At 73.3% G+C, this 112,826-nt stretch carries 99 protein-coding genes, 4 pseudogenes and 1 riboswitch (1 of these 104 running past the window's edge); of the genes and pseudogenes, 50 read left to right on the top strand and 53 right to left on the bottom strand.

Features of this window, described 5'->3' with window-relative positions; genetic code table 11:
- Window positions 1-1,038, bottom strand: partial view of a DUF5931 domain-containing protein gene (locus ABZ340_RS13400; RefSeq protein ID WP_358781890.1) — the 5' portion only. Its footprint begins 255 nt before the window's first position; the window shows 1,038 of its 1,293 coding nt (coding positions 1-1,038); its start codon is at window positions 1,036-1,038; the stop codon falls past the left edge of the window.
- 60 nt (window positions 1,039-1,098) lie between these two features.
- A complete protein-coding gene (locus ABZ340_RS13395; protein WP_358781915.1) occupies window positions 1,099-1,917 on the bottom strand; it encodes a lysophospholipid acyltransferase family protein in 819 nt (272 codons plus the stop codon).
- A 218-nt stretch (window positions 1,918-2,135) separates the two neighbouring features.
- Here ABZ340_RS13395 and ABZ340_RS13390 point away from each other — a divergent pair, with 218 nt between their 5' ends.
- Window positions 2,136-2,939 (top strand): alpha/beta fold hydrolase, encoded by an 804-nt coding sequence (locus ABZ340_RS13390; protein ID WP_358781889.1) that lies wholly within the window; start codon window positions 2,136-2,138, stop codon window positions 2,937-2,939.
- Complete coding sequence (locus ABZ340_RS13385; RefSeq protein ID WP_358781888.1) at window positions 2,932-3,543, top strand: hypothetical protein; 612 nt, start codon at window positions 2,932-2,934, stop codon at window positions 3,541-3,543. The genes ABZ340_RS13390 and ABZ340_RS13385 overlap by 8 nt, the downstream gene beginning before the upstream one ends.
- 249 nt (window positions 3,544-3,792) lie before the next feature.
- On the opposite strand, the gene ABZ340_RS13380 is transcribed toward ABZ340_RS13385, so the two are convergent.
- From ABZ340_RS13380 to ABZ340_RS13355, 6 genes are all read right to left on the bottom strand, one after another.
- Entirely contained in the window at window positions 3,793-4,551 is a 759-nt protein-coding gene (locus ABZ340_RS13380) for an endonuclease/exonuclease/phosphatase family protein (protein ID WP_358781887.1), read from the bottom strand.
- Between the two features lie 118 nt (window positions 4,552-4,669).
- Window positions 4,670-5,623 carry an ROK family glucokinase gene (locus ABZ340_RS13375; protein ID WP_358781886.1) on the bottom strand — a complete coding sequence of 318 codons (954 nt, stop codon included), beginning with the start codon at window positions 5,621-5,623 and terminating at the stop codon, window positions 4,670-4,672.
- Window positions 5,624-5,748: 125 nt separating this feature from the next.
- Window positions 5,749-6,294, bottom strand: coding sequence for a DUF5304 domain-containing protein (locus tag ABZ340_RS13370; RefSeq protein WP_358781885.1), 546 nt, complete (start codon window positions 6,292-6,294; stop codon window positions 5,749-5,751).
- Window positions 6,295-6,423: 129 nt separating this feature from the next.
- A complete protein-coding gene (locus ABZ340_RS13365; RefSeq protein WP_358781884.1) occupies window positions 6,424-7,596 on the bottom strand; it encodes an ArsA-related P-loop ATPase in 1,173 nt (390 codons plus the stop codon).
- 44 nt (window positions 7,597-7,640) lie between these two features.
- Window positions 7,641-8,084, bottom strand: a complete 444-nt coding sequence (locus ABZ340_RS13360) for an SRPBCC family protein (protein WP_358781883.1) — start codon at window positions 8,082-8,084, stop codon at window positions 7,641-7,643.
- 177 nt (window positions 8,085-8,261) lie between these two features.
- A complete protein-coding gene (locus ABZ340_RS13355; RefSeq protein ID WP_358781882.1) occupies window positions 8,262-9,059 on the bottom strand; it encodes a metallophosphoesterase in 798 nt (265 codons plus the stop codon).
- 309 nt (window positions 9,060-9,368) lie between these two features.
- Between ABZ340_RS13355 and ABZ340_RS13350 the strand changes: the two genes are divergently transcribed.
- The gene (locus tag ABZ340_RS13350; protein ID WP_358781881.1) at window positions 9,369-11,165 is read left to right on the top strand and encodes an AMP-binding protein; all 1,797 of its coding nucleotides are present in this window, start codon (window positions 9,369-9,371) and stop codon (window positions 11,163-11,165) included.
- A gap of 147 nt (window positions 11,166-11,312) precedes the next feature.
- Here ABZ340_RS13350 and ABZ340_RS13345 read toward each other — a convergent pair whose 3' ends face one another.
- Window positions 11,313-12,455, bottom strand: a complete 1,143-nt coding sequence (locus ABZ340_RS13345) for a glycosyltransferase family 4 protein (protein WP_358781880.1) — start codon at window positions 12,453-12,455, stop codon at window positions 11,313-11,315.
- A 118-nt stretch (window positions 12,456-12,573) separates the two neighbouring features.
- Between ABZ340_RS13345 and ABZ340_RS13340 the strand changes: the two genes are divergently transcribed.
- Complete coding sequence (locus tag ABZ340_RS13340; RefSeq protein ID WP_358781879.1) at window positions 12,574-13,809, top strand: glycosyltransferase family 87 protein; 1,236 nt, start codon at window positions 12,574-12,576, stop codon at window positions 13,807-13,809.
- On the opposite strand, the gene ABZ340_RS13335 is transcribed toward ABZ340_RS13340, so the two are convergent.
- A complete protein-coding gene (locus tag ABZ340_RS13335) occupies window positions 13,770-15,092 on the bottom strand; it encodes an MATE family efflux transporter (protein ID WP_358781878.1) in 1,323 nt (440 codons plus the stop codon). The two genes, ABZ340_RS13340 and ABZ340_RS13335, sit on opposite strands and share 40 nt — an antisense overlap.
- Before the next feature lie 141 nt (window positions 15,093-15,233).
- On the opposite strand from ABZ340_RS13335, the gene ABZ340_RS13330 reads away from it, so the two are divergent.
- Window positions 15,234-15,776: a PadR family transcriptional regulator gene (locus ABZ340_RS13330; protein WP_358781877.1), complete on the top strand. Its 543-nt coding sequence runs from the start codon at window positions 15,234-15,236 to the stop codon at window positions 15,774-15,776.
- Here the strand turns inward: ABZ340_RS13330 and ABZ340_RS13325 are convergent.
- From ABZ340_RS13325 to ABZ340_RS13305, 5 genes are all read right to left on the bottom strand, one after another.
- Window positions 15,752-16,942, bottom strand: a complete 1,191-nt coding sequence (locus ABZ340_RS13325; RefSeq protein WP_358781876.1) for a hypothetical protein — start codon at window positions 16,940-16,942, stop codon at window positions 15,752-15,754. The genes ABZ340_RS13330 and ABZ340_RS13325 overlap by 25 nt on opposite strands.
- Window positions 16,943-16,986: 44 nt before the next feature.
- Complete coding sequence (locus ABZ340_RS13320; protein WP_358781875.1) at window positions 16,987-18,012, bottom strand: NlpC/P60 family protein; 1,026 nt, start codon at window positions 18,010-18,012, stop codon at window positions 16,987-16,989.
- Window positions 18,013-18,225: 213 nt separating this feature from the next.
- Window positions 18,226-19,272 carry an NlpC/P60 family protein gene (locus tag ABZ340_RS13315; protein ID WP_358781874.1) on the bottom strand — a complete coding sequence of 349 codons (1,047 nt, stop codon included), beginning with the start codon at window positions 19,270-19,272 and terminating at the stop codon, window positions 18,226-18,228.
- Between the two features lie 209 nt (window positions 19,273-19,481).
- Complete coding sequence (locus ABZ340_RS13310; protein ID WP_358781873.1) at window positions 19,482-20,825, bottom strand: NYN domain-containing protein; 1,344 nt, start codon at window positions 20,823-20,825, stop codon at window positions 19,482-19,484.
- 68 nt (window positions 20,826-20,893) lie between these two features.
- The gene (locus ABZ340_RS13305) at window positions 20,894-21,133 is read right to left on the bottom strand and encodes a hypothetical protein (protein WP_358781872.1); all 240 of its coding nucleotides are present in this window, start codon (window positions 21,131-21,133) and stop codon (window positions 20,894-20,896) included.
- 156 nt (window positions 21,134-21,289) lie between these two features.
- Here ABZ340_RS13305 and ABZ340_RS13300 point away from each other — a divergent pair, with 156 nt between their 5' ends.
- The 8 genes and pseudogenes from ABZ340_RS13300 (at window position 21,290) to ABZ340_RS13265 (ending at window position 27,686) form a co-directional block, all read left to right on the top strand.
- On the top strand, window positions 21,290-22,069 hold the full coding sequence (locus ABZ340_RS13300; RefSeq protein ID WP_358781871.1) for a rhomboid family intramembrane serine protease: 780 nt from the start codon (window positions 21,290-21,292) through the stop codon (window positions 22,067-22,069).
- Window positions 22,066-22,347, top strand: coding sequence for an Lrp/AsnC ligand binding domain-containing protein (locus ABZ340_RS13295; RefSeq protein WP_189413504.1), 282 nt, complete (start codon window positions 22,066-22,068; stop codon window positions 22,345-22,347). The genes ABZ340_RS13300 and ABZ340_RS13295 overlap by 4 nt, the downstream gene beginning before the upstream one ends.
- A gap of 98 nt (window positions 22,348-22,445) precedes the next feature.
- Window positions 22,446-22,598: pseudogene (locus ABZ340_RS13290) on the top strand (small secreted hydrophilic protein); the annotation flags it as partial.
- A 114-nt stretch (window positions 22,599-22,712) separates the two neighbouring features.
- A pseudogene (locus ABZ340_RS13285) lies at window positions 22,713-22,883 on the top strand (small secreted hydrophilic protein); the annotation flags it as partial.
- A complete protein-coding gene (locus ABZ340_RS13280) occupies window positions 22,801-24,306 on the top strand; it encodes an ATP-binding protein (protein ID WP_358781870.1) in 1,506 nt (501 codons plus the stop codon). The pseudogene ABZ340_RS13285 and the gene ABZ340_RS13280, both read left to right, overlap by 83 nt.
- Window positions 24,303-24,968 (top strand): response regulator transcription factor, encoded by a 666-nt coding sequence (locus ABZ340_RS13275; protein ID WP_358781869.1) that lies wholly within the window; start codon window positions 24,303-24,305, stop codon window positions 24,966-24,968. Before ABZ340_RS13280 ends, ABZ340_RS13275 begins: the two co-directional genes overlap by 4 nt.
- A 57-nt stretch (window positions 24,969-25,025) precedes the next feature.
- The gene (locus ABZ340_RS13270; RefSeq protein ID WP_358781868.1) at window positions 25,026-26,441 is read left to right on the top strand and encodes an SLC13 family permease; all 1,416 of its coding nucleotides are present in this window, start codon (window positions 25,026-25,028) and stop codon (window positions 26,439-26,441) included.
- Between the two features lie 33 nt (window positions 26,442-26,474).
- Window positions 26,475-27,686: a glycerate kinase gene (locus tag ABZ340_RS13265; RefSeq protein WP_358781867.1), complete on the top strand. Its 1,212-nt coding sequence runs from the start codon at window positions 26,475-26,477 to the stop codon at window positions 27,684-27,686.
- On the opposite strand, the gene ABZ340_RS13260 is transcribed toward ABZ340_RS13265, so the two are convergent.
- From ABZ340_RS13260 to ABZ340_RS13235, 6 genes are all read right to left on the bottom strand, one after another.
- Window positions 27,632-29,008, bottom strand: a complete 1,377-nt coding sequence (locus ABZ340_RS13260) for an aminotransferase class V-fold PLP-dependent enzyme (protein ID WP_358781866.1) — start codon at window positions 29,006-29,008, stop codon at window positions 27,632-27,634. The genes ABZ340_RS13265 and ABZ340_RS13260 overlap by 55 nt on opposite strands.
- Window positions 29,009-29,202: 194 nt before the next feature.
- A riboswitch (SAM riboswitch) is annotated at window positions 29,203-29,319 on the bottom strand.
- 79 nt (window positions 29,320-29,398) lie between these two features.
- Window positions 29,399-30,463, bottom strand: coding sequence for an anthranilate phosphoribosyltransferase (gene trpD / locus ABZ340_RS13255; protein WP_358781865.1), 1,065 nt, complete (start codon window positions 30,461-30,463; stop codon window positions 29,399-29,401).
- Window positions 30,464-30,593: 130 nt separating this feature from the next.
- Window positions 30,594-32,231 (bottom strand): cytochrome bc complex cytochrome b subunit, encoded by a 1,638-nt coding sequence (locus ABZ340_RS13250; RefSeq protein ID WP_358781864.1) that lies wholly within the window; start codon window positions 32,229-32,231, stop codon window positions 30,594-30,596.
- Window positions 32,228-33,280, bottom strand: a complete 1,053-nt coding sequence (locus ABZ340_RS13245; protein WP_358781863.1) for a Rieske 2Fe-2S domain-containing protein — start codon at window positions 33,278-33,280, stop codon at window positions 32,228-32,230. Before ABZ340_RS13245 ends, ABZ340_RS13250 begins: the two co-directional genes overlap by 4 nt.
- Entirely contained in the window at window positions 33,277-34,086 is an 810-nt protein-coding gene (locus ABZ340_RS13240; protein WP_358781862.1) for a c-type cytochrome, read from the bottom strand. Before ABZ340_RS13240 ends, ABZ340_RS13245 begins: the two co-directional genes overlap by 4 nt.
- A 65-nt stretch (window positions 34,087-34,151) precedes the next feature.
- Window positions 34,152-34,772 (bottom strand): heme-copper oxidase subunit III, encoded by a 621-nt coding sequence (locus ABZ340_RS13235; RefSeq protein WP_358781861.1) that lies wholly within the window; start codon window positions 34,770-34,772, stop codon window positions 34,152-34,154.
- A gap of 189 nt (window positions 34,773-34,961) precedes the next feature.
- Between ABZ340_RS13235 and ABZ340_RS13230 the strand changes: the two genes are divergently transcribed.
- Window positions 34,962-35,363 carry a hypothetical protein gene (locus ABZ340_RS13230; RefSeq protein ID WP_358781860.1) on the top strand — a complete coding sequence of 134 codons (402 nt, stop codon included), beginning with the start codon at window positions 34,962-34,964 and terminating at the stop codon, window positions 35,361-35,363.
- Between the two features lie 13 nt (window positions 35,364-35,376).
- Here ABZ340_RS13230 and ABZ340_RS13225 read toward each other — a convergent pair whose 3' ends face one another.
- From ABZ340_RS13225 to coxB, 4 genes are all read right to left on the bottom strand, one after another.
- The gene (locus tag ABZ340_RS13225; protein WP_358781859.1) at window positions 35,377-36,651 is read right to left on the bottom strand and encodes an Ig-like domain-containing protein; all 1,275 of its coding nucleotides are present in this window, start codon (window positions 36,649-36,651) and stop codon (window positions 35,377-35,379) included.
- A 131-nt stretch (window positions 36,652-36,782) separates the two neighbouring features.
- Window positions 36,783-37,181 carry a cytochrome c oxidase subunit 4 gene (locus ABZ340_RS13220; RefSeq protein WP_358781858.1) on the bottom strand — a complete coding sequence of 133 codons (399 nt, stop codon included), beginning with the start codon at window positions 37,179-37,181 and terminating at the stop codon, window positions 36,783-36,785.
- The gene (gene ctaD / locus ABZ340_RS13215) at window positions 37,178-38,914 is read right to left on the bottom strand and encodes a cytochrome c oxidase subunit I (protein ID WP_358781857.1); all 1,737 of its coding nucleotides are present in this window, start codon (window positions 38,912-38,914) and stop codon (window positions 37,178-37,180) included. Before ctaD ends, ABZ340_RS13220 begins: the two co-directional genes overlap by 4 nt.
- The gene (gene coxB / locus ABZ340_RS13210) at window positions 38,911-39,870 is read right to left on the bottom strand and encodes a cytochrome c oxidase subunit II (RefSeq protein ID WP_358781856.1); all 960 of its coding nucleotides are present in this window, start codon (window positions 39,868-39,870) and stop codon (window positions 38,911-38,913) included. Before coxB ends, ctaD begins: the two co-directional genes overlap by 4 nt.
- 235 nt (window positions 39,871-40,105) lie before the next feature.
- Between coxB and ABZ340_RS13205 the strand changes: the two genes are divergently transcribed.
- Window positions 40,106-41,488, top strand: coding sequence for an aminotransferase class V-fold PLP-dependent enzyme (locus ABZ340_RS13205; RefSeq protein WP_358781855.1), 1,383 nt, complete (start codon window positions 40,106-40,108; stop codon window positions 41,486-41,488).
- Between the two features lie 24 nt (window positions 41,489-41,512).
- Here the strand turns inward: ABZ340_RS13205 and ABZ340_RS13200 are convergent, their stop codons facing one another.
- Entirely contained in the window at window positions 41,513-42,487 is a 975-nt protein-coding gene (locus ABZ340_RS13200; protein WP_358781854.1) for a carbohydrate kinase family protein, read from the bottom strand.
- Between the two features lie 133 nt (window positions 42,488-42,620).
- Between ABZ340_RS13200 and ABZ340_RS13195 the strand changes: the two genes are divergently transcribed.
- Together ABZ340_RS13195 and ABZ340_RS13190 are read left to right on the top strand one after the other, a co-directional pair.
- Window positions 42,621-42,842: a hypothetical protein gene (locus ABZ340_RS13195; protein WP_358781853.1), complete on the top strand. Its 222-nt coding sequence runs from the start codon at window positions 42,621-42,623 to the stop codon at window positions 42,840-42,842.
- Between the two features lie 162 nt (window positions 42,843-43,004).
- Complete coding sequence (locus ABZ340_RS13190) at window positions 43,005-44,561, top strand: hypothetical protein (protein WP_358781852.1); 1,557 nt, start codon at window positions 43,005-43,007, stop codon at window positions 44,559-44,561.
- 140 nt (window positions 44,562-44,701) lie between these two features.
- Here ABZ340_RS13190 and ABZ340_RS13185 read toward each other — a convergent pair whose 3' ends face one another.
- Window positions 44,702-45,058, bottom strand: a complete 357-nt coding sequence (locus ABZ340_RS13185; protein ID WP_028422454.1) for an iron-sulfur cluster assembly accessory protein — start codon at window positions 45,056-45,058, stop codon at window positions 44,702-44,704.
- 349 nt (window positions 45,059-45,407) lie between these two features.
- On the opposite strand from ABZ340_RS13185, the gene nadA reads away from it, so the two are divergent.
- Window positions 45,408-46,592, top strand: coding sequence for a quinolinate synthase NadA (nadA, locus tag ABZ340_RS13180; RefSeq protein ID WP_358781851.1), 1,185 nt, complete (start codon window positions 45,408-45,410; stop codon window positions 46,590-46,592).
- A gap of 332 nt (window positions 46,593-46,924) precedes the next feature.
- On the opposite strand, the pseudogene ABZ340_RS13175 reads toward nadA, so the two are convergent.
- The 5 genes and pseudogenes from ABZ340_RS13175 to ABZ340_RS13155 all read right to left on the bottom strand — a co-directional run.
- Window positions 46,925-47,302, bottom strand: a pseudogene (locus ABZ340_RS13175) (SMI1/KNR4 family protein); the annotation flags it as partial.
- A 160-nt stretch (window positions 47,303-47,462) separates the two neighbouring features.
- Window positions 47,463-47,885: a hypothetical protein gene (locus ABZ340_RS13170; RefSeq protein WP_358781850.1), complete on the bottom strand. Its 423-nt coding sequence runs from the start codon at window positions 47,883-47,885 to the stop codon at window positions 47,463-47,465.
- 430 nt (window positions 47,886-48,315) lie between these two features.
- Window positions 48,316-49,146, bottom strand: a complete 831-nt coding sequence (locus tag ABZ340_RS13165) for a hypothetical protein (protein WP_358781849.1) — start codon at window positions 49,144-49,146, stop codon at window positions 48,316-48,318.
- 155 nt (window positions 49,147-49,301) lie between these two features.
- Window positions 49,302-49,697, bottom strand: a pseudogene (locus ABZ340_RS13160) (hypothetical protein); the annotation flags it as partial.
- Window positions 49,698-49,887: 190 nt separating this feature from the next.
- Window positions 49,888-50,187 carry a hypothetical protein gene (locus ABZ340_RS13155; RefSeq protein WP_358781848.1) on the bottom strand — a complete coding sequence of 100 codons (300 nt, stop codon included), beginning with the start codon at window positions 50,185-50,187 and terminating at the stop codon, window positions 49,888-49,890.
- A gap of 156 nt (window positions 50,188-50,343) precedes the next feature.
- On the opposite strand from ABZ340_RS13155, the gene ABZ340_RS13150 reads away from it, so the two are divergent.
- Together ABZ340_RS13150 and ABZ340_RS13145 are read left to right on the top strand one after the other, a co-directional pair.
- Entirely contained in the window at window positions 50,344-51,189 is an 846-nt protein-coding gene (locus ABZ340_RS13150) for a helix-turn-helix transcriptional regulator (RefSeq protein WP_358781847.1), read from the top strand.
- Complete coding sequence (locus tag ABZ340_RS13145) at window positions 51,168-51,365, top strand: DUF397 domain-containing protein (RefSeq protein WP_358781846.1); 198 nt, start codon at window positions 51,168-51,170, stop codon at window positions 51,363-51,365. The genes ABZ340_RS13150 and ABZ340_RS13145 overlap by 22 nt, the downstream gene beginning before the upstream one ends.
- Before the next feature lie 79 nt (window positions 51,366-51,444).
- Here ABZ340_RS13145 and ABZ340_RS13140 read toward each other — a convergent pair whose 3' ends face one another.
- The 5 genes from ABZ340_RS13140 to ABZ340_RS13120 form a co-directional block, all read right to left on the bottom strand.
- On the bottom strand, window positions 51,445-54,564 hold the full coding sequence (locus ABZ340_RS13140) for an efflux RND transporter permease subunit (protein ID WP_358781845.1): 3,120 nt from the start codon (window positions 54,562-54,564) through the stop codon (window positions 51,445-51,447).
- 174 nt (window positions 54,565-54,738) lie between these two features.
- The gene (locus tag ABZ340_RS13135; protein ID WP_358781844.1) at window positions 54,739-55,425 is read right to left on the bottom strand and encodes a response regulator transcription factor; all 687 of its coding nucleotides are present in this window, start codon (window positions 55,423-55,425) and stop codon (window positions 54,739-54,741) included.
- 3 nt (window positions 55,426-55,428) lie between these two features.
- The gene (locus ABZ340_RS13130) at window positions 55,429-56,730 is read right to left on the bottom strand and encodes a histidine kinase (RefSeq protein WP_358781843.1); all 1,302 of its coding nucleotides are present in this window, start codon (window positions 56,728-56,730) and stop codon (window positions 55,429-55,431) included.
- Window positions 56,731-57,034: 304 nt separating this feature from the next.
- Complete coding sequence (locus ABZ340_RS13125; RefSeq protein WP_358781842.1) at window positions 57,035-57,316, bottom strand: hypothetical protein; 282 nt, start codon at window positions 57,314-57,316, stop codon at window positions 57,035-57,037.
- Between the two features lie 40 nt (window positions 57,317-57,356).
- Complete coding sequence (locus ABZ340_RS13120; RefSeq protein WP_358781841.1) at window positions 57,357-58,142, bottom strand: PspA/IM30 family protein; 786 nt, start codon at window positions 58,140-58,142, stop codon at window positions 57,357-57,359.
- Between the two features lie 286 nt (window positions 58,143-58,428).
- Between ABZ340_RS13120 and ABZ340_RS13115 the strand changes: the two genes are divergently transcribed.
- The 3 genes from ABZ340_RS13115 to ABZ340_RS13105 all read left to right on the top strand — a co-directional run bounded on the left by ABZ340_RS13115 (window position 58,429) and on the right by ABZ340_RS13105 (window position 61,101).
- Complete coding sequence (locus tag ABZ340_RS13115) at window positions 58,429-59,058, top strand: DUF3043 domain-containing protein (protein ID WP_358781840.1); 630 nt, start codon at window positions 58,429-58,431, stop codon at window positions 59,056-59,058.
- Between the two features lie 83 nt (window positions 59,059-59,141).
- Window positions 59,142-59,879, top strand: coding sequence for a methyltransferase domain-containing protein (locus ABZ340_RS13110; protein WP_358781914.1), 738 nt, complete (start codon window positions 59,142-59,144; stop codon window positions 59,877-59,879).
- Between the two features lie 127 nt (window positions 59,880-60,006).
- Entirely contained in the window at window positions 60,007-61,101 is a 1,095-nt protein-coding gene (locus tag ABZ340_RS13105) for a trypsin-like peptidase domain-containing protein (RefSeq protein WP_358781839.1), read from the top strand.
- Window positions 61,102-61,149: 48 nt separating this feature from the next.
- Here the strand turns inward: ABZ340_RS13105 and ABZ340_RS13100 are convergent, their stop codons facing one another.
- Window positions 61,150-61,362, bottom strand: coding sequence for a hypothetical protein (locus ABZ340_RS13100; protein ID WP_358781838.1), 213 nt, complete (start codon window positions 61,360-61,362; stop codon window positions 61,150-61,152).
- A 221-nt stretch (window positions 61,363-61,583) separates the two neighbouring features.
- Here ABZ340_RS13100 and ABZ340_RS13095 point away from each other — a divergent pair, with 221 nt between their 5' ends.
- Entirely contained in the window at window positions 61,584-62,783 is a 1,200-nt protein-coding gene (locus ABZ340_RS13095; RefSeq protein ID WP_358781837.1) for a bifunctional adenosylcobinamide kinase/adenosylcobinamide-phosphate guanylyltransferase, read from the top strand.
- Here the strand turns inward: ABZ340_RS13095 and ABZ340_RS13090 are convergent.
- On the bottom strand, window positions 62,772-63,854 hold the full coding sequence (locus tag ABZ340_RS13090) for a class I SAM-dependent methyltransferase (protein ID WP_358781836.1): 1,083 nt from the start codon (window positions 63,852-63,854) through the stop codon (window positions 62,772-62,774). The two genes, ABZ340_RS13095 and ABZ340_RS13090, sit on opposite strands and share 12 nt — an antisense overlap.
- 150 nt (window positions 63,855-64,004) lie before the next feature.
- Between ABZ340_RS13090 and cobT the strand changes: the two genes are divergently transcribed.
- Window positions 64,005-65,231 (top strand): nicotinate-nucleotide--dimethylbenzimidazole phosphoribosyltransferase, encoded by a 1,227-nt coding sequence (gene cobT / locus ABZ340_RS13085; RefSeq protein WP_358781835.1) that lies wholly within the window; start codon window positions 64,005-64,007, stop codon window positions 65,229-65,231.
- A gap of 163 nt (window positions 65,232-65,394) precedes the next feature.
- A complete protein-coding gene (locus tag ABZ340_RS13080) occupies window positions 65,395-66,177 on the top strand; it encodes an adenosylcobinamide-GDP ribazoletransferase (RefSeq protein WP_358781834.1) in 783 nt (260 codons plus the stop codon).
- A 21-nt stretch (window positions 66,178-66,198) separates the two neighbouring features.
- Here the strand turns inward: ABZ340_RS13080 and ABZ340_RS13075 are convergent, their stop codons facing one another.
- From ABZ340_RS13075 to ABZ340_RS13055, 5 genes are all read right to left on the bottom strand, one after another.
- Window positions 66,199-66,990, bottom strand: a complete 792-nt coding sequence (locus ABZ340_RS13075) for an endo alpha-1,4 polygalactosaminidase (RefSeq protein WP_358781833.1) — start codon at window positions 66,988-66,990, stop codon at window positions 66,199-66,201.
- On the bottom strand, window positions 66,987-67,637 hold the full coding sequence (locus ABZ340_RS13070) for a spherulation-specific family 4 protein (protein ID WP_358781832.1): 651 nt from the start codon (window positions 67,635-67,637) through the stop codon (window positions 66,987-66,989). Before ABZ340_RS13070 ends, ABZ340_RS13075 begins: the two co-directional genes overlap by 4 nt.
- Window positions 67,634-69,151 (bottom strand): hypothetical protein, encoded by a 1,518-nt coding sequence (locus ABZ340_RS13065; RefSeq protein WP_358781831.1) that lies wholly within the window; start codon window positions 69,149-69,151, stop codon window positions 67,634-67,636. The genes ABZ340_RS13070 and ABZ340_RS13065 overlap by 4 nt, the downstream gene beginning before the upstream one ends.
- Window positions 69,148-70,668: a GT4 family glycosyltransferase PelF gene (gene pelF / locus ABZ340_RS13060; RefSeq protein ID WP_358781830.1), complete on the bottom strand. Its 1,521-nt coding sequence runs from the start codon at window positions 70,666-70,668 to the stop codon at window positions 69,148-69,150. The genes ABZ340_RS13065 and pelF overlap by 4 nt, the downstream gene beginning before the upstream one ends.
- 98 nt (window positions 70,669-70,766) lie before the next feature.
- Window positions 70,767-72,803: a hypothetical protein gene (locus ABZ340_RS13055; RefSeq protein ID WP_358781829.1), complete on the bottom strand. Its 2,037-nt coding sequence runs from the start codon at window positions 72,801-72,803 to the stop codon at window positions 70,767-70,769.
- Window positions 72,804-73,132: 329 nt separating this feature from the next.
- On the opposite strand from ABZ340_RS13055, the gene ABZ340_RS13050 reads away from it, so the two are divergent.
- The 7 genes from ABZ340_RS13050 to ABZ340_RS13020 all read left to right on the top strand — a co-directional run bounded on the left by ABZ340_RS13050 (window position 73,133) and on the right by ABZ340_RS13020 (window position 83,690).
- Window positions 73,133-74,668: a leucyl aminopeptidase gene (locus ABZ340_RS13050; RefSeq protein WP_358781828.1), complete on the top strand. Its 1,536-nt coding sequence runs from the start codon at window positions 73,133-73,135 to the stop codon at window positions 74,666-74,668.
- A 294-nt stretch (window positions 74,669-74,962) separates the two neighbouring features.
- Complete coding sequence (gene lpdA / locus ABZ340_RS13045; RefSeq protein WP_358781827.1) at window positions 74,963-76,351, top strand: dihydrolipoyl dehydrogenase; 1,389 nt, start codon at window positions 74,963-74,965, stop codon at window positions 76,349-76,351.
- A 62-nt stretch (window positions 76,352-76,413) separates the two neighbouring features.
- Window positions 76,414-78,213: a 2-oxoglutarate dehydrogenase, E2 component, dihydrolipoamide succinyltransferase gene (gene sucB / locus ABZ340_RS13040; protein WP_358781826.1), complete on the top strand. Its 1,800-nt coding sequence runs from the start codon at window positions 76,414-76,416 to the stop codon at window positions 78,211-78,213.
- Between the two features lie 193 nt (window positions 78,214-78,406).
- Entirely contained in the window at window positions 78,407-79,039 is a 633-nt protein-coding gene (locus ABZ340_RS13035; RefSeq protein WP_358781825.1) for a GntR family transcriptional regulator, read from the top strand.
- Between the two features lie 283 nt (window positions 79,040-79,322).
- On the top strand, window positions 79,323-82,025 hold the full coding sequence (aceE, locus tag ABZ340_RS13030; RefSeq protein WP_358781824.1) for a pyruvate dehydrogenase (acetyl-transferring), homodimeric type: 2,703 nt from the start codon (window positions 79,323-79,325) through the stop codon (window positions 82,023-82,025).
- A 74-nt stretch (window positions 82,026-82,099) separates the two neighbouring features.
- Window positions 82,100-83,092, top strand: coding sequence for a YafY family protein (locus ABZ340_RS13025; RefSeq protein ID WP_358781823.1), 993 nt, complete (start codon window positions 82,100-82,102; stop codon window positions 83,090-83,092).
- Between the two features lie 79 nt (window positions 83,093-83,171).
- Window positions 83,172-83,690 (top strand): DUF4240 domain-containing protein, encoded by a 519-nt coding sequence (locus ABZ340_RS13020; protein WP_358781913.1) that lies wholly within the window; start codon window positions 83,172-83,174, stop codon window positions 83,688-83,690.
- 81 nt (window positions 83,691-83,771) lie between these two features.
- On the opposite strand, the gene ABZ340_RS13015 is transcribed toward ABZ340_RS13020, so the two are convergent.
- Together ABZ340_RS13015 and ABZ340_RS13010 are read right to left on the bottom strand one after the other, a co-directional pair.
- The gene (locus ABZ340_RS13015) at window positions 83,772-84,611 is read right to left on the bottom strand and encodes a peptidoglycan recognition protein (protein WP_358781822.1); all 840 of its coding nucleotides are present in this window, start codon (window positions 84,609-84,611) and stop codon (window positions 83,772-83,774) included.
- A 106-nt stretch (window positions 84,612-84,717) separates the two neighbouring features.
- Window positions 84,718-85,206, bottom strand: coding sequence for a GNAT family N-acetyltransferase (locus ABZ340_RS13010; RefSeq protein ID WP_358781821.1), 489 nt, complete (start codon window positions 85,204-85,206; stop codon window positions 84,718-84,720).
- 71 nt (window positions 85,207-85,277) lie between these two features.
- Between ABZ340_RS13010 and ABZ340_RS13005 the strand changes: the two genes are divergently transcribed.
- Window positions 85,278-86,174 carry a TIGR01777 family oxidoreductase gene (locus ABZ340_RS13005; RefSeq protein ID WP_358781820.1) on the top strand — a complete coding sequence of 299 codons (897 nt, stop codon included), beginning with the start codon at window positions 85,278-85,280 and terminating at the stop codon, window positions 86,172-86,174.
- A gap of 249 nt (window positions 86,175-86,423) precedes the next feature.
- Complete coding sequence (locus tag ABZ340_RS13000) at window positions 86,424-87,827, top strand: NAD(P)/FAD-dependent oxidoreductase (protein WP_358781819.1); 1,404 nt, start codon at window positions 86,424-86,426, stop codon at window positions 87,825-87,827.
- A 36-nt stretch (window positions 87,828-87,863) separates the two neighbouring features.
- Here ABZ340_RS13000 and ABZ340_RS12995 read toward each other — a convergent pair whose 3' ends face one another.
- Window positions 87,864-89,348, bottom strand: coding sequence for a regulator (locus ABZ340_RS12995; protein ID WP_358781818.1), 1,485 nt, complete (start codon window positions 89,346-89,348; stop codon window positions 87,864-87,866).
- Between ABZ340_RS12995 and lipB the strand changes: the two genes are divergently transcribed.
- The 4 genes from lipB to ABZ340_RS12975 all read left to right on the top strand — a co-directional run bounded on the left by lipB (window position 89,296) and on the right by ABZ340_RS12975 (window position 92,703).
- Window positions 89,296-90,399, top strand: coding sequence for a lipoyl(octanoyl) transferase LipB (gene lipB, locus ABZ340_RS12990; RefSeq protein WP_358781817.1), 1,104 nt, complete (start codon window positions 89,296-89,298; stop codon window positions 90,397-90,399). The genes ABZ340_RS12995 and lipB overlap by 53 nt on opposite strands.
- Window positions 90,400-90,516: 117 nt before the next feature.
- Complete coding sequence (gene lipA / locus ABZ340_RS12985; RefSeq protein ID WP_358781816.1) at window positions 90,517-91,482, top strand: lipoyl synthase; 966 nt, start codon at window positions 90,517-90,519, stop codon at window positions 91,480-91,482.
- A 251-nt stretch (window positions 91,483-91,733) separates the two neighbouring features.
- Complete coding sequence (locus ABZ340_RS12980) at window positions 91,734-91,937, top strand: hypothetical protein (protein ID WP_358781815.1); 204 nt, start codon at window positions 91,734-91,736, stop codon at window positions 91,935-91,937.
- Window positions 91,938-92,001: 64 nt separating this feature from the next.
- A complete protein-coding gene (locus tag ABZ340_RS12975; RefSeq protein WP_358781814.1) occupies window positions 92,002-92,703 on the top strand; it encodes a DUF4191 domain-containing protein in 702 nt (233 codons plus the stop codon).
- Window positions 92,704-92,786: 83 nt separating this feature from the next.
- On the opposite strand, the gene ABZ340_RS12970 is transcribed toward ABZ340_RS12975, so the two are convergent.
- Window positions 92,787-93,254 carry an RDD family protein gene (locus tag ABZ340_RS12970; RefSeq protein WP_358781813.1) on the bottom strand — a complete coding sequence of 156 codons (468 nt, stop codon included), beginning with the start codon at window positions 93,252-93,254 and terminating at the stop codon, window positions 92,787-92,789.
- A 231-nt stretch (window positions 93,255-93,485) separates the two neighbouring features.
- Between ABZ340_RS12970 and glnA the strand changes: the two genes are divergently transcribed.
- Window positions 93,486-94,895, top strand: coding sequence for a type I glutamate--ammonia ligase (gene glnA / locus ABZ340_RS12965; protein ID WP_029382274.1), 1,410 nt, complete (start codon window positions 93,486-93,488; stop codon window positions 94,893-94,895).
- Window positions 94,896-95,061: 166 nt separating this feature from the next.
- Window positions 95,062-95,319: a hypothetical protein gene (locus ABZ340_RS12960; protein ID WP_358781812.1), complete on the top strand. Its 258-nt coding sequence runs from the start codon at window positions 95,062-95,064 to the stop codon at window positions 95,317-95,319.
- Between the two features lie 73 nt (window positions 95,320-95,392).
- Here ABZ340_RS12960 and ABZ340_RS12955 read toward each other — a convergent pair whose 3' ends face one another.
- Window positions 95,393-95,707, bottom strand: coding sequence for a hypothetical protein (locus ABZ340_RS12955; RefSeq protein WP_358781811.1), 315 nt, complete (start codon window positions 95,705-95,707; stop codon window positions 95,393-95,395).
- A 189-nt stretch (window positions 95,708-95,896) separates the two neighbouring features.
- Here ABZ340_RS12955 and ABZ340_RS12950 point away from each other — a divergent pair, with 189 nt between their 5' ends.
- Window positions 95,897-96,256 carry an arsenate reductase family protein gene (locus ABZ340_RS12950; RefSeq protein ID WP_358781810.1) on the top strand — a complete coding sequence of 120 codons (360 nt, stop codon included), beginning with the start codon at window positions 95,897-95,899 and terminating at the stop codon, window positions 96,254-96,256.
- Window positions 96,257-96,312: 56 nt separating this feature from the next.
- On the opposite strand, the gene ABZ340_RS12945 is transcribed toward ABZ340_RS12950, so the two are convergent.
- Complete coding sequence (locus ABZ340_RS12945) at window positions 96,313-97,203, bottom strand: alpha/beta hydrolase (RefSeq protein WP_358781809.1); 891 nt, start codon at window positions 97,201-97,203, stop codon at window positions 96,313-96,315.
- 147 nt (window positions 97,204-97,350) lie between these two features.
- Here ABZ340_RS12945 and ABZ340_RS12940 point away from each other — a divergent pair, with 147 nt between their 5' ends.
- From ABZ340_RS12940 to ABZ340_RS12905, 8 genes are all read left to right on the top strand, one after another.
- On the top strand, window positions 97,351-97,779 hold the full coding sequence (locus ABZ340_RS12940; RefSeq protein ID WP_358781912.1) for a MarR family transcriptional regulator: 429 nt from the start codon (window positions 97,351-97,353) through the stop codon (window positions 97,777-97,779).
- 303 nt (window positions 97,780-98,082) lie between these two features.
- Complete coding sequence (glnII, locus tag ABZ340_RS12935) at window positions 98,083-99,114, top strand: glutamine synthetase (protein ID WP_358781808.1); 1,032 nt, start codon at window positions 98,083-98,085, stop codon at window positions 99,112-99,114.
- 185 nt (window positions 99,115-99,299) lie between these two features.
- Window positions 99,300-99,422 carry a hypothetical protein gene (locus ABZ340_RS12930; protein WP_358781807.1) on the top strand — a complete coding sequence of 41 codons (123 nt, stop codon included), beginning with the start codon at window positions 99,300-99,302 and terminating at the stop codon, window positions 99,420-99,422.
- Window positions 99,423-99,596: 174 nt separating this feature from the next.
- On the top strand, window positions 99,597-100,193 hold the full coding sequence (locus ABZ340_RS12925; protein WP_358781806.1) for a winged helix-turn-helix domain-containing protein: 597 nt from the start codon (window positions 99,597-99,599) through the stop codon (window positions 100,191-100,193).
- Window positions 100,194-100,252: 59 nt separating this feature from the next.
- Window positions 100,253-101,272: an SDR family oxidoreductase gene (locus ABZ340_RS12920; RefSeq protein ID WP_358781805.1), complete on the top strand. Its 1,020-nt coding sequence runs from the start codon at window positions 100,253-100,255 to the stop codon at window positions 101,270-101,272.
- A 336-nt stretch (window positions 101,273-101,608) separates the two neighbouring features.
- Window positions 101,609-102,133 carry a tetratricopeptide repeat protein gene (locus ABZ340_RS12915; protein ID WP_358781804.1) on the top strand — a complete coding sequence of 175 codons (525 nt, stop codon included), beginning with the start codon at window positions 101,609-101,611 and terminating at the stop codon, window positions 102,131-102,133.
- Between the two features lie 50 nt (window positions 102,134-102,183).
- Window positions 102,184-104,103, top strand: coding sequence for a hypothetical protein (locus tag ABZ340_RS12910; RefSeq protein ID WP_358781803.1), 1,920 nt, complete (start codon window positions 102,184-102,186; stop codon window positions 104,101-104,103).
- A gap of 469 nt (window positions 104,104-104,572) precedes the next feature.
- Window positions 104,573-105,289, top strand: coding sequence for a TetR/AcrR family transcriptional regulator (locus ABZ340_RS12905; protein WP_358781802.1), 717 nt, complete (start codon window positions 104,573-104,575; stop codon window positions 105,287-105,289).
- A 15-nt stretch (window positions 105,290-105,304) separates the two neighbouring features.
- On the opposite strand, the gene ABZ340_RS12900 is transcribed toward ABZ340_RS12905, so the two are convergent.
- The 3 genes from ABZ340_RS12900 to ABZ340_RS12890 all read right to left on the bottom strand — a co-directional run bounded on the left by ABZ340_RS12900 (window position 105,305) and on the right by ABZ340_RS12890 (window position 112,622).
- Window positions 105,305-105,667: a 5-carboxymethyl-2-hydroxymuconate Delta-isomerase gene (locus tag ABZ340_RS12900; RefSeq protein WP_358781801.1), complete on the bottom strand. Its 363-nt coding sequence runs from the start codon at window positions 105,665-105,667 to the stop codon at window positions 105,305-105,307.
- Between the two features lie 53 nt (window positions 105,668-105,720).
- Window positions 105,721-111,120 (bottom strand): pullulanase-type alpha-1,6-glucosidase, encoded by a 5,400-nt coding sequence (gene pulA / locus ABZ340_RS12895; protein ID WP_358781800.1) that lies wholly within the window; start codon window positions 111,118-111,120, stop codon window positions 105,721-105,723.
- A 131-nt stretch (window positions 111,121-111,251) separates the two neighbouring features.
- Entirely contained in the window at window positions 111,252-112,622 is a 1,371-nt protein-coding gene (locus tag ABZ340_RS12890) for an alpha-amylase family protein (RefSeq protein ID WP_358781799.1), read from the bottom strand.
- Window positions 112,623-112,826 lie beyond the last annotated feature (204 nt).

Here is a 112,826-nt window from a genome sequence, read left to right as displayed (position 1 = left end):
GATGCCGGGCCCGTCGTCCCGGACGGTGACGATCACCTCGTCCGGTTCGTCCTCGACCAGGATCCACGCGCGCGCGTGCTCCCCGGCGTGCCTGCGGACGTTGTCCAGGGCGGCTCCCACGGCAGCGGCGACCTCGCGGGCCGCGACCGGGGCCAGCGGGACGAGCGCCCCGGGCTCGGCGAGGCTGACGCGCGAGCCGGCGTACGGGGCGAGCAGGGCGCGCAGGTCGACGGGGCCGTCCCCGCCACTGTCCTCGGCAGCCCGTACGCCGGTCCCCCCGACGGCGTCCTCCGGCACCCGGGAGACGGGCACCACACCACCGGAGACCAGCGTGCGCAGCGCCACCTCCTGCTCGCCGGCGAGGCGTCCCAGCTCGGCCGCCTCGCCCCCGAGGACGGCGCCCCGGCGCTGCACCATCGCCAGCACCTGGAGCACGCTGTCGTGGATGTCCCGGGCGAGACGCTCCCGTTCCCTGGTCGCCGCCTCGATCTCCAGGGCGCGGGCGAGGGTGCGCTCGGAGGCGCGGGCGACCTCGACGACGTACCCGATGGCGATGGAGGCGACCCAGACGAGGATCACGTTGTGCACGGTGTCGCGGGCCGGGGTACCGCGCTCGATCAGGTTGGCGGCGGCGACGAGGGTGGAGGCAAGGGCCGCCCAGCGCCAGCCGCCCTTGATGGCGAAGGCCAGGACGGACCCCGCGGTCCAGATCGACGGCAGGGTCGGGCCGCCGGCCGTGATCCGCTCGGGGGCGTCGGCGAGGGGGGTGAGCAGGATGCCGGTGAGGGCGAGGGTCAGGTCGGCGGCGAGGAACCGCTTGGTGCAGCTCGCCGCGTTCGCGACCTTCGGGAGGGTGGCCAGCGTCCACACCGACAGCACGGCGTAGTAGGCCACCGCCAGCCAGGGGCGGGTGAACGCGTCGTACGCGGTGGCGAACAGGCCGATGGCGTACAGCATCGTGAGCACCCGGTAGCCGGTGAGCGCGTGCCACAGCGGCTGCTCGACCGACATTCTCCTGACCGACTCGCGCCTGGCCATGTCCCCCACCCCCGGCCCTGGTCCCGCGTGGGACCGGGGCCGCTCCTTCTCCGCGCTTTCCTACTCCGCGCCGTTCTTCCCCGCGCCGTTCTTCCCCGCGCCGTTCTTCCCCGCGCCGTCCTTCTCCGCTTTTTCCTTCTCCGCCTGGTCCTTCTCGGCCTGGGCGAACGCGGCCTTCGCCGCCTTGCCCGCCTCCTTCTCGGCCTTCGCCGCCTCCGCGAGCTGCCGCTTCATGGCGGTCGCGTACATGTCGACGTACTCCTGGCCGGAGAGCTTCATGATCTCGTACATGACCTCGTCGGTCACCGCGCGGAGCACGAAGCGGTCGTGCTCCATGCCCTGGTAGCGGGTGAAGTCGAGGGGCTTGCCGATGCGGATGCCCGGGCGCATCAGCTTCGGGACGATCTTCCCCGGCGGCTGGATCTTCTCGGTGTCGATCATGGCGACCGGGATGACGGGGGCGCCCGTGGCGAGCGCCACGCGCGCGAGGCCGCCGGGCTTGCCGCGGTACAGGCGCCCGTCGGGCGAGCGGGTCCCCTCGGGATAGATGCCGAACAGCTCGCCGCGCTCCAGGACCTCGATGCCGCTCCTGATCGCGGCCTCACCGGCGCCGCGCGCGCCGGAGCGGTCCACCGGGAGCTGGCCGACGCCCTTGAAGAACGCGGCGGTCAGCCGGCCCTTGACGCCGGGCGTGGTGAAGTACTCGGCCTTGGCGATGAAGGTGACCTTGCGGTCCAGGACGGCGGGCAGGAAGAAGGAGTCGGAGAACGACAGGTGGTTGCTGGCCAGGATCGCGGGGCCGGCGGCGGGGACGTTCTCCAGGCCCTCCACCCAGGGGCGGAAGGCAAGCTTGAGCGGCCCCCCGACGGTGACCTTCATCGCGCCGTACAACAACCGAGTGCCTCCTGTGTGTGTCGAACAGACCTTAACCCGGTCCGCCGCCCGAAGGGGCCGACGGCCCTGGTCGGTGTCAGTGCGGTCGCGTACGGTGAAGTACCTGCAACCGGCGGCGTGCCCGTCCCGTCCTGAACAGACGACGTGCCAGCCCCTCCACACCCACACGATCCTTCACGTCCACACGAAGAGGAGACCGAAAGGTGCCGGTCCTCCCCGGAGCCGAGCCGTACCGCCACGAGGGCGGGGAGGCCGGCGTCCTGCTCTGCCACGGCTTCACCGGTTCCCCGCAGTCGCTGCGCCCCTGGGCGGAGTACCTCGCCGCGCGCGGTCTGACCGTCGCCCTGCCGCTGCTGCCGGGGCACGGCACGCGCTGGGAGGACATGCAGCCCACCGGCTGGCAGGACTGGTACGCGGAGGTGGACCGCGAGCTGCGTGCCCTGCGCGAGCGCTGCGCGCGGGTCTTCGTGGCCGGTCTGTCCATGGGCGGCGCCCTGGCGCTGCGGCTGGCCGCGAAGCACGGGGACGCGGTCGCCGGCGTGATGGTCGTCAACCCGGCGAACAAGGTGCACGGCCTGTCCGCGTACGCCCTGCCCCTCGCCCGCCACCTCGTCCGGACGACGAAGGGCGTCGCCGGCGACATCGCCCGGCCGGGCGGCGCCGAGCTCGGCTACGACCGGGTGCCGCTGCACGCGGCCCACTCGCTGCGCGCGTTCTTCCGCCTCGTCGACGGTGAGCTGCCGCAGGTCACCCAGCCGCTGCTGCTCCTGCGCAGCCCGCAGGACCACGTGGTGCCGCCGGCCGACTCCGCGCGCATCCTGAGCCGCGTCTCGTCGACGGACGTGACGGAGATCCTGCTGGAACAGAGCTACCACGTGGCGACGTTGGACCATGACGCCGAGCGGATCTTCGAGGAGAGCGCCGCGTTCATCGGCAGGCTCGCGCCCGGCGCCGTCGGGGCGGCGGAACCCGGTCTCGGCGAGGAAGGGGTGAGGGCGGGTGGCTGAGCACGGCTTCGAGCGTGAGGACCGCGAAGACCGCGAAGACCGCGAGAACGGGGCCCGGGAGAAGCCCGGGCCCGAGGAGCAGAGCGTGCCCTTCGACGAGGACGCGGCCTGGGCGGCCATCGTCGCCGGGTACGGCGAGGAGCCGCCGGACCCGCCGGGCGCCAAGCCGTTCAAGTCGGTGGAGGACCTGGCGCTGCTGGAGGCCACGGCCAACGACGACGAGCCGGTGAAGCCGGCGGAGGACAGACCCTCGCCGGCCGCGCCGCTCGGCAGTTCGGTCTCTTTCGCGCCCGGCGTCGGCCCGCGCGACTACTCGCCGGCCGAGCCGTCCGACGACGACTTCGACGAGGACGAAGAGGGCCACTTCGTACCGCCGGAGCCGCCGCCGCTGCCGCAGGCCGACGCCACCGCCAAGTTCGCCTGGCTGGCGGTGATCGGCGGTCCGCTGCTGCTGCTGGCGGCGGTGCTGCTGCGCTGGGACATGACCTGGTGGCTGGCGACGCTCGGCATCGGCGGCTTCCTGGGCGGCTTCGCCACGCTGGTGGCCCGGATGCGCACCGACGACGAGGACGGCGACGACCCGGGGCGGGGAGCGGTGGTCTGACCCGGGCACCGGTCCCGCCTGGCCACGCCCGCCCCTCCTCCTCCCCCAGTCACGCCCGGCCGCGCCCGGCTCCGCCCGGTCCCCGCGCGGCGGAGGGCCCGGTGACGGCACGCCCGCCGTCCTCCCCGGTCCCGCACGCGGCGGAGCCTGCGCCCATGGCACCCCCGTCGCCCGCCGGCCTCCCCCGGTCCCCCACCCGGCGGGGCCTTCGACCACGGCACCCCCGCCGCCCGCCGGTCCCCGCGTTCCCTACGCGGCGGGGACCCTGAGCGCGGCCAGCACCGGCAGGTGGTCCGTGGCCGCGCGCAGGTCGGCCTCCGTCACCCCCGGCAGGTCCAGGGGCACGCCGCAGCCCAGGACCTCGATGCCCGGGGAGGCGAAGAGAGCGTCGATGCGCTGGTGGGGGTCGGCGGGGGTGGAGGTGTACTCGCCGCCCCAGGGCGCCGCTTCCCAGCAGTCCCGCAGCTCCCCGGCGAGGCGGCGGAACGTGCGCCCGCCGGGCCGCTCGTTCAGGTCGCCGCCCGCGATCACGTGCTCCACGCCCATCCCGGCGAGCCGGTCGAGGAGCGCCCCGCCCTGGGCGTACCGCTCCTCGCTCTGCAGCGACAGGTGGCAGCTGAGCACGCCGAGCCGGGCGCCCGCGAAGCGGACGACGGCCGTCGCGAAGCCCCGCCGGTGCAGGCCCGGGGTGAGCGGCAGCAGCACGTCCTCGGTGCGTTCGACGGTCGCCCGCAGGGAGCACAGGATCGCCGGCCCGGCGGCCGTGGCCCCGCCGGTGAGGACGACCAGCCCCGACGCGGCGGCGAGCCGGGCCAGCTTCTTGCGCCAGCGGAAGAAGCGGGGCGCCTCCTGCACCAGGACGAGGTCCGGGGCGCAGGCGGCGATCACCCGGGCGAGGGCGCCGGTGTCGTCGCGCATCGAGCGGATGTTGTAGCCGAGGACGCGGACGACGGCGGAACCGTCGCCGTCCGTGCGGGAGCCGGGGAGCAACTCGGTCGCGTTCGCCATGACGATCAAGATACGCCCGCGCCCGCCGTCCCCGGACAGGGACGGCGGGCGCGGGCGCGGGCGTGGACGCGGGCGCACGGGCGGGAACGCGCGTGCGCGACATGTATCACGTCACGTGTCACATGATCGGGTCGGGCTCCCGCGCCAGGTCCGCCGCGCCGACCAGACCGGCCTTGTTGCCGAGCTGCGCGGCCAGCACGTCGGCCACCGGACGCCAGTTGCCGCCGACCAGCCAGCGCTTGTACGACTTGCGGATCGGGCCGAGGACCAGCTCGCCCTCGTCGGACAGGCCGCCGCCGACGATGAAGGCGGACGGGTCGAACAGGGAGGCCAGGTCGGCCAGGCCCGCGCCGACCCAGCGGGCCAGCTCGCGGTAGGAGTCGACGGCGACCGGGCAGCCCTGCCGGGCGGCCATGGAGATGTGCTTGCCCTCGATGCCGTCGGGGGTGCCGTCGCCCAGGCCCAGCAGCACGTCGGCCTGCTCGGGGGTGGCGTTGGCGCGCTGCTTGGCGTACCGCACGAGGGCGCGGCCGGAGGCGTACTGCTCCCAGCAGCCCTGCGAGCCGCAGCCGCACAGCAGGCCGTCGGGCACCATGCGGATGTGGCCGAACTCGGCGGCCACGCCGAAGTGGCCGCGGCGCAGCTTGTTGCCGATGATGATGCCGCCGCCGAGGCCGGTGCCGAGCGTGATGCAGATGACGTTCCGGTGGCCCTTGCCGGCACCGAACTTGTACTCGCCCCAGGCCGCCGCGTTGGCGTCGTTCTCCACGACGACGGGGAGGCCCACGCGGGCCTCGACCTTCTCCTTCAGCGGCTCGTTGCGCCAGTCGATGTTGGGCGCGAAGTAGACCTCGGAGCGCTGGCGGTTGACGTAGCCGGCGGCGCCGATGCCCACGCCGACGATCTCGTGCCCCGCGCGCGCCCCCTCCACCGCGGAGGCGATGGCGTCCACGATGCCCTCGGACGTGCCCGGGGTCGGCACCTTGAAGGTCGAGAGGATGTTGCCTTCCTCGTCGACCACGCCGGCCGCGATCTTCGTGCCGCCGATGTCGACGCCGATGGTGAGTCCCATGAATCCCTCAGTTTCGGTCGAGCCCCGCTACGGCCAACCGTACCCGAGGCCCCGCCGTGGGTGACCGGTCGGTCGTCCGCATGCGGGCGGGCCCGGCGGCCCGGGGGGACCCTTCCGCGGGACCGTCAGTCCAGGTCGATGCGTTGTCCCGGGCCGGTCCCCTCGCCGCCGTCGCGGCGCTCGCCCCGCTCGCCCCGCTCGTCCGGGTTCTCGTCACGGCCGGCGGTCCAGCGCCGCTCCTGGGCCTGGACGGCGGAGCGGTAGGCGGCGAGCAGTTCGCCGCCGGCCGCCGCCAGGTGGTCGAAGACGTCCGGATTGCGCTCGATGACCGGCTCCACGGCGGCCTTGGCCTGCTGGACGACCTGCCGGACCACCTGCTGGGCGGCGGGCCCGGCGACCGCGCCGAGCAGGGGTGACTGGAGCCCGGACAGCTTGTCGGCGACGGTGTCGACGAGCTTGCGCAGCTCCTCGGCCGCCGACCCGGGCGGCGGCCCGTTCCGGGCACGGCGGCGGGCCTTCTCGGCCTCCAGGTCCTCGGCGCAGGCCGTGGCCCACGCGTCGGCGTCGGCCGTCCTCTCCCGGGGCCGTGACGCCGCTTGGGCAGGGGGGAGTCCCGTCTCATCGGCCGGCTCGTCCCGGGCGGCGTCGGACGGGGGGAGCTCTTCGCTCATGACGGCACTCCTGACTGCGGCTGACGGCGGCCGGCCGTGACCGGCCGCGGCTCGTCCGGCGTCCGGCGGCACGGGTGCGGCCCGGCCACGGTTCGTCCCTCCGACGTTACCCGAACGGGGGCGGGCGGTTCACCGGGTCCGCGGCCACAGCGCGGGGTCGGGGGCGAAGCGGACCTTCAGCTCGCCGTCGCGCAGGGCGGCCCCGTCGACGGTGCAGCGGCGCAGCGCCGACGGCAGCGGGACGATCCGGCGCAGCGGCCCGGCGGCGACGACCAGTTCGTCGCCGCGCCGCACCAGGTCGAGTTCCTCGCGCCGGGCGCCGGGCAGCGGGATGCGCCAGACGAGCACGCCGTCCTCGGCGAGCCGGTCGGCGACGGGCCACTCCACCGGGCGCGTCCGCGCGGTGACGCCGGGCACGGCGAGCGCGGCGAGGTCGTCCGCCCCGCGCGGGTCGCGCCCGAGGTGGGCGACGCGGTGGACGTCGTACGTCTCCTGCCACTCCTCCAGGGTCTTGCGCTGCTGGGCGACGGGCCCGGCGAGCCAGCCGCCGGCGGGGGCGTCCTCGGGCAGGACCCGGTTGGCGACGAGCGCCTCGACGGGCAGGCCGCGCAGGGCGAGGCCGAGGGCGGTGGCGCGGACGGCGTCGGCGCCGGCGGGGCCGGGTTCGGCGACCAGCCGGACGGCGGTGGAGCGGTCGGCGAGGACCGCCTCGGCGGCGGCGAGTTCGGTGTCCCAGCGGGCGGCGGCCTCGTACAGCGACTCGGCGGGGAGGGGGACGCCGGCGAGGCGGCCGAGGACGGGGCGCAGGGCGCGGGCCGCCTGACGTTCGGGCGGCAGCAGCCGGCGCAGGTAGCGGCGCAGTTCCTCGGGCAGGGCGAGCAGGGCGAGGGCGCGCGGGGCGGCCGGGAGGTCGACGACGAGCAGGTCGTGCCGTTCGGCGAGGGCGCCGTCGCGCAGGGCGCGCAGCAGGGCGAGTTCCTCGGCGCCGGGCAGCGGGGTGAGTTCCTCGGGGTCGAGGCGGGCGGCGCCGAGCAGGTCGAGGGCGGAGGCGGCGCGGTCCTGGAGGGCGGCGAGGTCGTCGCGGAAGCCCTGGGCGGGGTCGGGCCGCCAGACGGTGAGGTGCGGCGCGGCGGAGACCGGGCCGGGGCCGGTCGGGGTCCCGAGGGCGGCGCCGAGGGTGTCGTCGCGGTCGGCGCCGAGCAGGAGGGTGCGGGTGCCCTCACGGGCGGCGGCCAGTGCGGTGGCGGCCGCGACGGTCGTACGACCGCTGCCGCCCGGGCCCGTGATCAGGATGGTGCGCATGGGGGTGAACGGTACCCGCGGGCACCGTCCGCGGACCGGGGCGGCTACCGCGCGCCCGACTCCACGCGCTTCTTCAGCCCCGCCAGGGCCCGGTCGATGATGACCTTCTCGGCCTTCCGCTTGATCATGCCGAGCATCGGGATCTTGACGTCGACGGTCAGCCGGTAGGTGACCTCGGTGGCGCCCTCGCCGGCCGGCTTCAGCAGGTAGGAGCCGTCGAGCGAGCGCAGCATCTGGGACTTCACCAGCGTCCAGGAGACCTCGTGGTCGCCGGTCCAGGTGTAGGCCAGCGTCTGGTCGTCCTTGATGGCGCCGGCGTCCATGACGAGGCGGACCTGCTCGGCGCGGCCCCGCTCGTCGGCCTTGAGGACCTCGGCCTCCTTCACCTCGCCGGTCCAGTCGGGGTAGCGGGCGAAGTCGGCGATCACTCCCATGACGTCGGCCGGTGCCGCCTCGATGGTGATGCTCGAGCTGGTGTGTTCCGCCATCGCCGTGGCTCCTCCAGATGCGGGCCGGTGGTGCAGTGGTGTACGCACGTGTGTGCAGCGTGAAGGCTACCGCGCACGGGCGGGGCCGAGGTCACCCCGGCCCGCCCACCCGGCCCGCCAAAGCCGCACCACCCTCCGGCCCGCCGAAGCCCGCACCGCCCTCCGGGCCGCCGGGGCTCACCACCGCAGCACCCACGGCTTCCCCGTCGACGCGAAGTGCCCGACGTTGACGCACTCGGTCGCCCCGATCCGCATGCGCCGCGCCAGCGGCTGGTGCACGTGCCCGAACAGCGCGTACTTCGGCCGGGTGCGGCGGATGGCGTCCAGCAGCGCCCGGCTGCCCCGCTCGAAGCGCCGCGCCACCGTGTCGTACACCAGCTCCGGCACCTCCGGCGGGATGTGCGTGCACAGCACGTCGACCTCGCCGACCGCCTCGATCTTGGCCGCGTACTCCTCGTCGGAGATCTCGTACGGCGTCCGCATCGGGGTGCGCAGGCCGCCGCCGACGAAGCCGAAGACCCGGCCGCCGATCTCCACCCGCTCCCCGTCCAGGACGGTCGTGCCGGGGCGGGCGTACTCCCGCCACAGGTGCGGCATGTCGACGTTGCCGTAGGTGGCGTACGTAGGGGTGGGGAAGGCGGCGAACAGCTCGGCGTACTGCTTGCGCACCGCCTTCTCCACGACGGCGTCCCGGTCGCCGTCGATGCCCGCCCACAGCCGGGCCCCGAACTCCCGCGCCTCGGCGAAGCGGCGGGCGGTGCGCAGCTCGACGATGCGGTCGGCGTTCTCCACGCCGAACAGGTCGGGGAAGATGCCGCGCGCGTGGTCGGCGTAGTCGAGGAAGAGGACGAGGTCCCCGAGACAGACGAGGGCGTCGGCGCCCTCGCCGGCGCGGGCCAGGTCGCGGGCGTTGCCGTGCACGTCGCTGACGACGTGGACGCGCACGGACGGGTTGCCGGAGGGTGTCGGTGCCATGGCGATCCAGCGTAAGTGTGTGCGGCAACCGTGAACAGTGGCGGCCTCACCTGCGGTTACTGGCTGGTTGGTCCATACGTGGACTACTGTGCGCGTCGGGAAACCCCACCCGTGTGACGCAGCGAACATCTCCCGGGGACCCCCTGTCGGAGACGCCATACCGACGGGTAACGTCCGGGCAGTCCAGTCGTGCTCAGGGTTTCGCGCTGCGAATCGGCAGGTGATCCCCCGAGCACCAGCCCGAGCCTTGGACCGCACCGTCGCATCACACAACGTCGTGGCGCCGGCGCCCTATGAGGAGCAGCAGTCTTGCGCGAGTTCAGCCTTCCGGCCTTGTACGAGGTCCCCGCGGACGGAAATCTGACCGACATCGTCCGCAGAAACGCCGCGCAGCACCCCGACGTCGCCGTGATCGCCCGCAAGTCGGGCGGTGCCTGGCAGGACGTGACCGCGCGCGCGTTCCTCGCCGAGGTGCGGACCGCCGCCAAGGGCCTGATCGCCGCCGGGGTGCAGCCGGGCGACCGGGTGGGGCTGATGTCCCGCACCCGCTACGAGTGGACGCTGCTGGACTTCGCGATCTGGAGCGCGGGCGCGGTCACCGTGCCGGTGTACGAGACCAGCTCGCCGGAGCAGGTGCAGTGGATCCTCGGCGACTCCGGCGCGACCGCCTGCGTCGTGGAGTCGGCGGAGCACGCCGCGGCCGTGGAGTCGGTGCGCGAGCGGCTGCCCGGCCTCAAGCACGTGTGGCAGATCGAGGACGGGGCGGTGGAGGAGCTCGGGCGGCTCGGCCGGGACGTCACGGACGAGACGGTCGAGGAGCGCAGCTCGGCCGCCAAGGCCGACGATCCGGCGACCATCGTCTACACCTCCGGCACCACCGGCCGCCCCAAGGGCTGTGTGCTCACCCACCGCAGCTTCTTCGCCGAGTGCGGCAACGTCGTGGAGCGGCTGCGTCCGCTGTTCCGCACCGGCGAGTGCAGCGTGCTGCTCTTCCTGCCGCTCGCGCACGTCTTCGGCCGGCTGGTGCAGGTCGCGCCGATGATCGCGCCGATCAAGCTGGGCTGCGTCCCGGACATCAGGAACCTCACCGACGAGCTGGCCTCGTTCCGGCCGACGCTGATCCTCGGCGTGCCGCGGGTCTTCGAGAAGGTCTACAACGGGGCGCGCGCCAAGGCGCAGGCCGAGGGCAAGGGCAAGATCTTCGACAAGGCGGCGGACACGGCGATCGCCTACAGCAAGGCGCTGGACACCCCGTCCGGCCCCTCGCTCGGCCTGAGGCTGCGGCACTGGGTCTTCGACAAGCTCGTCTACGGCAAGCTGCGCGCGGTCCTCGGCGGGCGCGGCGAGTACGCCATCTCCGGCGGCGCCCCGCTGGGCGAGCGCCTCGGGCACTTCTTCCGCGGCATCGGCTTCACCGTCCTGGAGGGCTACGGCCTGACCGAGTCCTGCGCGGCCACCGCCTTCAACCCCTGGGACCGGCCGAAGATCGGCACGGTCGGGCAGCCGCTGCCGGGCTCGGTGGTGCGCATCGCGGACGACGGGGAGGTGCTGCTGCACGGCGAGCACCTGTTCAAGGAGTACTGGAACAACCCGGGCGCGACCGAGGAGGCCCTCGCCGACGGCTGGTTCCACACCGGTGACCTCGGCACCCTCGACGAGGACGGCTATCTGAGCATCACCGGCCGCAAGAAGGAGATCATCGTCACAGCGGGCGGCAAGAACGTCGCCCCGGCCGTGATCGAGGACCGCATCCGCGCACACGCGCTGGTCGCGGAGTGCATGGTGGTCGGCGACGGGCGGCCGTTCGTGGGCGCGCTGATCACCCTCGACGAGGAATTCCTCGCCCGCTGGGCCGCCGACCACGGCAAGCCGGCCGGTTCCACGGCGGCGTCGCTGAGCGAGGACCCGGACCTGCTCGCGGCGGTGCAGGCGGCGGTCGACGACGGCAACGCGGCGGTGTCGAAGGCGGAGTCGGTGCGCAAGTTCCGCATCCTGCCGCACCAGTTCACGGAGGAGTCGGGACACCTGACGCCGTCGCTGAAGCTGAAGCGGAACGTGGTGGCGAAGGACTACGCGCACGAGATCGAGGCGATCTACGCGAAGTAGCGCGCCCGCGGACGCGGTGCGGGGCCGTCACGCCACGAGCGCGAGCGGGCCCGCGGGCGATACGGGACCGACACGGCGTGGCCGCCAACGGCGCCACGAGCGCGAACGTGCCGCGGGCGATGCGGGGCCGGCGACCCCGCACCCGGCTCACAGCAGCGTCTTCAGCCGGTCCGCCAGCAGGTCCCACCGCCACTTCTCCTCGACCCAGGCCCGCCCCCGCTCCCCCATCCGGCGGCGCAGTTCCGCGTCGCCGAGCAGGGTGACGATCCGCTCGGCGGCCTCCTCGGGCACGCCGCCGCGCACCACCCAGCCGGTCTCGCCGTCCAGCACCGCGTCCGGCGCCCCGCCGGAGTCGCCGGCGACGACGGGCAGCCCGGTGGCCGATGCCTCCAGATAGACGATCCCGAGCCCCTCGACGTCCAGCCCGCCGCGCCGGGTGCGGCACGGCATGGCGAACACGTCCCCGGCGCCGTAGTGGGCGGGCAGTTCCTCCCAGGGCACGGAGCCGGTGAAGCGGACGGAGCCGGCGACGCCGGTCTCCCGCGCGAGCCGGCGCAGCTCCTTCTCGTAGGGCCCGCCGCCGACGATCAGCAGCACGGCGTCGGGCTCGGCGGCCAGGATCCGGGGCATGGCCCGGATCAGCGTGTCCTGTCCCTTGCGCGGCACCAGCCGCGAGACGCACACCACCACGGGCCGGTCGGTCAGCCCCAGCCGCGCCCGCACCTCGTCACCGCCCGAGTCCGGGTGGAAGGTCTTCTCGTCCACGCCGGGCGGCAGCTGCACCATCCGCCCGGCGGCCTCGGCACTGAGCGCGCCGGCGATCCGCGACCGGGTGTACTCGCCGAGGTAGGTGATCGTGTCCGTGGACTCCCCGATCCGCCGCAGCAGCTGCCGCGCGGCGGGCAGCTGGGCCCAGCCCGCCTCGTGCCCGTGGGTGGTGGCCACGATCCGCTCGGCGCCCGCCCGGCGCAGCGCGGGCGCCATGAGCCCGAGCGGCGCCGCCGCCCCGAACCACACGGACGTGCACCCGTGCTCGCGCAGCAGCCCGACGGCCCGCCGGGTCGCCCCGGGCGTCGGCAGCAGCATCGTCGTGGCGTCCCGTACGACGGTGAAGGGCTGCTCGGCGTCGAAGGCGGCGGTCGCCTCGACGCCCTCGCGGCTCCGTTTCCAGGTGGAGGCGTAGACCACCAGCCGCTGCGGGTCCAGGCGCAGCGCGATGTTGTGCAGGAACGCCTGGATGCCGCCCGGCCGCGGCGGGAAGTCGTTGGTCACGATCAGGGTCTTGTGCATCGCCGCCGACCCTACCGAACCCCCCGGCGCGCGGCGGGCCCCGGCCGGGCCTGTGGCCGCTCGCGGCCGGCCGGGTCATCATGGGCCCATCGGCGGCGCGCGAAGAGGCAGGGAGCAGGTGGAGACGACGAACCCGAGGCGGTCCCCGGCGCCTCTCCTGGCGGCCTGGGCCGCGACCAGGCTGGTCCTGCTGCTGTTCGTGTTCAAGGTGTACGTCTTCCCGGGCCCGGACGTCACCGGCGACGTCTCCGTCATCTACCGGGGCTGGTACGACGTCCTGCGCACCGGAACGTTTCCGCTGGCCGACGTCACCTGGCAGTACCCCCCGGCCGCCGCCCTCGCGGTCCTCTCCCCGGCGCTCCTGCCGTTCCTCGGCTACGCGACCGCCTTCTTCGTCCTCGCCTGCCTGGCCGACCTGGCCGTCCTCGCCCTGCTGACGCGCGCGGGCCGGCGGTCCGGCGGGACGCCGCGCGGCGCCTGGGTGTGGGTGGCGGGCGTCCCCCTGCTGGGGCCGACGGTGTACGCGCGCTACGACGTGATGGTCACCGCGGTGGCGGTGGCCGCGCTGCTCGCCGCCGCCCGGCACCCCCGGGTGGCCGGGGCCCTGGTGGCCCTGGGGGCGCTGCTGAAGGTGTGGCCGGCGCTGCTGCTGCTCGGCGACCGCCGGCGCGGCCCCTGGGCCTGCGCCGCGGTGACCGGCGCGGCGCTCGCGGCCCTGTTCGCGCTGGCGATGCCCGGGGCGTTCGCGTTCCTGGCCTTCCAGCGGGACCGGGGCACGGAGGTGGAGTCGCTGGGCGGGCTGGTCTTCCACGTGGCCCGGCACGCCGGCTGGGAGGGCGAGGTGCGGCTCCACTACGGCTCGGTGGAGTTCCTCGGCCCGTACGTCGGCGTGGTGAGCACGGCCGCCCTGGCGCTGACGGCGGCGGCCTTCGGCTGGCTGCTGCTGTGGCGGCTGCGGGCGCGGCGGTTCACGGTGCACACGCTCGCCGACGCCGCGTTCACGGCGGTGCTGATGTTCACGGTCACCAGCAGGGTCATCAGCCCGCAGTACCTGGTGTGGCTGATCGGGCTGGCGGCGGTGTGCCTCTCCTTCCGCGCAAGCCGGATGCGGCTGCCGGCCGGCCTGGTGCTGGCGGCGAGCGCCGTGACGGTGCTGGAGTTCCCCGTCTGGTTCGCGCACGTCGTCGCCGGCGATCCGCTCGGCATCGCCTTGCTGTTCGTCCGCAACGGCCTGCTGGTGGCCGCCGCGCTCACCGCGGCCCGCGCGCTGTGGCGCCGGACGGTACCGCGCCGGACGCCCGCGCCCCTGCCCGTTCAGACCGCCCGCGCCCGGCAGGCCCCGGTCTCCTCCTGATCCCGGCTCCGCCACGCCAGCGCCCCGGCCGCCGCGCACTGCACCGCCATGGCCAGCGCCAGCGCCAGGCAGATCCCCGGCAGCCCGAGCCCCGACAGCCCGTACGCCAGCACCGGCTGCACCGCCGTGCCCAGCAGGGTCACCCGGAGCAGGACGTCCGCCCGGCCGGCGCCCTCGAAGACCCCGCCGAGCGCGATGCAGCAGGCCATGAGGAGCAGATAGGGGCCGGCGCAGCGCAGGAACAGCACGCCCTCACGGGCGACGGCGGGCCCGGCGCCGAAGGCGGCCATGAGCCACGGGGCGGCGGCGCCCAGCAGCACGGCCGCCGCGAGACCGGCCGTGCCGGAGACGAGCACGGCCTGCCGCCCGATGGCCCACCGCTGGTCCTGCCCGGCGCCCCGGGTGTGCGCGGTGTGGATGGAGGCGGCCTGGCGCACGGCGTAGAAGGCCATGGTGGCGACGTACATCACCTTGTAGGCGATCGCGTACGCGGCCACCGCGGTCACCCCGATCCGCGCCACGATCGCCACCAGCGCCAGCGCGCCGGCCTGCCGCACGGTGAAGTCGGCCGACATCGGCAGGCCGGTGCGCAGCGTCCGGCGCAGCGCGGCACCGGTCCCCTCGGCCGGCCGGACCTTGGCACAGGCCCTGAGCAGGGCGTTGCGCCGCAGCGCGAGCAGCCCCGCGGCGAGGGCCACGCAGCGGCACAGCACGGTGGAGGCGGCGGCGCCCCGCACGCCCCAGGCATGCACGAAGAACGGGTCGCACACCAGGATCAGCCCGTTCGCCAGCAGCGCGAGCCGCATCGGGGTCCGGGTGTCCCCGGCTCCCTTGAAGACGCCGTCGACGAGCTGCTGGGCGAAGAAGACGGCCGTGCCCGGCAGGGAGATCGCGAAGTAGGCGGCGGCGAGCGACGTCGCGGCGCCCTCGCCACCGCCCAGCACCAGCCGGGCCAGCGGCTCGCGCAGCAGCAGCCCGCCCGCCACGACCACCGGCGTGACCAGCGCGCACAGCGCCCAGCCACCGCGCACCGCGGCCCGGACCGCACCCGGATCGCGGGCCCCGCGGGCGTGCGCGACCAGCACGGTCGTGCCGGAGGCGAAGACCAGGGCGATGCCGAGCAGCACGTTCTCGGTGTTGGTCGCCACGGCCACGGCGGCGACGGCCGGGCCGCCGAGCCGGGAGACCCAGACGGTGTTGATGATCCCGGCGGCGACGGAGGCCAGCAGCGAGACGTAGACGGGGTGGGCGAGCGCGACGAGTTGTCTGCGGTGGGCGTGCACGGGCGGGACCCCTGGAACCTCGGAGGGAAAGCTCGAAACGAGCTACCTCGATTAGAGGTAGCTCGGAAAGAGGTACCATGAGTGCACCCCGCCCACAAGTGCCCGGCAAGGACGTGCCGGGCGAGGAGAGGACCGGCCCGCATGCTGGAGCTGTCGATCCTGGGCTTTCTGGCCGAAGGCCCCCTGCACGGTTACGAGTTGAAGGAGCGCATCAAGGCGCTCAGCGGCCACGTCCGCCCGGTCAGCGACGGCGCGCTGTACCCGGCGATCACCCGCCTGGTGAAGGCGGGCGCGCTCGACCAGCACACGGAACCGGGCAGCGGTGCCGCCCCGCGCCGCATCCTCTCCCTCACCGACCGGGGCCGGCAGGACCTGCTGGAGCGGCTGCGCCACCCGAAGGAGGTGGAGATCACCGACCAGACGCGCTTCAACACGCTCCTCGCCTTCCTGCGCCACCTGCCCGACCGGCGCGCCCAGGCCGCGGTGCTGCGCCGCCGCCTGGAGTTCCTGGAAGAGCCCACGAGCTTCTTCCACGAGGACGGACGGCCCGTGCGGGCGGAGGAGGCCGGCGACCTGTTCCGGCAGGGTGTGCTGCGGGTGGCCCGGGCCACGGGGAAGGCCGAACGCGCCTGGCTGCGGGAGGCCCTCGCCGAGCTGGATCAGCCCAGCCGCGAGCGCACGTAGTCCCGCCACCGCGCCGTGAATTCCTCCGGCGACGTCCCCAGCACCCGCGCCATCGCCTCCTCCACCGCGCCCTCGCGCCGCTCGTGCGCGCCCACGGCGCGGTAGAACGCGCCCAGTTCCGCCTCGCCCCAGCGTTCGGCGATCATCCGGCACGCCGTCCACCCGGCCTCGTAGGCGCGCGCCAGCTCGTCGGCGTCCCCCGTGAAGCCGAAGTCCCCGTCCACGGGCAGCGCGTCCGGCACCTGCCCGGCGGCGACCGCGCGGGACAGCTCCGGCGCGATCTGTGCGGGCGTGCGCCCGCTGCCGCGGTAGGCGGCCCAGTCGGCGTACCCCTCGGACAGCCACAGCGGGGTCGCGGGGGTGGTGTGGGCGCGGGTGGCGACGTGGGTGCTCTCGTGGGTGAGGACGACCTGTTTGCCGAGGGTGCCGAGCAGGCCGTACGCGTCGGGGTTGACGACGATCCGGTCCGCTGGCGCGCTCGTGCCGCCGCCCGTCTCGCCGGTGGTGACGGCCGCGATCCCGCGGTAGGAGGAGGCGGGCGACCCGAGCAGCCCCGCCATGTCCTGGAGCGAGTGCGGTACGACCACGACGACCCGCCGGGGCCACGGCCCGTCCCAGGCGTCGTCCACGGCCGGCACCGCCCGGTCCACCAGGGCGGCGAAGCCGCGCAGCGTCCCGGCGGACTGCCCGACCCCCAGGACGATGCCGTGCGCGCCGCGGACCACCCGCACCGGCCCCTGGTCCCATGGCAGCCGGGCGGACCGGGCGGCGGGCCGGTCGGAACCGACGCGCCACCGCCCGTCCCGGCCGCGGCTCAGCCGCAGGACGCGGCCGGCGGTGGCGGGGGCCGGGTCGTAGCCCGCGAGGCGGTAGCGCAGCCGGACGTCGGCGGTGGCGGTGTCGCCGGTTCGCTCCAGGCGGGTCACGTCGTACGACCAGGCGGCCAGCGGCACCTCGCGCAGCCGGGCGAAGCCGTCCTGGGTGCCCGTGCGCGCGAAGGCGGCCTCGTCACCGGCGAGGACGGCCGCCGCCCGGCGGTCCAGCAGCCGCTGTACCTCGGCCGTGGCGGCACCGTCGGCGGGCCGGCCGCCGCACCCCGCCAGGGAGACCAGCAGCAGGCACAGCGCCAGCGCTCCGGATACCGACGCCCGCCTTCGACCAGCCACGCCCCGATCGTACGGGCGCGGCGCGAAGCGGCGCCGGAGGGACGTCAGACCCTGGTGACCGAGGAGATCGGCATCATGCCGACCGGGTCGTAGCGCACCGGCGCGCCGGGGTAGGGCGCGTGGATGACCTGGCCGTTGCCGGCGTACATGCCGATGTGGCCGGCGTCGTCCCGGTAGGCGACCAGGTCGCCGGGCCGCATCTGGGACAGGGGCACCCGCCGCCCGGCGCCGGCCTGGGCCTGCGAGGTGCGCGGCAGGGCGACACCGGCCTGCGCGTACGACCACTGCACCAGCCCCGAGCAGTCGAAGCCGGAGGGCCCGCTGGCGCCCCAGACGTACGGCCGGCCGAGCGCCGAGCGGGCCGCGGCGACGGCGGCCGCCGCGCGGCCCGAGGCCGGGACGGCGCCGGCGGCGGCCTCGGCGGGGCCGGGCAGGTCCGTGCGGGAGGCGCGGGAGGCGCGGTCGTGGGCGGCGCGCTCGTCGTCCGGGAGGGAGTTGAGCAGCCGCCGGGCCTCGGCCAGCTTCCGCTCGACGGTCCGCTTGTGGGCGGCGACGGCCTTGCGGCTCTCGTCCAGCGCGGTGAGCTTGCGGGCGGCCTCCGTGCGGTCCTGGGCGAGCCGGCGCAGGGCCGCCCGGAGCTCCTTGAGCTCCCCGGCCTGGCGGGCGCCGATCCGGTCGAGCACGGACGCCTTGTCGAGGTAGTCCTCCGGCTCCGCGGAGAGCAGCAGGGCGAGGGAGGGGTCGAGGCCGCCGGAGCGGTACTGGGCGCCGGCCAGCGAACCGAGCGCCTCCCGCAGGACGTTGACCCGCTCCTGGTGCCGGGCGATCCGGTCCTGCCGGACGCGGACCTGCGCGCGCAGGGCGTCGGCGCGCTCGGCGGCCTCGTTGTAGTCCTCGGTCGCCCGCTCGGCCTCCTCGTAGAGGCGGTCCACCTCGGCGCGGGTCTCCTCGTGCGGCGCGGCCCCGGCCGGTACGGCGCCCAGCGCGGCGGCGGCGACGGACAGCAGACCGGCCGCGACACGGGCGCCCCGGTCGGACCCGGACGGGACAAGGCGGCGATGGGACCCCACGGGAAGCCGCGCTCCTTCCGCTGGCGGACAGGGAAACGCGGCAGACAGTAGCCCCGTGCCGGGGCGCCGATCCAACACCCCGGCCCGGCGCGAAAACCCGGCGCCCCGCCGCCGACGCAGGTCAGCGGCGGGGCGGGGGGCCGGACACGGTTTCCGTGATTCGCCCGTTCGGGCGGCATACCGTGCGGGCTTCGGGGGAACCCTGAGGGCCGGTCAGACCCGGACGCCCCACATGAACGGACCGCCGATGGTGCTCATCGACTCGTACCGCACGACCGTCCCGGTGCGGGGGGCGTGCAGGACCTGGCCGTTGCCGGCGTACAGGCCCACGTGGTGCAGGTCGTTGAAGAAGAAGACCAGGTCGCCGACCTTCAGGTCGTTGACGGAGTAGATGCGGGTGCCGATGCCGGACTGCGCCTCGGAGGTGCGCGGGATGGAGACGCCGGCCTGGGCGTAGGCCCAGGAGGTCAGGCCCGAGCAGTCGTAGGAGGAGGGGCCGGTGGCACCGTAGACGTAGGGCGAGCCGATCTTGCTCTGGGCGGCGGCGAAGGCGGCGGCGGCGCGGCCGGAGGCGGTGGCGGTGGAAGCGGAGCCGGTCAGGACCTGGCGCTCGCTGGCGCGGGTGGCGCGCTGCTCCTCGGCGGCCAGGGCCGCCTTCTCCTGCGCGGTGAGGCTGTTGAGCAGCTTCTGCGCGGCGGCGAGCTTGCCCTGCACCTCCTTCTTCTTCCTGCCCAGCTCGGTGCGGGTGGCGTCGAGGTCCTTGAGCTTCTCGGACGCCTCGGCGCGCTGCTGGGCGAGGTCGCGCTGCTTGACCTGGATCTTCTTCAGCGCCTCGACCTGCTGGCCGCTGAGCTGGTCCAGCGTGGAGGCCTTGTCGAGGTAGTCGTCCGGGTCGGCGGAGAGGAACAGCTGCAGCGACGGGTCGATGCTGCCGGTGCGGTACTGGGAGGCGGCCGCCATCCCCAGGCCGTCGCGGAGCTCGTTGAGCTCCTCCTGGCCGCGGGCGACGTTGTCCTGGATGGTGGAGATCTCCTTCTGGAGCTTCTCCTGCTTCTCCTTGGCCCCGTTGTACTTCTCGGTGGCCTTCTCCGCCTCTTCGTAGAGCTTGTCGACCTGGGTCTTGACCTCGTCCTTGCTCGGCTTCTCGCCGGGCGCCGCGTTGGCGGCCTGGGAGCTGAGGGCGACGGCAGCGGCGGCTGCGGTGGTCAGCACGGTCACGCGGGCGCGACTGGGCTGCTTGGGTCGACGGTGGGACGCCACGGAGGTGAAACCCTTCTTTTGAGTGATCACCCGCTCGGAGGTTCGCCGCCTGACCCTAGTGACCTTCTTGTGATCAGTTCAAATCCTCAGCTGAAAAATCTCGTCACACCCTGCATTCTACGCACTCAAGTAGCAGGCTGTGACGCCCAGTTGACGCTGCGTTCCCCGACATTCGCGTCAATTCAGACAAGCGGACCGTACGTTGACCTTCAGGACAGCCGCTTGAGGAGCACCGCGGACGCGACCGGCCGGGCCCCCGCGCGCGCCACGCCGTCGGCCACCTCCCGGTCGGTGGAGACGACGACGACCGGCCGGCCCGGCGGCTCGGCGCGCACCAGCTGGCGGATCAGCTCGTCGGCGGTGACGCCCGGCTTGGAGAACAGCACCCGCACCCCGCGCGGCGGCGCCAGCAGCACCGGCGCCGCGAGTTCGGCCCCGTCGAAGACGCACGTCACCTCGGCGCCGGTCTGCGCGGCGAGCTGCGAGAGCTGGCCGAGCAGCCGCAGGCGCTGCTTCTCCAGCGGCATCTGCGGATAGCCGGTCTTGGTGACGTTGTAGCCGTCGACGACCAGGTGCACCTGAGGCAGCGCCAGGAGCTGGTCGAGGACGGCGGGGTCGTGGTCCGACAGGGCGCGGGCCGCGATGTCCTTCGGCGTCATCCGGCCGGGCTCGACGGCGTCGACCGTGTCGGCGGGCCGCACCGACACCGGCGGCAGCGCGAGTTCGCGCCGCAGCCCCTGGGCGGCGTCCAGCAGGGTGTCCAGCAGCAGCCGTACGCGCATGTCCTCGACGCTGCGCCCCTCGCGCGCCGCCCGGCGCGCGGCCTCCAGGGCGGCCTCCGTCTCCCCGAGCCGCGCCTTGAGCCGCCGGGTCTCGCTCTCGGCGGCGGAGACCTGCGTCTGGCTCTCGGCGCGCACGGCGTCGGTCTCCGCCCGCGCCTTGCGCAGCGCCGCCTCGCCGCGCTTGACGTCGCTGAGGGCGGAACGCAGTTTGCGGTGGAGGGACTCGGCCTCCTTCTTCGCGGCGTCCAGCTCGGCGCGCAGCCGCTCGGTCTCGCTCCTGGTGTGCTCGCGGGCCCGGGCCAGTTCGGCGCGCAGCCGCTCCAGCTCGGCCCGGCTCTCCTCGTCGGCCCGCTCGGCGTGCGCCCGCTGGGCCTCCTCGCCGGCGGCGGTCACCAGCTTCACCCAGCCCGCGGGGCGCAGTACGTAGGCCGCGGCCGCCACGTCGAGCGGGTCCGCGGCCGGGGGCGGGGAGCCGGAGTCGAGGGCGCCGGCCAGCTCCGGCTGGGCCTCTCTGAACTTCTCCCCGATCCGCTGCCGGAACAGCGGGTCGGTCTCCAGCGCCGCGGCCATGGCGTTGCCCGCGAACTTGGCGCGCCGGTTCGGCGCGAACCGGGCGTACTGCCGCAGCTGTGCGGGCAGTTCGGCGAGCGTCAGCCCGCCGAAGCCGTCGGACACGATCTGCACGACCCTGCGCCGCACGCCGTCGGGCAGCGGACGGTCGAGCACCTCAGCGGCGCCGTCGCCCGGCCCCCCGCCGTGTGTCTCCGCCATCCGTCTACCCCAATGCCTCCGCGCGGCCCCGGTCCGGTACGGGGCCGCCCCTGCCCGGGCCGCTCCCGTCAGGAGCCGGCGCCCGGCCTGTCCACGAGTTCCACCTGGTCCACGGCGTTGCACCAGCGGCACCGCACCGACTCGATGGTCTCACTGACCACCTCGCGCTCCTCGACCGTGGGCTCTCCGGCCAGATCGAGGTGGACGTACTCGACCACCTTCGACGAGCGGGTCACGTCGAAACGGGTGAGGTTGCCGCAGAGCGCGCAGCGCCACCGCGTCGAGTCGGTCGGCAGGGGAACCGTCATCGTGACTGTTCGCTTTCTTCCAGTGTCCGTGACGCGCCGGACTTCCCGGTGCGTGTGGCTCGTAACCCTACGGCCTGCCGGGTCCGCGGCGCCCGCCCGTCCACGGCGGCGAGGCGGTCTGTGCGGTTGCGTCCGGTTACGTCATGCTCTGTATTCATGATCCGCAAGTGGAGCGCGGCCGTCGGCCGGAGGAGCGGGGCGGGCCGGGCGGCCGGGGCCGCCGGAAAGGGCCGCCCGGCCCGGCGCGCGCAGGCGCCGGTGACGTACGGGCTGATGGCCGTGTGCTGCCTGGTCTTCCTGGCCGGCCCGGCCTCGGGCCTCGATCCGTCGTACGGCTCCGGCGAGGAGCTGCTCGCCGCGCAGCGCGCCTGGTTCCGGCGCTGGGGGGTGGTCCCGGCGGAGCTGTTCACGGCCTCCCCGCGGGCCGTCCTCACGCCCGCCACGGCCCTGTTCGTCCACGGCAGCTGGGTCCACCTGCTCGGCAACATGCTGTTCCTCTACGTCTTCGGCCCGATGACCGAGGGGCGGATGGGCCGGATCCGGTTCTTCCTCTTCTACGCCGCCTGCGGCTACCTGGCGCTGCTGGGCTACGCGGTGGCCAACGCCCACTCGCAGCAGTCCCTGGTCGGCGCCTCCGGGGCGATCTCGGCGGTCCTCGGCGCGTTCCTGTTCCTGTTCCCGCGGGCCCGGGTGACCAGCCTGCTGCCGTTCCTGTTCTTCCTGCCGCTGCGCTTCCCGGCGTGGATCGTGCTGCCGTTCTGGGCGGCCCTGCAGTGGCTGGCCGCCGGGCGGGCGGGCAGCGGGCCGGGGGTGGCGTACCTGGCCCACCTGGTGGGGTTCGGGCTGGGATTCGGCTGGGCGTGGGTGCTGTTCGGGCCGGAGACTAGAGTGAGGAGCGCCCCAGCTACGGCCCCCGAGGGAGAGAACCAGCCGTGATCACCGCGATCGTCCTCATCAAGACCAGCGTGGACCGCATTCCCGAGATCGCGGAGCGGATCGCCGCGCTGGAGAGCGTCAGCGAGGTCTTCTCCGTCACCGGCACCTACGACCTGATCGCCATGGTGCGGGTCAGGGAGCACGAGGAGCTGGCCGAGGTCATCCCGGGCCGGATCAGCAAGATCCCCGGCGTGGAGGGGACCGACACCCACGTGGCGTTCCGGACGTACTCGCAGCACGATCTGGAGGCGGCGTTCGCCATCGGGCTCGACAGCTGACGGGCGGAGGCCGGCCGGGGCGGACGCCGGCCGGAAGATGAAGGGTTCTTCATCCGGGACTCATCCGGGACCCCGGGCACCCGGGGCAGGATCGGGGCATGGTCTTCTCCCGCCGGATGGCGGCGCTGGCCGCCGTCGTGCTGATCCCCCTCGGCATCGCGGCGACGAGTTTCGCCCTCGCCGACAACCCCGAGCCCCCGAAGGTCCCGCCCAAGGTGGAGCTGGAGAGCGGCTCCCCCACGGCCACGCCCACGGGTACGGGCACGGGTACGGGCACGCCCACCGCCGCGGCCACGGGCACGGGCACGGGTACGCCCACCGCCGCGGCCACGGGCACGGGCACGGCCACGCCCACTGCCACCGCCACGCCCACCGCCACGGGCCCCGGGCCGACGCCGAGCGACGAGGTCGTCTCGCGGCCTCCGGTGACCGACAGCCCCGCGGGGGACGACGATGACGACGACCGCAGCGGGCCCGCAGCCACCTCGGGCCCCGGAGACGACGACGCCGACGACGGTTCCGGCGCCGACGGCTGACGGACCGCGCCGGCACCTGTCGGCACGGGTCCGCATCCTGCTGTGGCTGCTGCTGGTCATGGCGGTCGCGCTCGCCTCGGTCGCCACCACCACCCGGTCGATCCTGCTGCGGGACGCCGACGCCCGGGCCGGTGCCGAACTGTCGCAGGAGGCCCACGAGTTCATCAACTTCCAGGAGCGCAGCGCCGATCCGGCGACCGGCCGCCCCTTCACCGACCCGCGGCGGCTGCTGCGGACGTACCTGGCGGGGCAGTACGCCGATCCCGAGGAGGAGCTGATCGGCCTCGCCGGGCGCCGGGGTTCGACGCCCGCGAAGCTGGTCCAGGACCGCGAGGTCCCCGTGCGGCTGCCCCTGTACCGGGACACCGCCGGCCTGCGGGAGATCTTCGGCTCCCCCGGCTCCACCGGCACCCTGCACCGCGCCTCGGGCGAGGTCCGCTGGGCCAAGGTCGCCGTCGCCCGCCCCGGCGGCGAGCCGGAGGCGGCGTTCGTCGTCGCCGTCCACCCGGTGCACGAACACGCCCGCGTGGAGCAGGTCTTCCGCATCCTGCTCGTCATCTCCGGCCTCGCCCTGCTGATGACCACCGGCATCGGCTGGGTGGTCGCCGGCCGCATCCTCACCCCCGTACGGCTGGTGCGGGTCACCGCCGCGGAGCTGACCGAGCGGGACCTCACCCGCCGCATCCCGGTCCACGGCCACGACGACATCGCCGCCCTCGCCGAGACGTTCAACGCGATGCTGGACCGGCTGGAGCAGGCCTTCGCCGCCCAGCGGCAGTTCGTCGACGACGCCGGGCACGAGCTGCGCACCCCCATCACCATCGTGCGCGGCCACCTGGAGCTGATGGGCGACGACCCGGCCGAGCGGGAGGAGACCGTCCGCCTGGTCACCGACGAACTGGACCGGATGAGCCGGATCGTGGAGGACCTGCTGCTGCTCGCCAAGGCCGAACGCCCCGACTTCGTCACCCCCGAGCCGGTCCAGCTCGCCGAGCTGACCGCCGACGTCTACGTCAAGGCCCGCACCCTGGGCGAGCGCGACTGGCGGCTGGCCGAGGTCGCCGACCGGGAGGCGGTGCTGGACCCGCAGCGGATCACGCAGGCGATGGTGCAGCTCGCGCAGAACGCCGTGCAGCACACCACGCCGGGCCAGACCATCCGCATCGGCTCCCGCGCCGGGGAGGCGGGGATCGAGCTGTACGTCGCCGACTCCGGGCCCGGCGTCCAGCCGGAGGACGCCGAGGTGATCTTCGAGCGGTTCCGGCGCGGCACCTCCCGGCGCGGGGCGCGCGGCTCGGGCGCCGGGCTGGGGCTCGCCATCGTCAAGGCGATCGCGGAGGGCCACGGCGGCCGGGTCCGCCTGCACGACACCGAGGGCGGCGGCGCCACCTTCGTCCTCACCCTGGAGGAGACACGTCCATGACCCGCATCCTCATCGTCGAGGACGAGGAGCGCATCGCCTCCTTCGTCGAGAAGGGCCTGCGCGCGGGCGGCTTCACCACCACCGTCGTCGGCGACGGCGACGCCGCCTACGAGTACGCCCTGACCGGCGGCTTCGACCTGATCGTCCTGGACATCGGCCTGCCCGGCCGGGACGGCTTCACGGTCCTGCGCGAGCTGCGCGAGGCCCGCGTGACGACCCCGGTGATCGTGCTGACCGCGCGGGACTCCGTCCGGGACACGGTGGCCGGCCTGGAGGGCGGCGCCGACGACTGGATGACCAAGCCGTTCCGCTTCGAGGAACTCCTCGCCCGGGTGCGCCTGCGGCTGCGTACGGCGGCCCGGGCGCCGGAGGTGACGGTGCTCAGGTCCGGCGAGCTCTCCCTGGACCTGCGCACCCGCCGGGCGCGGGCCGGGGAGCGGACCGTGGACCTGACGGCCCGTGAGTTCGTGCTGCTGGAGCTGTTCCTGAGGCATCCGGGGCAGGTGCTGTCCCGCGAGCAGATCCTGTCCCACGTGTGGGGGTACGACTTCGACCCCGGTTCCAACATCGTGGACGTGTACGTGCGGGCGCTGCGCAAGAAGCTCGGGGCGCAGCGGGTGGAGACGGTCCGGGGGATGGGGTACCGGCTGCCCGCCACGTGAAGTTTCCTTCATGTGCGGCTCATCGGCGGCTCACCGCCCGCGTGAACCCTCGGTGATGTGACGCCGAATCTCCGTCCGACCGTGGCCGCGTGCGCGGCGCTGTCGCTGTGCGCGCTGCTGGCGGTCCCCGCCAACTTCCCCGCCCTGGGCGGGGACGCCCGCATCACCCTGGCCGTGTTCGCGCTGGCGACCTGCGCCTGGATCGGCACGCCGGTCGACGACACCTACATCGCGCTGGGTGCCGGACTCGCGCTGACCGTGACCGGCGTGATCAGCAGCGACACCCTCTTCGGCACCCTCGGCGACTCCACCGTGTGGCTGCTGATCTGCGCGTTCGTGCTGGCCGCCGCGGTGATCCGGACCGGGCTCGCCGGGCGGGCGGCGGCGTTCCTGGTGAGCGGGGCGCGCACGGTACGGCAGCTGGTGCACCTGACGACGGCCGCGCTGGTCGTCACGGCGTTCGCGGTGCCCGCCACCTCCGGCCGGGCGGCGCTGGCGCTGCCGGTGTTCCTCGCCCTGGCCAAGGCCCTCGCCGGCCGCGAGCGGCTGGTCGTGATGCTGGCCCTGCTGTTCCCGACGGTGATCCTGCTGTCGGCGGTGGCGACCCTGATCGGTGCGGGCGCGCACCTGATCACCGTGTCGGTGCTGTGGGAGGCGACCGGGGAGCGGATCGGCTTCACCGAGTGGCTGCTGCTGGGCCTGCCGCTGGCCGTCGCCTCCTCCCACCTGGCCGCGGAGGCCGTGCTGCTGACGACGACCCGCCGCGCGGACCGCACGGGCCCCGTGCACATCACCGCGCGGGAGATCCAGCGGCACAGCGACAGCCCCGTCACCGGCCCCTGGACGCAGGAGGAGAAGCGCTGCGCGCTGCTGCTGGCCACGGTCGTGGTGCTCTGGTGCAGCGAGCCGCTGCACCGGGTGCCGCCCGCCGTCGTCGCGCTGATCGGCGCGGTCGTCGCCGCCTCCCCCGCCCTGGGCACCGTACGGCTGAAGGACGCGCTCAAGACCGTCCCCTGGTCCCTGCTGCTGTTCATGGCGGCGACGATGGCCATGGGCGTGGCGCTCGCCGACTCGGGCGCGGCGACGTGGCTGGTGGCGGGGCTGCCCTCGGACGTGACCCCGGCGCTCTTCCTCACGGTCGTCGTCGCGGTCAGCACGGCGGCCCATCTGATCCTCCAGTCCCGTTCGGCCCGGTCCTCGGTGCTGGTGCCGCTGGTGATCGCCGCGGCCGTGGGCGCCGGGGTCAATCCGGTGGCCGCCGCGCTGGCCTCCACGGCCGCCGCCGGGTTCTGCCACACCCTCCCGGCCTCCGCCAAACCCGTCACGCTCTTCTCCGACCTCCCCGGCACCCCCACCTACACCCCGCGCGACCTGCTGCGCCTGTCCGCCGTCCTGGCGCCGCTGACCGCCGCGCTCGTCTGGCTGTTCGCCGTCGCCGTCTGGCCGCTGCTCGGCGTGCCCGTGACCCGCTGAGGCCCGCCCGGGCCCGCACCGAAGGAGCCGTCCATGCCGTCCTCGCTGAACCGTGTCGTCATCGCCCCCAGCGGCTTCAAGGAGTCCCTGTCCGCCCAGGCCGCCGCCGACTCCATCGCCGCCGGCGTGCGCCGGGTGCTGCCGGACGCCGAGATCGACCTGGTCCCGCTGGTGGACGGCGGCGAGGGCACCGCCGTCGCGCTGTCCGCCGCGACCGGCGGGCGGCTGGTCGCGCTGCCCGCCACCGGCCCGCTCGGCGAGCGGATCGGCACCCACTTCGCCCTCCTCGGCGGCGGGGACACGGCCGTGGTGGAGATGGCGGCGGTCGCCGGCCTGTCCCTGGTGCCGCGCTCCCTGCGCGACCCGGGCGCCACGACCACGTACGGCGTCGGCGAGCTGATCCGCGCCGCGCTCGGCACCGGGGTGCGGCGGGTCCTGGTCGGCTGCGGCGACTCGGGCACCTGTGACGGCGGCGCGGGCGCCCTCCAGGCGCTGGGCGCCCGGCTGCTGGACACGGACGGATTCGAACTCCCGCGAGGGGGGAGGGAGCTGGCACGCCTCGCCCGGATCGACCCGTCCGGCCTCGACCCCCGCCTGGGGGACGTCGAGCTGCTCGTCGCCTGCAACCCGTACAACGTGCTGTGCGGCGAGCGGGGCGTGGCCCGCGTCTTCGGCCCCCAGAAGGGCGCCACCCCCGCCCAGGTGGAGCAGTTGTCGGACGCGCTGGAGAACTGGGCCTACGTCCTCACCCGCGACCTGGGGGCCACCGGCACCGACCTGCGTCTGGGCCCCGGCAGCGGCGCCTCCGGCGGCCTGGGTGCGGGCCTGGCCGCCCTCGGCGCCCGCCTGCTGCCCCGTTTCGACGTGCTGCTGGACCACCTGGACCTGGACGCCCGCCTGGCCCGCGCCGACCTCGTCGTCACCGCCGAGGGCGCCCTCGACCACCAGACGCCGCGCGGCAAGGTCCCCGCCGAGGTGGCCCGCCGCGCCAAGCGCCACGGCCGCCCGGTGCTGGCCCTGGCGGGCACGCTCGGCGAGGGCGCGCACGAGGTGCCGGGCGTGGACGCCTGCCACGGCATCCTGCCCGCCCCGATGGCCCTGGCGGAGGCGCTGCTGCGGGCCGCCGAACTCCTCACGGACGCCACCGAGCGCGCCCTGCGGATGATCCTGCTGGGCGCCCGGCTACCGGCTCACGCGGCCGCGGCGGAGGTGTCCGGCACGCACCGCCCGTCCTCGGTGCGGTAGTTCCACCGGGCGCCGTCGCGCACGAGCTCCTTCACGGCGGTCAGGAAGCGCTCCACGTGCTCGTCGGGCGTGCCCGCGCCGAAGCTGACCCGGATGGCGTTGAGGGACTTCTCGCCGGGCGCCGCCTCGGGGGCGCCGCACTCGCCCTGCGTCTGCGGGTCGCTGCCGAGCAGGGTGCGCACCAGCGGGTGGGCGCAGAACAGGCCGTCGCGCACGCCGATGCCGTACTCGGCCGACAGGGCGGCGGCGAAGTGGGAGCTGTTCCAGCCCTCGACGACGAAGGAGAGCACGCCGACGCGCGGGGCGTCGTCCCCGAACAGGGACAGCACCCTGACCTCGGGCACCTCGGCCAGCCCGTCCCGCACCTTGCCGATCAGGTACCGCTCGCGGGCGACCAGGTCCTCGAACCCGGCCTCGGTGAGGGCCTTGCAGGCGGAGGCGATGGCGTAGGCGCCGATGACGTTGGGCGACCCGGCCTCGTGGCGGGCGGCGCTGTCGTGCCACTCGACGTCCACTCCCCCGTCGGCGCGGCGGGTGACCTTGCGGCTGGCGCCGCCGCCCGCGAGGTAGGGCTCGGCCTCGCGCAGCCAGTCGGCGCGGCCGGCCAGCACCCCGGAGCCGAAGGGGGCGTACAGCTTGTGCCCGGAGAAGGCGACCCAGTCGACGTCGAGGTCGCGGACGCTCACCGGGTGGTGCGGGGCGAGCTGGGCGGCGTCCAGCACGATCCGGGCGCCGTGCGCGTGCGCGGCGGCGGCCAGCTCCCGCACCGGCCACAGCTCGCCGGTGACGTTGGAGGCACCGGTGACGCAGACCAGGGCCGGGCCGTAGGGATCGCGGTCGGCCAGCGCTCGTTCCAGGGTCTCGACGGCCTGGCGGGGGGTGCGCGGGGCGTCGAGGTAGGTGACGTCCGCGTTGCGCCAGGGCAGCAGGGAGGCGTGGTGCTCGGTCTCGAAGACGAAGACCCGGCAGCCGGCCGGGAGCGCGGCGGCGAGCAGGTTGAGGGAGTCGGTGGTGGACCGCGTGAACACCACCTGGTCGGCGTCCCGGCAGTCCAGGAACCCGGCGACGGTCCTGCGGGCGTTCTCGAACAGGTCGGTCGACAGCTGCGAGAGGTACCCGGCACCGCGGTGCACGCTGCCGTAGTAGGGGGCGTACGCCGCCACGTCGTCCCAGACCCGCTGGAGCGCCGGGGCGCTGGCGGCGTAGTCGAGCGCGGCGTAGGCGACCTCGCCGCCGGTGACGAGCGGCACGGTGACATCCCGGCCCAGAACGGGCAGCGGGGCACAGACGGACGGGGCGGCGGCAGCGGTGGAGACGGACATGGGGATACTCCCGTACAGGCAGGCGCGCCTCACCACGCGAGCGCGTACGGCTCCGGCGTGGGAGAAGGCGAGAGAAAAGTGAAAGGGGTGTGCGGAGGCGGGGCTCTGCGGCCCTAGCGCATTCGCTTGCTCACGGAAGGCTCCCTCGAACGACCAGGACCCCTGGCCCCACGCCCACTCGGAAGCGTGTGAGGGGTCCGCGCTTGCCGCAGACCCTGCTGTCTGCGGCCTGGTCTTCACCCGGGGCACCCCGCCACGGACGGAGGGTTGCCGGACAGCCGGCCGGGGCCGAATGGCTGTCGCTCATGACCTGGACAGGAACGTACGGGAAAAGATCGACGTCCCGCAACCCCTGTCCGGATCGCGGGACGTACGACGTGCCTGCCGCGGTTACGCGTTGCTGGCGGCCACCCAGAGTTCCAGGGCCCGGCGGGCCGCGCCGGAGTCGATCGACTCGGCCGCCTTCTCCATCCCGGCCCGGAGCTGCTCCGTCAGGGGCGCCTCGCCGGGCGCCAGCGCCACCAGGGCGGCGGCCGCGTTGAGCAGCACCGCGTCCCGCACCGGTCCGCGCTCGCCGTTGAGCAGGCGCCGGGCCACGTCGGCGTTGTAGGAGGCGTCGGCGCCGCGCAGCGCCTCCACCGGGACCAGCTCGATGCCGACGTCCCGGGGGTCGAAGGTCTCCTCGGTGACCTTGCCGTCCCGGACGACCCACACGCGGGACGTGGCGGTCGTGGTCAGCTCGTCGAGGCCGTCGTCGCCGCGGAAGACCAGCGAGGAGTGGCCGCGTCCGGCGAAGACGCCGGCGATGATCGGCGCCATCCGGGCGTCGGCCACCCCGATCGCCTGCGCCCTGACCTTGGCCGGGTTGGTCAGCGGACCGAGGAAGTTGAACACCGTCCGGATGCCCAGCTGGCCCCGCGCCGCCGCCACGTGGCGCAGCGCCGGATGGAACTTCACGGCGAAGCAGAAGGTGATCCCGGCCTCCTCCGCGACCTCCGCCACCCGCCGCGGCGTCAGCTCCAGATTGACGCCGAGCTTCTCCAGGACGTCCGAGGCGCCCGACGCCGACGACGCGGCCCGGTTGCCGTGCTTGACGACCTTCGCGCCCGTCCCGGCGACCACGATCGCCGACATGGTGGAGATGTTGACGGTCTTGGCGCCGTCGCCGCCGGTGCCGACGATGTCGACCGTCTCCCCCGGCACCTCGATCACCTTGGCGTGGTCGTACATCGTGCGGACCAGGCCGGAGATCTCCTCCACGGTCTCGCCCTTGGACCGCAGCGCCACCGCGAACCCGGCGATCTGCGCGTCGGTCGCCTCGCCGCGCATGATGACGTCCATCGCCCAGGCGGTGTCGTCGGCGGACAGGTCCCGGCCCTCCAGCAGGCCGTTCAGCAGGGCGGGCCAGGAACGGCCCGCCGCGGTGTCGCCTCCAGCGGGGGTCACAGCGCTCATCAGCCGCTCCTGGGTCGTGTCGCAGGGTGTAGAAGACTCGTCTCCACCCTATCCAGCCGCGGGGACGGCGAAGGGCCCCGTCCGGAGACCGGACGGGGCCCTTCTTTCGTGGCGTGGCGACGCTCGGGGATCAGTGGTGGCCGTGGCCGCTCGTGATCTCCTTGTACTCCTCGACGGTCGGCTTCGGAATCTGGGACTCCTCGCCGTAGTACGCCTTGCTGAGCTTGGCGCGCAGCTTCTCGGAGCCCTTCACCTTGCGCTCGACACCGTTCTCGTCGACCGTCGGGCCGATCTCGGCCGGCTTGTACTGCTCGTGCGCGGTGAGCGTGTACAGGTGCTCCTGGCTGAGCGGCTCGTGCACCTCGATGAACTCACCGTGCGGCAGGCGCTTGATGATGCCCGACTCGCGGCCGTGCAGCACCTTCTCCTTGTCGCGGCGCTGGAGGCCGAGGCAGATCCGCTTGGTGATGACGAACGCGATGACCGGGCCGACGAAGAAGCCGATGCGGACGAACCAGGTGACCGCGTTGATCGAGAGGTGGAAGTGGGTGGCGACGATGTCGTTGCCACCGCCGATCAGCATGATCATGTAGGCGGTGATCCAGGCCACGCCCAGGGCGGTGCGCGTCGGGGCGTTGCGCGGCCGGTCCAGGATGTGGTGCTCGCGCTTGTCGCCGGTGACCCACGACTCGATGAAGGGGTAGACGGCGATCGCCGCGAGGAACAGCCCGAAGAGCACCAGCGGGACGAACACGCCCAGGACCAGCGTGTGGCCCCAGAGGTTGATCTCCCAGCCGGGCATGGCGCGGACCAGACCCTCGGCGAAGCCCATGTACCAGTCGGGCTGGGCGCCGGTGGAGACCTGGTCGGGCCGGTACGGGCCGAGCGCCCAGATCGGGTTGACGGTCGCGATGCCGGCGAGGGCCGCGATGACGCCGAAGACCAGGAAGAAGAAGCCTCCGGCCTTGGCCATGTAGACCGGCAGCAGCGGCATGCCGACGACGTTCTTGTTGGTCCGTCCGGGGCCCGCGAACTGCGTGTGCTTGTGGTAGAAGACCAGGATCAGGTGGGCGACCACCAGGCCGAGCATGATGCCCGGCAGCAGCAGGATGTGGATCGAGTAGAACCGGGCGACCATGTCGTCGCCGGGGAACTCGCCGCCGAACAGGAACATCGAGATGTACGTGCCGACGATCGGCACGGACAGGATCGCGCCCTGCGTGAAGCGGACACCGGTGCCGGAGAGCAGGTCGTCCGGGAGCGAGTAGCCGGTGAAGCCGGTGAACATGCCCAGGACGAACAGCAGGAAGCCGAACAGCCAGTTGATCTCACGCGGCTTGCGGAACGCGCCGGTGAAGAAGACGCGCATCATGTGCACGAACATGCCGGCGAGGAAGATGATCGCCGCCCAGTGGTGGATCTGCCGGATCAGCAGACCGCCACGGACGTCGAAGCTGATGTCCAGCGTCGACTTGTAGGCCTCGCTCATCAGCTGGCCCTGCAGCGGGACGTAGCTGCCGTGGTACTCCACCTCGTTCATCGACGGGTGGAAGAACAGCGTCAGGTACACACCCGTGAGGATGATGATGAGGAAGCTGTAGAGGCAGACCTCGCCCAGCATGAAGGACCAGTGGTCCGGGAAGATCTTCCGCATGTTGGCCTTGGCCAGGGAGTAGATCCCGAGCCGGCCGTCGGCCCAGTCGGCGACGCGCTCGCCGGCCGGTGCCTTCCCGCGAGAGCGGGACTGTGTGCTGGTGTTGGTGCTCATCCGCGCTCCCAGAAGGCAGGACCGACGGGCTCCGCGAAGTCGCCGAGCGCTTCGAGATAGCCCTCGTCGTTCACGCCGATGCGCAGCTGCGGCAGGGCGTGACCGGCGGGACCGAAGATCACCCGGGCGCCGTCGGAGAGGTCGAAGGTGGACTGGTGGCAGGGGCAGAGCACGTGGTGCGTCTGCTGCTCGTACAGGGAGATCGGGCAGCCCACGTGGGTGCAGATCTTCGAGAACGCCACGATGCCCTCGTGCGACCACTCGAGCTCGCGCTTGTCCTTGATGTTCTCCGGCTGGATCCGGACGATCATCAGGGCGGCCTTGGCGATCTCGTTCTGGAAGCCGTGGTCGTGCTCCTCCAGGCCCTCGGGCTTGGCGAAGGTGAGCGAGCCGACCGCGACGTCGGAGGGACGCAGCGGCTCGTTGGTGTTCATGTTGACGAGCAGCTTGCCCTTGGACCACAGGGTGTGGCGCAGCTTCTCCTCGGGCAGCGGGCCGAGGTCGCGCAGCAGGACGACACCGGACAGCGGCACCAGCGTGAGCGCGCCGAACATGGTGTTGCGGATCAGCTTGCGACGGCCGAGCGCGGACTCCTTGGCGCCCAGCTTGAAGTCGGCGTGCACCTTCGCGCGGACCTCTTCGGAGGCCTCGATCGGGTGCCGGTCGTCGGCGACCTCCACGTCGGACATCAGGGTGCGGGCCCAGTGGACCGCGCCCGCGCCGATGCAGAACAGCGCCAGGCCCAGGGTCAGGCCCAGGGCGAAGTTCAGCCCGTTGATGTGCCCGAGCGGGAAGATGTAGACCGACTTGTCGTGCGGGATCGCCACGAACGAGGCGATGAAGCCGATGGTGGCCAGCATCGACACCGTGAACAGCAGGGCGACGGTGCGCTCGGACCGCTTGGCGGCCCGCTCGTCGACGTCCTGGATGCGGTGCTCGTGCGGGGGCAGGCCCGGGTCGGCGAACGGGTGCTTCTCGTCCGCGACCTCGCCGTGCGCGTGGTCCTGCGCTGCGGGCAGGTTCTCTTCGGGAATGTCTTGGCTACTCATGACTTCTTGGCCTTTGCGGTCCGGGCGGCGACCCACACGGCGACGGCGATGAGGGTGCCGAGGCCGAAGATCCAGCCGAACAGGCCCTCGCTGACCGGACCGAGTCCGCCCAGGGAAAGGCCGCCGGGGCTCACGGTCTCGTCTCCGTTGACCGCGTTCAGGTACGCGATGATGTCCTTCTTGTTCTGCTCCGACATGGTGCTGTCGGGGAAGGAGGGCATGTTCTGCGGGCCGGTCTGCATGGCCTCGTAGATGTGCTTCGGGTCGACGCCCTCGAGGGTGGGAGCGAACTTGCCGTGCGTCAGCGCGCCGCCCTTGCCGGTGAAGTTGTGGCACTGCGCGCAGTTGGTGCGGAAGAGCTCGCCACCCTTGGCCGCGTCGGCGCCCTCGGGGCCGTACTGCTCCTTGGTCGGCACGGACGGGCCGGCACCCAGCGAGGAGATGTACGCCGCGAGCTGGTCGATCTCGGCCTGCGAGTAGATGTTCTTCTTGCGCGGGACCTGCGCGCCCGGCTGCTGGGCCGGCATACGGCCGGTGCCCACCTGGAAGTCGACGGCCGCGGCGCCCACGCCCACCAGGCTCGGACCGTCGGTGGTGCCCTGACCATCGGTGCCGTGGCAGCTGGCGCAGCCGACCGAGTAGAGCTTCTTGCCCTCGTCGATGGCGAGGGACTGGGCGGTTTCGTCGGCCTGCGCCTTGTCCGCGGGTGCGAACGCGGCGTACAGCCCCCCGGTGCATGCCAGCGCGAGGAGTAGGACGACGAGCGCCGCCAGCGGGTGGCGTCGTCGTGCGGAGAGCTTTTTCACGGATTACCCCGGTGTCAGGATCTTCTGCGTCGATGCTTCTGGGATTGCGCGGGAGCGGGCCGCGACTACTTGATCATGTAGATCGTGGCGAAGAGGCCGATCCAGACGACATCGACGAAGTGCCAGTAGTAGGACACGACGATGGCGGCGGTCGCCTGCTCGTGGGTGAACCTCCGGGCCGCGTAGGTACGGCCGAGGACCAGCAGGAAGGCGATGAGACCGCCCGTCACGTGCAGGCCGTGGAAGCCGGTGGTCAGGTAGAAGATCGAGCCGTACGGGTCGGAGGAGAGCGAGAGCCCGTCCTTCTTGACCAGCTCGGTGTACTCGAAGACCTGACCCCCGATGAAGATCGCACCCATGATGAAGGTGACGATGAACCACATCCTGAGCTTCTTCACGTCACCGCGCTCGGCGGCGAACACGCCGAGCTGGCAGGTGAGGGAGGAGAGCACCAGGATCGTGGTGTTCGTCAGGGAGAACGGGAAGTTCAGCGCGTGGGCCTTCTCGGACCAGAAGTCCGGACCCGTCACCGAACGCAGGGTGAAGTACATCGCGAAGAGGGCCGCGAAGAACATCAGCTCGGAACTCAGCCAGATGATGGTTCCGACGCTGGTGAGGTTCGGTCGATTGACCGACGGGTGCGCGTGCCCGGTTTCTACTGTCGTTGCTGTCGCCACGACCGACATTATGTCGGTCGCTTATCCCGCCCTCACTCCGGGGGGTGCCGTTCGGAGTGTCCGTCCCTCGTGTACTGCCCGTATGGCCCATCGAAGCCGTGTCCGAACCGGTACTGACGGGGTGTCCGAGGGAGTAGCATCCGCGCAACGGGCCTGTCCGTACGACGTACGCCACTCTGCGTAAGTATCGGAGGAACCATGCAGCCTACCGCCACGGTCCTGGTCTACAGCGACGACTCCACCACCCGGGAACAGGTACGGCTCGCCACCGGCCGACGGCCGGCTCCGGACGCGCCCGTCGTGGAGTTCGTGGAGTGCGCGACCCCGGCCGCCGTCGTCAGGGAGCTGGACAAGGGCGGCATCGACGTCTGCGTGCTGGACGGCGAGGCCGTGCCGATGGGCGGCATGGGCGTGTGCCGGCAGATCAAGGACGAGGTCTTCCGGTGCCCGCCGGTGCTGCTGCTGATCGGCCGCCCGCAGGACGCCTGGCTGGCCACGTGGAGCCGTGCGGACGCCGCTGTGACGCTCCCGGTGGACCCGGTGGAGTTCGCCTCCGCGCTGGCGTCCCTGCTGCGGCAGAAGCGGCTGCAGGGCGTCTGAGCGGTCGCGGGGGTCACACCGCTGTCGGCCGCAGCCGTGCCGCGTCCTGGGGGTGGGGCCCGCCGGGCTTGCCGCCCGTCAGGGCGCTGCCCGCGCGCCACTTCTCCCAGTCCAGGTTCCAGTCGCCGAAGCCGTTGCCGAACGGCGCCATGGTCTCGCCCTGGGAGTTGACCACCTCGACCAGGTCGCCCTCGCGGACGGTGCCGAAGAACCACTCGGCGTTCTCGGTGCTCATCCCGACGCAGCCGTGGCTGACGTTGGCGCTGCCCTGGGAGCCGACCGACCAGGGCGCGGCGTGCACGTACTCGCCGCTCCAGGTGACCCGGGTGGCGAAGTGGACGGGCAGGTCGTAGGAGTCCGCCGAGCCCTCGGCGATGCCGACGGTGCTGCTGCGCATGCGTACGAAGCGTTCCTTGCCGAGCACGACCTTGACGCCGTTGCGGGTGTCGAAGCCGGGCTTGCCGGTGGTGACGGGGATCTGCCGGATCTCCTCGCCGTTGCGGTAGACCGTCATGGTGTGCGCGGCGGCGTCGGTGACGGCGATGACCCGGTCGCCCGTGGTGAACTTCAGCGGCTCGGCCCGGCCGCCCCACATCCGGTCGCCGATCTTGATGCCCTCCAGGGTGCTGCGCGCCTCGACGGTGGCGCCGGCGGGCCAGTACTCCCGGGGCCGGTAGTGCAGTTCCTTGTCGTCCACCCAGTGCCAGGAGCCCTCCATGGCGGGCGTGGAGCGCACCTTCAGGGCGCGCTCGACGACGGCGCGCTGCGCCGGGTCCCGCACCGGTTCGCTCAGTTCGGCCGTGACGGGCTGGCCGACGCCGTACGTGCCCGGCTTGGGGGCGAAGACGACGTCCAGGCGCTTCTTGGCGACGGGCTTGCCGGTCTCGAAGGTGAGGACCTTGCGGCCGGGTGCCCCGTCGCCGTTCTCGGTGCTGACGCGCACCGTGTAGCGGGCGTCGGCGGCCAGCGGCGAGGTGCTGTGCCAGCGGGTGCCGTCGGCGGAGAGTTCGCCCGCCACGTACCGCCCCGCGGCGTCGTGGACCGTGACGTCCGTGATGCGCCCGTCGGAGTCCTCGGCGACGACCTCCAGGGGCTTGTCGGGGTCGGCCTTCTTCCCGGCGCCGGTGGGGCCGTCGAAGGAGATCTGGCCGGCCGCGTCGTACGGCGCGGCGGCCAGCGGGTCGCCGTCGCCGCCGCAGCCGGCGGCGCCCGCGCCGAGGGCGATCACCAGCACGATGCAGCCGGCGAGAAGGCGCCTGCGGGCCGGGAGGGGAACTGTGTGGCTCATGGCCTCACGCTAGGAAGCCCCGTCGGCGGCGGCTCGCTGGGTAAGCCGGACGGATGAACGGCGTTGGGGCAAAAGAAGGAGCCCGGACGCTCCTTGCGGAGTGTCCGGACCCTTCGGGCACACGGGGTGTGTTACTGGGTGCGGTTCTCACCGCGGTAGTACTCGAAGACCCAGCCCCACAGGCCGATCAGCATGAGCGGCGCCGAGAAGAACATCAGCCACCAGCCGAGCGCGATGCTGAGGAAGGCGAACGCGCCACCGATGCCCAGGGACAGCGGCTGCCAGCTGTGCGGGCTGAAGAACCCGACCTCGCCGGCGTCGTCCGCGACGTCCGCGTTCTTGTTGTCCTGCGCCCCGGCGTCCACCCGCTTGGCCGTGAAGCCGAGGTAGAAGCCGATCATGATGGCCAGGCCGAACGCCAGGAAGAGGGCGGTGGTACCGGCCGGCTCCTTCGACCACAGGCCATAGACGATCGCCATGACCAGGATGAAGGCGCTCAGCCACATGAACATCTTGCCCTGGATCTTCACTTGCCGGCCTCCTTGCCGCCAGCGAGGGCCTTGTCACCGTGGCCGACGTTCTCGAGCTGGTCGAGAGCGGCGATCTCCGGGTGGTGCAGGTCGAACGCCGGGGATTCGGAACGGATCCGCGGCAGGGTGAGGAAGTTGTGCCGCGGCGGCGGGCAGGAGGTCGCCCACTCCAGCGAGCGGCCGTAGCCCCACGGGTCGTCGACGCCGACCGGCTTGCCGTACTTGGCCGTCTTCCAGACGTTGTAGAAGAACGGCAGGATCGACAGGCCGAGCAGGAACGAGCTGATCGTCGAGATCATGTTCAGGGCGGTGAAGCCGTCGGCCGCGAGGTAGTCCGCGTACCGGCGCGGCATGCCCTCGGCGCCCAGCCAGTGCTGGACCAGGAAGGTCCCGTGGAAGCCGATGAACAGCGTCCAGAAGGTGATCTTGCCGAGGCGCTCGTCGAGCATCTTGCCGGTGAACTTCGGCCACCAGAAGTGGAAGCCGGAGAACATCGCGAAGACGACGGTGCCGAAGACGACGTAGTGGAAGTGGGCCACCACGAAGTACGAGTCGGAGATGTGGAAGTCCATCGGCGGCGAGGCCAGGATGACACCGGTCAGACCACCGAAGGTGAAGGTGATCAGGAAGCCGGTCGCCCACAGCATCGGCGTCTCGAAGGAGAGCGAGCCCTTCCACATCGTGCCGATCCAGTTGAAGAACTTCACACCGGTCGGCACCGCGATCAGGAACGTCATGAAGGAGAAGAACGGCAGCAGCACACCGCCGGTGACGTACATGTGGTGCGCCCACACCGTCACGGACAGACCCGCGATCGCGATGGTCGCGCCGATCAGACCCATGTAGCCGAACATCGGCTTGCGGGAGAAGACCGGGATGACCTCGGAGATGATGCCGAAGAACGGCAGCGCGATGATGTACACCTCGGGGTGGCCGAAGAACCAGAACAGGTGCTGCCACAGCAGCGAACCGCCGTAGGCCGGGTCGAAGATGTGCGCACCGAACTTGCGGTCCGCCTCCAGCGCGAACAGGGCCGCGGCCAGGACCGGGAAGGCGAGCAGGACCAGCACACCGGTCAGCAGCACGTTCCAGGTGAAGATCGGCATGCGGAACATGGTCATGCCCGGCGCGCGCATGCAGATGATCGTGGTGATGAAGTTGACCGAGCCGAGGATCGTGCCGAAGCCGGAGAAGGCCAGACCCATGATCCACATGTCGCCGCCGACACCCGGCGAGTGCACCGCGTCGGACAGCGGGGCGTAGGCGAACCAGCCGAAGTCGGCCGCGCCCTGCGGGGTGAGGAAGCCGGCCACCGCGATCAGCGAGCCGAAGAGGTACAGCCAGTAGGCGAACATGTTCAGCCGCGGGAACGCCACGTCGGGCGCGCCGATCTGCAGCGGCATGATCCAGTTCGCGAAACCGGAGAACAGCGGCGTCGCGAACATCAGCAGCATGATCGTGCCGTGCATCGTGAACGCCTGGTTGAACTGCTCGTTCGACATGATCTGCAGGCCCGGACGGGCCAGCTCGGCGCGCATGAACAGAGCCATGACGCCGCCGATGCAGAAGAACGCGAACGACGTGACCAGGTACAGCGTGCCGATCGTCTTGTGGTCGGTGGTCGTCAGCCACTTGACCGCGACGCTGCCGCGCTTCTGGCGCCGGACGGGGTGCTCGTCCTCGTAGTGGGACCCTGCCGCCGCGGCACCCTGGGGTTCGTTGAGGATGCTCACAGGATGTTCGTCTCCCGGTTCTTCTCGTGGCCAGCCTGCTCGATGCCGGCGGGCACGTAACCGGTCTGCCCCTTCTTCACGAGGTCCTGCAGGTGCTGCTCGTAGCGCTCAGGGGAGACGACCTTCACGTTGAACAGCATCCGGGAGTGGTCGACGCCGCACAGCTCGGCGCACTTGCCCTTGAAGGTGCCCTCCTTGTTGGGGGTCACCTCGAAGGCGTTGGTGTGGCCCGGGATGACGTCCTGCTTCATCAGGAACGGCACCACCCAGAAGGAGTGGATGACGTCACGGGAGGTCAGGACGAAGCGGACCGTCTTGCCCTTGGGGAGCCAGAGGGTCGGGCCGGGGTTGCCGTTCTGCGGGTTCCGCGTGGACGGGGTGCCGCAGTCGTAGACGCCGCCGGCGTCGGCCGGGAAGTCTTCCTTGTACCGGTCCGGGATCGCGTCCAGTTCCTTGACGGTCTTGGCGTCGCCCGAGGAACCGTCGACGGACTCGACGTAGTTGAAGCACCAGCTCCACTGGAAGCCGACCACGTTGACCGTGACGTCGGGCTTCTTCTTGAGGCTGAGCAGCTCGGACTCGTCACGGGCCGTGAAGTAGAAGAGGACCGAGACGATGATGAGCGGGACGACCGTGTACAGGGCCTCGATGGGCATGTTGTACCGGGTCTGCGGAGGGATCTCGACCTTGGTGCGGCTGCGCCGGTGGAAGAAAGCACTCCACAGGATCAAGCCCCACACCAGCACGCCGACGGCGAGCGCGGCGGCCCAGGAGCCCTGCCACAGGGAGAGGATCAGAGGAGCCTCTTCCGTGGTCGGGGTGGGCATGCCGAGGCGGGGGAAGTCCTCGTATGTGCAACCGGTGGCGGTCGCCAGGACCAGGCCCGCGGTCAGTGCCTGCAGCAGCTTCCGCCGCATCGGGCGCCGCGGCGAGCGGTCGGAGCCGTTGGGACTCACGTAGCGCCTTCCCGAGAGTCTCGCCCGCGCTGGTTGGCTGCGGCCTTCTCGCTGGTCGGTCGCCGCCCTGCGTCGGGCAGGGGTTTGGATGTTTATGCGGACCAAACCCTAGCCGACGCCATTTGGGGTCGCGCGGGGAGGGTGCCCAACGCGCCGCCGGTCACCCCGATGGGGTGGAACGTCCGCCTCCGGGCAGCTTCTGACGCCCCCTTGGCCCACGGGTTAGCGTGGTCGCGTGTCCTACTTCGACGCCGCTTCCGCCGCTCCCCTCCATCCCGTCGCCCGCCAGGCGCTGCTGGCCTCCCTCGACGAGGGGTGGGCCGACCCCGCCCGTCTGTACCGGGAGGGGCGGCGGGCCCGGCTGCTGCTGGACGCGGCGCGCGAGGCCGCGGCGGAGGCGGTGGGGTGCCGTCCGGACGAACTGGTCTTCACCCCCTCGGGCACCCGGGCGGTGCACGCGGGCATCGCGGGCGCGCTGGCCGGGCGCCGCCGCGCCGGGCGCCACCTGATCGTGTCAGCGGTCGAACACTCGTCTGTTCTGCATGCGGCCGAGGCACACGAGGCCGGAGGCGGCACGGTCACCGAGGTCGCGGTGGGCCGGACGGGTGCCGTGGACCCCGCCGCGTACACCGCGGCCCTGCGGGAGGACACGGCGCTGGCCTGTCTGCAGTCGGCCAACCACGAGGTGGGCACCGAGCAGCCGGTGGCCGAGGTGGCCGAGGCGTGCCGGGCCGCGGGGGTGCCGCTGCTGGTGGACGCGGCGCAGTCGCTGGGCTGGGGGCCGGTGGCGGGCGGCTGGTCGCTGCTGGCCGCCAGCGCCCACAAGTGGGGCGGGCCGTCGGGGGTCGGGCTGCTCGTCGTCCGCAAAGGCGTGCGGTTCGCGCCGCAAGGGCCGGTGGACGAGCGGGAGTCGGGGCGGGCGGCCGGGTTCGAGAACATCCCGGCGATCGTGGCCGCGGCGGCGTCGCTGCGGGCGGTGCGGGCCGAGGCCGGGCGGGAGGCGGCGCGGCTGCGGGAGCTGACGGACCGGATCCGGGCGCGGGTGCCGCACCTGGTGCCGGACGTGGAGGTGGTGGGCGACCCGGTGCGCCGGCTGCCCGGGATCGTCACCTTCTCCTGTCTCTACGTCGACGGGGAGACCCTGCTGCACGAGCTGGACCGGGCGGGTTTCTCCGTCTCCTCGGGATCGTCCTGCACCAGCAGCACCCTGATGCCCAGCCACGTCCTGAAGGCGATGGGGGTGCTCAGCGAGGGCAACGTCCGGGTGTCGCTGCCGCCGGGGACGCCGGCCGAGGACGTCGAGCGGTTCCTGGAGGTGCTGCCCGGGGCGGTGGCGGGGGTGCGGGAGAAGCTGGGCGCGCCCGTGCCCGCGGCCGGCGCCCGGCAGGGGGGCGGCGAGATCGTGGTCGACGCGGTCGGCCGGCGCTGCCCGATCCCGGTGATCGAGCTGGCCAAGGTGATCGGCGACGTGCCCGTCGGCGGCACGGTCCGGGTCCTGGCGGACGACGAGGCGGCCCGGCTGGACATCCCGGCGTGGTGCGAGATGCGGGGTCAGGAGTACGTGGGGGAGGAACCGGCGGACCGGGGCGCGGCCTACGTGGTCCGCCGGGTGTCCTGACCCCCGGCACCGAGGGCCGGGCGCTCAGCCCAGGTGCGCCTGGACCTCGGCGGCGGCCTGGTCGCCGTACGCCTTGGTGAAGCGCTCCATGAAGTGGGCGCGGCGCAGCTGGTACTCCTGGGTGCCGACCGTCTCGATGACGAGGGTGGCCAGCATGCAGCCGACCTGGGCGGCGCGTTCCAGGCCGACGCCCCAGGCGAGGCCGGAGAGGAAGCCGGCGCGGAAGGCGTCGCCGACGCCGGTGGGGTCGGCCTTGCGCTCCTCCTCCGGGCAGCCGACCTCGATGGTCTTCTCACCGGCCCGCTCGATGCGCACGCCGCGCGCGCCGAGGGTGGTGACGCGGTGGCCGACGCGGGAGAGGATCTCCTCGTCGCTCCAGCCGGTCTTGGACTCGATGAGGCCCTTCTCGTACTCGTTGGAGAACAGGTACGCCGCCCCGTCCAGCAGGATGCGGATCTCGTCGCCGTCCATACGGGCGATCTGCTGGGAGAAGTCGGCGGCGAACGGGATGGACCGCGCGCGGCACTCCTCGGTGTGGCGGAGCATCGCCTCCGGGTCGTCGGCGCCGATGGAGACCAGGTCCAGGCCGCCGACGCGGTCGGCGACGGTCTTCAGCTCGATCAGGCGGGCCTCGCTCATCGCGCCCGTGTAGAAGGAGCCGATCTGGTTGTGGTCGGCGTCGGTGGTGCACACGAAGCGGGCGGTGTGCAGGGTCTCGGAGATGCGGACGGAGTCGGTGTCGACGCCGTGGCGCTCCAGCCAGGCCCGGTACTCGCCGAAGTCCGCGCCCGCGGCGCCGACCAGGATGGGCTTGGTGCCGAGCTGGCCCATGCCGAAGGCGATGTTCGCGGCGACGCCGCCCCGGCGGACGTCGAGCTGGTCGACCAGGAAGGAGAGCGAGACCGTGTGCAGCCGGTCCGCGACGAGCTGGTCGGCGAAGCGGCCGGGGAAGGTCATGAGGTGGTCGGTGGCGATGGAGCCGGTGACTGCGATGCGCACGACGTGGACTCTCTCCGGAGGGAGGCGGCGGTTGACAGTTCACGCTACCCGGTCGGCCCCGAGCTCCGAAACGTCCGAAACTACCCGATAGTAGATCTTTCTTCGCGGCCTGAGGCGTGCCTACGGTTCCGCTATGACGAACCTGAAGGTCCCTTCCTCCGGCTCTGCCCCCGCCCCGTCCGACGACGGAGGCGGTCTGGAGTCGCTGCGCGGCGACTGCGCCCGGATGGTGCCGCACTGGGCGGCCCCCGAGCGGGCGCCCTCCCGCCCGGCCTCCCCGCCGCTCCCGCACGGCGTGTCCGTGCCGCCGGCGTCGGCCCGGCTGCTGGACGCCCTGCCGGACTACGGCGGCTGAGGCCGGCCGGACGACGGACCCGCGTCCCGGGGAACCGGGTGCTCCCCCGCCGCGTCCCATCGCCGTCCCCCCTGGAGGGGATGCGGGATACGACCCACCGGCGGCCCGCGGGCGACCGCGCCGGGTCACCGGGGCCCGCCGGGCAGCCGAAGGAGCGATGCGGTGAACACCGAGCGACCCGACCACGACGGCACCGGGGCCGGCGCGGAGGCGGTCTCCGGCACGTCCGGGCGGACCGGTGCCGGGGCGGGCGGCCCCGGGGCCCCGGCCGGCGGCTCCGCCGGTACGGGCGCGGGGCGCGGGCGGGCGGCGCGACGGCGCTCCGCGGCCGTCGTGTCCGTCGCCGCGGCCGTGCTGCTCGCCGGCGGCGGCGGTGCGTACCTCGCCGCGAGCCCGTCCGGCCCGGACGGGCGTACGGCGTCCGGGGCGCGGGACGGAAGGGACGGCACTCCCCCGCCGCTCGCCCTCGACGGCCACCCGGTCCCCGCGGACGGCGGCCCGTCCGGCATCGCGCCCGGTGAACCCGACCCCCACGGCACCGTCCACCGGGCGCGGGGCGCGCTCCCGCAGGGGCCCGGCTCGGCGCCCGTGTACCGGGCGGAGGGCGAGGTCACCCGGGAGGAGGTGGCCCGGCTGGCGAAGGCGCTCGGCGTCGGGGGGACGCCGGTGACGCGCGGGCAGACCTGGACGGTCGGGGCGGCCGGGGACGGCATGGGACCGTTCCTGCGGGTGGAGCGCCGGGCTCCGGGCGACTGGACGTTCCACCGGTACGCGCCCGGCACCGACGACTGCACGGGCACGGCTGTGTGCGCCAAGGGCCCGGGCGGCCCGGTGAGCGAGGCGGAGGCGAAGAGGGCCGCCGCGCCGGTGCTGGCGGCGGTGGGCCAGCGGGACGCCGCCGCGGACGCGAGCCAGGTCCTGGGCGGCCGGCGGGTCGTGAACGCCGAGCCGAAGGTGGGCGGGCTGCCCACGTACGGCTGGACGACGGGCGTGACCGTCGGCGCGGGCGGCGAGGTGACCGGCGGCAGCGGCCGGCTGAAGGCGCCGGTGAAGGGGGACGTCTATCCCGTCCTGACGGCACAGAGGACGCTGGCGCTGCTGAACGCGGCACCGGCGGCCGGGGCGCGCGGGGGCATCGGCGGCTGCGCCGGTCCCGTACCGCTGGAGGGCGGTCCGCGGACGGCGGCCTGTGAGCCGTCGGCGCGGAAGGAGACCGTCACCGTGGAGCGCGCGGTGTTCGGGCTGGCCGCGCACTCCGTGCGGGGGCGGCCGGTGCTGGTGCCGTCCTGGCTGTTCGAGGTGCGGGCGCCGGGCGCGCGGGACGCCTCCACGGTGACGTATCCGGCGGTCGACCCGGCGTACCTGGCCCCGGCCGGGCCGACGCGGGGGCCGTCCGGTGAGCCGACCTCGGCGCCGTCCGTGCGGGACGTGAAGGTGGAGGGCTACACGGCCGAGGGCACGGAGCTGACCGTGGGCTTCACGGGCGGGGTGTGCGCCTCCTACGAGGCTCAGGCGGCCGAGAGCGGGGACGAGGTGAGGGTGACGGTGACCGCGACCTCGCAGCCGGAGCAGGTCTGCATCCTGATCGCCCAGAAGTACCACCTGACCGTGCGGCTGGAGCAGCCTCTGGGCGGCCGGGCGGTGGTGGGGTCGGACGGCGAGGAGATCCCGCTGGAGAAGGAGGGCGCGCGGCTGCCGGCGCCGTCCGGGGACCGGTGACGGGGCCGGGCTCCGGTGCCGGGAACGGGCTCCGGTGCCGGGAGCGGGACGAGGGCGGCGGCCCGGGGTGTTCCCCGGGCCGCCGCCCTCGTCCGGTGCCTTTGGTGCCTTTGGTGCCTTTGGCACCTTGGGGCAGCGGCTCAGCTGAAGGAGTCGCCGCAGGCGCAGGAACCGGTCGCGTTCGGGTTGTCGATCGTGAAGCCCTGCTTCTCGATCGTGTCCACGAAGTCGATGGTCGCGCCGCCCAGGTAGGGGGCGCTCATGCGGTCGGTGACGACCTTGACCCCGCCGAAGTCCTTCTCCACGTCGCCGTCGAGGGAACGCTCGTCGAAGAAGAGCTGGTAGCGCAGGCCGGAGCAGCCGCCGGGCTGGACGGCCACGCGCAGCGCGAGGTCGTCACGGCCTTCCTGGTCGAGCAGGGCCTTGACCTTGGCCGCGGCGGCGTCGGTCAGGATGATGCCGTCGGTGACGGTGGTGGTCTCGTCCGATACGGACATCTACATCTCTCCCGGGTTGTACGGAGACTGCTTGCCGACGGGTGCAACCGGCGGCGCCGCGGATTCATTCCGGGCGAGCCCCGGGTTTCTCCTTGGCTTCTCTTCATGCTCGCACACGCGCCGGTGGGCGGACAGCGGCCGTGACCGGCCCGTGGCCGGTCCGTGGACGGCACCGGCAGCGCGGCGCCGGGATTCACGTCACATCGACACGATGGCCATCGTCAAAGTGACGTGAACCGGTTATGATAGATAGCGTCAATTCGACGAAAAGTCGAAACGGTGTCCCGCTTGTCCCGCCGGGTCCGGTTCCACCGGCCCGGCGAGCCGCAGAACAGAAAGGGTGCGTGTCGTGACCACCGCCCAGACCCAGGAGCTCGACGTAACGCCGACGCCCCTCGCCCTGCTGCTCCTCGGCCGTGAGGCCGACCCGAGGAGCGAGCGCGGCGTGGAGTGCCCCGGCGACCTGCCCTCGCCCTCCGACCCGGACTTGGTCGAGCGCGCCCGCGCGGCCAAGGAGAAGCTCGGGGACAAGGTCTTCGTGCTCGGTCACCACTACCAGCGCGACGAGGTCATCCAGTTCGCCGATGTCACGGGCGACTCCTTCAAGCTGGCCCGGGACGCGGCCGCGCGCCCCCAGGCCGAGTACATCGTGTTCTGCGGCGTGCACTTCATGGCCGAGTCGGCGGACATCCTGACCTCCGACGACCAGAAGGTCGTCCTGCCGGACCTGGCCGCCGGCTGCTCGATGGCCGACATGGCCACGGCCGAGCAGGTCGCCGAGTGCTGGGACGTGCTGACCGAGGCCGGCGTGGCCGAGCAGGTCGTGCCGGTGTCGTACATGAACTCGTCCGCGGACATCAAGGCGTTCACGGGCAAGCACGGCGGCACCATCTGCACCTCCTCCAACGCCCAGCGCGCGCTGGAGTGGGCGTTCCGGCAGGGCGAGAAGGTGCTCTTCCTGCCCGACCAGCACCTGGGCCGCAACACCGCCGTACGCGACATGGGCATGTCCCTGGAGGACTGCGTCGTCTACAACCCGCACAAGCCGAACGGCGGGCTGACGGCGGACGAGCTGCGCGCCGCCAAGATGATCCTGTGGCGCGGGCACTGCTCGGTGCACGGCCGCTTCAGCCTCGACTCGGTCGAGGACGTGCGCGCGCGCATCCCGGGCGTCAACGTCCTCGTCCACCCCGAGTGCCGGCACGAGGTCGTGGCCGCCGCCGACTACGTCGGGTCGACGGAGTACATCATCAAGACCCTGGAGGCGGCCCCGGCCGGCTCCAAGTGGGCGATCGGCACCGAGCTGAACCTCGTACGGCGACTGGCGAACCGTTTCGCCCCCGAGGGCAAGGAGATCGTCTTCCTCGACAAGACCGTCTGCTTCTGCTCGACGATGAACCGCATCGACCTGCCGCACCTGGTGTGGGCCCTGGAGTCCCTGGCGGAGGGCACCCTCGTCAACCGCATCGAGGTCGACAAGGAGACCGAGGCGTTCGCCAAGCTGGCGCTGGAGCGGATGCTGGCGCTGCCGTAGCGGTCGCGTCCGTACGCGAGGAAGGGCGCCCCTCCATACGAGGGGCGCCCTTTCCTGTTGTCCGCGCGGTGCCGACAGCGCGTTCGGGGCGGCCGGCGTCGCCAAGGACACGACGGCGCTGCGGCAACCGCGCCGGCAGCGCGCTCGGGACATCCGGGCCGCCCGGCCGCCTCGCCTGCCGATGGCCCGGCCGGAGCCGGAAAGCCCGGGGAAACGCTCACCGGCCGAGCGCCCTGCCGCATGCGCGCAGGGCGTACGTGCCGAAGTCGTCCGCGAGCCGTTCCGGCCCGCCCCGGGCATCGGAGCCCGGCTCCCGGACCGACGACCGGCGACTCACCCCGCGCATCCCGGTGTGCCACGTCGAGGGAGACCAGACCGCCCATGCCGTCGTACCGGACGACCAGCAGATGTGCCGGGAAGCGGGGGGCTTCTCGGGCGTCGAGCGTCTCGGTCACCGTACCGAGCAGCCGGTCGCCCATGGCCGGCGTCCGGCAGGCGCCGAGGAACTCCACACCGGCCGCCTCGCAGCTTCCCGGCTCCGCGAGGAAATGACGGCAGGAAGACGGGAACGACGTGCCGAGCTGGTCTTCGGCATGAGCGATGTCCTGGGGGCTGATCCCGCCTGTCCAGTTGCATGCGTTCGGCTTGCTTCGCAGCGGTTCGGTGAGAGTGGTGACCGACTCGATGCCGCTCGTTGCCGCGCTCCCCATCACCTGACCGCGATCTTCGGGGTCCCTCAGTCGAGACGTTGGCGAGTGAGATCACCAGCCGTCATCGCCCGCGAACCCCAGGATGAGAAGCGTTCACCGCTCTCTCGATCTGCCAACTTCTCCTCCGAACGTCCCTCGATTTTGCACCGGGCACTGACCCTCAGGAGTCCCAGCCGAACGCGTCGACAGCTTCGATGTTCCCGCGGGAGAGCTCAAGGAGAAGGCCTACAACGTCATCCCATGAATCCAGCGTCGCTTCACGCGGGGAGACATCCGGGTCCTCCACGTTTTCCCACAGCAGCCTCTTGTCTCGGAAGACGCTGAGCGTCCAGCCGGACTCATGCCCGAGTGACACATCCGTGTGCTCGTCATCCGCCTTTTCCAATTCTGCGAGAGTCTGGCGAATCTGCGCTTCGTCGGGAGAATCGATCGACTCGCCCATAAGGTTGTTCATGAAGTAGGACACGAAAATACCCTGACTGAATATTCCGAAGGTTTTTTGCTGGTTCGCGTAGAATAATTCGCAGCGGTACTCCAGTTCGACTATAACTGCAACGAGGGAGAGATCACCTGAAACGAACACTCATGCACCGTCGATCGCGGATAGAATCCGCACGAACCACCCAGGTTCCGAAATCTTGCAGAAAAGCCATGACCTGGTGCACAAATGAGTGAAAATAAATACCCCTCCACGGCACCCGCACCTGTAAACCAATTCTTCGACCCATCGACCCGAGGTCGCCGGGCTCGCCCCGTCGGTCAACTACGGCTACGCCCCCTGGTCACGTCCCAGAATCCGTTGGAATTTTCCCAAACCCAAGCCGAGGTCTCATCCAGGTCGAGAATTCGATTCGCTAACAGGTCGACCAGATCTTCCCTTGCTGCATCCCAAGCCTGCGTTTCGCATCGTTCATGTATTTTGCGGCCCGACTTTACGCGAAAACCGCCCTGACCGCAACGACTATGACACTTTGACTAGTTTTCCTCGTGCCCCTTTTAACCTCTTTCCTGCCTCAGGACAGAAGGTCGGGAGCGATCGCTCGCGCCCGCGAATGGTGACTCTTGACTTGCGCGGACTGGAACTCGAGGAAGTATCCGAAACTGCGAGTGTCAATAGGAATTTCAAGTCGTTCACCCAGTTCCTGGACCTGCGCCTCGGTAAGTTGCTGCGGAGGCGCGTCGGTTTCGGGCAGGGTGCCGCCAAGGAGATCGGGAAGCCCGCTCCGACTCATTTCGTCGGGGATCTCGTGGAGGCGCCGGAGATTTTTGGTGTGCCGGTGGAATGCGAGGAGAACCCACCCGTCGTCGAGCGGTTGCTCAAGACGCTCCGGCGCGCATCGCTTCTCAAGCTCCTGCTTCCTGCGTGTGGCGGCACGGAACGCCTCGATGTCCGGAGAGGGCGGAGGCGGCGTCTGGATCCGATCGCGGTCCACCACCAGCCAGACGTCGTACTCCTCTGTGGTCACACCGCACATGACACTGCCGTCAAGAGCCATGGTGACGAATTCCGCACGCCCGGGTGGTGCGTTGTGCCCCACCAAGTGCTCAGCCAAATGCAATTTACCGTGAATACGTACTGGAACCCATGGCCCTTCCATCGTGGTGGTGATCAGGAAACGACCTTTCTCATCCACGATATGGTGCGCACGAACGAGCTGCAGCCACGCCATGTCGACACGTGCACTCAGTTCTGGGCCGGCCAGGGGAACTTTCACAGCCGGTTCCGTCCCACCGATGGTGATGCCCACCGCACGTCGAGGCGCGGGCAAGAAATCGGCTGGCGGCACGTCAAGGACGTCCAGGCCACAGCGGCCCAGGAGTTCCATGGATGCGGGATCACTCATGTCAGGGGCACACCTCTCCGCCCTTGTAGAACAGGTGGTGGCCACCACCCGGCTTATTGACTTTTCCGTACCGCTCGAAATTATCGTCAGACGGATACTTGCTGGCCCAGCCGAAATTTACCCCTGTCCGGTCGGATCCGTGCTTCGGCTCCCCTCAGGCCACCGGTGAACGCGGCCAGACCGATCGAGACGCCGATCGAAGCCGCCATCGCCCCCAGCTCGATCTCGGCCTTGACCTTCATGCCGTAGATCACGTCGGCGACGACGTCCATCGCGTCCGCGAACAGGCGAGCCGCCTCCGGCAACTGCTCCAGGTGCGAGGACTTCACCTTGCCCCAGTGCTCCTGCAGGGCGTCCACCGCCCAGCCCTCGCTGGAGGACAGCAGACGGTTCACCGCGGCGTGGGCCTCGCCCGCGTGGTCGTCGAAAGCGGACGCGAGCTCGCGCAACGCGTCCGCCATCTCGCGGTAGTCGTCCTCGTCGACGTTCGGCCAGCTGATCCCGATGAAGTCCAGGATCTCGTCCAGCCAGCCCGGCAGAACGTAACCCAACCCCCGGCAGCCCCCTCAAGCAGCACAGCCTCAAGCGCGAATCGATCACTCCTGATCGTCATCTATGCAAATCAGTACCGTAACTTGCGGAGCTACCAGCACTCCACGTAGTTCTGGCGACTCTGCGCTCACTTGACTTGAACACACCTCCGAAGGAGCCGGGGTGAGCTCCCCTGAAGCGCACCCCGGCTCACTCGCCCTCCGGCAACCGCGCGCCTCTGCTCGCCGCGATCCGCAACGCGTCCCCCAGCGCCTCGGCCAGCCGTACCCCCACGAAGCGCAACTCCTGCTTGCCCGCACCCGGTTCGCCGAGCAACGACTTGGCCGCGTCAAGGACGTACGCGGCCGAGTCGAGCAACTCCGCCTCCAGCCGGTCGGCCATGCGGGACAGCCGACTGTCCGGGCTGTCCGCGCTCAGGTAGCACGGACGTCCGTCCGCCGTGGTCCACGGCAACAGCCGCAAGGGGGTACCCGTTCCGTCGCGCATCATCTTCCGTCACTTCCTCCGAATCGGCCCCGACACGAACACCCGCGATTACGGTGTGTGTCGATATCGTCGCGCTCCGGCAAGGCACTTCAACAGGAGCGCCCCGTCCCGACGTCGAGATCGGGACGACGACAGCCGACGGACCGAGAGGCGAAACCGGTGACGTTCAAGCCGCAGGCTCTGACCCCGTACCTGTCCGCCCGCCACTACTTCGGCGCCGAGCAGCGCCGCCACCGCGAGAGCGCGGGCCTGTCACTCGTACAGCTCGCGGGCATCGTGAATTCCAGCAAGAGCACGCTCGCGCGCATCGAGACGGCCGAGTTGATGCCACCGCCGGACCTGCCGGACCGGCTGGACGCCGCGTTCGGTACCGACAAGCACTTCCACGGGCTGTACCAGCTGGCCAAGCGGGAGGCGCATCCGGACCAGTACCAGAGGTTCATGGACTTCGAAGCACAGGCGGAGGTCATCGAAACCTTCGTGGCGCAAGCCGTCCCAGGGCTGTTGCAGACCGAGGAGTACGCCAGGGCTCAGCTCGGTCTCACGGAAGAACTGACCCGGGAGCGGGTGGAGGAACTCGTCAACGCCCGCATGTCCCGCCAGGACCGGCTGCGTTCAGCGCGGCCCCCGTTGCGCTGGGCGATCATCGACGAGTCCGTGCTCCGGCGGCCGATGGGCAGCCGGGAATGCATGTACAAGCAACTGGCCCGGCTGCTCGAACAGGTGGATACTCCGGACAGCAAGGTCCAGGTGATGCCCTTCGGCGCTGGTGCGCACTACCTGTTGGGGGGCACATTGACCCTGCTGACCCTTCCCAACGGCTCCACCACGGCGTACGAAGAGGGCATCGAGGTCGGTCATCTCTACGAGGACCGGGACTCGGCGAAGAAATGGCGACGGCGGTACGAGATCCTCCGCGCCAACGCCCTCCCACCGGCCGCCTCGGCGGAGCTGATCCGAGATGCGATGGAGGACTACAAGCCATGCAGCACACCCCCGAGCTGAACTCTGCCCGGTGGCGCCGGAGCAGCTACAGCAACGCCAACGGGGGCGATTGCGTCGAGATCACCGAGGACTTCCCCGGCGTCGTCCCCGTCCGCGACAGCAAGACCCCCGGCGGCCCGGCGCTCGTCGTCACGGCCGCCTCCTGGACCGCGTTCGTCACGGCCCTCAAGGGCTGAACCGGGTGACTGATCCAAAAGGCCCGTCCCGGGAGGAAATCCGGGACGGGCCTTCGGGGTCGGTCGGAGGGGCCGAGGGTCAGACCCCGGCCGGCTCCGGTTCGTCCGAGGGCGACGTCGGCCGGGACGCGCCACCCGCCTTCTTCGCCGCCCGCTTCTTCGCCCGGCGCTCCTTGCGCAGCTCCAGCATCGCGTAGAGCGTGGGGACGAGGAGCAGGGTCAGCAGCGTGGAGGTGACCAGGCCGCCGATCACGACCACCGCCAGCGGCTGGGCGATGAAGCCGCCCTCGCCGGTGATGCCGAGGGCCATCGGCAGCAGGGCGAAGATCGTCGCCAGGGCGGTCATGAGGATGGGGCGCAGCCGGTGCCGGCCGCCCTCGATCACCGCCTCGACGACGCCGTACCCCTGGCGGCGGTACTGGTTGATCAGGTCGATCAGCACGATCGCGTTGGTGACGACGATGCCGATCAGCATCAGCATGCCGATCATCGCGGGCACGCCCATCGGGGTGCCGGTGGCCACCAGCAGGCCGATCGCGCCGGTCGCCGCGAACGGGATCGACACCAGCAGGATCAGCGGCTGGGCCAGCGAGCGGAACGTGCCGACCAGCAGCATGAACACGATCGCGACGGCCGCCAGCATCGCCAGGAAGAGGTTGGTGAACGCCTCGTCCTGGTCCGCGGAGACGCCGCCGATCTCGGCGGTGGCGCCCGCCGGCAGGTCCAGCGCGCCGATCTTCGTCTGGAGCTGCGCGCCGACCGCGCCGGTGTTGTCACCGGTCGGCTTGGCGGTGATGGTGGCCGCGCGCTGGCCGTCGATGCGGGTCATCGACACCGGGCCGTCGACCAGCTTCACGGTGGCGATGTCGCCGAGCTTCACCGGGCCCAGGGGCAGGGCCTTCAGTTCGGCGAGCGTGTCGGCGGGCTTCGCCGACTTGATCACGACGTCGCGCTCGGTGTCGTCCAGGACCGCCTTGGCGGCCGGGGTGCCGCGCACCGCCTGGGCGACGGCCGCGCCGAGGGCCTGCTCGGTGAAACCGGCCTGCGCGGCGCGGGCGTTGGCCTTGACGGAGATGCGGGGCACGCTCTGCGCCAGGTCGCTGGTGACGTCGGTGACGTCGTCGAGCCCGGCGACCGTCTCGCGGACCTCTTCGGCGGCCTCGCGCAGCACCTTCGGGTCGGACGCCTTGACGACCACGCTCAGGTCCTGGCTGCCGAAGCCGTCCCCGGCGGAGACGGTGGTGGTGCCGATGCCCCGGAGCTTCGCCAGCCCGTCCTCGATGTGGTTCTGGACATCCTCGTAGGAGGCGTCGTCCTCCAGCATCACCTGGTAGCTGGCCTGGTTGGTGTCGGTGCCGCCGCCGAAGGCGGCCATGAAGCCGGACGAGCCGACCGTGACCTGGTAGTCCTTGACGCCGTCGGTCCCGGCGATCAGCTTCTCGACCTTCTTCGCCTGGGCGTCGGTCCCCGCGAGGCTGGTGCCCGGCTCCAGCTCCTGCTTGACGTTGAGGACCTTCTGCTCGCCCTGGTCGAAGAAGTTGGTCTTCAGCAGCGGCGCCATGCCGAAGGTGCCGATCAGGACGACGACCGCGATGGCCACGCTGGTGAGGCGGCGTCGGGTCGCGAACCGCAGGACGGGGACGTAGGCGCGCTGGAGGCGGCTCCGGGCCTCCTTCTCCTCCGCCTGGCGGCGGGCCTGTTCGGCGTCCTCGGGGGTGCCCTTCGGGGCGCGCAGGAACCAGTACGACAGGACCGGCACGACGGTCAGGGAGACCAGCAGCGAGGCGAGCAGCGCGGCGGTGACGGTCAGGCTGAACGAGCCGAACAGCTCGCCCACCATGCCGCCGACCAGGCCGATCGGCAGGAAGACGGCCACCGTGGTCAGGGTCGAGGAGGTCACCGCGCCCGCGACCTCGCGGACCGCCTTGAGGATGGCCTCCTGGCGTTCCTCGCCGTAGCCGAGGTGGCGCTTGATGTTCTCCAGGACCACGATCGAGTCGTCGACGACCCGGCCGATGGCGATGGTCAGGGCGCCCAGCGTGAGCATGTTCAGCGACAGGTCGCGCGTCCACAGCACGATCAGCGCCAGCACCACCGACAGCGGGATGGACACGGCGGTGACGAGGGTGGAGCGGATCGACGCCAGGAAGACCAGGATGACGACGACGGCGAAGACCAGGCCGAGGGCGCCCTCGGTGGTCAGGCCCTCGATGGACTTCGACACCGCCGGGCCCTGGTCGGCGACGACGGTGAGGGTCGCGCCGGAGCCGAGCTCCTCGCGCAGCCCGGGCAGCTTGTCCTCGACCGCGTTCGAGATGGCGACCGCGCTGCCGTCGTGGTCCATGGTGACGGCGACGGCGAGGCTGGGCTTGCCGTTGGTGCGGGTCAGCGAGGTGGCCTTGGCCTCCTCCTCCGTGACGGTGGCGACGTCGCCGAGGCGCACGGGCTTCTTCACGCCCTCGCCGGTGACCATCAGGTCCTGGATCTGCTGCAGCGAGGTGAAGCCGCCGCCGACCTGGACGGTGCGGTTGGCGCCGCCCTCGTCGAAGGAGCCGGCCGGGACGGTCGCGCCGCCCGCCTGGAGGGCCTGGGCGAGGGCCTGCGGGGTCAGCCCGGCCTTGGCCAGCTTCGCGTCGTCGGGGGTGACGGCGACCTGGAGGTCCCGGACGCCGTCGACGGTGACCTGGGCGACGCCGTCGATGTCCTCCAGCGCCGGGACGACCGTCCTGTCGAGCTGGTCGGCCAGGGCCTGCTGGTCCTTGTCGGAGGTGACCGACAGGACCACGGTCGGGATGTCGTCCGTCGAACCGGCGATGACCTGCGGGTCCACGTCGTCCGGGAGCTGGACGCGGGCCCGGTTGACGGCCTGCTGGACGTCGGCGACGAGCTGCTGGGTGTCGTTGCCGTAGTCGAAGGACGCCATGATCACGGCGGTGCCCTCGCTCGCCGTGGAGGTGACGCCGGAGATGCCGTCGACGGCTTCGAGGTTGTCCTCGATGGGCTCGACGACCTGCTTTTCGACCACGTCCGGCGGGGCGCCCTGGTAGGGCGCCAGCACGGACACCATGGGCAGTTCGATGGTGGGCAGCAACTGCTGCTTGAGCTGGGGTATCGCTATCGCCCCGAAGACGAGCGCGACGATCGACATCAGCCCTATCAGGGCCCGTTGTGCGAGGCTGAATCTCGACAGCCAGGACATGGGTCAGGGTCTCTCTTCTGTGGCCTGAGCGGAGGAGGGGCACACGCGAGCGCCAGGAGCGAACACGTGTCTGCCCACACCACCACCCTGGTCCATGGACGGCCCCGTTCCCTAGGCCCCAGGTCCCGTTCCGCGTCCGGCGCGTACTCCGGCCGCAGTACGCCCCGCCCGGGTTCACTCCACCCTCGGACGGACCAGCCCCGACTCGTAGGCGATGACCACCAGTTGTGCCCGGTCGCGGGCGCCCAGCTTGGCCATGGCCCGGTTGACGTGCGTCTTCACGGTCAGCGGGCTCACCTGGAGCCGTTCGGCTATCTCGTCGTTGGAGTGGCCGCCGGCGACCTGCACCAGCACCTCGCGCTCCCGTCCGGTCAGCGCGTCGAGCCGCTCGGAGCGGGCGGGGTCGCGGTCCGCGGCCTCCGCGGTGTCCTGCTGGGCGAGGAAACGGGCGATCAGCCCTTTGGTGGCGGCCGGGGACAGCAGCGCCTCGCCGCCGGCCGCCACCCGGATCGCGTTCAGCAGCTCGTCGGGCTCGGAGCCCTTCCCCAGGAAGCCGGAGGCTCCGGCGCGCAGCGACTGCACCACGTAGTCGTCGACCTCGAAGGTGGTCAGGATGACCACGCGGACGTGGGCCAGGTCCGGGTCGGCGCCGATCATGCGGGTGGCGGCCAGGCCGTCCGTGCCCGGCATGCGGATGTCCATCAGGACGACGTCGGCGCGCCGTTCCTTGGCGAGCCGGACCGCCTCGGCCCCGTCGGAGGCCTCGCCGACCACCTCCATGTCGGGCTCGGAGTCGACGAGCACGCGGAAGGCGCTGCGCAGCAGGGCCTGGTCGTCGGCGAGCAGGACACGGATCGTCATACGTCATCCCCCGGATGCCTTGGGTGCCCCGGGTGTCTCGGTCGCCCGGGCCGCCCGGGCCGCCTCGGTGCGGTGGGCGACCGGCAGGATCGCATGGACGCGCCAGCCGCCTCCGTAGCGGGGTCCGGTGGTGAGGGTGCCGCGTACGGCGGTGACGCGCTCGCGCATGCCGAGCAGGCCGTGCCCGCCGCCGGTGCCATTGCCGTTCCCCGTGCCGTTCCCGTTCCCGTTCCCGGTGCCGGGAGTCCGGGTGCCGCCGCCCCCGTCGTCGAGGACGGTGATCTCGATGTTCGGCCCCACCCGGACCACGCTCACCTCCGCCCTGGCCCGCGGACCGGCGTGCTTCTGCACGTTGGTCAGGGCTTCCTGGACGACGCGGTAGGCGGCGAGGCCGACCGCGGTGGGCAGCTCGGTGCCCTGGTCGGCGCGGGCGACCTCGACGTGCAGGCCGGCGTTGCGGAAGGTGCCGGCGAGTTCGTCGAGGCGGTCCAGGCCGGGGGCCGGCTCGGTCGGGGCCTCGGGGTCGCCGGACTGGCGCAGCAGGCCGACGGTGGCGCGCAGCTCGTCCAGCGCGCTGCGGCTGGCCTGCCGTACGTGGGCGAGGGCCTCCTTGGCCTGGTCGGGCCGCTTGTCCATGACATGGGCGGCGACGCCCGCCTGGACGTTGACCAGGGCGATGTGGTGGGCGACGACGTCGTGCAGGTCGCGGGCGATGCGCAGCCGTTCCTCGGCGACCCGGCGGCGGGCCTCCTCCTCACGGGTGCGCTCGGCCCGCTCGGCCCGCTCCCGGATGGCGTGCACGAAGGCGCGGCGGCTGCGGACGGCGTCGCCCGCGGCGGCGGCCATGCCGGTCCAGGCGAAGATGCCGAGGTTCTCCTGGGCGTACCAGGGCAGCGGCCCGGCGATCATGGCGGTGCCGGTGAGCACGGCCATGGTGAGCAGGCCGACGCGCCAGGTGGTGGGGCGGTCGGTGGTGGCGGCGACGGTGTACAGGGCGACGACCGCGGACATGACGACGGGGGCGCGGGGGTCGCCGGTGACGCACTCGACGACGGAGACGGCGCCGGTCACGGCGAGGACCGCCATCGGGGCGCGGCGGCGCAGGACGAGGGCCGCGGCACCCAGCGCCATGAGGACCAGGCTGAGCGGGTCGGGGGTGCGCACGGCCCAGGTGATGCCGTCGGGGCCGTGCGGGTCCACGAAGGAGCCGGCGACCATGCAGGCGAGGACGGCCGCCGCCAGGGCCGCGTCCACCGCGAGGGGGTGCGCGCCGATGCGGCACCGGGCGCGGTCGAGGGTGCTCACGGCCGTCCACGGTAGCCGGGCCGGGCGCCGGTGCGTACGGGGCCCGGGGCGGGGGCGGCCGTCACCGGCCCGGACGCGTCCTCCTCTTCGGAGAGCGCCGCGGACCGCCGCAGGCCACCGGAGATCACCGCAGACCGCCGGAGACTGCCGCAGACCGTCACAGGCCACCGCAGACCGCCGGAGACTGCCGCAGACCGTCACAGGCCACCGCAGACCGCCGGAGACTGCCGCAGACCGTCACAGGCCACCGGAGACCGCCGGAGACCGTCACGGACCGTCCCGCCCGGCGCCGCTCAAGTGCCGCTCAGGCGCCCGGGATCAGCCCGTCGTCGTTCAGCAGTTGCCGGACCTCCTCCAAGGTGGCGTCCGGGGACGGCAGGATGAGGTCCGACGGCTCCAGCGCGTCGTCCGGCAGGGGCTCGCCCAGCTCGCGGACCTTGGCCAGCAGCGCCTTCAGCGTCGCGCGGAAGCCCGGCCCGTCGCCGTTCTCCATCTCGGCCAGGAGCTCGTCGTCCAGCGTGTTCAGCTCGGCGAGGCGGCCGTCGTCCAGCCTCACCTGCCCCTCCCCCATGATCCGTACGATCATGTCGCCCTCCTCGGCGTGGGCCCCGGCCGTCGAAGGACGGCTACTGCTTGTCGAAGCGCGGGGTGTCCTGCGGCTGCTGCTGGGCCTGCTGCGCTCCGGTGCCGCCCTCGATGGCCTGCTGCCCGCCGGTCGTGCCGCCGGCCAGCTCGGCCTTCATGCGCTGCAGCTCCAGCTCTACATCCGTACCACCGGAGAGCCGGTCCAGCTCGGCCTGGATGTCGTCCTTGTGCATGCCGGAGGGGTCGTCCAGCGCGCCGGAGGCGAGCAGTTCGTCGATGGCGCCGGCGCGGGCCTGGAGCTGGGCCGTCTTGTCCTCGGCGCGCTGGATGGCGAGCCCGACGTCGCCCATCTCCTCGGAGATGCCGGAGAACGCCTCGCCGATCCGGGTCTGCGCCTGGGCCGCCGTGTACGTGGCCTTGATCGTCTCCTTCTTGGTGCGGAAGGCGTCGACCTTGGCCTGGAGCCGCTGGGCCGCCAGGGTGAGCTTCTCCTCCTCGCCCTGGAGGGTGGCGTGCTGGGTCTCCAGGTCGGTCACCTGCTGCTGGAGGGCGGCGCGGCGGGAGAGCGCCTCGCGGGCCAGGTCCTCCCGGCCCAGCGCCAGCGCCTTGCGGCCCTGGTCCTCCAGCTTGGAGGACTGCGACTGGAGCTGGTTGAGCTGGAGCTCCAGGCGCTTGCGGGAGGTGGCGACGTCGGCGACACCGCGGCGGACCTTCTGCAGCAGCTCCAGCTGCTTCTGGTACGAGTAATCGAGGGTCTCGCGCGGGTCCTCGGCCCGGTCCAGGGCCTTGTTCGCCTTCGCGCGGAAGATCATCCCCATACGCTTCATGACACCGCTCATGGGCTTCGCGCGCCCCCTTCTGACCGACTCCAGCTCCAGCGACTGCAACAGAACCCACAGTACGGGCCCTGCTTCCATTACCGCACTGTTCGGGGACGGATGCGCTCATCCCCAAGGACGACTGCGTCCGCTCCCGATCCGGCGCAGGGAGGAGGTGGTTCCCCGTGGTGCGCGGGGTGCGCCGTCCGGGGAGTCCCGGGTCGTACGCAACGTCCCCTCTGTCCCCATACAGACGACCGGTGTTGCCGGATCGTTCCCCGTGGGGCTGGGGTCCATGCCCCCGCACCCCGTACCCTTGGGCTTTGTGTTCCGTAGCCGTGCCAAGGAAGAGAAGGCCCCGGCCGCCGACAAGGCGCCGCTGACCGACTCCAAGCAGCCCCGCGACCCGCAGGCCCCCAAGGGCCGCCCGACGCCCAAGCGCAGTGAGGCCCAGACCCGGCGCCGCAGCGTCGCCAACACGTCGATGACGCGCAAGGAGGCCGCCCGGCGCCAGCGCGAGGAGCGGCGGGCCGCGCTGGAGCGGCAGCGCCAGGCGCTCGCCAGTGGCGACGAGCGGTACCTGCCGGCGCGCGACAAGGGCCCGGTCCGCCGCTTCGCGCGCGACTTCGTCGACTCGCGGTTCAACATCGCGGAGTGGTTCCTGCCGATGGCGGTGGTCATCCTCGTCCTGAGCATGGTCCAGGTGCCCGCGCTGCAGAACACCGCGCTGCTGCTGTGGCTGGTCGTGATCGTGCTGATCGTGCTCGACTCGCTCGTCACCGGCTTCCGCCTCAAGAAGCGCCTGGCCGAGCGGTTCCCCGCCGAGAACAAGCGTGGCGCGGTCGCCTACGCCCTGATGCGTTCCCTCCAGATGCGCCGGCTCCGACTGCCCAAGCCGCAGGTCAAGCGCGGGGAGCGGCCCTGAGCACGACACCGTTCACCGGGGGCGCGGCCAGGGCCTGGCTGAACAAGCCGGGCGGGCTGCGGGACGTGGTCCGGCAGGAGCTGGTGGCCCGGCAGCTGGACGAGCAGCTGGCCGACCGGTTCCCGGTCGGGCGGCGGCTGCGGGTGCTCGACGTGGGCATGGGGCGGGGCACGCAGGCGCTGCGCCTGGCGCGCGCCGGGCACCACGTGACCGGACTGGAGAAGGACCCCGCGCTGATCGCCGCGGCCCGTGAGGCGCTCGCCGGGCAGCCGGAGGGCATCCGGGAGCGGATGCGGATCATCGAGGGCGACGGCCGGGACACCGGCGTGCACTTCCTGCCGGGCAGCTTCGACGTGGTGCTGTGCCACGGCGTGCTCATGCACGTCGAGGAGCCGGACCCGCTGGTGGCCGGGCTGGCGCGGATGCTCGCCCACGGCGGCCTGCTGTCGCTGCTGGTGCGCAACGGGGACGCTCTGGCGATGCGGCCCGGCCTGCACGGCGACTGGGCGGGCGCGCTGGCCGCCTTCGACACCACCGCCCACCTCCCCCACCCCCGGACGGACCCGGACGAGGAGGCCCCGGTCCGCCCGGGGCCCGGCGGCCGGGCGGACCGGCTCGCCACCCTGACGGCGACGCTGGCCGGGATCGGCGCCCCGCTGCACACCTGGTACGGCGTGCGGGTCTTCACCGACACGGCCGCGGACGGCACCCCCGTACCGGACGACGTCGAGGCCCTGCTGGCGGCCGAGGAGCGGGCCGGACGGACGGACCCGTACCGCGGGGTGGCGGCGCTGCTGCACCTGTGCGGGGTGCGGGGCTGAGAGCCCCGGACGGAAGGGGCGCCCGACCGGCTCGCACGCTCGCACGGCGGGCCTTCTGCCCGGGGCTCTGAGCCCGTTCGGGCGTTCACCGAAGGCCGGGTGAGGGCCGCGCGGTGAGACTGCGGGCATGGACGCTTCCCGCCCCCGTGCCGCGCGGCCCGTCGCCTCCCTGGCCGCGTTCGCCTGCTGCGCCGTGGTCCTCGCCGGGTGCTCCGCTCCCGGCGCCCCCGCCGTTCTCCCCTCGTCCGCCCCGCGCGAGCAGGGGCGGACGGCCACGCAGGCGGCCGTGCCGGGGGTGGTGCGCGACCTGGAGGCCGACTACCAGCGGGTGATCAGGGACGTACTGCCGTCGGTGGTGCAGATCCAGGCCCGGGACGACCTCGGGTCGGGGATCGTGTACGACGACCGGGGGCACATCGTCACCAACGCGCACGTCGTCGGCCGGGAACGGACCTTCCGGGTGACGGCCGCCCACAGCGAGGAGTCCCTGTCCGCGCGGCTCGTCCACTCCTACCCCGAGCAGGACCTCGCCGTCATCCGGCTGGACCGGGTGCCGGACGGGATGCGGCCGGCGGTGTTCGGGGACTCCGCGAAGGTCGAGGTGGGGCAGATCGTGCTGGCGATGGGCTCGCCGCTCGGGCTGTCGTCGAGCGTGACGCAGGGCATCGTGTCGGCGACCGGGCGGACCGTCACCGAGAGCGGCGACGGGGGCGGCACGGGCGCGACCCTCGCCAACATGGTGCAGACGTCGGCGGCCATCAACCCCGGCAACAGCGGCGGCGCCCTGGTGAACCTGGACGGGCAGGTCGTCGGCATCCCGACGCTCGCCGCGACCGACCCCGGGCTGGAGGGCAGCACGGCGCCCGGCATCGGGTTCGCGATCCCGGCGTCGACGGTGAAGAAGGTCGCCGACCAGATCGTCCGGGACGGCCGGGTCACCGACTCGGGCCGGGCGGCGCTGGGCATCACCGGCCGCACGGTCGTCGACGACTCCTACCGGGCCGTCGGCGTGGCCGTCGTCGAGGTGCGCGACGGCGGCGCGGCCGACCGGGCGGGCCTGCGCGCCGGGGACGTCGTCACCGGGCTGGGGGACGCGGACGTCACCACCCTCACCTCCCTCGCCGAGGCGCTGGCGCCACTGCGGCCGGGCCAGCGGACGACGGTGAGGTACACGCGCGACGGCAGGGAGCGGACGGCCGGGGTGACGCTGGGCGAGCAGTGAGCGTCCCGGGGGGCGGTCCGGGGACCGGCCGCCCCCCGGGACGGCCGGTTACGCGTCCTCGGCGTGCAGGCTCATCGGCCCGTAGATCTCGGTGGCGTCCTCGAACAGCCGTACCTGGTCGGCGCCGCCCTCCTTCAGCTCCTTCCAGTGCTCCCCGATCCACGACTCGGCGTCGCCCTGGGTGGTGAACTCCTCGGGCTGCACCGCGGGCTGGACCTCCGCCCCGTCGGCCGTCTCGAACCGCCACGTCCATGCCACCATGTACGCCTCCAAGATGTGAGCACCTGCAGAGCGGAAGCCGGATCTTGGTCGGCTCCCGCCCCGCAGCCTATGCGGTGCGGCGGACGCGTGACCGGGGTACGGCCGGTGAAGCGTCCGGCGCCGGGCGGCGCGGGCGGGCCGCCGGGCGCCGGGCGCCCTCCTCGCGCGCTCCCGGGGGCCTCGGGCGCGCAGGACCCGCGGCGTCACGGGAAAATCGGTGCGTGGACGTGACTCTGCTCGGCACCGGTGCCCCCGCGGGACTGCCCCGCCCCGACTGTCCCTGCGCGGCCTGCGCCGCCGCACTGGGCGAGGACGCGCGCGCGGCGACCGCGCTGCTGGTGGACGGGGCGCTGCTGCTCGACCTGACGCCCGGCGCCGCGCTCGCGGCGGCGCGGGCCGGACGTTCCCTGAGCGGAGTGGCGCAGGTGCTGCTGTCGCACCCGCACGACGGGCCGGCGGTGGAGGTGCCGGCCGGGCTGCCGCAGCCGGGCCGGGTGCCGGACGGACGGGAGCTGGCGCTGCTGACGGGGCACCGGGTGCGGGCGGTGGCGCTGGACGCGCCGGGCACGGGGTACGCGGTGACCGGGCCGGACGGGCAGCGGCTGCTGTTCCTGCCGCCGGGCGGCGCCCCGGCCGGGCTCCAGGAGCCCGCCGAGCCCTACGACATGGTCCTCGCGGACGTGGTGGGGCGGCCGGACGCGCTGGCGAAGCTGCGGGCGGTGGGGGCGGTGGGCCCGACCACGGACGTCGTCGCCGTCCACCTGGACCACGACGTACCGCCGGGGCCGGAGCTGCGGCGCCGCCTCGCGGCGGCCGGGGCACGGGCGGTGCCGGACGGGGCGACGCTGGTGGTGGGCGCCTACGAGGACGTACCCGACGTGCCGCGGCGGACGCTGGTGCTGGGCGGCGCCCGGTCGGGCAAGTCGGTGGAGGCCGAGCGGCGCCTGGAGGGCTTCCCCGACGTGCTGTACGTGGCGACCGGCGGCACCCGCGGCGGGGACACCGAGTGGGCGGCGCGGGTCAGCGCGCACCGGGAGCGCCGCCCGGGGTCGTGGCGGACGGCGGAGACGTGCGACCTGGTGCCGCTGCTGCGGCAGGACGGGCCGCCGCTGCTGATCGACTGCCTGTCGCTGTGGCTGACGGACGCGATGGACTCCGTCGGGGCGTGGGACGACGCGGAGTGGTCCGGTGGTGGCGAGCGGGCGCTGCGGGAGCGGGTGCGGGAGCTGACGGAGGCGGTGCGCGCGACCCGGCGCACGGTCGTCGCCGTCTCCAACGAGGTGGGGTCGGGGATCGTCCCGGCGACGGCGTCGGGCCGCCGCTACCGGGACGAACTGGGGCGGCTGAACGCGGCGTTCGCCGGCGAGTGCGAGCACGTGCTGCTGGTGGTGGCGGGACAGGCGCTGCCGCTACGGGGCTGAGGTCTCCTTGCGGGCGAGGACCCGGTAGGCGTTGGCGAACCGCGTGTGGCGCGCCAGCGGCGCGAGCGCGAGGTCGGCGGCGCCGGCCACGGCGACCAGCGGGACGGCCGCCCGCAGCAGGGCGGCCCGCCGGGGGGTGCCGGGGGCGGGCAGGACGTGGGAGAGCATCGTGCCGAGGGCGCCCGCCAGGTCGTGCGGGAGGTGCCCGGCGCGGTGGTCGACGGCGAGGACGGTGCAGCCCTGGGCCTCCAGTTCGGCGCGGAGGTTGGCGGGGGGCAGCAGGTGCGGCCGGCGCGGCCGGCCGTACGACGGCCACCAGCGGCCGAGCAGCGCCGCGAACAGGCTGCGCGGGTCGGTGGTCTCCAGCAGCAGGTGGCCTCCGGGGCGCAGCAGGTGCAGCGCGGCGCGCAGTTCGGCGCGCGGGTCGGGGGCGAGTTCCAGCTGGTGGAAGAGGCTGACGACGTCGTAGCGGGCGCGCAGCAGGGTGCGGACGTGCGGGTCCGTCAGCCGACCGACGAACGCCTCCTCGACGCGTTCGGCGGCGCGGGCCCGCTCCACGCGGCGGGTGGGGTCCAGGCCGTCGAAGGAGGTGTACGGGAACACCTCCCGCGCCGCGGCGGGGAAGGCGGCGTGGCCGGTGCCGACGTCGAGCCAGCTCTCCGGTTCGGGGCAGTGGCGCCGCACCGCGCGGGCGGCCGAGCGGTGGCGCCGGGGCGCGTCGGGCAGGCCCGGTCCCGGGGCGCCGTGGGGGAAGGCCGGGTCCCGGTCCGCCGGCCGCGGGTTCTGGAAGGTGTGCCCGCACTCCCGGCACACGTCGACGGCGAACCGGCCCGGGGTGCGGTGGCGCAGGTCCCCGGTGCGCAGCCGGGTGCGCAGGCGGTGCGCGCCGCACCAGGGGCAGTCCTCGCGGCGCGGTTCGCGGCCGGGGCCCGTGCCCGCGGGGGGCGCGGCGGGGGCGGGAGGCCGGGCGGGCACGGGCGGCGGCGTGGGCGCGGGGGGCGCGGCGGGGGCGGGAGGCCGGGCGGGCACGGGCGGCGGCGTGGGCGCGGGGGGCTCCGGCGGTGCGGACATGGGCGGCTCCCGTGGGCGAGAGAAGGGACGTACGACAATCCGCTGCAAAACGGAACGTATGGGATCGCGATCTTGGGTGCAACGATGCCGCTCGGGCGAGGGCGCCCCGCGGCACGGCCGGGTACCGCCGGGGCCGGTACTGTTCGGCGAATGAGCTCGCTGAATCTCGACGACTTCTCCGACCTGATCGAGCGCCCCGACGGCGGGGTGCGGCGCGACGCCGAGGCGCGCCGGGAGCGTCAGGTCGTGCCGCCCGGGTCGCTGGGCCGGCTGGACGACCTGGGTGAGTGGCTGGCCGCGGCGCAGTCCGCGGTGCCGGTGCGGCCGGTGGAACGGCCGCGGGTGGTGCTCTTCGCCGGCGACCACAAGATCGCCGAGCTGGGAGTGTCGGCGCGGCCCGCGGGCAGCGCCGGGGAGCTGGTCCGTCAGGTGCTGGAGGGCGGCCGTCCGGTGTCGGTCCTCGCCCGGCGCCTCGGCGTGCCGGTGCGGGTGGTGGACATGGCGCTGGACTGCGACCCCGGGTCGCTGCCGGCCGAGGTCGTGCGGCACCGGGTGCGGCGCGGCGGCGGGCGGATCGACGTCGAGGACGCCCTGACCGCCGAGGAGGCCGAGGCCGCGTTCCGGGCCGGGATGGCGGTGGCCGACGAGGAGGCCGACTCGGGGACGGATCTGGTGGTGCTCGGCGACGTCAGCGTGGGCGGCACCACCGCGGCGGGCGTGCTGGTCGCGGCGCTGTGCGGAACGGACGCGTCCGTGGTGACCGGGCGGGGCGGGCTGGCCATCGACGACCTGGCCTGGATGCGCAAGTGCGCGGCGATCCGCGACGCGCTGCGCCGCGCCCGGCCGGTGCTCGGGGACCAGCTGCGGCTGCTGGCGACGGTGGGCGGCGCCGATCTGACGGCGATGACGGGCTTCCTGCTCCAGAGCGCCGTGCGGAAGATGCCGGTGCTCCTGGACGGGGTGGTGAGCGCCGCCTGCGCGCTGGTGGGGCAGCGGGTCGCGTTCCGGGCGCCGGACTGGTGGCTGGCCTCCCACGACAGCGGGGAGCCGGGGCAGGCCAAGGCGCTGGACCGGATGGCGCTGGAGCCGCTGCTGTCCCACGGCGTGACCGTGGGCGAGGGCACGGGCGGTCTGCTGGCGCTGCCGCTGGTGCAGGCCGCGGCGGCCCTGGCCGCCGAACTGCCGGAGAAGTCCGGGGACTCCGATGAGCCCGAGGACTCCGAGAAGCCCGGGGACTCCGAGGGCTCCGAGGACTCCGAGGCGGCTCGGTCCGCTGGAAAGACCGGGTCCGTGGAGGAGCCGGGGGCCGCCGCGGAGACGAAGTCCGCCGAGGGGCCGGGGTCCGCGCGGGAGGCGGAAGTCCCCGGGGAGGCGTGAGCCGCACAGGAGACGGAGACCCCCGGGGAGGCGTGAGCCGCACAGGAGACGGAGACCCCCGGGGAGGCGTGAGCCGCACAGGAGACGGAGACCCCCGGAAGCCGTGAACCCCGGGACCCCGGCCCCCGCGAAGGGCCCGGTGACCGCCGGGTACGCTGCGCCGGTGTTCCGCAACCCCTCCCCCGACGGCCTCCGTTTCGCCTTCGGCACGCTCACCGTGCTGCCCGTCAAGGTGACCCGCTGGGACCGGCAGGCGGCGCGCGGCGGCATGCTGTGCGCCCCGCTGGCCGGGCTGGTCGTCGGGGCCGCCGCCGCGGCCGTCGGTCTCCTGCTGCTGCTCCTCGGGGCGGGGACCCTGCTCGCTGCCGTCGCCACCGCCGCCGTGCCCGCCGTGCTCACCCGGGGCCTGCACCTGGACGGGCTGGCCGACACCGCGGACGGGCTGGGCAGCGGGAAGCCGGCCGAGGACGCGCTGCGGATCATGAAGCAGTCGGACATCGGGCCGTTCGGCGTGATCACGCTGGTGTTCGTGCTGGCGGCGCAGGTGGCCGCGCTCGCGCAGGCGTACGACGCCTCCTGGGCCCGGGGCGCGCTCGCCGCCGTCGTCTCGGCCGCCGCCGCCCGGCTCGCGCTCACCCTCGCCGCCCGGTCCGGCGTGCCGGCCGCCCGCCCCGAGGGGCTGGGCGCGGCGGTCGCCGGGGTGGTCCCGGTGGGCGGGGCGCTGGCCGTGGCCGCCGCCGTGACGGTGGCCGCCGGGGCGGCGGGCGCGGCCTTCGGGCCGCAGGGCGCGGTGCGCGCGGCGCTCGCGGTGGCCGTCGCCGCCGCCGTGGCCGACCTGCTGCTGCGGCACTGCCTGCGCCGGTTCGGCGGGGTCACCGGGGACGTCTTCGGCGCCCTCGCGGAGACGGCGGCCACGGCCGCGCTGGTGGTGCCGGCGCTGGGCTGAGCGGCCGGCGCGGGCGGTGGTTCAGCAGGCCCGGCGCCACACCCCCAGGTCGTACTTCTTCAGCATCGAACTGAGCCCGAGGCGGCGGGACTGGGCGCAGAAGCGCCCGGTGGGCAGCTCGTACTCGACGTGGAAGACGGCCTTCCCCGCGTCGGTGAAGGGCTTGAGGGCCGCGCACTCGCCGTACTGGGCGCACTGCTCGTTGACGGCGAAGTCGAAGTCGCCCACCAGCTGCGGGATCTGGTCCAGGTCGTTCTTCAGGCCCACCGCCAGGCCCCGGTCGTGGGCGAGCCGGGCGATCAGGCGGTTGTAGCGGAGCTGGTCGGCGGCGGTGAGCGGGAAGCCGGTGTCGTTGGCGTAGCCGTCCATGTTGTCCGGCTCGACGGCGTCGAAGCCCTTCTTCCGGCACATGTCGAAGCGGGCCGCCATCAGGGGTTCCAGGACGTCGGTGCGGCGGATGTCCAGCCAGCGCTCGCCCTCCCAGCCGTTGCCCTTGCCGAGCACGGCCTCCGGGAACTCCCCGGCGTCCGGGCGGAACTCCTCCCAGGCGCCGGTGGACAGGTAGCAGACGGCCTTCCGGCCGTCGCGGTGCAGCTGCGCGACCGTACCCGCCGGGTGGTCGAAGCCGTCGATGTCGTAGACCGGCACGTCGACGGAGGTGTCCAGGCGCCCGCTGAGCTGCCACTGCCAGGCGGTGCCCGGCCGGGGCCGCCAGCGGTCGCCGCCCGGCCGCCCGCCGTCGGGGGACGGCGAGCAGCCGGCGAGCAGGACGAGCAGGGCCAGCAGGGCGGCCGTCAGGGCGGGGCGTCTCACCGGGCGGGCTCCAGGGTGTGCGGCAACGTACCCCAGGGATGATCCCCCACGCCCGGCACCGCGCAGTGCACGGAGGCCCCCCTGGCCCGGGCCAGGGCCTCGACGCCGGTGCCGGGCGGCACCCCGTACACCAGGTGGCACCGCAGCGCCCCCGGGCCGCCGGGCCCGGGCTCCGGGGGGAGGGCGCGGTACGCCGTCCAGGGGCCCTCGAAGGTGACGAGGACGTCGGCGATCCGGGCGTACCACGGGTGCGGCGGGGTGCCGTGGTTGAGGACGAGGGTGCCGCAGCCGGCGCCCCGGGCCGCCACGGCGAGCTCGCGGTAGCGGGTGAACTCCTCCGGGCCGGCGGCGGCCTGGTCGAGGAAGGCGCCGTCCGTGCCGTACCAGTCGCGGTGGCGGGCGAGGTCCCGGACGACGTCCGCGTGCGGGCGGTGGCCGTAGGCGGTGTCGGCGTAGCCGAGGACCCGGGTGCCGGCCGCCCGCAGCCGGGCGGCGGCCTCGGCGAAGGCGGGGTCGGGGCGGTCGCCGGGGCCGCAGGCGGGGTTGAGGACGACGCCGTACAGCCGCCGGGCCGCCGCGGCGATCGCGTCCCACTCGGCGGGGCGGACGGACGGGTGCTCGTAGTACGGGACGAGGAGCGTGCTCATCGGTGGGCGGTCGCCCTTCCCAGCAGGGCGCAGACCAGCACGGCCTGGACGGCGGCGGCGGTGCCGCACACGGCGAGGGCGACGTCGTGCGGGTTTCCCGCGCGGGTGACCAGGGCCAGGGTCTGGGCGAGGGCCGCCGCGCAGCAGACCGCCGCGGCGCCGGTGACCGCGCCGAAGGACTGCAGCAGCAGGCCCGTCCACAGCACCCCGCCCAGCAGGAGCAGGCCGGCCAGGCGGCCGCCGTCCGGGCCGGGGGCCTGGGGCCACAGCGCGCAGGCGGCCAGGCCGAGGGCGAGGAGGGTGACGAGGTAGGCGGCCAGGCACCCGGTGAGCGTGCGGGCCACGGCGGACCGGAAGGCGCGCGGGGTGCCGGCCTCGCGCAGCCCGGCGAGCCCGGCGCTGCGGAAGCGGTACAGCAGCCATTCCGCGGGGCCCATGCTGAGGGTGAGCGCCACCACGGCGGGCGCGGCGACCGCTCCGTGCGCCCGGTTCGCCAGGACGTCGCCGAGCGCCGCGTACAGCACCAGGGCGCCGGTGCCGAGGCCGAACAGGGCGTACGGCAGGGAGCCGGTGAGCCGGGGCGGGGCGGCAAAGTACCGCCCGGGGCCGGTGCCGGGCGCCCCGAAGGGCAGCAGGGCGGTGAGGCCGGCGGTCCACGGGCCGCGGACCACGTCCTTGGCGGCCGGGGCGACCTCGCGCAGGGCCAGGGCCGTCACCGCCGCCAGCGAGCCCAGCAGCAGGACCACGCGCGCGGCCCCGGGCACGGGCCGGGCCAGGGCGAGCGCGGCGCCCGCCGCCATCGGCAGCAGGGCGGCGAGCAGGGCCCGTTCGCGGCCCAGGACCAGCAGGACGGTGGCCGCGCCCAGGTAGCAGGACTGCCCGGCGGCGAAGGCGAGGGCGGCCGGGAGCGCCGGTCCGGCGGCGGCCCCGGCGGCCAGGGTGCCGAGCAGGGCGCCCGCCGGGGCGCCGAGCAGCAGCGCGCGGCGGGCGGCCGGGCGGTCGCCGAGGCCGAGCCAGGTGTACGCCCGGTGGGCCAGGCCCTGGTTCCACGCCCAGCCGCACAGGGCCCCGGCCAGCAGCGGCACGGTGCCGGCCGGCAGGCCGAGGCCGTCCCCGGGGCCGGTGAGCAGGGGCGCCCCGAGGATGTGGGCGAGGCCGGGCAGGGCGAAGACGACGCCGCGCAGCAGGCAGCCGAGCAGGCCGGTGCGCCAGGGGTCGGGGGCGGGGCCGTCGGGTTCGGGGTAGCGGCGGGGGACGCGGGCGTAGAGCGTCTCGGCGAGCGCGAAGGAGTCCCGCACGCCGTACCGCTCGCGTATCCGCTCGTCGGACAGTCCGTCGGACTCCAGCAGCGCGGCGATCTCGTCGGGGTGGACGGCGGCGGCGGCGAAGTCGCCGAGGCGGTCGGCGAGTTCGTCGACCGGATCGGGCTGGGCCCAGCCGGGCGTGCGCTGCCGGGGGATCGCGGGGCGGGCCTGCGGACGGGTGCCCGCAGGCAGCCGGACGTCGCCGCTCACCAGTCGGTCCCTTCCGTCGCGACGGCCGCGTACCAGGGGTCGCGCAGTTCGAGGGTCCAGTCGGCGACGGTCTCGACGGCGGGTTCGTACACCTCGGGCAGGCCCGCGAGCTCCTGGTAGATGGTGCGGAAGGCGTCGACCGAGCGGCGCAGGGTGAAGCGGTCGACGACCCGCCGGCGGGCCAGTTCGCCCAGGCCGCGCCGCCGTTCGTCGTCGCGCAGCAGGGCGAGGGCGGCGGCGGCCATCTTCTCCGGTTCGCGCGGCGGGACGACGAGCCCGGTGTCGCCGACGGCCTCGCTCACTCCCCCGACGTCCGTCGAGACCGTCGTACGGCCGCAGGACATCGCCTCGATGACCGAGAAGGGGAAGCCCTCGGATATGGACGACAGCATGACGACGTGGCCTGCGGCGTACGCCCGCCACACCTCGTCGATACGGCCCTCGAAGGTGAGGCCGTCGGTGACGCCGAGTTCGGCGGCGAGCTTCTCCAGGCGGGTGCGGTAGCCCTCGCCGCCGGGCGGGACGGGGCCGAACAGGCGCAGGCGGGCCGCGGGTATCCCGGCGCGGACCAGGGCGTAGGCGCGGATGAGGGTCTCCAGGTCCTTGATGGGGTCGATCCGGCCGCACCAGGTGAGGGTGGGCACGTCGGGTTCGGGGCCGGCGTGCGGGAAGGCGTGCGGGTCGACGCCGTTGTAGACGGTGCGGATGCGGCCGGCGTCGGCGCCGCCGCGCTCCTCCCAGCGGCGGTTGTACCGGTTGCAGGGGGTGATCAGGTCGGCGGTGCGGTAGCCGAGGGAGTTGAGTGCGCGGTGGAAGGCCAGCATGAACGCCTTCACGGGCCAGCGCTGGGCCTGCTCACGGGAGCCGAGGTAGCGCTCGCGCAGGTAGATGCCGTGCTCGGTGAGGAGGAAGGGCACGCCGTCCAGGCGGCGGGCGGCGAGGGCGGGCAGGGTGGCCAGGCCGCTGCTGACGGCGTGGGCGACACACTCCTCGGGCAGCCGCACGGCCAACGGGCGCAGGGCGTGCTCCAGCAGGTCGGTCGCGGTGAGCGCGTCGTGCACGGTGGGGCGGGCGGCGGCGGTCGGCAGGTGCGGCGCGGTCCAGGTCCGTATCAGCGCGCGCAGCGCCGGCTCGCCGCGCAGCGCCGCCGTGAGCCGCCCGTCGCGGGCCAGGTGGGCCAGCTCGTCCAGGGCCTCGCCGAAGTCGCAGCCGGAGCCGGGGTCGAGGAAGGACAGCAGGAACCGCTCGTAGGCGTCGGTGAAGCGGCGGCGGGCCCGGCCGAGGGGCGGGCGGGCGCGGCCGGGGCGCGGGCCCCAGGTCGGCACGGTGGTGTGCCGGCGGACGTTGGGCGGCAGCTCCCAGGTGACGGGTTCGCGTCCGCTGCCGGTGAGCGAGAAGAGGTGGAAGTCCACCTCCGGCATGCCCTTGACGAGCTGGTCGCACCAGGTGCTGACCCCGCCGTGGACGTGCGGATAGGTGCCTTCGGTGAGCATGGCGACATGACGGCCGGTGCGCATCGCGCGGGTCCCCCCTGTGGAACGTTGCTACGGCTCGAAGAGCGCACCCCGGCCGGTCGGGAGCCGGGGTGCGCGGGAGCGGCCGGAAGGCCGTGGGTCTAGGACGGCAGCCTCAGCGTGACGGAGCTCCGCAGTGCCTCCGGCGCGGTCCAGGCCGAGCGGCGGCCCGCGTACGGCGTGCCGAACTCGGCGGTGCCGAGGAGGAGTTGCTGTCGCGTCCCCTCGGGCGCGGTGACCGGGACCCGGGTCCCGCCGGGTGCGGTGACGGTGACGGTGGTGCCGATCCGGTACGCGGTGACGCGGCCGTCCGCGAGCGCCGCCTGCCAGGCCGCCCGCCGCCGCAGCTCCGTCCCGGTCTCCCGCTGGGAGAGGTTCTCCAGCGGGGTGTCGTCGGCGAACAGGGCCGCGTAGTCGGCCAGCACCCGGTCCAGGACCGGGTACAGCAGCCGGTCCTCGGCGAGGTTGGACTGGTGGACGTAGTGCGGGCGCGGGTCGTTGGACAGGACGTGGCCGAGGGCGGTGCGGGCCTCCTGGGGGACGATGTGCGTCGCGTAGCCGGTGGCCACGTCCAGCGGGGCGTCCAGGCAGGTGGAGACCGGGCTGTTCTCGCAGACGCCGCTGCCGCCGTCGGCGCGGGAGGTGTAGATCCAGTTGTACTCGTCGGCCATCTCCCGGGCCGTCCCGACGTTGTAGTACACGTTCATCGGGTGGCGGGGGACGGTCAGCGCGGCGCCGGCCGGGCGCTGTCCGGGTTCGCGGGAGTTGTCGGAGGCGATCCACCTGACGCCGTTGTCGGCGAGGGCGGCGGCGAGGTTCGGGTTGTCCTCGGGCTGCTGCGGGAGGGCCGCGAGGCCGGAGTGCTCGCCGGTGACCAGTTCGGTGCGGTCGACGGGCAGGCCGCGGGCGACGGCCCAGGCGTGGTTGTCGCGGATCTGCGCGGAGATCTCGGCGCGGCCGAGCCACTGCGTGCCGCCGTCGGCGTTCTTCGCGCAGCTCCACGGCACGGTGCTGGTGTCCTGGACGCAGCCCAGGTAGGGGTGGGTGTAGGTGTGGTTGATCCAGCGGTAGGCGTCCTTGTCGGCGAGCAGCCGGTCGGCGAGCGCGTCGGTGTTGCCGTGCCGGGCCTTCCACTCCTCACCCGACCCGGCGTTGTAGACCAGGTCGAGGGTGAAGCCGCGCTCGCGCTGCCACCGGGCGGCGTAGGCGGCGTCGTCCGCGGTCATCCGGATCGGCGCGGTGCCCTCCCCGTCGCCGTCCGGGCAGTCGAAGTCGCCGGGCGTGCAGTCGCGTTCGGTGTCCCAGCGGCTGTCGGGCGCGAAGACGTCGTCGACGTGCACGGCGAAGTGGTTGCGGTCCCGGCCCAGGTGCACGCCCCGGGTCAGCCACTCCACGATGCCGCGGGCCAGCACCCGGAACTGCCGCTGGGAGCCGTTGTAGGCGAAGGTGACCACCAGCTCGCGGCGGCCGTCGTGGGCGTACTCCCCGACCAGGCTGCCCCGCCCGGTGCCGCCGGGCACGGGCAGGTCGACGTAGGAGGTGAAGCCCTCCCGGGGGCGGGCGGCGTAGCCGTGGCTCTCCGGCACCGAGGGCGCGTTGTCCTCGAAGGTGAACGCCCCGTCGAGATAGCCGAAGTACCCGGCCTTCCCCGCCGGCGTCACGGTGGCCTCGCGGCCGTCGAGGGAACCGGCCCAGCCTCCCTGGTCGGTGTGGTCGAGGCCCACGCCCGGGTGGGCCCAGGTGGAGGCGTCGACCTGCGGGATGCCGTACGTCCGCTCGTACGTCTCCAGCGCCCGCTGCTCGGCCGAGTCCGCGCCGAACGGGGCCTCGTTCGGCAGGACGACGCCCTGGTACTTCGCCCGTGGCCGGCCGGCGACGGTGTCGCCGAGGAACGATGCGGTGATCCTCGGGCGGTCCGGGTCGTCCAGGTCCACGGTGGTGTACGGGATGCCCGTGCTCCGCAGCCGGCCGGCGATGGCGCGGACCGGGGCGCCGCCGTCGTCCACGACCAGGACCCGCAGGTCGACGCGCGGTTCCCCGGCGGCCGACGCGCCCGGTATGCCCGGTCCCAGGACCAGCAGCCCTCCCGCGGTCAGGGCGGCGGCCGTGTCTCTCCAGCGGTGCGCACGCTGCGCCATGGTGGTTCCTCCCCCCAGCGGACCCGCCCGTGGCCGATCCGGGGAAGGTCCGTGGACATCACGCGAAGCGGTGAGCGGAGCGCTCACCGGAACCCGACGAGTGTGACCCAGCTCACCGCATGCGAGGATCGGGAAAGGGCCACGAGGCCACCGACGGGTGAACGCCCGCAGGAATGAGCGAACGTCCTGCGCGCGTAGGCTCGTGACGGGTCTCCACCTGCCCAGGTGAGGACCGCATCGCGGAAGCGATCTAGGGTCGGTCGTCGGGCCCGGTCGACCCACCCGCATTCGGCCACACGGACTTCACACGGAAGCGAGAATCCACCACCGTGACTGCTCTCACTCTCAGCACCGCCGCAGCGCCCGGCCTGCGGGCCGACGCGATCGTGATCGGGGTCGCCAAAGGCGCCGAGGGGCCGGTCGTGGCACCCGGCGCCGAGGCCGTGGACACCGCGTACGACGGCGGCCTGGCCGGCGTCCTGGAGACCCTCGGCGCCTCCGGTGCCGAGGGCGAGGTGACCAAGCTGCCCGCGCCCTCCGGCTTCAAGGCGCCGCTCGTGGTGGCGGTGGGCCTGGGCGACGTGCCCGAGAAGGACGCCGGCTACGACGGCGAGGCGCTGCGCCGGGCCGCCGGCGCGGCCGCCCGCGCCCTGACCGGGACGAAGAAGGCCGCGTTCGCCCTGCCGCTCGCCGACGCCGCCGACGCGGGCGCCGTCGGCGAGGGCGTGCTGCTGGGCGCGTACTCCTTCGTCGCGTACAAGGACACCGCGAAGAGCGGCAAGGGCGCCAAGGCCAGGAACGGCAAGGCCCCGCTGGCGGAGGCCGTGCTGCTGGGCGGCAAGCCCCGCGACAAGGCGTACAAGGCGGCGGTCGAGCGCGCCGTCGCCGTCTCCGAGGAGCTCAACCGCGCCCGCGACCTGGTCAACACCCCGCCGAACGACCTCACCCCCGAGGCGTTCGCCGCGATCGCGCAGGCCGCGGCCAAGGAGCACGGCATCAAGGTGCAGGTGCTCGACGAGAAGGCGCTGGCCAAGGGCGGCTACGGCGGCATCCTCGGCGTCGGCTCCGGCTCGGCGTCGGCGCCCCGCCTGGTGAAGCTGTCGTACACCTCCTCCAAGGCGAAGAAGCACCTCGCCCTCGTCGGCAAGGGCATCACCTACGACTCGGGCGGCATCTCGCTGAAGCCGGCCGGGCACAACGAGACGATGAAGTGCGACATGAGCGGTGCCGCCGCCGTGTTCGCCGCGGTGGTCGCCGCCGCCCGCCTCGGCCTGGAGGTCAATGTCACCGGCTGGCTGGCGCTGGCCGAGAACATGCCCTCGGGCTCCGCGGTCCGCCCGGGTGACGTGCTGCGCATGTACAGCGGCAAGACGGTGGAGGTCCTCAACACCGACGCCGAGGGCCGGCTGGTCCTGGCGGACGCGCTGTGGGCCGCCTCGCAGGAGAAGCCCGACGCGATCGTGGACGTCGCCACCCTGACCGGCGCGATGATGCTGGCGCTCGGCAGCCGCACCTTCGGGATCATGGCCAACGACGACGCCTTCCGCACGGCGGTGCACGAGGCCGCCGAGGAGGTCGGCGAGGCCGCCTGGCCGATGCCGCTCCCGGAGCACCTGCGCAAGGGCATGGAGTCCGCGACCGCCGACATCGCCAACATGGGCGAGCGGATGGGCGGCGGCCTGGTCGCCGGCCTGTTCCTGCGCGAGTTCGTGGGCGAGGGCATCACCTGGGCGCACCTGGACATCGCCGGTCCGGCGTTCAACGAGGGCGGGCCGTTCGGGTACACGCCCAAGGGCGGCACGGGGTCGGCGGTGCGGACGCTGGTGCGGCTGGCCGAGCGGACCGCCTCCGGCGATCTCGGGTGACGTCCGCCTGAGAGCACGGTCCGTTGCGGCGGTGCGCGCCCGCGGGAGCGCGGGGGCCGGCCATGCGGTTCCCCGCGCCCCGGGGCTCGGTCCTCCCCGCCCGTCACGGGGAAACGGAGGAACGTGGGGTGTCTCACACCCCGGCCCCGCGTCTCGTTCGGCGGCGACAAGTGCGAAGATGGGGCCCGGCAGGACAGGGCCCCCACCTAAGGGCCGAAGAACGAGCGGCCGGACACCAGCCGCCTGCCGGTCACCGACGACCGGCGCACGGCGCACATGCATGGAGGACGTGACGTGGCGAACGACGCCAGCACCGTTTTCGACCTAGTGATCCTCGGCGGTGGCAGCGGTGGTTACGCCGCGGCCCTGCGCGGGGCGCAGCTGGGCCTGGACGTCGCCCTGATCGAGAAGGGCAAGGTCGGCGGCACCTGCCTGCACAACGGTTGCATCCCCACCAAGGCCCTGCTGCACGCCGGTGAGATCGCCGACCAGGCCCGCGAGAGCGAGCAGTTCGGCGTGAAGGCCACCTTCGAGGGCATCGACATGGCGGCCGTCCACAAGTACAAGGACGACGTGATCGCGGGCCTGTACAAGGGCCTGCAGGGTCTGATCGCCTCCCGCAAGGTGACCTACATCGAGGGTGAGGGCCGTCTGTCCTCCCCGACCTCCGTCGACGTGAACGGCCGGCGCGTCCAGGGCCGCCACATCCTGCTGGCGACCGGCTCCGTGCCGAAGTCGCTGCCGGGCCTGGAGATCGACGGCGACCGCATCATCTCCTCCGACCACGCCCTCGTCCTGGACCGCGTGCCGAAGTCCGCGATCGTCCTGGGCGGCGGCGTCATCGGCGTCGAGTTCGCGTCCGCGTGGAAGTCGTTCGGCGCCGACGTCACGGTCATCGAGGGCATGAAGCACCTCGTCCCGGTCGAGGACGAGAACTCCTCCAAGCTGCTGGAGCGCGCCTTCCGCAAGCGCGGCATCAAGTTCAACCTGGGCACCTTCTTCGAGAAGGCCGAGTACACCCAGGACGGTGTCAGGGTCACCCTCGCGGACGGCAAGCAGTTCGAGGCCGAGATCCTGCTCGTCGCCGTCGGCCGCGGCCCGGTCTCCCAGGGCCTGGGCTACGAGGAGGCCGGGGTCGCCATGGACCGCGGCTACGTCCTCGTCGACGAGTACATGCGCACCAACGTGCCGACGATCTCGGCCGTCGGTGACCTGGTCCCGACCCTCCAGCTCGCGCACGTCGGCTTCGCCGAGGGCATCCTGGTGGCGGAGCGGCTGGCCGGTCTGAAGGTCGTCCCGATCGACTACGACGGCGTGCCGCGGGTGACGTACTGCCACCCGGAGGTCGCCTCCGTCGGTCTCACCGAGGCCAAGGCCAAGGAGGTCTACGGTGCGGACAAGGTCGTCTCGATCAAGTTCCCCCTGGGCGGCAACGGCAAGAGCCGCATCCTGAAGACCGCGGGCGAGATCAAGCTCGTCCAGGTCAAGGACGGTGCCGTGGTCGGCGTCCACATGGTCGGCGACCGCATGGGCGAGCAGGTCGGCGAGGCCCAGCTGATCTACAACTGGGAGGCGCTGCCGGCCGAGGTCGCCCAGCTCATCCACGCCCACCCGACGCAGAACGAGGCGCTCGGCGAGGCCCACCTGGCCCTCGCGGGCAAGCCCCTCCACATGCACGACTGAGTTCCTCAGTCTTCGGGCGCGACGACACAGACTTCCGCACTTCCAAAGGAGCAACCGAAACCATGGCGGTTTCCGTAACCCTTCCGGCGCTCGGCGAGAGCGTCACCGAGGGCACCGTCACCCGCTGGCTGAAGGCCGAGGGTGAGCGCGTCGAGGCCGACGAGCCGCTGCTCGAGGTCTCCACCGACAAGGTCGACACCGAGATCCCGGCCCCCGCCTCCGGCGTGCTGTCCTCCATCAAGGTCGCCGAGGACGAGACCGTCGAGGTCGGCGCCGAGCTGGCGCTGATCGACGACGGCACCGGCGCCCCGGCCGCCGAGCAGGCCCCCGCCGCCGAGCAGGCCGCCGCCCCGGCCCCGGAGTCGGCCCCGCAGGCCCAGCCCTCCACCGAGCAGGCCGCCCCCGCCCCGGCCCCGACCGCCGAGGCCGCCTCCGGCGGCGGTTCCGCCGAGGGCACCGACGTGGTCCTGCCCGCGCTCGGCGAGTCCGTCACCGAGGGCACCGTCACCCGCTGGCTGAAGTCGGTCGGCGACAGCGTCGAGGCCGACGAGCCGCTGCTCGAGGTCTCCACCGACAAGGTCGACACCGAGATCCCGGCCCCCGCCTCCGGCGTGCTGCTGGAGATCGTGGTCGGCGAGGACGAGACCGCCGAGGTCGGCGCCAAGCTCGCCGTCATCGGCGCCGAGGGTGCCGCCCCGGCCGCCCCCGAGGCCCCGGCCGCCCAGCCGGCCCCGGCCCAGGCCGCTCCGGCGCAGGCCGCCCCGGCCCCGGCGCAGCCCGCCCCCGCGCAGGCCGCCCCGGCTCCGCAGGCGCCCACCGCCCCGGCCCCGCAGCAGCAGGTCACCCCGGCCCCCGAGCCGGCCCCGGCCGCTCCGGCGCCCGCCCCGGCCCCGGCTCAGGCCCCGGCCGCCGCGCAGGCGACGGACGAGGGCGCGTACGTGACCCCGCTGGTGCGCAAGCTCGCCGCCGAGAACGGCGTCGACCTGTCCACCGTGCAGGGCACCGGTGTCGGCGGCCGCATCCGCAAGCAGGACGTCCTGGCCGCCGCGGAGGCCGCCAAGGCCGCCGCCGCTGCCCCGGCCCCCGCCGCCGCTGCCGCTCCGGCCGCCGCCAAGAAGGCGCCGAAGCTGGAGGCGTCCCCGCTGCGCGGCCAGACCGTGAAGATGCCGCGGATCCGCAAGGTCATCGGCGACAACATGGTCAAGGCCCTGCACGAGCAGGCCCAGCTCTCCTCGGTCGTCGAGGTCGACGTCACCCGCCTGATGAAGCTGCGCGCCCGCGCCAAGGACGCGTTCGCGGCCCGTGAGGGCGTCAAGCTCTCCCCGATGCCGTTCTTCGTCAAGGCCGCGGCCCAGGCGCTGAAGGCCCACCCGGTCATCAACGCCAAGATCAACGAGGCCGAGGGGACCATCACCTACTTCGACACCGAGAACATCGGTATCGCGGTGGACTCCGAGAAGGGCCTGATGACCCCGGTCATCAAGAACGCCGGCGACCTCAACATCGCCGGTATCGCCAAGGCCACGGCGGAGCTGGCGGGCAAGGTCCGCAGCAACAAGATCACGCCGGACGAGCTGGCCGGTGCGACCTTCACCATCTCCAACACCGGTTCACGCGGCGCGCTCTTCGACACGATCATCGTGCCGCCGGGCCAGGTCGCGATCCTCGGCATCGGCGCCACGGTCAAGCGCCCCGCCGTGATCGAGACGGAGGAGGGCACGGTCATCGGCGTCCGCGACATGACCTACCTGACCCTCTCCTACGACCACCGCCTGGTGGACGGCGCCGACGCCGCCCGCTACCTGACGGCGGTCAAGGCGATCCTGGAGGCGGGCGAGTTCGAGGTCGAGCTCGGCCTGTGATCCCGTAGCGCCCAGGTACGGCCGTACGGCGCCCCCGCCCGGAGTTTCCGGGCGGGGGCGCCGTCGTTCGTGTAAGCCTCGTCTCACCTGCGTAAAAGCCCCCGTATGCGCCCTTCCGCCGATGGCGCGCCGCCGTATTGTCTAAGCGTCAACGCCCTCAGGGGGCCGGTGGGCCCCTCCCTAAGGAGCCCTCATGACCGCCCCCGTCATCCACTCGCTGCGCGAACAGATCCGCGAGCACATCCTGGAAGGGATCATCAGCGGGCGCTGGCAGCCGGGCGAGCGGATCGTGGAGCGGCGCATCGCCACCGAGCTGGAGGTCAGCCAGACGCCGGTGAGGGAGGCGCTGCGCGAGCTGGAGTCGCTGCGGCTGATCGAGTCGGCGCCGAACAAGGGCGTACGGGTGCGGAACCTGACCGCGGCCGACCTGGAGGAGAGCTACCCGGTCCGGGCCGGTCTGGAGGCGATCGCGGCGGAGCTGGCGGCCCAGCGGCTGGCCGAGGACTGCTCGGCGCTGGAGCCGCATGTCGCCGCGCTGTACGAGGCCGACCGCGCGGGCGACGGGACGGCGCAGGTCCGGCACACCGTCGGCTTCCACCGGGAGCTGGTGCGGGCCGCCGGCAACTCGGTGCTGCTGCACACCTGGGAGGGCCTGGGCATCGAGGTGTTCACCGCGCTGTCCATCCGCTGGCTGGGCACGGTGCAGCAGTCGTACGCCGAGGAGCACGAGGAGCTGGTGGCGGCGTTCAAGCGGCGGGACCCGCGCATCGCCGAGCTGGTGAAGGCGCACGTGCTGGGCTGCGCGCCGCGCCACGAGGAGAGCTGAGCCGGCGTTCCGGGAGCCTGAGCGGCACCCCGCTCAAACGTCCCCTCACCTGCGAAAACCAGCCTGAAATGCGGCACCCGGTGTCTTGTTCGAAGGCACCGGGTGCCGACTTTCTCGTTTTCGAGAGGTTTTCGCCCTCAACCCTTTGATCGATCATCGATCAGGGAGTTACAGTCGCCGACGGGCTTCGACCAAAGCCTCACGCCCTGTCCTGCCAAAGACCAAGGGCACCCCCGAACCCTTACCGATGAGGGAACCCCCTTCGACTGAGGAAGGCGGCGACATGACCGACCCCAACGCCATCCAGCCGAGCGAGCTCGACCAGCTCCCGGACCGCGACCCTGAGGAGACCGCCGAATGGCAGGCCTCCCTGGACGCCGTTGCCAAGGCGGCCGGGCCGCACCGTGCCGCGTACCTGATGCGCCGCACGCTGGAGCGCGCCGAGGGCGCCGGCATCGCCCTGCCGAAGCTCCTCGAGACCGACTACGTCAACACCATCCCCACCGCCGCCGAGCCCACCGTGGACGGCGACGAGGAGATGGAGCAGCGGATCACCGCGTGGAACCGCTGGAACGCGGCGGCCATGGTGACCCGCGGCAGCAAGTACGGCGTCGGTGGCCACATCGCCACCTTCGCCTCCGCGGCCTGGCTGTACGAGACCGGCTTCAACCACTTCTTCAAGGGCAAGGAGGCCGACGGCTCGGGCGACCAGCTCTACATCCAGGGCCACGCCTCCCCCGGCATCTACGCCCGCGCCTTCCTCGACGGCCGGCTGAACGAGGACCACCTCGACAACTTCCGCCGCGAGACCGGCGGCAACGGCCTGCCGTCCTACCCGCACCCGCGGCGCCTGCCCTGGCTGTGGGAGTTCCCCACCGTCTCCATGGGCCTGGGCCCGCTCTCCGCGATCTACCAGGCACGCTTCAACCGCTACCTGACCGCGCGCGGCATCAAGGACACCTCCGCCTCGCACGTGTGGGCCTTCCTCGGCGACGGCGAGATGGACGAGCCGGAGTCGACGGCGGCGCTCGCGCTCGCCGCCCGCGAGGGCCTGGACAACCTGACCTTCGTCATCAACTGCAACCTGCAGCGCCTGGACGGCCCGGTCCGCGCCAACTTCAAGATCGTGCAGGAGCTGGAGGCCCAGTTCCGCGGCGCCGGCTGGAACGTGATCAAGACGCTGTGGGGCTCGGCCTGGGACGAGCTGTTCCAGCTCGACACCACCGGCGCGCTCGTACGCCGCCTGCGCGAGGTACCGGACGCGCAGATCCAGACGTACCAGACCCGCGACGCCGCCTACATCCGCGAGGACTTCTTCGGCAAGGACCCGGCGCTCGCCGAGATGGCGAAGCTGCTGAGCGACGACAAGATCCTCGAGTGCTTCCACGTCTCCCGCGGCGGTCACGAGCCGCGCAAGGTCTACGCCGCGTACAAGGCGGCGCTCGCCCACAAGGGCGCCCCGACGGTGATCCTGGCCCAGACCGTCAAGGGCCACACCCTCGGTGAGGGCTTCGCCTCCAAGAACGCCAACCACCAGATGAAGAAGCTGACGGTGGACGAGTTCAAGGCGATGCGCGACCGCCTGGACCTGCCGATCAAGGACAGCGACTTCGTCGACGGCGTGGTCCCCTACGGCCACCCCGGCGCCGACTCCCCCGAGGTCCGCTACCTCCAGGAGCGCCGCGCCGCCCTCGGCGGTCCGGCCCCGGCCCGCCGCGTCCACCCGGTCCCGGCGCTGCCCGCCCCCGCGGAGAAGGCGTTCGCCGCCTTCGACAAGGGCTCCGGCTCGCAGAACGTGGCGACGACGATGGCGTTCGTCCGTCTGATCAAGGACCTGGTCCGCGACAAGGAGACCGGCAAGCGCTGGGTGCCGATCGTCCCCGACGAGGCACGCACCTTCGGCATGGAGTCGCTCTTCCCGTCGCTGGGCATCTACTCGCCCAAGGGCCAGACGTACGAGCCGGTCGACCGCGACCAGCTGATGTACTACAAGGAGGCCAAGAACGGCCAGATCCTCAACGAGGGGATCACCGAGGCCGGTTCCATGGCCGACTTCATCGCCGCCTCCACGTCGTACGCGACGCACGGCGAGCCGATGATCCCGTTCTACATCTTCTACTCGATGTTCGGCTGGCAGCGCACGGCCGACCAGATGTGGCAGCTCGGCGACCAGCTCGGCCGCGGCTTCCTGATCGGCGCCACCGCCGGCCGCACCACGCTGACCGGTGAGGGCCTGCAGCACGCCGACGGCCACACCCCGGTGATCGCGGCGACCAACCCGGCGTCGCTGACGTACGACCCGGCGTTCGCCTACGAGGTCGCCGTCATCGTCCGCGAGGGTCTGCGCCGGATGTACGGCGAGGCCAAGGAGGGCGAGGACCAGAACGTCTTCTACTACCTGACGGTCTACAACGAGCCGCTGCCGCAGCCCGCCAAGCCGCAGGGCCTCGGCATCGACGAGGGCATCGTCAAGGGCCTGTACCGCTTCAACACGGCGGAGTCCGCGGGCCTGACCCCGCAGGCCAACGCCCCGCGCATCCAGCTGCTGGGCTCCGGCACGGCGATCCACTGGGCGCTGAAGGCGCAGAAGATGCTCACCGAGGAGTGGGGCGTGGCCGCCGACGTGTGGTCCGCGACCTCCTGGACCGAGCTGCGCCGCGACGCGATGGAGGCCGACGCGGCCCTCCTGCGCGGCGAGGAGCGGGTGCCCTACGTCCGCCAGGCGCTCCAGGGCGCCGAGGGCCCGGTGCTGGCCGTCTCCGACTACATGCGCCAGGTCCCGGACCAGATCGCGCAGTGGGTGGAGCAGGACTGGTCCTCGCTGGGCGCCGACGGCTTCGGCCTGTCGGACACCCGTGAGGCCGCCCGCCGCCACTTCGGCGTCGACGCCGAGTCGATCGTGGTCGCGGCCCTGGCCCAGCTCGCCAAGCGCGGCGAGGTCAAGGCGACGGCCGTGAAGGAGGCGCGCGAGCGCTACGGCCTGTAGGCCACCGCGGCCTGTGGGCCATGGTCACCAGGAGGCCCCCCGCCGCGGCGGGGGGCCTCCTGCATGATGGGGCCATGCGCGCTGCCCGGCTGATCAAGATGGTGCTGCTGCTCCAGTCCCGGCCCTCCATGACCGCCGCCGAGCTGGCCCGGGAGCTGGAGGTGTCGGAGCGGACCGTGACGCGGGACGCGCAGGCGCTGTCGGAGGCGGGCGTGCCGGTGTACGCGGAGCGGGGGCGGGCCGGCGGGTACCGGCTGGTCGGCGGCTACCGCACCCGGCTGACCGGCCTGCACCGCAGCGAGGCGGAGGCCCTCTTCCTCTCCGGCGTGCCGGGGGCGCTGCGCGAGATGGGGCTCCAGGACGCGGCGTCGGCGGCCCGGCTGAAGGTGTCGGCGGCGCTGCTGCCGTCCCTGCGGGACGCCTCCCGCACGGCGGCGCAGCGCTTCCACCTGGACGCCCCGGACTGGTTCAAGGAGCCCGAGCCGCCCGAACTGCTCCCGGCGGTCGCGGACGCGGTCTGGGACGACCGGTGCGTCACCGCCCGCTACCGGCGCGGGCGCGGCGGGGAGGAGGCCGTCCGGGAGCTGGAGCCGTACGGGCTCGTGCTCAAGGCGGGGGTCTGGTACCTGTGCGCGCGGGTCCGCGAGGGCGAGGGTTCCTTCCGGGTGTACCGGATCGACCGGTTCACGGCGGTGGACGCCGGTGCGGAGCGGTTCACGCGGGACGAGGATTTCGACCTGCCCGCCTTCTGGGCCGAGCGGGCCGCTCAGTTCGCGCGGTCGATCCTGCGGGCCGAGGTCGTCCTGCGGCTGTCGCCGCGGGGCGTGCGGGTGCTGCCGTACGCGGTGGATCCGCGGTCGGCGCGGGAGGCGCTCGACGCCGCCGGGGCGGCCGGCGCGGACGGGTGGGTGACGGTGACGCTGCCGGTGGAGTCCGAGGAGATCGCCCACACCCAGCTGCGGATGCTCGGGCCGGAGGCCGAGGTGCTGGCGCCGGAGAGTCTGCGGGAACGCTTCGCGCTCGACGCGCGCCGGCTCGCCGGGCTGTACGGGGATCCGGCGCCGTGAGGCGTGAGACGGACCGCACACCGGCGATCGTCCCACTCCGCGTGCGCCCCGTGCGCCCAGGGCCGATGCTGGAGCCGTGATGGACGAGACGGAGTTCTGGGAGCTGATCGACGCCACCCGCGAGGCCGCCGAGGGGGACCCCGAGGAGCAGGCCGACCTGCTCGTGGAGCGGCTGTGCCGGCTGGACCCGGAGCGGGTCCTGGACTTCGCCCGCCATTTCGAGGCCCGCTACCACCGCGCCTGCACCTGGGACCTGTGGGCCGCCGCGTGGGTGCTGCTCGACGGGGCGAGCGACGACGTGTTCGAATCCTTCCGGTGCTGGCTGATCGGCCAGGGCCGCGAGGTGTACGAGGGGGCCGTGCACGACCCCGACGCGCTCGCGGAGCTGCTGGACGACTTCGACGAGGAGATCGACGGCGACGGCGAGGAGCTCGGCTACGCGGCCGACGAGGCATACGAGCAGCTCACCGGCTCCGTCGCGCCGGACCTGGGCCTGGCGTCCGCTCCGGCGGACCCGCGGGGGACGCCGCTCGACCTGGAGGACGACCAGGCGCTCGCCGAGCGGTTGCCGCGGCTGTGGGAGCGGTTCGCGGCCTGAACCCGGGCCGGGGCGGGTGCTCAGGGGACCTGGGCCGGCCGGGGCGGGTGCTCAGGGGCCTGGGCCTGCCGGGGCGGGTGCTCAGGGGACCTGGGCCGGCCGGGGGGCCGCCGTGCGGCCCTGGAGCCGGGCCGCCCGTTCCCTGATCTCGGGAATGCGGGCGCGCAGGGCGGCGCCCGGGCAGTCGGTCTGGTAGCCCTCGTCGTGGCCGGCGACGGCGGGCAGCGCGACGGTGGTGCCGGCGGCGTACCGGCTGCGGCCGTTGCTGGAGACCAGCCGGACCGCCGTGCGCGGATCGGTGCCGGACAGGCTCAGCTTCCAGGCGGCCAGCGCGGCGATCGCGTCGGTCAGCGCGCGGGGCACGGGGACGCCCGCGGTGAAGGTGCCGAGGGCGGCGACGCCGGTGGTGCGGTGGTTGAAGCCCTGGGTGTGGGCGCCGGTGACGGGGCGGTCGATGCCGCCGGCGCGGCCCTCGTAGATGGTGCCGCAGCGGTCGACGACGAAGTTGTAGCCGAGGTCGTCCCAGTCCCGGGCGCCGGTCTGGCCCGCGTACAGGTTGCGCAGGATGCGGGGGGTGTCGGCGCAGTCGTAGCCGTTGGGGGTGTCGGTGTGGTGGAGGAAGACGGCGACGACCCGGTCGTCGTAGCGCGGGGGCGGCTGGCGGCGGGCGGCGTCGCCCAGCCAGTCGGACCGGGGCACGACGGGCGGCCGGGGCGCGGTGTGCCGGGCGGCGGCGGGCCGGGCGGGCCCGGCGGCCGGGCGCTCGTCACCGATCGTGCACAGTGCCAGCGCGGCCGCGGCGGCGGCACCGGGCAGACAGCACAGCAGCAGCAGCCGGACCGCGTCCGGTACGCGCACCGCACGGCGCGTCCGGCCGGTGCGGGGGTCCCGGGAGTGCCGGGGCCTGCGAACGACACGCATGGTCCCACTGTCCGTCCGATCCGGTCCGCCCGCGACGTGTGGTGTGCCGGCCGGTGGAACCGCCGGACCGCCGCCACGGTCCGCGGCCTCCCCGGACGGGGACGGCTCAGACCAGCGACCGCCCCATCAGCACGTCGTCGACGTACCGCCCGTCCAGGTGGAACTCCTGCGGCTGCACGCCCTCGACGACGAAGCCCTCGGACTCGTACAGCGCGCGGGCGGCCGTGTTGGGGCCGAGGACGCGCAGGGTGATGCGGCGGGCCCCCAGGCGGCGGGCCTCCTCGACGGCGGCGCGGACCAGCGCGCGGCCGACGCCCCGGCCGCGGGCGGCGCCGTCGACGGCGAGGCCGCGGATCTGCCGTACGTGCGCGTTGGAGGCGAGCGGGGTGGGGAAGCCGAGGCGGACGTAGCCCACGAGGCGGCCGTCGAGCTCGGCGACCAGGTGGTCGCCGGGGCCGCTGGTCTCCCGGAAGAACGGCTCGTCCGGCTCCGGGCGCGGGGTGACGGCGTGCAGGTACGACCAGGTCTCCCGGTCGAGCCGGCGCAGCGCCTCCTCGTCGTCGGGCCGGGCGGGACGTATGTGCGCGGTGGACATGGCGATCACTGTACGCCGCGGGCGCGAGGGTTCACGGGGCGGTTTCGGGCGGTCACCGGCAGGATGGGCGCATGGAACGTTCGCGTGTCGCGGTGGCCGGCGCGTCCGGTCTCATCGGCAGTGCCCTGGTGCGGTCCCTGGCCGCGGACGGGCACGAGGTGGTGCGCCTGGTGCGCCGTGCGCCCCGGGCGCCGGGCGAGGTGCGGTGGGACCCCGAGCGCGGGCAGGTGGACGCGGCCGGGCTCGCCGGGTGCGACGCCGTGGTGAACCTCGCGGGGGCCGGGATCGGCGGACGCCGCTGGACGGCGGCGTACAAGGACCGGGTCCGCCGCAGCCGGGTCCTCGGCACGGCGGCGCTGGCCGGGGCGCTGGCCCGGCTGGAGCCGCGGCCGCGGGTCTTCGTCGGCGGCAGCGCGATCGGCTACTACGGGGAGACCGGCGAGCGCGCCGTCGACGAGGGCGCGCCCCCGGGAGAGGGTTTCCTGCCCGCGCTGTGCGTGGAGTGGGAGGCCGCCGCGGCTCCCGCCCGGGAGGCGGGCGTGCGGACGGTGTTCGCCCGGACCGGGCTGGTCGTCGCCCGTGGGGGCGGCGCCTGGGGACGGCTGTTCCCGCTGTTTGGGGCGGGGCTCGGCGGGCGGCTGGGCGACGGGCGGCAGTACTGGTCGTTCATCGCGCTGCACGACGAGGTGGCGGCGATCCGTCACCTGATCGACCGGGACGACCTGTCCGGCCCGTTCAACCTGACCGCCCCGCACCCGCTGACGAACCGTGAGATCACCGCGGCCATGGGGCGCGTCCTGCACCGGCCGGCGCTCTTCGCGGTGCCCGCGCCGGTGCTGCGGGCCGTGCTCGGCGAGCTGGCCGGCGAGGTGCTGGGCAGCGCGCGGGTGGTGCCGGCGCGGCTGCTGGAGTCGGGGTTCCGGTTCGCGTTCCCGGACATCGAGGGGGCGATCCGGGCGGCGCTGTGACCGGGTGGCCGCGCCGCGCCGCGTCCTGCCGTGTCCCGGCATGCCCTGGCGCGTCCTGCCGTTTCCTGCCGCGTTCCGGCGCGTTCCGGTCACACGCAAGCCTTATGCGACCGCCGTGCGACCGTGCTCTGCCTCTGCGCGACTGTTCCTGACCGATTGCGGCCCTACTCTCGTCCAGAACTCGGGTATCCCGGAGGCCGGTCGGGGGCATGACGTCTCCAGCGGCCGCGCAACCTCGAGGAGGGGCACGTGCTTGAACCCACGTACCAGGCGGACGTCGTCGTCGTGGGGGCCGGGGTCGCCGGGCTCGCCGCGGCGCACCGGCTGACCGGCGCGGGAGTGCCGACCGTCGTCCTGGAGGCCGCCCACGGGGTGGGCGGCCGGATGGCGACCGAGAAGGTCGACGGCTTCCGGCTCGACAGAATCGGACATCTGCTGTCCACGGCCTACCCCGAGCTGCGGCTCGCTCCCGGGCTGGACGGCCTCGTACTGCGGCCCTTCGCACCGGGGGTGCTGCTGCACAGCGACGGGCGCCGCCACCGCGCGGGCGCCGTGGCGGGCGCGGGAGGCCCTCGGGGCGCGCTTCACGTCGTGCGCGCCTTGGCGAGCGCTCCCAGGTCGGCGCCGGCCTCCAGGAGGCTCGCGCCCGTGCCGCGTCCGCCCGGCGGGACGGCGCCGGTGCCCCGCAGCCGCGCGGGCGCCCCGCTGGGCTCCGCCGTCGACCAGGCCCGGCTCGGTGCCGCCCTCACCCGGCTCGCGGGCACGCCCGTCGACCGGCTGCTGGCCCGTCCGGAGCTGCCCGCCGCGCAGGCGCTCGCGGCCCGCGGCCTGCCCGCCCGCACGATCGACGGCTTCCTGCGCCCGCTGCTCGCCGCGCTGCTGTGCGACCCGGAGCTGACCACCTCCAGCCGGTGCGCGGACCTCGCGCTGCGCGCCTTCGCGGGCGGGCGGCTGTGCCTGCCGGAGGGCGGCGCGGAGGCCCTGCCCGAGCTGCTGGCGCGCACCCTGCCCCCGGGCACCGTGCACACCGGCGTCCGGGTCACCTCGGTGGCCACCAACGCGGTGACGACCGCCGAGCACGGCGAGATCCGCTGCCGGGCCGTCCTGCTGGCGACCGACGCGCGGGCCGCCGCCGAGCTGCTGCCCGGTCTGCGCGTGCCGGACTTCCACCCGGTGACGGTGGTGCACCACACCATGGACGAGCCGCCGGAGACCGGCGCCGCGCTCCTGCTCGACGCCGACCGCGGCGGCCCGGTCGCGCACACGGCGGTGGTCAGCCACGTCGACCCGGTCCGGGCCCCGGCCGGGCGGGTGCTGGTGTCCTCCACCGTCCTGGGCCCGCCGCCGCCCGGCGTCGACACCGCCGTACGGATGCACCTGTCGCGTCTGTACGGCACCTCGACGGCGCGCTGGGAGACGCTCGCCGTGCACCACACCGCCGAGGCGGTGCCCGCGATGCGCCCGCCGCACGACCCGCGCCGGCCCGTGCGGCTGCTGGCGGGGCTGTACGTGTGCGGCGACCACCGCGACACCGGCACGGTGCAGGGCGCGCTGCACTCGGGGCGCCGGGCGGCGGCGGCGGTCCTGGCGGACCTGGGGGCGGGCGGCTCGATGCACACGGCCGACCCGCTGCCGACGGCCCGGGCGGCGTGACCGGGCCGCCCGGGACCGGTCACGCCCGGCCCCGGTTCAGCCCAGCGCCGCCACCTTGTCCCGGTACCCCCGCACCGGCGCCGCGTCCCGGTACGGCTCCAGCCGGCGCTCGAAGTCCCGGACGTATTCCGCCGCCCGCGCCGACCGCATCTCCGCCGCCTGCCCGGCCGCCTCGGCGCCCACCCGGCAGGCCTCGTCGAGTTCGCCGAGGCCGAGGCGGGCGGTGGCGAGGACGACGCGGCAGAACAGGCGGCTGCGGGCGTAGGCGGGGGCCCGCAGTTGCAGGGAGCGCTCCGCGTACTGGGCGGCGGCGCGGAACTGCTGGAGGTCGCGGTGGCAGTGCGCGAACTCGTCGGCGAGCTGCGCCTCGTCGAAGAAGCGCGCCCAGTGCGGCACCTCGTCCCCGGGCCGGGCCGCCTCCAGGGCGCGCTCGGCCCGCACCAGCGCGGCGGTGCAGGCCCGCACCTCGCCGAGCACCGCGTGCCCGCGCGCCTCGCAGGCGTGCAGCAGGCACTGCACCACGGGCGGGACACCGGTGCCAGCCCCCTGCTGGGCGACGCGGGCGAGCTGCACGGCCTCCCGTCCGTGCCCGAGGTAGACGGCCTGCCGGCTCATGGTGGCCAGGACGTAGGAGCCGTACGCCCGGTCGCCGGCGGCCTGCGCGAGCCGCAGCGCCTGCACGAAGTAGCGCTGGGCGAGGCCGTGGGCGGCGATGTCGTACGACGTCCAGCCCGCGAGCCGGGTCAGGTCGGCGGCGGCGGCGAACAGGCGGCGGCCGGTCTGCTCGCCGTAGGTGCCGCGCAGCATGGGCTCCAGTTCGTGCTCCAGGTAGCGCACGAGGGCCTGGCGGGCGTGGCCGCCGCCGTACATGTCGTCCAGGGCGCGGAAGAGCTCGCCGACGGAGCGCAGCGCGGCGAGGTCGCCGGCGGTGACCCGCTGGCCGGGGGCGCGCTCGGCCGGGGTGCGCCGGCGGGCGGCGGGGCCCCCGGACCCGGCCGGGGCGGGCCCCGGGGCCTTGGCGGACGCGGGCCCGCGGCCCTGGGCCGGGATGCGGACGGGCGTCTCGCCACGGCCGACCTTCTCGTCGGCGCGGCCGATCAGCCAGTCCCGGCTGGGCACGACCAGCCCCGCCGGGGTGAACGCGATCTTGCGCAGTTCGGCGTGGCTGCCGGAGTCCTTGCGCCACAGGCCGCTGACGATGTCGACGGCCTCCTCCGGGGAGGCGGCGAACTCCAGGCCCGCGTAGACGGGGGCGCAGGCGTCCAGCCCCAGGTCCTGGGCGGTGAGGCGGCGGCCGAGGCGCCGGGTGAAGACCTCGGCGATCAGGGCGGGGGTGGTGCCGCGGGGCTGCTGGCCGCGCAGCCACCGGGTGACGGACGTCTTGTCGTATCTCAGGTCCAGTCCGTGTTCGAGGCCGAGCTGGTCGACGCGACGGGCGAGACCTGCGTTGGAGAACCCCGCTTCTGCGATGAGCGCGGCGAGCTGGCGGTTGGGAGTGCGCTGCGCGGGTCGTTCCGTCATCTGCGGTGCGGTCTCCTGCCTTCCAAGGCGAACATGTGCCCGGATTGCCTGTGAGCAGCCCTTATGGCCTGGTAACGGCGCGAATGTAGCGGAGAGTAAGCACGCCATCACACACTTCGCCGGTCATTCATCCGATCGTGTGAGGATGGGACCGGTGCCTGACGCCCCCGCCCCGCGGCGGGCGCCGGACGGGCGGACGTACAGTGGCGTGGGCACGTTTCGTGCCTTACGTCTTTCCAGGGAGGCGCTTGCCGTGAGCGAGTTGCGGTTCGTCCGTATGGGGTTCGGGTCCGAGGCCGTCGAGTACCAGGAAGCGTGGGACGAGCAGCGCCGGGTGCACGCGGCGCGCTTCGCCGACGAGGTCCCCGACACCGTGCTGCTCCTCGAACATCCGCCGGTCTACACGGCGGGCCGGCGCACGGCGGACAGCGAACGCCCCCTCGACGGCACGCCCGTCATCGACGTGGACCGCGGCGGCAAGATCACCTGGCACGGCCCGGGCCAGCTCGTGGGCTACCCCATCCAGAAGCTCCCGCGCCCGGTGGACGTCGTGGCGCACGTACGGCGGCTGGAGGAGGCCCTGATCCGCACCTGCGCGGAGTTCGGCCTGGAGACCACGCGGGTCGAGGGCCGCAGCGGCGTCTGGATCCTCGGCGACCCGGTCGAGCGGCGCCCGTCCCTCGGCGGCCTCTCCCTGGACTTCGACCCGCGCCTGCACGACGAGGAGTTCGACCCCCGGCTCAACGGCCCGGAGTACGCCCCCTCCAACGCGGGCCAGCGGCGCGAGGACCGCAAGATCGCGGCCATCGGCATCCGGGTGGCCAAGGGCGTCACGATGCACGGCTTCTCGCTGAACGTGAACCCGGACAACGCCTGGTTCGACCGGATCATCCCGTGCGGGATCCGCGACGCGGGCGTCACCTCCCTCGCCAACGAGCTGGGCCGGGACGTCACGATCGACGAGGTGCTGCCGGTGGTGGAGCGGCACCTGCGGGACGTGCTGGAGAACGCCGAGCTCAAGCCGCGCGTGATCGAGAAGGCCCCCGCCTGACCGGCTCACCCGGGCGGGGGAATGCACCCCGCGGGCCCGAGGTTGGCCTCACCGCAGGGCCGATCAAACACGGGCGTACCCTGGTGTACGCCGAAGAATCGAAGTTAGGGAGCCGACGTGTCCGCAGTCGCACCCGACGGACGCAAGATGCTGCGCCTGGAGGTCCGCAACAGCCAGACCCCCATCGAGCGCAAGCCCGAGTGGATCAAGACCCGGGCGAAAATGGGTCCCGAGTACACGAAGATGCAGAACCTCGTGAAGAGCGAGGGCCTGCACACGGTCTGCCAGGAAGCCGGCTGCCCCAACATCTACGAGTGCTGGGAGGACCGCGAGGCCACCTTCCTCATCGGCGGCGACCAGTGCACCCGGCGCTGCGACTTCTGCCAGATCGACACCGGCAAGCCCGAGGCGCTCGACCGCGACGAGCCCCGCCGCGTCGGCGAGTCCGTGGTCACCATGGACCTGAACTACGCCACCATCACCGGCGTCGCCCGCGACGACCTGGAGGACGGCGGCGCCTGGCTGTACGCCGAGACCGTGCGCCAGATCCACGCGCAGACCGCGGACCGCGAGGGCGGGCGCACCAAGGTCGAGCTGCTGGCCCCCGACTTCAACGCGGTCCCGGAGCAGCTCGCGGAGGTCTTCGCCTCCCGCCCCGAGGTCTTCGCGCACAACGTCGAGACGGTGCCGCGGATCTTCAAGCGGATCCGCCCCGGCTTCCGCTACGAGCGCTCCCTGAAGGTCATCACCGAGGCCCGCGACTACGGCCTGGTCACCAAGTCCAACCTGATCCTCGGCATGGGCGAGACCCGCGAGGAGGTCAGCGAGGCGCTGAAGCAGCTGCACGACGCGGGCTGCGAGCTGGTCACCATCACGCAGTACCTGCGCCCGTCCGTGCGCCACCACCCGGTGGAGCGCTGGGTCAAGCCGCAGGAGTTCGTGGAGCTGAAGGAGGAGGCCGAGCAGATCGGCTTCTCCGGCGTGATGTCCGGCCCGCTGGTGCGCTCCTCGTACCGCGCCGGGCGCCTGTACCAGATGGCGGTCGAGAAGCGGGGCGCGTTCGTCGCCGCGCAGGCCGTCTGAGCCGGACGCCGCCCGCAGGCGTGTGAATCCAAGCACAAGAACCTACTGACCGGTAGTGGCCGGTACGGCGCGGTCCTGACCGTCCTCGCAGATGAGGGCACCCGTCAGGGCCGCGCCGTCGTTCGGCGCCCGCCCGCCGGGGCTTCACGGCCGTTTGACCGGTCGGTCATGCCCTGGTAACACCAATCAGTGACCCTGGCATCACGCCACGTGCACCCATACCCAGTGCCGTACCGAGGGGGACCATCACGATGCAGGCCGCGCCCGTCCGCGCCACCGCGATCCCGTCGTTCACCACCGCCCTGCGGGCCGTCGAGTCGCTGCTCATGGGCGGCGGCCAGCGCACCGCCCGCCGCAACGCCTGGACGTCCGTCCTGGAGGACCGCCGCCGCGCCAAGGACCGGTTCGAGGCGGAGCGGGTCCTCCAGCAGGCACTCGCCGCCCGCCGCTCCTGACCCCTGACCGTCCCGCCGGGCACTGCCGTCGTCGGCGCCGCGGGGGCCACGTAGACTTCGTGGCATGGCGAGGAAGGACAACGCGGCGGAGACTGCGAACCCCGGGCGACTGAAGCAGATCGCCCTGACCTACAAGATGACCCGCAGGGCCGACAAGAAGATCGGTCTTGTACTCGCGGCTGTCGGCATCATCACCTTCGGTGTCCTCCTCGCGATCGGTTTCTTGATCGGTCACCCCATCTATCTCGGCATCCTGGGCCTGCTGCTCGCCTTCCTCGCGACGGCGATCGTGTTCGGGCGCCGGGCCGAGCGGGCGGCCTTCGGGCAGATGGAGGGACAGCCGGGCGCCGCCGCGGCCGTGCTCGACAACATCGGCCGGGGCTGGACGACGACCCCTGCGGTGGCGATGAACCGCAACCAGGACGTGGTGCACCGCGCGGTCGGCAAGGCCGGCATCGTGCTGGTCGCCGAGGGCAACCCGAACCGGGTGAAGTCCCTGCTCGCCGCCGAGAAGAAGAAGATGAACCGGATCGTCGCCGACGTCCCCGTCCACGACCTGATCGTGGGGACCGGCGAGGGCCAGGTGGAGCTGAAGAAGCTGCGCACCACCATGCTCAAGCTGCCGCGCGTCCTGACCGGCCCGCAGGTCACCGCGACCAACGACCGGCTGCGCGCGCTGGGCGACCTGATGAGCAACATGCCGCTGCCGAAGGGCCCCATGCCCAAGGGCATGCGCCTGCCGAAGGGCGGGCCGAGGGGCCGCTGACCCCGTTGTACCGCTGTACGGCGAAGGGGCACCCGGAGAGATCCGGGTGCCCCTTCGCCGTACAGCGGGGCGGGGTGCGGGGATCAGATCCGCACCTCGACCGTGCGCGCCAGCCGGTCGTGCAGGCCGCGGCCGTCGCGGTCCCAGATCAGGGCGGGGACCGCCAGGCACAGCAGGACCGAGCGCAGCAGGGCGCGCAGCGGGTTGATCCGGCCGGTGCCGAGCTCGACCACCCGCAGGCCGAGCAGGCGCTTGCCCGGGGTGAAGCCGAGGGTGCCGACGGTCAGGACGCTCAGGACGAAGAAGATGAGCAGCGCCCAGTTGGACGTCTCCTGGCCGTAGCCGTCCGTGATGAGGCCGTATGCGATCAAGAGGCACAGGGCCCAGTCGACGGCCAGCGCGCCGATCCGCCGCCCGGGACGGGCGATCGAGCCGGGCCCCTCCTCCGGCAGACCGAGTTCCCGGCCCCGGTAGCCGAAGTCGGCACCGGCGTCCTCCATGGCCGCGCGCGGCCCGGACAGCCATGATCCGATTGCTTGCCTCTTGTCCACCCGTACACGGTACTGCGCCCGGATATGACCGGGGCGGCGAGGGGTACGCCGGAGCTACTGTGGGAGTGTCCGGAAGGGTCCGCGGCAGGGGCCCGGTTAACTTCTGCGAAACAAACGGGTCACGCCCGAGAAATCACCCGTCCCTAGGGTCGAGCCCAGCGTGTGCCACCCGCACTGGCCGCACGAACGATCTACCACCCCGGCGGCACGGTCGGGAGTAGGAGGAGCTGGATGTTCCAGAACGCCGACGAGGCCAAGAAGTTCATCGCGGACGAGGACGTCAAGTTCATCGATGTCCGCTTCTGCGACCTCCCGGGCGTCATGCAGCACTTCACGGTGCCCGCCGAGGCGTTCGACCCGGACGAGGAGCTCGCCTTCGACGGGTCCTCGATCCGCGGTTTCCAGGCCATTCACGAGTCCGACATGGCGCTGCGCGCGGACCTGTCGACCGCCCGGGTCGACCCGTTCCGCCGGGACAAGACGCTCAACGTCAATTTCTTCATCCACGACCCGATCACGGGCGAGCAGTACTCCCGCGACCCGCGGAACGTGGCGAAGAAGGCCGAGGCGTACCTGGCGTCGACCGGTATCGCGGACACCGCCTACTTCGGTCCCGAGGCCGAGTTCTACGTCTTCGACTCCGTGCGCTTCGCCACCAGCGCGAACGAGTCCTTCTACCACATCGACTCCGAGGCGGGTGCCTGGAACACCGGTGCCGTGGAGGACAACCGCGGGTACAAGGTCCGCTACAAGGGCGGCTACTTCCCGGTCCCGCCGGTCGACCACTTCGCCGACCTGCGCGCGGAGATCTCCCTGGAGCTGGAGCGGGCCGGCCTGAAGGTCGAGCGCCAGCACCACGAGGTGGGCACCGCCGGCCAGGCGGAGATCAACTACAAGTTCAACACGCTGCTCGCCGCCGCCGACGACCTCCAGCTCTTCAAGTACATCGTGAAGAACGTGGCGTGGAAGAACGGCAAGACGGCGACCTTCATGCCGAAGCCGATCTTCGGCGACAACGGTTCGGGCATGCACGTCCACCAGTCGCTGTGGAGCAACGGCGAGCCGCTCTTCTACGACGAGCAGGGCTACGCCGGCCTGTCCGACACCGCCCGCTACTACATCGGCGGCATCCTCAAGCACGCCCCGTCGCTGCTGGCCTTCACCAACCCGACGGTGAACTCCTACCACCGCCTGGTGCCGGGCTTCGAGGCGCCGGTGAACCTGGTGTACTCGCAGCGCAACCGCTCCGCCGCGATGCGCATCCCGATCACCGGCTCCAACCCGAAGGCCAAGCGCGTCGAGTTCCGCGCCCCGGACGCCTCCGGCAACCCGTACCTGGCCTTCTCGGCGCTGCTGCTGGCCGGCCTGGACGGCATCAAGAACAAGATCGAGCCGGCCGAGCCGATCGACAAGGACCTCTACGAGCTGGCTCCCGAGGAGCACGCCAACGTCGCGCAGGTCCCGACCTCCCTCGGCGCCGTCCTCGACCGCCTGGAGGCCGACCACGAGTTCCTCCTCCAGGGCGACGTGTTCACGCCGGACCTGATCGAGACGTGGATCGACTTCAAGCGCGCGAACGAGATCGCCCCGCTGCAGCTGCGTCCGCACCCGCACGAGTTCGAGCTGTACTTCGACGTGTGATCGGCGCCGATCGGGCGTCCGTCCGGCGCCCGGTCGACGCGTGAGCCGTCCGGCGGCCCCCTCTCCCGCTTCCCGGGACGGGGGCCGCTGTCGTGTGCACGGAAACCTTGCTTTCCTGGTTTACTAACACGGCTGTTCGATCCAGGGGACGGGGAAAGGGATCGTCATGTCCGAACAGGACGACTGGGAGCGGGAGTTCGACCTCAAGTGGGCCGACGGGGCCGAGCACAAGGAGCCCTCGGCGCGGGCCCGGATGCTCGCCGCGCGGTGGAAGCACAACCCGCCCGGCCCGGTGCCGTTCCGCGCCGATCCGGAGCCGGTGCGGGGGCGCCGGTCGTCGTGGGTGTCCACGGCGGTAGTCCTCGGGTGCGTGGCCGCGGTCATCCTGCTGCTGGGGTACATCAACTTCCGGGCGCCCTACTAGGCCGCGGAACGGCGGTGCCGGGCACCCCGCGGTCGCGCGGGGTGCCCGGCACCGGTCGTACGGCCGGCGGGCCTCAGCGGCTGTAGCGCATCAGGGCCCGGACCATGCGGCAGGTGGTGTCGGACGGCGGGTGGACGCCGATGAGCCGCGCGGCCTCCCGTATGGTCTCGTCGCGGGCCTGGTCCGGCAGGTAGACGCCGGAGTCGAGCAGGGCGATGGCGAGCCGCATCGCCTTGAGCCGGCGGTTGTGCGTGATGTACCACTCGCGCGGGCGGCCCGCCGGCAGCGGGCGCTTCATCACGGGCGCGTACGGCAGGTCGAGCTGGACGGGGCGCTGGGCGGTCGACTGGGTGGGCAACGGCTTGGACTTCACGGCGGCAGCGGGCACGGGCATCCTCCTGTCGCGGCCGGGGCACCGCCCGGACGACCCCGGCGACACCCTCGAACACTGCTTCAATTTTACGGCCCGGCACTGACAATCGCCCCTGGCCACAAGGGCTTTCGGGGCTGCGGTGACGGGAGGGGAGAACGGGTTTTCCGCGCCTCGCGAAAGCCCCGGCGGACGTACTGTGGGCCCATGGAGATCTGGATCAACCCGGCCTGTTCGAAGTGCCGCAGCGCCCTCACCCTGCTCGACGCCGAGGGCGCCGACTACACCGTCCGCCGCTATCTGGAGGACGTGCCGAGCGAGGACGAGATCCGCGGCGTCCTCGCCCGCCTCGGTCTCGAACCGTGGGACATCACCCGCACGCAGGAGGCCGCCGCCAAGGAGCTCGGCCTGAAGGACTGGCCCCGCGACGAGGCGTCCCGCGACCGCTGGGTCAAGGCCCTCGCCAAGCACCCGAAGCTGATCCAGCGCCCCATCATCACGGCGGACGACGGCACGGCGGTCGTCGCCCGGACGGACGAGGCGGTGCGCGAGGCACTGTCCCGCTGACGGACGGCGGCACCCTTCCCTGCGGCGGAATCCCGGCGGAGAGGGCGCGGTGGGGTTCAGTCCCCGGCGCCGAGGAAGGCGGCGAGGCGGTGGCCCAGCCCGGCGGGTGCGGCGTGCGGCAGCGCGTGGTGGGAGACGCCCGGCAGGACGTCGGTCTCCACGCGCGGCAGCACGGCCTCGGCCCGGGCCGCCACCTCCCGCGCGTCGTGGACCCGGCCGGCACCGGCCAGGAGCAGCAGGACCGGCACGTCCAGGCGGCGCAGCGCGTCCGGCGCCGGGCGCGGGCCGGTCACCGGCCGCGGGGAGGGGAAGCCGGCGGCCGCCTCCTGGAGCCGGAGCCAGTCGGGGTCGAGGGGGATGCCCGCGGTCTCCCACTCCAGGAAGGCGCGGACGCGGCGGGGCGTGGGCCGCAGCAGCATCGGCAGGGCGTGCAGCAGGTAGGCCGCTCCGAACCCGGCGAAGCACCCGGTCGGGTCCAGGAGGATCAGGCGGCGTACCCGGGCGGGTGCGCGCAGGGCGTACTGCAGGGCGATCCAGGCGCCGTAGGAGTGCCCTGCCAGGCCAGCCCCGGTGAGGCCCAGGCCGTCGAGCAGCGCGTCCAGCCAGGCCGCCAGGTCGGCGGCCGTACGGGGGTGTCGGCCGTCGGCAGGCGTGCTGCGGCCCGGGGCGCCGATCAAGTCGACGGCGTACAGGCGGTGGGTGCGGGACAGGGCGGCGGCCTGGGCGTACCAGGAGGCGGAGGTCGCTCCCCCGCCGCCCGGCAGCAGGACGAGCGGGGGGCCGTCGGCCGAGCCGCACAGGTTCACGTGGGTGGCGCCGAAGGGCGTGGGCACCGTCACGGCCGCACGCCGTCCGGGCCACCGGGCCATGAGGGTGTCGTACGCGGCCCGGAAGCCGTCGGCGTCGTAAGCGCCGCAGGCACCGGCGCGGGCCTGCGTGGACGGCATGAGCGACTCCCTATTATCTCGTTGAGCGAGATTTTCGTTGAGCGAGATGATAGCGGGAGGCGGCGCCCCATGGCGGAACACAGGCCCGACGGGGTCCCGGAGGCCGCGGAACTCGGGCCCGACGGGGCCCCGGAGGCGGGGACCGAGATGGAGATCGTCCACCTGCTGCGCGCGGTGACCGTCGAACTCGGCGCGCACAGCGCCCGGTTCGCGCGCCGCGCCGGCCTGCACCCGACCGACGTGCGCGCCCTGATCGTCCTCATGGACGCCTCCCGCGCGGGCGAGGAGACGACCGCCGGCCGGCTCGGTGCCGCGCTCGGGCTGAACTCGGCGGGGACGACGGCCCTGGTGGACCGCCTGGAGCGGGCCGGCCATGTGCGCCGGGTGCGCGGCGAGCGGGACCGGCGCCGGGTCGTCGTCGAGGTGGACGAACGGGCGGTCGCCCTCGGCTGGTCCCACTTCGGCCCGCTGATCGGCCGGGCGGTGGAGCTGCTGCGCCGGTACGACGCACGGGAGCGGGCCGCGATCAAGGACTTCCTCACCGGGGTGCGGGACGCGGCGGCCGGGGCGGAGTGACGCCCCCGGCCTGCCGCCCCTTCGTCCGCTCCCCCTTCGTCCGCTCCCCCTTCGTCCGCTCCCCCCTTCGTCCGCTCCCCCCCTCCCCCGCTCTCCCTTCGGCCGGTGCCGCGCGACCGCCGTCCTCGCGTCGTGAGGTGGGCCACACCACCCCCAGGTAACACGGGGTTCACATTCGGGCAATGGCCGGGAAACCCCCTGTTGACAGGCTGCCGGGCAGTTGAGGCGGCGCCCCGGTGCCGCAGCGCCGCGGCATCCGCGAGTGCGTGAGCGCGCGAGACCCACCCGAAGGAAGAGGCACCCGTGACCTTCAAGGCCGAGTACATCTGGATCGACGGCACCGCGCCGACGGCCAAGCTCCGTTCCAAGACGAAGATCATCGCGGGTGCCCCCGCCGGCCTGGACGCGCTGCCGCTGTGGGGCTTCGACGGGTCCTCCACCAACCAGGCCGAGGGCAACTCCTCGGACTGCGTGCTGAAGCCGGTCTTCTCCTGCCCCGACCCGATCCGCGGCGGCGACGACATCCTGGTGCTGTGCGAGGTCCTCGACACCGACCTGACCCCACACCCGAGCAACACCCGCGCCGAGCTGGCCGAGGTCGCCGAGCGGTTCGCCGCGCAGGAGCCGATCTTCGGCATCGAGCAGGAGTACACCTTCTTCAAGGACGGCCACCCGCTCGGCTTCCCCAAGGGCGGCTTCCCGGCCCCGCAGGGCGGCTACTACTGCGGTGTCGGCTCCGACGAGATCTTCGGCCGCGACGTCGTCGAGGCCCACCTCGACAACTGCCTGAAGGCGGGCCTGGACATCTCCGGCATCAACGCCGAGGTCATGCCGGGCCAGTGGGAGTTCCAGGTCGGCCCGCTCGCCCCGCTGGAGGTCGCCGACCAGCTGTGGGTGGCCCGCTGGCTGCTCTACCGCACCGCCGAGGACTACGGCGTCGCCGCCACCCTCGACCCCAAGCCGGTCAAGGGCGACTGGAACGGCGCCGGCGCGCACACCAACTTCTCCACCAAGGCCATGCGCGAGGGCTACGACGCGATCATCACCGCCTGCGAGTCGCTCGGCGAGGGCTCCAAGCCGCTGGACCACGTCAAGAACTACGGCGCCGGCATCGACGACCGCCTGACGGGCCTGCACGAGACCGCCCCGTGGAACGAGTACTCCTACGGCGTCTCCGACCGCGGCGCCTCGGTCCGCATCCCGTGGCAGGTCGAGAAGGACGGCAAGGGCTACATCGAGGACCGCCGTCCCAACGCCAACGTCGACCCGTACGTGGTGACCCGCCTGCTCGTCGACACCTGCTGCACGGCGCTGGAGAAGGCCGGCCAGGTCTGATCCGTCCGGCCCGGTCAGCCAGGTCCGTCCGGCCCGTTCCGGTCCGTTCGCTTCCGTGTGAGGGGCGCCCACCGCCGAGGTGGGCGCCCCTCACGCGTGCGGGCGGCGCCGGTTTTCGGACAGGCGTGCGTCCACGCAGTGAGAGCGGGGTCCTGCCGGGCCCCGCCGTCTGCTTCAATGGGGCCATGGCCAGCCTCCAGAACCTCACCACGCCGGGTCGCCATGACCTCGAGCCGTTCTGGCCTTCCCGTCAGCACCACGACTTCGACCGGGTGTGTTGCCGCGCGACGAACGCGCCGGCCCTCTGACAGCCGTACAACCGGCACCAGCCGCACACTCGGCACCGGCCGTATGTCCGGCACCAGCCGTTCATCCGGCCTCCGGCCCGCGCGCACCGCGTACGTCCTCCCCGGCGAGCCCGCCACGATCCGGCGGCCGCCGGCCTCTTCGACGAACCCCTCGCGCGAAAGAGCTGACCTCTCATGGCGACCACCCGTTCCCTGACCACCGCCACGCTCCCCTCCACCCCCGCCCCGGCGGCGAACGGCCCGCGGCACCGGCTGCGTTCCGTCGGCCGGGACGAGGCCGTCACCGTCGCCGACCTGCTGCCGCCCGGCGCCACCTGGCTGCCCGCGCCCCCGCACACCCTGCCCGCACTGCCGGGGCAGCCGCCGATGGTCGGCTACCTGGTGCTGGTCCCCGCCGACCAGCAGCCGCCATTCCCGGCGCCAGTGCCGGTGCCGGTGCCGGACCGTGCGCGGCCCGGCGGGGCCGAGCCCGGCGCGGACCCGCTGATCCGCGTCGACACCGCGCACCGCACCGCGGTGGTCGACGGACGCGAACTCGACCTGACCTACCTGGAGTTCGAGCTGCTCGCGCATCTCGTCGCGCAGCCGCACCGGGTGCACACCCGGGACCAGCTGGTCACCACCGTATGGGGGTACGGCCACGTCGGTGACGGCCGCACCGTCGACGTCCACGTCGCCCGGCTGCGCCGCAAGCTGGGCGCCGAGCACCGGCGCGCGATCCAGACCGTGCGGCGGGTGGGGTACAAGTACGTGCCCCCGGCCGGTCGTTGACCTCTGCCGTCGGCAGAGACCCGTTCCGCCCCGGCGCCGCGTCCGCCAGGATCGGCGGCATGAGACTGCTGATGCTGGGCGGCACCGAGTTCGTGGGACGGGCCGTCGCGGAGGCCGCGCTGCGCCGCGGCTGGGACGTGACCGTCTTCCACCGGGGGCGGCACGCTCCCCCGCCCGGGGCGCGGTCGCTGCACGGCGACCGCACCGCGCCGGACGGGCTCGCCGCCCTGGCCGACGGGGCGTGGGACGCCGTCGTCGACACCTGGTCGGCGGCGCCTTGTGCGGTGCGGGACACGGCGCGGCTGCTGCGGGGCCGCGCCGGGCGGTACGTGTACGTCTCCAGCTGCTCGGTGTACGCCTGGCCGCCGGCCGCCGGGTACACCGAACAGGCGCCGCTGGTGACGGGCGCCTCCCCGGACGCCGGGCAGAGCGACTACGCCCGGGACAAGCGGGGCGGCGAGCTGGCCGTACGGGACGCCTTCGGCGCGGACGCCTCGCTGCTGGTGCGGGCCGGGCTGATCCTCGGGCCGTACGAGAACGTCGGCCGGCTGCCGTGGTGGCTGGCCCGGGCGGCGCGCGGCGGCCCGGTGCTCGCGCCGGGTCCGCGGGACCTGCCCCTTCAGTTCATCGACGTACGGGACCTGGCCGCCTGGGTCCTCGGGGCCGTGGAGCAGGGGCTGAGCGGCCCGTACAACCTGGCCGGGCCGCAGGGGCACACCACGACGGAGGAACTCCTGCGGGCCTGCGTGCGGGTCACGGGCGGGGCGGCCGAGCTGCGCTGGACGGCCCCCGAGGTGATCGCGGCGGCCGGTGTCGAGCCGTGGACGCAGCTTCCGGTGTGGGTGCCGCCGGGCAGCGACCTGCACGGCGCCCTGCACGGCGCGGACGTCTCCCGCGCCCTGGCGGCCGGCCTGTGCTGCCGGCCCGCCGCCGAGACCGTCGCCGGCACCTGGGCCTGGCTGGAGAGCCTGGGCGGCACGGCGCCCCTGCGGCCGGACCGGCCGCCGGCCGGGCTCGACCCAAAGACCGAGGCGAAGGTGCTCGCCGCCGGGGACGTACCTGGCCAGGGGTGTACCTGACACCACCCCCTGAGCGGGGCCCGGCCCAGTGGCTCCGGGGCCGCCCCTCCACGAGGCTGTCGCCGTCGCAGACCTCGCCACGCGGCCCGGCACCGGAGGAGCCCCCATGAGACCACGGACACGAGCGGTGGCGCCGGCGGCCGTGCGAGGGCTCGCGGGAGGGCCGAACACCCGCGGGACGGCTTCCGCGCGGACGAGGAGCCGCCTCGCTCCCGCCGGGCACCCCCCGGCGCCCGCCACGCGCTCCGCCCCGCCCCCCCCTCCGGCACCTCCGCGGAACGGCCCGCGCCCGAAATACCGGTGCCGCCGCCCCTGCGCCCGTGCGAAGGTGTCCCGGTGAACGACGAACATGCCGGCCGGACCTGGGACGACCGCGTGGCCGCCGCCTGGGCCGCCTTCGACACCTACGGCGAGGACCGCGCGGCGGAGTTCCGCGCGGTGATCGACGCGCTCGCCGACGAGCTGCCCGGGGACAGCCCGCTCGGCCTGTTCGAGCGGGCCTGCGCCTGGGACTCGACGGGCCACTCGGACAAGGCCGTTCCCCTGTACCGGCGGGCGCTGGCGCGCGGGCTGGGCGACGTCAGCGGCTACAAGGGCCGCCGGGCGAAGATCCAGCTGTCCAGCTCGCTGCGGAACATCGGCCGGCCCGAGGAGGGCGTCGAACTGCTCACGCCCGAACTGGACGCCCCGTCCGACGAGTTGGACGACGCCGTACGGGCCACGCTCGCGCTGTGCCTGGCGAGTCTCGGGCGCGAGCGCGAGGGGCTGTCCCTCGTCCTGGGCGCCCTCGCCCGCCACCTGCCGCGCTACCAGCGGTCGATGGCGAACTACGCCCGGCTGCTCGTGGAGCCGCAGGCGTGACGCCCTGTGCCGCCAGGTGACCATCGGCCGGTCCGCTCGTTCTGCTGGGCGTGCAGCCACAGGATGTCGCCCCGCGCCCCGCACCGTCCGCCACCGCCCCGGCCGTCGACGTCGAACAGGCCGAGGCCGCGCTCGTCGAGCACTACCCGCGGCTGGTCCGGCTCGCCTATCTGGTCCTGCCGCCGGGCCTGGGCCGCAGCCGCCGCGTCCTGACCGCGCACGCCCTCACCCAGCGCGCGCTGCCCCGCAGCCGCACCGAGACGCCCGTCATCCCGTCCCAGGCGGCCGGGCGCGAGACCGACCCGGGCTACGCCTGCCTGCGCCTGCGGGTGCTGCGTACGGCGCTGGAGGCGGGCCTGCCGCTGCGGCGCCGGGCGTGGCCCAGGCGGTCCCAGCTGCCGCCGCTGCTGCCCCAGGTGTGGGGCCTGAAGCTCTTCCCCCGCTCCGGCGGTGCCGACGAACTCGCCCTGGACCAGCGGCTGTCCGCCCTGTCCGGGCCCGGCCGGGCCGCGTACGCGCTGCGCGGCCTGGAGAAGCTGCCCGACGGCGACGTCCGCAGGACGCTCGCCGCGGCGGGCGTCACCGACGTGGACGCCGCGCTGGGCGAGGCGGACACGGTCCCCGGCCCGTACACCCTGCTGGACTCCTCCGAGTTCGACCCCTGCTCGCTGGTGGCCCGGCCGACCGACCTGATGCGGCGCCGGCAGCACGGGAAGGCCGCGCTGGTCGCGGGGGCGGCCCTGGTCGTGTGCGGGGCGCTGCTCGGCCTGCCCGGCGGCGGCTGGGGCCCCGACGGCGCCGCCGCCCCGCCGTACGCGCGCAACCCCGCGGCCCAGGCCGCCCTCGACCCCGGCAGGCTGATCAAGATCGCCCCCAGTGCCTGGCGGACCTCCCCCCGCACCGACTTCTCCGTGTGGCCGGCCCGCGGCGACCTCACCGGCGACCGTGCCCTGCTGCGCCGCGCCCTCGCGGTGTGGGCCCGCCCCGGCGAGGCCGTGCGGGTCTCGGCGACGCCGGGCACGGCGACCGGCGGCCCGGCCGGCCCGCCGCAGCTGCTGTACGCCGGGAACGTCGACGACGCGCGCGTGGTGATCCTCTACGACGGTCTGCGCCTGGTCCGGTACGCCGAGCCGCGCAAGGGCACGGCGGGCGCGGCCCTGGACCTCGCGCGGGCCGACGGCGCGCGCCGGGCCGAGGCGGGCGCGGTGGTCCTCGGCCGCGGCGACGGCAACGTCCGCTATCTGACGGCGCCCTGGGTGACGGAGGCCGCCGAGCGGGACCTGACCGAGCCGGGGTCCGGTGCGATGGACCTGCCCCTGACCGACGGGGTGACCTCGCCGCTGGCCAGCCCCGTCCAGCGGGAGGGGGCGTGCACGTCGTGGAACGTGCTCCAGTTGACCGACGGCTCCACCACGCGCCTGATGACCGACCTCGGGGAACTGGTACCCGCCCGCCTGACCACCGGGCGGCCGGGCTCGGCCCGGGAGGCGTCCGGCGCGAAGGAGCTGCGCACCTGGGCGCCGTACGCCTGCTCGCTGGGCGCGGTGCGCGGGCAGGGCGTGCGGGCGGTGAACGCCTGGGAGTTCGCCGAGCAGGAGCTGCCCGAGGAGGGCGGGGAGGCGCAGTGGGTGTGCACGCGGGCCGAGACCTGGCGGGGCCGCGGGGCGCGGGTGCTGGCCCAGTTCCGCACGCCGGGCGGCCGGTACGGGGCGGTGGCGGCCAAGGCCGGGGACGTACCGGCGTGCGGCGCACGCGATCCGCACGTGCTGGCCGGGGTGCTGTGGAAGTCGGAGGAGGGGGACTGGTACCTGCTGGCCGCCGGCAGCCGTGACACGGAGTCGGTCAGGGCGACGGGCGGGATCGACGCCTCCTCGGACGGCAACCTGCTGACGGCGCGGGCGGAGCGGGGGGCGCAGGCGGAGCTGAAGGGCACCCTGGAGGACGGGCGGACGGTCGGCGGGCTGCGGTGAGGCGAGCCCTTTGCCGCCCGCGCCGGAAACCCGCCGGCCGACACCGGCGTTGACGTCGGCGTCGGCGTCGAGTCTTCGTCCTGCGGCTTCATGGCGGCGGGAGCACGCCGCACAGGGAATGTTTCACGCCACGCACGGACCCTGGTGACGACGGGGAGTTCGAGGCGGAACCGCGGCGCGGCGGGCGTACGGGGACGGTCGCGGCGGGCCGGAGCGCGCCCGCCGCGGTCCGTGCCGAGCCGCCGGATACGCCGTACTCCTGCGGGCGGGGCTGGTGCGGGACCCGTCAACAGCGGGCGCCGGGAGGGGAGATCGGCCATCGGGGCGAGCTGCCGGCCGACGTGGAGCTGTCCGGCTCCCCGCTCGTCCGCGTTTCGCGCGCGCGAGTGGCCGGCTGGTGCCGGTCCTGTGAACGCCCATGTCCGGTCGGGCCGGTTCCGAGGCCGGAATCGATCGGTAAGGTGTTCGTATGACTACCGGGGTACGCCGCCGCATGGGCGTCGAGGAGCGGCGGCAGCAGTTGATCGGCATCGCGCTGGACCTGTTCAGCCGCCGCTCGCCCGACGAGGTCTCCATCGACGAGATAGCGTCGGCCGCGGGCATCTCGCGCCCGCTCGTCTACCACTACTTCCCCGGCAAACTCAGCCTCTACGAGGCCGCGCTCAAGCGCGCCGCGGAGGATCTGGCGGGCCGGTTCGCGGAGCCGCACGACGGGCCGCTGGGAACGCGGCTGCTGCGGGTGACGGGCCGCTTCTTCGACTTCGTCGACGAGCACGGCCCCGGCTTCGCGGCGCTCATGCGCGGCGGCCCGGCGGTCCCCGCGGGCACCGCCTGCTCCTTCGGCACCGCCTCGGCGACGTGCGCGCTCATCGACTCCGTACGGCAGGCCGCGTACGCCGAGCTGCTGTCGCACCTGGGGGTGACGGATCCGCCGGCGCGGCTGGAGCTGGTCGTCCGCTCGTGGATCTCGCTGGCCGAGTCGACGGCGCTGATCTGGCTGGACGGCCGGCGCGTCCCGCGCGCCGAACTGGAGGTCCAGCTCGTGCACGACCTGGCCGCGCTGCTGGCGGTGAGCGCCGCCCACGACCCGGAGATGGGCGCGCTGCTGCGCCGCGTCCTCGCGGACGAGCCGGCCGACGGCCCCTTCCGGGACCTGTCCGCCCGGCTCGCCGCGCTGGTCTCCTAGACGGCTCCCGGGCTCCTAGCCCTCCGTCTCGAACTTCCGGTAGGACGGGTCGAGTTCGCGCACCTCGGCGGAGGCGTGCAGGGCGAGGCCGCCAGCCGGCTTGACGTACTGCCGCAGCAGTTCCAGCACGGCCTCGGTGAGCCGGGCCTTGGTCTCCTCGGTGCGGCCCGCGAGCAGCCCCAGGGTGACGTGCACGACGGCGTGCCCCTCGGTGTCCGGGCCGACCGTGGTGTCCTCGGTGCGGCGGAACTGCGTCTTGCACGCGGGCGGCCTGGCCGCCGCGATGTCGACCACGGTGGTGTGCAGGGCCCGCGCGAACGCGGGCCGGTCGAAGTCGTCCGCCAGTTCGGCGGAGTAGTCGACGGTGATCTGCGGCATGAGCCCTCCTGTTCGTGAACAGCAGGGCTCACCCTAACCGTGCGAGGCGGAGCTCAGCCGACCCGGGAGAACACCGCGACCGTGCGCGCCGGGACGGTGAACGTGCCCGTCCGCGCCGCGTACGCCGCCTCCTTCACCACCGGGTCCGCGCCCGACGCCTGCACCGGGTGCAGGCGGTAGCCGGTCCCGGCGAGCGCGGCGAGGCGCTGGGTCTGCCGCTGCGGGGTGGCGTTGAAGACGACGACCAGGTCACCGAGGCGCATGGTGATCACGCCGGGTGTCTCGCCGGGGCCGGACAGCGGGAAGGAGAGGCGGGACTGGACCTGTCCGGCGGTGGCGAGGGAGAAGTCCTTCTCGCTCGTCCGGATCCTCAGCAGGTCCCGGTAGGCCGCCGAGGCGCCCTCGATCTGGGGGCAGCCGACCCGCACGGTGGTGAGCAGGGGCTTGGCGTACGGCCACTTGTCCTTGTTGTCGGCGGCCGGCGGCAGGCCCCGGCCGAAGCCGTTGCCGTCTTGGCAGTCCCAGTGGATGGCGTTGAACCAGTCGCCGCTGTCGTAGGAGTTGCGGTCCAGCGACTTGGAGCGCAGCAGGTCGGTGCCGGCCTGGGAGAGGGCCGGGCCCTGGGAGAGGGCGGCCGTCGCCAGGGCGAGGACCTGCATGCGGGCCCGGTCGTCGGCGGTCACGGTGGCGGGCAGTTTGAAGGCGAGCGCGTCGAAGAGGGTCTCGTTGTCGTGCGCGTCGGCGTAGGCGAGGGCGTCGCCGGGGGCCTCGGCGTATCCGGCGGGGGCGCCGTTGTAGTCGACCTGGGCGCCGGTGACCTTCTTGCCGCCGGTGTCGGTGAAGGTGTAGCCGGCGAGGTTGCCGGAGAGCCCGACCTTGATCAGGTCCTGGTAGTGCAGGAGGCGGGCCCTCTGCTCGGCCGGGGTGCCGTTGGCCTTCGAGGTGTTGGGCTCGGTGTACAGGCCGGAGGCGAAGCCCTGGACGCCGGGGTCGGCGTCGAAGGGGCCGCCGCCGCGCACGGCGTCGCGGGCGCGGTCGGAGAAGGTGGCGATGCCGGTGCCGGCCATGTTCTTCTGCGTGGCCTGGACGAAGCGGGCGTCGTCGGCGACCTCGCCGAAGTTCCAGCCCTCGCCGTACAGGATGATCGCCTTGCCGTCGACGCCGTCCTTCTCCATGGTCAGCGCGTCGAGGGCCTTCCTGACCGCAAGGATGTTGGCCTTCGGGTGGTGGCCCATGAGGTCGAAGCGGAAGCCGTCGACCTTGTACTGCCTGGCCCAGGTGACGACCGAGTCGACGACCAGCTTGCCCATCATGGCGTTCTCGGGGGCGGTGTTGGCGCAGCAGGTGCTGTTCGCGACCGAGCCGTCGGCCAGCAGCCGCTGGTAGTAGCCGGGGACGATCCGGTCCAGGACGGAGGTGTCCGCCTGGCCGCTGGCGGCGGTGTGGTTGTAGACGACGTCCATGACGACCCGCAGGCCGTCCTCGTTGAGCGCCTTGACCATCTTGCGGAACTCGACCGTGCGGGCGGTGCCGTCCGGGTCGGTGGCGTAGGAACCCTCGGGGACCGTGTAGTGGTACGGGTCGTAGCCCCAGTTGTAGGCGTCCTTCGCCGCCGCCTTCGCCACGCACTCCTGCTGCCGGTCGGAGTCGGCGGGGAGCGCGGCGAGGTCGCAGTCGACGCCGGCCTGGCCGGACTTCCGCTCGGGGATGGTGGCGATGTCGAAGGCGGGCAGCAGATGGACGTACGAGGTGCCCGCCTGGGCGAGCTTCCTCAGGTGCCGGCTGCCGTCGCTGTCCTTGTCGGTGAAGGCCAGGTAGGTGCCCGGGTGCCGCGCCGTGCGGTCCTCGACGGAGAAGTCGCGGATGTGCAGCTCCTGGATCCGGGCGTCCCGCAGGGGTACGGCCCTCGGCTTGTCGTACGTCGTCCAGCCGCTCGGCGCGAGGGCCTTGTCGGCGAGGTCGACGACGAGGCTCCGCTTCGAGTCGGCGGTGAGGGCGACGGCGTACGGGTCGGTGACCTTGTTGGTGACGACCTCGCGGGCGCCGGGCGCCCAGACCTCCACGACGTACCGGTACGGCTTGCCCTTCCAGGACTTCGGGCCGGTGACGGACCAGACGCCGGTGGAGTCGTCCCGGCGCATCGGTACGTGCCGGCCGTCCAGTTCCAGGGAGAGGCTCTGGGCGGTGGGGGCCCAGACGGACAGGGTGGGGCGGCCGTCGCGGAACGTCGGGCCGAGGTCGGCGCCGGTGGCGTCGTACAGGTCGTCCAGCGCGCCGGCGATCTGCACGCCGGTCGCCGCGAGCACGGCGCCGTTGGCCGCCGTATGGGTGGCGACGACCTGGCCGCGCAGGGCCTCCCGGACCCGGTCGCGGTCGCGCGGGTCGACGGCGTAGGCGGCGTACTCCTTCAGGTGCGGGTGCTGCGTCTTCTGGGCGTCGGTCAGGGAGGTCTTCACCAGCCGCAGCCGGCGCTCGTCCGTGCTGGTCAGGACGCCGTTCTCGGCCTTGATGGAGCCGGTGCGGGAGTAACGGAGCTGGGTGGAGGCGGCGCCCTCGGAGCCGTTCCAGGCGACGGTGTCCCGGTCGATCCAGACGGCCTTGGCGGTGGTCGGGTCGACGGCGGCGGCGGAGCCCGCCGGCTGCGGCAGCAGGTACTTCTCCTCGCCGCTCACCAGCCACACCTCGTGGCCGGTCGCCCTGAGATCCAGGGACTGGTCGGTGGGCAGGTCCTTCTCGTCGCCCTTGTGCACGATGTAGCCGAGACCGGTGGCACCCGCCGTGAGCGGCACCTCGAAGACCGCGCCGTAGGAGTCGGTCCTCACCGGGGCGAGGGGCTTCGACCAGTCGGTGGGCTCGGCGGCGCCGCCCCACACGTGCAGGCCCCAGCCGTCGTAGTTCCCGTCGGCGCGGTGGTAGTGCAGGACGGCCTTGCTCGTGTCCTGCGCCGGGTACTCGGGCCGCTCGGTCGTGACGGTCTCCTTCCCCTGCTCGATCCACACCTCGCCGGTCTTCGTGACGTCGATGGCGCGGTCGGCGGCGACGTCCTTGTTCCCGTTCTTGTCGATTACCAGGAAGCCGACGTTCGAGGCGCCCGGCTTCAGCTTGACATAGGCGAAGGCGCCGTAAGCGTCCCGGCCGGTGAACGGGTGGCTCCCCGGCCATTCGGTGGCCTCGCCGTCGGCGAGGTCGCCCCAGGCGTACAGGCCCCAGTCGCCGTAGTTCCCGTCGGCGCGCTGGTAATGGACGATCGCGTAGTCGCGGGAGGCGGCGGTGGGGGGCTGCTCGGCGGGCGGGGTGCCCGTGGTGGAGGCGGCGGTGGCGCTCGCGGTGCGGCCGGCCGCGTCGACGACGACCGCCTTGTAGCGCAGGGCGGTGCCGGCGGGCACGTCCTCGCCGATGGTGTGGGTGACCTTGTAGGGGGCGTGGTCGGCGGTACCGAGCGTCCGCCACGTGCCGTCGCCGGTCTGGGCGGCGAAGACGACGCGGTTCAGCCCGCCCCCGTCGACGTCCGCGGTCAGCTCGACGGTGCCGGTGGCGCCGGGGGCGGGGGCCTTCAGGGTGAGCGCCGGTGCGGCGGCGGGCTTCCCGATGCGGCCCGTGGCCTTGAGGACGATCGCCGATCCCGCCGGGACGGTCACGGTGATCTTCTTGTCGGCGCCGGAGCGGGCCGTGGCGCCGGTGCCGTACAGGCCCCGGAAGGCCATGCCCGCCGACTCGGTCGCGAAGGCCGCCTTCCTCGCCTCGTCCGCGTTGTTGAAGGCGACGACGTACTCGGTGCCGGACGCCGCATCGACGCGGGAGAAGGCGTAGACGCCGGGGCCGTCGGCCGCGTACCGCTCGGTCTGGACTCCGTCGGCGAGCGCCGGGTGGGCCTTGCGGAGCTTGGCGAGAGCACTGATCTGCTCGTAGAGCGGTGCTCGCGGATCGTAGGCGTCCTCGGCGTGGGTGCGGTCGGTGCCGAGCTGGTCGTCGTCGAGGTAGTCGGCCGTGCGGGAGGCGAACATCGGCTGGCGGGCGTCCTTGTCGCCGCCCGCGCCGGTGAAGCCCTGCTCGTCGCCGTAGTAGACGACCGGGTTGCCGCGGCTGAGGAACATCAGCTCGTTGGCCAGCTTCGCCTTGCGCAGCAGCTCGGCGTCGCCCGCGCCCGGGTCGTCCTGCTTCAGGAAGGTCCCGATGCGGCCCATGTCGTGGTTGCCGAGGAAGGTGACCTGTCCGTAGGCGTTGGCCTTGTCGGTCGTGTACTTGTAGTCGTCGCCGAAGACGGACGCGAGCTTCTTCGCGCTGCCGCCCTGGGAGGCGTAGGCGCGGGCCGCGTCCTGGAAGGGGAAGTCGAGGGTGGCGTCGAGGCGGCCCCGGGTGACGTAGGGGGCGGTGACGTTCGTGTCGGCGGAGTAGACCTCGCCGAACATGAAGAAGTCGTCCCGGCCCCGCTTCGCCGCGTAGGCGTCCAGGGCGGTGGCCCACTGGGTCCAGAACTCCATGTTGACGTGTTTGACGGTGTCGATACGGAAGCCGTCGATGCCGAAGTCCCGCACCCAGCGCTGGTAGATGCGCTCCATGCCCTTCACGACCTCGGGCCGCTCGGTCCACAGGTCGTCCAGGCCGTTGAAGTCGCCGTACGTGGCCGACTCGCCGGCCCAGGTCGAGTCGCCCCGGTTGTGGTACATCGCCGGGTCGTTGAGCCAGGACGGCACCTTGAGGTTCTTCTTGTCGGCGGGCACGACCGGGGTGCGCGGGAAGGAGCCGGTGCCGACCTCGGGGAACTTCCGGGAGCCGTCCGCGTAGTCGGCGTCGTCGAAGGGCTTCCCGTCCTCGGTCAGGTAGGGGAAGGCGCCCTTGGAGAGGTAGTCGTAGGACTTCTCCTCGTAGCCGACGACGTCGGCGGTGTGGTTGGTGATGACGTCGAAGAAGACCTTCATGCCCTTGGCGTGCGCCTTGGAGACGAGGTTCTTCAGGTCCTCGTTGGTGCCGAAGTGCGGGTCGACCTGGGTGAAGTCGGTGATCCAGTACCCGTGGTACCCGGCGGAGGCGTCTGCCCCGGCGCCCTGCACGGGCTGGTTCTCGAAGATCGGCGCCATCCAGAGGGCGGTGGTGCCCAGGCCCTTGATGTAGTCGAGCTTCTCCGTCAGGCCCTTGAGGTCGCCGCCCTGGTAGAAGCCCTTGTCGGCGGGGTCGTACCCGGTCGCGAGCCGGGAGCCGGTCAGGCCCCCCTCGTCGTTGCCGGTGTCACCGTTGGCGAAACGATCCGGCAGGACGAAGTAGAACTGCTCGCGGGTGGCGTCGTGCCGGGCGGGCTCGGCGGCGAGCCGCGCGTCCGGCGGAGGCGGCGGGGTGGCGGCGCGGGCCGTGAGCGGCTGGACGAGTACGACGGCCAAGGCGGCGGCGGTGACGGCCGCGATCCGTCTCGCGTGCGGGGTGCGGCGCGTCGGCGGCGCCGGCCTTCTGGGTGTCACGGGCGTGAACTCCTTGCGCTTGCGGCTCATTCGGGTCCGACCCCGGCGTGACGGTAACCGCCACGCAAGGCTTACAGCAAGGGTCGTGAAAGTAACGGAAAAGAATTTCACGACCCTTGCCGCGGCGGAGGTCAGCAGCTCGGCTTGCCCGCGTACACGGCGAGGGCCGTGTTGCCGCCGAGCGTCGCCGTGAGCTGCCCGGAGCCGTTCACGGTCACCGTCCTGCCGCCCTGCACGTCGCAGTACGTGCCGGCGGGCAGGGACGTCTGGTAGGTGCGGGTCAGCGCGCCGGACTCGTGGTTGAGGGCCACGAAGCCCTTGCTCCCCCGCCCGAACGCGATGGCGTCGCCGCCGTTGTCCCACCAGTTCGTGACCGCCTCGCCCCGGGTGGCGTTGCGGAAGGCCACCATGGACCGGATCTCCGGCCAGGCGTGCTGGCACTTCCAGCCGTCCTGCCAGCAGGCGTTCACCCGGCCCCCGTTCGGCGGCCCCGCGTCGTGGTCGGAGAACTCGTAGCCGGAGTGGACGTCGGGCGCCCCGTACGGCCAGGCCAGCATGAAGACGTTGGCCAGGGTGTAGTTCGCGCCGTCCTTGTAGCTGAGGGTGGAGCCGTTGCGCTCGGTGTCGTGGTTGTCGACGAAGACGCCGGCCGATCCGCTGCCCAGGTAGCCCCAGCCTTCGCCGTAGTTCTTCAGGTAGGCGAGGTTCTCGCTGTTGAAGACGCGCTTGAGGTCGTAGGCGTACCGGAACTCCTGCACGTCGCCGTTGCCGGTGTACTCGCCCGGCTGGACGGCCTCGCCGGCGCCGTGGATGACCTCCTGCTTCCAGTAGACGGACGGGTTGGACAGGCGGGACTTGACGTTCGCCAGGTCGGCGGCCGGGATGTGCTTGGCCGCGTCGACGCGGAAGCCGTCGACGCCGAGGGAGAGCAGGTCGTTCAGGTACCCGGCGATGGTCCTGCGGACGTACTCCTCACCGGTGTCGAGGTCGGCGAGGCCGACCAGCTCGCAGTTCTGAACGTTGCCGCGGTCGCGGTAGTCGGTGATCTGCGCGGTGCAGTCGTCGAAGTCGTACGAGGAGTACAGCCCGGGGTAGCCGTACTTCGTGTACGGCGAGCCGCCGGTGCCGGTGCCGCTGCCCGCCGACATGTGGTTGACCACCGCGTCGACGACGACCTTCACGCCGGCCGCGTGGCAGGTGTTCACCATGGTCCGGAAGGCGGTGCGGTCGCCGAGCCGGCCCGCGATCCTGTAGCTGACGGGCTGGTACGACGTCCACCACTGCGCGCCCTGTATGTGCTCGGCGGGCGGGGAGACCTGGACGTAGCCGTAGCCGGCGGGGCCGAGGGTGTTCGTGCACTCCCGGGCGACGGAGGCGAAGTCCCACTCGAACAGGACGGCGGTGACGTCCTTGGTGCCGGGCGGGGACGCCTCGGCTACGGACGAGGACATGACAAGGGCGGCCGCGAGGGCGACGGCCCCGGAAAGGGTTCTGCGCACCATATGGGGTGTCCTTCTTCGTTGAAGGTTCTTGCTGCAAGGTTGCTGAAACCTTGCGGTGACGCAGATGTTAAAGGTTCATTCGCCGAAGAGGCAGTGGTCGGGCAGAAGTTGCGGTGCCCCGGGGAGCCGGAGCTCCCCGGGGGGCAGCGACCGCGCGCCCCGCCGCGTGGGGGCCCCCCCCGGGGCGGGTGTACCCCCCCCCCA

The sequence above is a fragment of the Streptomyces sp. NPDC006134 genome (assembly GCF_040628835.1).
Classification (GTDB): domain Bacteria; phylum Actinomycetota; class Actinomycetes; order Streptomycetales; family Streptomycetaceae; genus Streptomyces.
The sequence above is the reverse complement of the archived record's forward strand: the minus strand, read 5'-3'. Positions and strand labels throughout refer to the sequence as shown.

Bases quoted from the DNA above. Each gene is read 5' to 3' on its own strand.
- ABZ340_RS13245 (WP_358781863.1), bottom strand. From the start codon at position 33,280: ATGAGTAGCCAAGACATTCCCGAAGAGAACCTGCCCGCAGCGCAGGAC.
- ABZ340_RS13025 (WP_358781823.1), top strand. From the start codon at position 82,100: ATGCGCGCTGCCCGGCTGATCAAGATGGTGCTGCTGCTCCAGTCCCGG.
- ABZ340_RS13280 (WP_358781870.1), top strand. From the start codon at position 22,801: ATGACGACGACCGCAGCGGGCCCGCAGCCACCTCGGGCCCCGGAGACG.
- ABZ340_RS13305 (WP_358781872.1), bottom strand. From the start codon at position 21,133: ATGACGGTTCCCCTGCCGACCGACTCGACGCGGTGGCGCTGCGCGCTC.
- ABZ340_RS13230 (WP_358781860.1), top strand. From the start codon at position 34,962: ATGCAGCCTACCGCCACGGTCCTGGTCTACAGCGACGACTCCACCACC.
- ABZ340_RS12975 (WP_358781814.1), top strand. From the start codon at position 92,002: ATGGCGAGGAAGGACAACGCGGCGGAGACTGCGAACCCCGGGCGACTG.
- ABZ340_RS12925 (WP_358781806.1), top strand. From the start codon at position 99,597: ATGGCGACCACCCGTTCCCTGACCACCGCCACGCTCCCCTCCACCCCC.
- ABZ340_RS13365 (WP_358781884.1), bottom strand. From the start codon at position 7,596: ATGCGCACCATCCTGATCACGGGCCCGGGCGGCAGCGGTCGTACGACC.
- ABZ340_RS13275 (WP_358781869.1), top strand. From the start codon at position 24,303: ATGACCCGCATCCTCATCGTCGAGGACGAGGAGCGCATCGCCTCCTTC.
- ABZ340_RS13370 (WP_358781885.1), bottom strand. From the start codon at position 6,294: ATGAGCGAAGAGCTCCCCCCGTCCGACGCCGCCCGGGACGAGCCGGCC.
- ABZ340_RS13225 (WP_358781859.1), bottom strand. From the start codon at position 36,651: ATGAGCCACACAGTTCCCCTCCCGGCCCGCAGGCGCCTTCTCGCCGGC.
- ABZ340_RS13105 (WP_358781839.1), top strand. From the start codon at position 60,007: ATGGACGCTTCCCGCCCCCGTGCCGCGCGGCCCGTCGCCTCCCTGGCC.
- ABZ340_RS13250 (WP_358781864.1), bottom strand. From the start codon at position 32,231: ATGAGCACCAACACCAGCACACAGTCCCGCTCTCGCGGGAAGGCACCG.
- ABZ340_RS13125 (WP_358781842.1), bottom strand. From the start codon at position 57,316: ATGATCGTACGGATCATGGGGGAGGGGCAGGTGAGGCTGGACGACGGC.
- ABZ340_RS12945 (WP_358781809.1), bottom strand. From the start codon at position 97,203: ATGCCGTCCACGCAGGCCCGCGCCGGTGCCTGCGGCGCTTACGACGCC.
- ABZ340_RS13100 (WP_358781838.1), bottom strand. From the start codon at position 61,362: ATGGTGGCATGGACGTGGCGGTTCGAGACGGCCGACGGGGCGGAGGTC.
- ABZ340_RS12900 (WP_358781801.1), bottom strand. From the start codon at position 105,667: ATGCCGCAGATCACCGTCGACTACTCCGCCGAACTGGCGGACGACTTC.
- ABZ340_RS13185 (WP_028422454.1), bottom strand. From the start codon at position 45,058: ATGTCCGTATCGGACGAGACCACCACCGTCACCGACGGCATCATCCTG.
- ABZ340_RS13195 (WP_358781853.1), top strand. From the start codon at position 42,621: ATGACGAACCTGAAGGTCCCTTCCTCCGGCTCTGCCCCCGCCCCGTCC.
- ABZ340_RS12940 (WP_358781912.1), top strand. From the start codon at position 97,351: ATGGAGATCGTCCACCTGCTGCGCGCGGTGACCGTCGAACTCGGCGCG.
- ABZ340_RS13070 (WP_358781832.1), bottom strand. From the start codon at position 67,637: ATGAGCACGCTCCTCGTCCCGTACTACGAGCACCCGTCCGTCCGCCCC.
- trpD (WP_358781865.1), bottom strand. From the start codon at position 30,463: ATGAGCGCTGTGACCCCCGCTGGAGGCGACACCGCGGCGGGCCGTTCC.
- ABZ340_RS13155 (WP_358781848.1), bottom strand. From the start codon at position 50,187: ATGATGCGCGACGGAACGGGTACCCCCTTGCGGCTGTTGCCGTGGACC.
- ABZ340_RS13055 (WP_358781829.1), bottom strand. From the start codon at position 72,803: ATGGCGCAGCGTGCGCACCGCTGGAGAGACACGGCCGCCGCCCTGACC.
- ABZ340_RS13135 (WP_358781844.1), bottom strand. From the start codon at position 55,425: ATGACGATCCGTGTCCTGCTCGCCGACGACCAGGCCCTGCTGCGCAGC.
- ABZ340_RS13395 (WP_358781915.1), bottom strand. From the start codon at position 1,917: ATGAAGGTCACCGTCGGGGGGCCGCTCAAGCTTGCCTTCCGCCCCTGG.
- ABZ340_RS12920 (WP_358781805.1), top strand. From the start codon at position 100,253: ATGAGACTGCTGATGCTGGGCGGCACCGAGTTCGTGGGACGGGCCGTC.
- ABZ340_RS13355 (WP_358781882.1), bottom strand. From the start codon at position 9,059: ATGGCACCGACACCCTCCGGCAACCCGTCCGTGCGCGTCCACGTCGTC.
- ABZ340_RS12950 (WP_358781810.1), top strand. From the start codon at position 95,897: ATGGAGATCTGGATCAACCCGGCCTGTTCGAAGTGCCGCAGCGCCCTC.
- ABZ340_RS13165 (WP_358781849.1), bottom strand. From the start codon at position 49,146: ATGAGTGATCCCGCATCCATGGAACTCCTGGGCCGCTGTGGCCTGGAC.
- ABZ340_RS13120 (WP_358781841.1), bottom strand. From the start codon at position 58,142: ATGAAGCGTATGGGGATGATCTTCCGCGCGAAGGCGAACAAGGCCCTG.
- ABZ340_RS13375 (WP_358781886.1), bottom strand. From the start codon at position 5,623: ATGGGACTCACCATCGGCGTCGACATCGGCGGCACGAAGATCGCGGCC.
- ABZ340_RS13090 (WP_358781836.1), bottom strand. From the start codon at position 63,854: ATGTCCGCACCGCCGGAGCCCCCCGCGCCCACGCCGCCGCCCGTGCCC.
- ABZ340_RS13380 (WP_358781887.1), bottom strand. From the start codon at position 4,551: ATGGCGAACGCGACCGAGTTGCTCCCCGGCTCCCGCACGGACGGCGAC.
- ABZ340_RS13265 (WP_358781867.1), top strand. From the start codon at position 26,475: ATGCCGTCCTCGCTGAACCGTGTCGTCATCGCCCCCAGCGGCTTCAAG.
- ABZ340_RS12980 (WP_358781815.1), top strand. From the start codon at position 91,734: ATGCAGGCCGCGCCCGTCCGCGCCACCGCGATCCCGTCGTTCACCACC.
- lipB (WP_358781817.1), top strand. From the start codon at position 89,296: ATGAGCGCGGCGAGCTGGCGGTTGGGAGTGCGCTGCGCGGGTCGTTCC.
- sucB (WP_358781826.1), top strand. From the start codon at position 76,414: ATGGCGGTTTCCGTAACCCTTCCGGCGCTCGGCGAGAGCGTCACCGAG.
- ABZ340_RS13140 (WP_358781845.1), bottom strand. From the start codon at position 54,564: ATGTCCTGGCTGTCGAGATTCAGCCTCGCACAACGGGCCCTGATAGGG.
- ABZ340_RS13235 (WP_358781861.1), bottom strand. From the start codon at position 34,772: ATGTCGGTCGTGGCGACAGCAACGACAGTAGAAACCGGGCACGCGCAC.
- ABZ340_RS12995 (WP_358781818.1), bottom strand. From the start codon at position 89,348: ATGACGGAACGACCCGCGCAGCGCACTCCCAACCGCCAGCTCGCCGCG.
- cobT (WP_358781835.1), top strand. From the start codon at position 64,005: ATGAGCTCGCTGAATCTCGACGACTTCTCCGACCTGATCGAGCGCCCC.
- ABZ340_RS13360 (WP_358781883.1), bottom strand. From the start codon at position 8,084: ATGGCGGAACACACCAGCTCGAGCATCACCATCGAGGCGGCACCGGCC.
- ABZ340_RS13145 (WP_358781846.1), top strand. From the start codon at position 51,168: ATGCAGCACACCCCCGAGCTGAACTCTGCCCGGTGGCGCCGGAGCAGC.
- ABZ340_RS13260 (WP_358781866.1), bottom strand. From the start codon at position 29,008: ATGTCCGTCTCCACCGCTGCCGCCGCCCCGTCCGTCTGTGCCCCGCTG.
- aceE (WP_358781824.1), top strand. From the start codon at position 79,323: ATGACCGACCCCAACGCCATCCAGCCGAGCGAGCTCGACCAGCTCCCG.
- ABZ340_RS12960 (WP_358781812.1), top strand. From the start codon at position 95,062: ATGTCCGAACAGGACGACTGGGAGCGGGAGTTCGACCTCAAGTGGGCC.
- ABZ340_RS13300 (WP_358781871.1), top strand. From the start codon at position 21,290: ATGATCCGCAAGTGGAGCGCGGCCGTCGGCCGGAGGAGCGGGGCGGGC.
- ABZ340_RS13015 (WP_358781822.1), bottom strand. From the start codon at position 84,611: ATGCGTGTCGTTCGCAGGCCCCGGCACTCCCGGGACCCCCGCACCGGC.
- ABZ340_RS13330 (WP_358781877.1), top strand. From the start codon at position 15,234: ATGCTGGAGCTGTCGATCCTGGGCTTTCTGGCCGAAGGCCCCCTGCAC.
- glnA (WP_029382274.1), top strand. From the start codon at position 93,486: ATGTTCCAGAACGCCGACGAGGCCAAGAAGTTCATCGCGGACGAGGAC.
- ABZ340_RS13035 (WP_358781825.1), top strand. From the start codon at position 78,407: ATGACCGCCCCCGTCATCCACTCGCTGCGCGAACAGATCCGCGAGCAC.
- ABZ340_RS13020 (WP_358781913.1), top strand. From the start codon at position 83,172: ATGGACGAGACGGAGTTCTGGGAGCTGATCGACGCCACCCGCGAGGCC.
- ABZ340_RS13310 (WP_358781873.1), bottom strand. From the start codon at position 20,825: ATGGCGGAGACACACGGCGGGGGGCCGGGCGACGGCGCCGCTGAGGTG.
- ABZ340_RS13345 (WP_358781880.1), bottom strand. From the start codon at position 12,455: ATGCACAAGACCCTGATCGTGACCAACGACTTCCCGCCGCGGCCGGGC.
- ABZ340_RS12905 (WP_358781802.1), top strand. From the start codon at position 104,573: ATGACTACCGGGGTACGCCGCCGCATGGGCGTCGAGGAGCGGCGGCAG.
- ABZ340_RS12890 (WP_358781799.1), bottom strand. From the start codon at position 112,622: ATGGTGCGCAGAACCCTTTCCGGGGCCGTCGCCCTCGCGGCCGCCCTT.
- ABZ340_RS13010 (WP_358781821.1), bottom strand. From the start codon at position 85,206: ATGTCCACCGCGCACATACGTCCCGCCCGGCCCGACGACGAGGAGGCG.
- ABZ340_RS12930 (WP_358781807.1), top strand. From the start codon at position 99,300: ATGGCCAGCCTCCAGAACCTCACCACGCCGGGTCGCCATGACCTCGAG.
- ABZ340_RS13005 (WP_358781820.1), top strand. From the start codon at position 85,278: ATGGAACGTTCGCGTGTCGCGGTGGCCGGCGCGTCCGGTCTCATCGGC.
- pelF (WP_358781830.1), bottom strand. From the start codon at position 70,668: ATGCGCACCGGCCGTCATGTCGCCATGCTCACCGAAGGCACCTATCCG.
- ABZ340_RS13115 (WP_358781840.1), top strand. From the start codon at position 58,429: ATGCCCCCGCACCCCGTACCCTTGGGCTTTGTGTTCCGTAGCCGTGCC.